104 protein-coding genes and 1 pseudogene (1 of these 105 only partly in view) are annotated in these 112,599 nt (G+C 74.6%); 58 read left to right on the top strand and 47 right to left on the bottom strand.

Annotated features, from left to right (window positions below; all coding sequences use genetic code 11):
- Positions 1-367: the 5' portion of an NlpC/P60 family protein gene (locus LPA54_RS20710; RefSeq protein WP_228980003.1), read on the bottom strand. Its footprint begins 713 nt before the window's first position; the window shows 367 of its 1,080 coding nt (coding positions 1-367); its start codon is at positions 365-367; the stop codon falls past the left edge of the window.
- A gap of 378 nt (positions 368-745) precedes the next feature.
- Between LPA54_RS20710 and LPA54_RS20705 the strand changes: the two genes are divergently transcribed.
- Positions 746-1,099 carry a hypothetical protein gene (locus LPA54_RS20705; RefSeq protein WP_228979964.1) on the top strand — a complete coding sequence of 118 codons (354 nt, stop codon included), beginning with the start codon at positions 746-748 and terminating at the stop codon, positions 1,097-1,099.
- Between the two features lie 109 nt (positions 1,100-1,208).
- On the opposite strand, the gene LPA54_RS20700 is transcribed toward LPA54_RS20705, so the two are convergent.
- Positions 1,209-2,471: a C40 family peptidase gene (locus LPA54_RS20700; protein ID WP_228979962.1), complete on the bottom strand. Its 1,263-nt coding sequence runs from the start codon at positions 2,469-2,471 to the stop codon at positions 1,209-1,211.
- A gap of 401 nt (positions 2,472-2,872) precedes the next feature.
- Here LPA54_RS20700 and pcrA point away from each other — a divergent pair, with 401 nt between their 5' ends.
- On the top strand, positions 2,873-5,347 hold the full coding sequence (pcrA, locus tag LPA54_RS20695) for a DNA helicase PcrA (protein ID WP_228979959.1): 2,475 nt from the start codon (positions 2,873-2,875) through the stop codon (positions 5,345-5,347).
- 148 nt (positions 5,348-5,495) lie between these two features.
- Here pcrA and LPA54_RS20690 read toward each other — a convergent pair whose 3' ends face one another.
- Together LPA54_RS20690 and LPA54_RS20685 are read right to left on the bottom strand one after the other, a co-directional pair.
- The gene (locus LPA54_RS20690) at positions 5,496-7,049 is read right to left on the bottom strand and encodes a M23 family metallopeptidase (RefSeq protein ID WP_228979958.1); all 1,554 of its coding nucleotides are present in this window, start codon (positions 7,047-7,049) and stop codon (positions 5,496-5,498) included.
- Between the two features lie 224 nt (positions 7,050-7,273).
- Positions 7,274-8,185 carry a triacylglycerol lipase gene (locus tag LPA54_RS20685; protein WP_228979956.1) on the bottom strand — a complete coding sequence of 304 codons (912 nt, stop codon included), beginning with the start codon at positions 8,183-8,185 and terminating at the stop codon, positions 7,274-7,276.
- Between the two features lie 330 nt (positions 8,186-8,515).
- Here LPA54_RS20685 and LPA54_RS20680 point away from each other — a divergent pair, with 330 nt between their 5' ends.
- Entirely contained in the window at positions 8,516-8,929 is a 414-nt protein-coding gene (locus LPA54_RS20680; RefSeq protein ID WP_228979954.1) for a cobalamin B12-binding domain-containing protein, read from the top strand.
- Between the two features lie 178 nt (positions 8,930-9,107).
- Here LPA54_RS20680 and LPA54_RS20675 read toward each other — a convergent pair whose 3' ends face one another.
- Both LPA54_RS20675 and LPA54_RS20670 read right to left on the bottom strand, forming a co-directional pair.
- Positions 9,108-10,742, bottom strand: coding sequence for a DUF5691 domain-containing protein (locus LPA54_RS20675; RefSeq protein ID WP_228979953.1), 1,635 nt, complete (start codon positions 10,740-10,742; stop codon positions 9,108-9,110).
- Between the two features lie 98 nt (positions 10,743-10,840).
- On the bottom strand, positions 10,841-12,178 hold the full coding sequence (locus LPA54_RS20670) for an SWIM zinc finger family protein (protein WP_228979951.1): 1,338 nt from the start codon (positions 12,176-12,178) through the stop codon (positions 10,841-10,843).
- Positions 12,179-12,302: 124 nt separating this feature from the next.
- On the opposite strand from LPA54_RS20670, the gene LPA54_RS20665 reads away from it, so the two are divergent.
- From LPA54_RS20665 to sucD, 6 genes are all read left to right on the top strand, one after another.
- Positions 12,303-12,725, top strand: coding sequence for an MmpS family transport accessory protein (locus tag LPA54_RS20665; protein ID WP_228979949.1), 423 nt, complete (start codon positions 12,303-12,305; stop codon positions 12,723-12,725).
- Between the two features lie 153 nt (positions 12,726-12,878).
- Positions 12,879-14,003 (top strand): AAA family ATPase, encoded by a 1,125-nt coding sequence (locus LPA54_RS20660; protein ID WP_228979947.1) that lies wholly within the window; start codon positions 12,879-12,881, stop codon positions 14,001-14,003.
- Positions 14,000-16,570, top strand: coding sequence for a DUF5682 family protein (locus LPA54_RS20655; RefSeq protein ID WP_228979945.1), 2,571 nt, complete (start codon positions 14,000-14,002; stop codon positions 16,568-16,570). Before LPA54_RS20660 ends, LPA54_RS20655 begins: the two co-directional genes overlap by 4 nt.
- Positions 16,567-17,724 (top strand): VWA domain-containing protein, encoded by a 1,158-nt coding sequence (locus LPA54_RS20650; protein ID WP_228979944.1) that lies wholly within the window; start codon positions 16,567-16,569, stop codon positions 17,722-17,724. Before LPA54_RS20655 ends, LPA54_RS20650 begins: the two co-directional genes overlap by 4 nt.
- 297 nt (positions 17,725-18,021) lie before the next feature.
- Complete coding sequence (gene sucC / locus LPA54_RS20645; protein WP_228979942.1) at positions 18,022-19,200, top strand: ADP-forming succinate--CoA ligase subunit beta; 1,179 nt, start codon at positions 18,022-18,024, stop codon at positions 19,198-19,200.
- A gap of 21 nt (positions 19,201-19,221) precedes the next feature.
- Positions 19,222-20,115 carry a succinate--CoA ligase subunit alpha gene (sucD, locus tag LPA54_RS20640; protein ID WP_228979941.1) on the top strand — a complete coding sequence of 298 codons (894 nt, stop codon included), beginning with the start codon at positions 19,222-19,224 and terminating at the stop codon, positions 20,113-20,115.
- Between the two features lie 561 nt (positions 20,116-20,676).
- On the opposite strand, the gene LPA54_RS20635 is transcribed toward sucD, so the two are convergent.
- Positions 20,677-21,615, bottom strand: a complete 939-nt coding sequence (locus LPA54_RS20635) for a sigma factor-like helix-turn-helix DNA-binding protein (protein ID WP_228979940.1) — start codon at positions 21,613-21,615, stop codon at positions 20,677-20,679.
- A 116-nt stretch (positions 21,616-21,731) separates the two neighbouring features.
- Between LPA54_RS20635 and LPA54_RS20630 the strand changes: the two genes are divergently transcribed.
- The gene (locus LPA54_RS20630; RefSeq protein ID WP_228979936.1) at positions 21,732-23,963 is read left to right on the top strand and encodes a DUF6350 family protein; all 2,232 of its coding nucleotides are present in this window, start codon (positions 21,732-21,734) and stop codon (positions 23,961-23,963) included.
- Here LPA54_RS20630 and LPA54_RS20625 read toward each other — a convergent pair.
- Together LPA54_RS20625 and LPA54_RS20620 are read right to left on the bottom strand one after the other, a co-directional pair.
- Positions 23,954-24,493, bottom strand: a complete 540-nt coding sequence (locus tag LPA54_RS20625; RefSeq protein ID WP_228979934.1) for a hypothetical protein — start codon at positions 24,491-24,493, stop codon at positions 23,954-23,956. The two genes, LPA54_RS20630 and LPA54_RS20625, sit on opposite strands and share 10 nt — an antisense overlap.
- 120 nt (positions 24,494-24,613) lie before the next feature.
- The gene (locus LPA54_RS20620) at positions 24,614-25,405 is read right to left on the bottom strand and encodes a hypothetical protein (protein ID WP_228979931.1); all 792 of its coding nucleotides are present in this window, start codon (positions 25,403-25,405) and stop codon (positions 24,614-24,616) included.
- A gap of 291 nt (positions 25,406-25,696) precedes the next feature.
- Here LPA54_RS20620 and purN point away from each other — a divergent pair, with 291 nt between their 5' ends.
- Entirely contained in the window at positions 25,697-26,329 is a 633-nt protein-coding gene (gene purN, locus LPA54_RS20615; protein WP_228979929.1) for a phosphoribosylglycinamide formyltransferase, read from the top strand.
- A complete protein-coding gene (gene purH / locus LPA54_RS20610) occupies positions 26,316-27,869 on the top strand; it encodes a bifunctional phosphoribosylaminoimidazolecarboxamide formyltransferase/IMP cyclohydrolase (protein WP_228979928.1) in 1,554 nt (517 codons plus the stop codon). Before purN ends, purH begins: the two co-directional genes overlap by 14 nt.
- A gap of 281 nt (positions 27,870-28,150) precedes the next feature.
- Here the strand turns inward: purH and LPA54_RS20605 are convergent, their stop codons facing one another.
- The 4 genes from LPA54_RS20605 to LPA54_RS20590 all read right to left on the bottom strand — a co-directional run bounded on the left by LPA54_RS20605 (position 28,151) and on the right by LPA54_RS20590 (position 31,557).
- The gene (locus LPA54_RS20605; protein WP_228979925.1) at positions 28,151-29,509 is read right to left on the bottom strand and encodes a protein kinase; all 1,359 of its coding nucleotides are present in this window, start codon (positions 29,507-29,509) and stop codon (positions 28,151-28,153) included.
- A 35-nt stretch (positions 29,510-29,544) separates the two neighbouring features.
- Entirely contained in the window at positions 29,545-30,312 is a 768-nt protein-coding gene (locus tag LPA54_RS20600) for an FHA domain-containing protein (protein ID WP_228979923.1), read from the bottom strand.
- A gap of 74 nt (positions 30,313-30,386) precedes the next feature.
- Positions 30,387-30,737: a DUF397 domain-containing protein gene (locus LPA54_RS42890; protein ID WP_228979922.1), complete on the bottom strand. Its 351-nt coding sequence runs from the start codon at positions 30,735-30,737 to the stop codon at positions 30,387-30,389.
- A complete protein-coding gene (locus LPA54_RS20590) occupies positions 30,643-31,557 on the bottom strand; it encodes a helix-turn-helix transcriptional regulator (RefSeq protein ID WP_228979920.1) in 915 nt (304 codons plus the stop codon). The genes LPA54_RS42890 and LPA54_RS20590 overlap by 95 nt, the downstream gene beginning before the upstream one ends.
- A 117-nt stretch (positions 31,558-31,674) precedes the next feature.
- Here LPA54_RS20590 and LPA54_RS20585 point away from each other — a divergent pair, with 117 nt between their 5' ends.
- Positions 31,675-31,917, top strand: a complete 243-nt coding sequence (locus LPA54_RS20585; RefSeq protein ID WP_228979918.1) for a hypothetical protein — start codon at positions 31,675-31,677, stop codon at positions 31,915-31,917.
- A gap of 19 nt (positions 31,918-31,936) precedes the next feature.
- A complete protein-coding gene (locus tag LPA54_RS20580) occupies positions 31,937-32,152 on the top strand; it encodes a hypothetical protein (protein WP_228979915.1) in 216 nt (71 codons plus the stop codon).
- Positions 32,153-32,226: 74 nt separating this feature from the next.
- Here the strand turns inward: LPA54_RS20580 and LPA54_RS20575 are convergent, their stop codons facing one another.
- Positions 32,227-32,772: a hypothetical protein gene (locus tag LPA54_RS20575; RefSeq protein WP_228979912.1), complete on the bottom strand. Its 546-nt coding sequence runs from the start codon at positions 32,770-32,772 to the stop codon at positions 32,227-32,229.
- A gap of 242 nt (positions 32,773-33,014) precedes the next feature.
- On the opposite strand from LPA54_RS20575, the gene LPA54_RS20570 reads away from it, so the two are divergent.
- The 4 genes from LPA54_RS20570 (at position 33,015) to LPA54_RS20555 (ending at position 37,342) form a co-directional block, all read left to right on the top strand.
- Positions 33,015-33,881, top strand: a complete 867-nt coding sequence (locus tag LPA54_RS20570) for a bifunctional methylenetetrahydrofolate dehydrogenase/methenyltetrahydrofolate cyclohydrolase (protein ID WP_228979911.1) — start codon at positions 33,015-33,017, stop codon at positions 33,879-33,881.
- A 17-nt stretch (positions 33,882-33,898) separates the two neighbouring features.
- On the top strand, positions 33,899-34,657 hold the full coding sequence (locus tag LPA54_RS20565; protein WP_228979910.1) for a DUF3017 domain-containing protein: 759 nt from the start codon (positions 33,899-33,901) through the stop codon (positions 34,655-34,657).
- Between the two features lie 335 nt (positions 34,658-34,992).
- Positions 34,993-36,156 carry an XRE family transcriptional regulator gene (locus tag LPA54_RS20560; protein WP_228979908.1) on the top strand — a complete coding sequence of 388 codons (1,164 nt, stop codon included), beginning with the start codon at positions 34,993-34,995 and terminating at the stop codon, positions 36,154-36,156.
- 196 nt (positions 36,157-36,352) lie between these two features.
- Positions 36,353-37,342: a malate dehydrogenase gene (locus tag LPA54_RS20555; RefSeq protein ID WP_228979899.1), complete on the top strand. Its 990-nt coding sequence runs from the start codon at positions 36,353-36,355 to the stop codon at positions 37,340-37,342.
- 37 nt (positions 37,343-37,379) lie between these two features.
- Here the strand turns inward: LPA54_RS20555 and LPA54_RS20550 are convergent, their stop codons facing one another.
- A complete protein-coding gene (locus LPA54_RS20550) occupies positions 37,380-38,657 on the bottom strand; it encodes an acyltransferase (RefSeq protein ID WP_228979894.1) in 1,278 nt (425 codons plus the stop codon).
- Between the two features lie 114 nt (positions 38,658-38,771).
- Here LPA54_RS20550 and LPA54_RS20545 point away from each other — a divergent pair, with 114 nt between their 5' ends.
- The 7 genes from LPA54_RS20545 to LPA54_RS20515 all read left to right on the top strand — a co-directional run bounded on the left by LPA54_RS20545 (position 38,772) and on the right by LPA54_RS20515 (position 47,266).
- Positions 38,772-39,035 (top strand): helix-turn-helix transcriptional regulator, encoded by a 264-nt coding sequence (locus tag LPA54_RS20545; RefSeq protein ID WP_228979892.1) that lies wholly within the window; start codon positions 38,772-38,774, stop codon positions 39,033-39,035.
- On the top strand, positions 39,035-39,556 hold the full coding sequence (locus tag LPA54_RS20540) for a hypothetical protein (protein WP_228979890.1): 522 nt from the start codon (positions 39,035-39,037) through the stop codon (positions 39,554-39,556). Before LPA54_RS20545 ends, LPA54_RS20540 begins: the two co-directional genes overlap by 1 nt.
- 143 nt (positions 39,557-39,699) lie before the next feature.
- Positions 39,700-41,208 (top strand): aldehyde dehydrogenase family protein, encoded by a 1,509-nt coding sequence (locus LPA54_RS20535; protein ID WP_228979888.1) that lies wholly within the window; start codon positions 39,700-39,702, stop codon positions 41,206-41,208.
- 43 nt (positions 41,209-41,251) lie between these two features.
- The gene (locus LPA54_RS20530; RefSeq protein WP_228979886.1) at positions 41,252-42,823 is read left to right on the top strand and encodes a GMC family oxidoreductase; all 1,572 of its coding nucleotides are present in this window, start codon (positions 41,252-41,254) and stop codon (positions 42,821-42,823) included.
- Entirely contained in the window at positions 42,820-43,953 is a 1,134-nt protein-coding gene (locus LPA54_RS20525; RefSeq protein WP_228979884.1) for a glycine betaine/L-proline ABC transporter ATP-binding protein, read from the top strand. Before LPA54_RS20530 ends, LPA54_RS20525 begins: the two co-directional genes overlap by 4 nt.
- Positions 43,950-46,208 carry an ABC transporter permease subunit gene (locus tag LPA54_RS20520; protein WP_228979882.1) on the top strand — a complete coding sequence of 753 codons (2,259 nt, stop codon included), beginning with the start codon at positions 43,950-43,952 and terminating at the stop codon, positions 46,206-46,208. The genes LPA54_RS20525 and LPA54_RS20520 overlap by 4 nt, the downstream gene beginning before the upstream one ends.
- 26 nt (positions 46,209-46,234) lie before the next feature.
- Positions 46,235-47,266 (top strand): ABC transporter substrate-binding protein, encoded by a 1,032-nt coding sequence (locus LPA54_RS20515; RefSeq protein WP_228979881.1) that lies wholly within the window; start codon positions 46,235-46,237, stop codon positions 47,264-47,266.
- 116 nt (positions 47,267-47,382) lie between these two features.
- On the opposite strand, the gene LPA54_RS20510 is transcribed toward LPA54_RS20515, so the two are convergent.
- Complete coding sequence (locus LPA54_RS20510; RefSeq protein ID WP_228979880.1) at positions 47,383-48,201, bottom strand: isocitrate lyase/phosphoenolpyruvate mutase family protein; 819 nt, start codon at positions 48,199-48,201, stop codon at positions 47,383-47,385.
- A complete protein-coding gene (locus LPA54_RS20505) occupies positions 48,198-48,641 on the bottom strand; it encodes a carboxymuconolactone decarboxylase family protein (RefSeq protein WP_228980000.1) in 444 nt (147 codons plus the stop codon). Before LPA54_RS20505 ends, LPA54_RS20510 begins: the two co-directional genes overlap by 4 nt.
- Positions 48,642-48,790: 149 nt before the next feature.
- Between LPA54_RS20505 and LPA54_RS20500 the strand changes: the two genes are divergently transcribed.
- The 5 genes from LPA54_RS20500 to LPA54_RS20480 all read left to right on the top strand — a co-directional run bounded on the left by LPA54_RS20500 (position 48,791) and on the right by LPA54_RS20480 (position 53,901).
- Positions 48,791-50,311 carry a PLP-dependent aminotransferase family protein gene (locus tag LPA54_RS20500; RefSeq protein ID WP_228979879.1) on the top strand — a complete coding sequence of 507 codons (1,521 nt, stop codon included), beginning with the start codon at positions 48,791-48,793 and terminating at the stop codon, positions 50,309-50,311.
- 375 nt (positions 50,312-50,686) lie between these two features.
- Positions 50,687-50,950, top strand: coding sequence for a hypothetical protein (locus tag LPA54_RS20495; protein WP_228979877.1), 264 nt, complete (start codon positions 50,687-50,689; stop codon positions 50,948-50,950).
- Positions 50,951-51,679: 729 nt separating this feature from the next.
- Complete coding sequence (locus LPA54_RS20490; RefSeq protein ID WP_228979875.1) at positions 51,680-52,168, top strand: hypothetical protein; 489 nt, start codon at positions 51,680-51,682, stop codon at positions 52,166-52,168.
- Between the two features lie 226 nt (positions 52,169-52,394).
- Positions 52,395-52,700, top strand: coding sequence for a hypothetical protein (locus LPA54_RS20485; protein ID WP_228979874.1), 306 nt, complete (start codon positions 52,395-52,397; stop codon positions 52,698-52,700).
- A 19-nt stretch (positions 52,701-52,719) separates the two neighbouring features.
- Positions 52,720-53,901 (top strand): glutathionylspermidine synthase family protein, encoded by a 1,182-nt coding sequence (locus LPA54_RS20480; protein WP_228979873.1) that lies wholly within the window; start codon positions 52,720-52,722, stop codon positions 53,899-53,901.
- Between the two features lie 77 nt (positions 53,902-53,978).
- On the opposite strand, the gene rocD is transcribed toward LPA54_RS20480, so the two are convergent.
- On the bottom strand, positions 53,979-55,184 hold the full coding sequence (gene rocD, locus LPA54_RS20475; RefSeq protein ID WP_228979871.1) for an ornithine--oxo-acid transaminase: 1,206 nt from the start codon (positions 55,182-55,184) through the stop codon (positions 53,979-53,981).
- Positions 55,185-55,979: 795 nt separating this feature from the next.
- Between rocD and trpS the strand changes: the two genes are divergently transcribed.
- The 3 genes from trpS (at position 55,980) to LPA54_RS20460 (ending at position 58,690) form a co-directional block, all read left to right on the top strand.
- Positions 55,980-56,996 carry a tryptophan--tRNA ligase gene (gene trpS, locus LPA54_RS20470; protein ID WP_228979866.1) on the top strand — a complete coding sequence of 339 codons (1,017 nt, stop codon included), beginning with the start codon at positions 55,980-55,982 and terminating at the stop codon, positions 56,994-56,996.
- A 120-nt stretch (positions 56,997-57,116) separates the two neighbouring features.
- Positions 57,117-57,713, top strand: coding sequence for a 2'-5' RNA ligase family protein (locus LPA54_RS20465; protein ID WP_228979865.1), 597 nt, complete (start codon positions 57,117-57,119; stop codon positions 57,711-57,713).
- 77 nt (positions 57,714-57,790) lie between these two features.
- A complete protein-coding gene (locus LPA54_RS20460; protein WP_228979863.1) occupies positions 57,791-58,690 on the top strand; it encodes a YihY/virulence factor BrkB family protein in 900 nt (299 codons plus the stop codon).
- Here LPA54_RS20460 and LPA54_RS20455 read toward each other — a convergent pair.
- A complete protein-coding gene (locus LPA54_RS20455) occupies positions 58,656-59,876 on the bottom strand; it encodes a D-alanyl-D-alanine carboxypeptidase family protein (protein WP_228979862.1) in 1,221 nt (406 codons plus the stop codon). The two genes, LPA54_RS20460 and LPA54_RS20455, sit on opposite strands and share 35 nt — an antisense overlap.
- Before the next feature lie 61 nt (positions 59,877-59,937).
- Here LPA54_RS20455 and LPA54_RS20450 point away from each other — a divergent pair, with 61 nt between their 5' ends.
- The 3 genes from LPA54_RS20450 (at position 59,938) to LPA54_RS20440 (ending at position 63,269) form a co-directional block, all read left to right on the top strand.
- Positions 59,938-60,189 carry an SCO4848 family membrane protein gene (locus tag LPA54_RS20450; protein WP_228979860.1) on the top strand — a complete coding sequence of 84 codons (252 nt, stop codon included), beginning with the start codon at positions 59,938-59,940 and terminating at the stop codon, positions 60,187-60,189.
- Positions 60,190-60,198: 9 nt separating this feature from the next.
- Positions 60,199-61,566 (top strand): metallophosphoesterase, encoded by a 1,368-nt coding sequence (locus LPA54_RS20445; protein ID WP_228979859.1) that lies wholly within the window; start codon positions 60,199-60,201, stop codon positions 61,564-61,566.
- A gap of 143 nt (positions 61,567-61,709) precedes the next feature.
- Complete coding sequence (locus LPA54_RS20440) at positions 61,710-63,269, top strand: ABC transporter substrate-binding protein (protein ID WP_228979857.1); 1,560 nt, start codon at positions 61,710-61,712, stop codon at positions 63,267-63,269.
- 86 nt (positions 63,270-63,355) lie between these two features.
- On the opposite strand, the gene LPA54_RS20435 is transcribed toward LPA54_RS20440, so the two are convergent.
- The 10 genes from LPA54_RS20435 to LPA54_RS20390 form a co-directional block, all read right to left on the bottom strand.
- On the bottom strand, positions 63,356-64,147 hold the full coding sequence (locus tag LPA54_RS20435) for a TetR/AcrR family transcriptional regulator (RefSeq protein WP_228979855.1): 792 nt from the start codon (positions 64,145-64,147) through the stop codon (positions 63,356-63,358).
- Positions 64,148-64,158: 11 nt separating this feature from the next.
- Positions 64,159-64,551 (bottom strand): DCC1-like thiol-disulfide oxidoreductase family protein, encoded by a 393-nt coding sequence (locus LPA54_RS20430; protein WP_267487401.1) that lies wholly within the window; start codon positions 64,549-64,551, stop codon positions 64,159-64,161.
- Between the two features lie 25 nt (positions 64,552-64,576).
- Positions 64,577-64,984, bottom strand: coding sequence for a hypothetical protein (locus tag LPA54_RS20425; RefSeq protein WP_228979852.1), 408 nt, complete (start codon positions 64,982-64,984; stop codon positions 64,577-64,579).
- A gap of 182 nt (positions 64,985-65,166) precedes the next feature.
- Complete coding sequence (locus tag LPA54_RS20420) at positions 65,167-65,355, bottom strand: ferredoxin (protein ID WP_228979850.1); 189 nt, start codon at positions 65,353-65,355, stop codon at positions 65,167-65,169.
- Between the two features lie 13 nt (positions 65,356-65,368).
- A complete protein-coding gene (locus LPA54_RS20415) occupies positions 65,369-66,592 on the bottom strand; it encodes a cytochrome P450 (protein WP_228979848.1) in 1,224 nt (407 codons plus the stop codon).
- 200 nt (positions 66,593-66,792) lie between these two features.
- Positions 66,793-67,551 carry a succinate dehydrogenase iron-sulfur subunit gene (locus tag LPA54_RS20410; RefSeq protein ID WP_058944754.1) on the bottom strand — a complete coding sequence of 253 codons (759 nt, stop codon included), beginning with the start codon at positions 67,549-67,551 and terminating at the stop codon, positions 66,793-66,795.
- Complete coding sequence (gene sdhA / locus LPA54_RS20405) at positions 67,551-69,305, bottom strand: succinate dehydrogenase flavoprotein subunit (protein ID WP_228979846.1); 1,755 nt, start codon at positions 69,303-69,305, stop codon at positions 67,551-67,553. Before sdhA ends, LPA54_RS20410 begins: the two co-directional genes overlap by 1 nt.
- A gap of 24 nt (positions 69,306-69,329) precedes the next feature.
- On the bottom strand, positions 69,330-69,809 hold the full coding sequence (locus LPA54_RS20400) for a succinate dehydrogenase hydrophobic membrane anchor subunit (protein ID WP_228979845.1): 480 nt from the start codon (positions 69,807-69,809) through the stop codon (positions 69,330-69,332).
- Positions 69,810-69,817: 8 nt separating this feature from the next.
- Positions 69,818-70,198, bottom strand: a complete 381-nt coding sequence (gene sdhC / locus LPA54_RS20395) for a succinate dehydrogenase, cytochrome b556 subunit (protein WP_308112880.1) — start codon at positions 70,196-70,198, stop codon at positions 69,818-69,820.
- Between the two features lie 147 nt (positions 70,199-70,345).
- On the bottom strand, positions 70,346-70,885 hold the full coding sequence (locus tag LPA54_RS20390; protein ID WP_228979843.1) for a 2-oxo-4-hydroxy-4-carboxy-5-ureidoimidazoline decarboxylase: 540 nt from the start codon (positions 70,883-70,885) through the stop codon (positions 70,346-70,348).
- Positions 70,886-71,407: 522 nt separating this feature from the next.
- On the opposite strand from LPA54_RS20390, the gene LPA54_RS20385 reads away from it, so the two are divergent.
- Both LPA54_RS20385 and LPA54_RS20380 read left to right on the top strand, forming a co-directional pair.
- Complete coding sequence (locus tag LPA54_RS20385) at positions 71,408-72,997, top strand: glycoside hydrolase family 20 protein (protein ID WP_308112879.1); 1,590 nt, start codon at positions 71,408-71,410, stop codon at positions 72,995-72,997.
- A 132-nt stretch (positions 72,998-73,129) separates the two neighbouring features.
- The gene (locus LPA54_RS20380; RefSeq protein WP_228979841.1) at positions 73,130-73,711 is read left to right on the top strand and encodes a hypothetical protein; all 582 of its coding nucleotides are present in this window, start codon (positions 73,130-73,132) and stop codon (positions 73,709-73,711) included.
- A gap of 130 nt (positions 73,712-73,841) precedes the next feature.
- Here LPA54_RS20380 and LPA54_RS20375 read toward each other — a convergent pair whose 3' ends face one another.
- The 3 genes from LPA54_RS20375 to LPA54_RS20365 form a co-directional block, all read right to left on the bottom strand.
- Positions 73,842-74,156: a hypothetical protein gene (locus LPA54_RS20375; RefSeq protein ID WP_228979840.1), complete on the bottom strand. Its 315-nt coding sequence runs from the start codon at positions 74,154-74,156 to the stop codon at positions 73,842-73,844.
- Positions 74,157-74,423: 267 nt separating this feature from the next.
- Positions 74,424-76,358, bottom strand: coding sequence for a hypothetical protein (locus LPA54_RS20370; RefSeq protein ID WP_228979839.1), 1,935 nt, complete (start codon positions 76,356-76,358; stop codon positions 74,424-74,426).
- A gap of 141 nt (positions 76,359-76,499) precedes the next feature.
- Positions 76,500-76,928 carry a nuclear transport factor 2 family protein gene (locus tag LPA54_RS20365; protein ID WP_228979837.1) on the bottom strand — a complete coding sequence of 143 codons (429 nt, stop codon included), beginning with the start codon at positions 76,926-76,928 and terminating at the stop codon, positions 76,500-76,502.
- 185 nt (positions 76,929-77,113) lie between these two features.
- On the opposite strand from LPA54_RS20365, the gene LPA54_RS20360 reads away from it, so the two are divergent.
- Positions 77,114-77,740 (top strand): RNA polymerase sigma factor, encoded by a 627-nt coding sequence (locus LPA54_RS20360; protein WP_228979835.1) that lies wholly within the window; start codon positions 77,114-77,116, stop codon positions 77,738-77,740.
- A gap of 2 nt (positions 77,741-77,742) precedes the next feature.
- Here the strand turns inward: LPA54_RS20360 and LPA54_RS20355 are convergent, their stop codons facing one another.
- Positions 77,743-78,324 carry a Uma2 family endonuclease gene (locus tag LPA54_RS20355; RefSeq protein WP_228979833.1) on the bottom strand — a complete coding sequence of 194 codons (582 nt, stop codon included), beginning with the start codon at positions 78,322-78,324 and terminating at the stop codon, positions 77,743-77,745.
- A 482-nt stretch (positions 78,325-78,806) separates the two neighbouring features.
- On the opposite strand from LPA54_RS20355, the gene LPA54_RS20350 reads away from it, so the two are divergent.
- Positions 78,807-79,484 (top strand): RNA polymerase sigma factor, encoded by a 678-nt coding sequence (locus LPA54_RS20350; RefSeq protein ID WP_228979831.1) that lies wholly within the window; start codon positions 78,807-78,809, stop codon positions 79,482-79,484.
- Positions 79,484-80,692, top strand: a complete 1,209-nt coding sequence (locus tag LPA54_RS42370; RefSeq protein WP_267487388.1) for a hypothetical protein — start codon at positions 79,484-79,486, stop codon at positions 80,690-80,692. Before LPA54_RS20350 ends, LPA54_RS42370 begins: the two co-directional genes overlap by 1 nt.
- A 283-nt stretch (positions 80,693-80,975) precedes the next feature.
- Here LPA54_RS42370 and LPA54_RS20340 read toward each other — a convergent pair whose 3' ends face one another.
- On the bottom strand, positions 80,976-81,860 hold the full coding sequence (locus LPA54_RS20340) for a L,D-transpeptidase family protein (RefSeq protein ID WP_228979829.1): 885 nt from the start codon (positions 81,858-81,860) through the stop codon (positions 80,976-80,978).
- A gap of 218 nt (positions 81,861-82,078) precedes the next feature.
- Here LPA54_RS20340 and LPA54_RS20335 point away from each other — a divergent pair, with 218 nt between their 5' ends.
- The 11 genes from LPA54_RS20335 (at position 82,079) to LPA54_RS20285 (ending at position 94,682) form a co-directional block, all read left to right on the top strand.
- Positions 82,079-83,659, top strand: a complete 1,581-nt coding sequence (locus LPA54_RS20335; protein ID WP_228979827.1) for a methylmalonyl-CoA mutase — start codon at positions 82,079-82,081, stop codon at positions 83,657-83,659.
- A gap of 120 nt (positions 83,660-83,779) precedes the next feature.
- Positions 83,780-84,631 (top strand): MerR family transcriptional regulator, encoded by an 852-nt coding sequence (locus LPA54_RS20330; RefSeq protein WP_228979824.1) that lies wholly within the window; start codon positions 83,780-83,782, stop codon positions 84,629-84,631.
- Between the two features lie 388 nt (positions 84,632-85,019).
- Positions 85,020-86,240 (top strand): M20 family metallopeptidase, encoded by a 1,221-nt coding sequence (locus tag LPA54_RS20325; RefSeq protein WP_228979996.1) that lies wholly within the window; start codon positions 85,020-85,022, stop codon positions 86,238-86,240.
- Between the two features lie 315 nt (positions 86,241-86,555).
- The gene (locus LPA54_RS20320; RefSeq protein ID WP_228979822.1) at positions 86,556-87,605 is read left to right on the top strand and encodes a BMP family protein; all 1,050 of its coding nucleotides are present in this window, start codon (positions 86,556-86,558) and stop codon (positions 87,603-87,605) included.
- Between the two features lie 220 nt (positions 87,606-87,825).
- Positions 87,826-89,391: an ABC transporter ATP-binding protein gene (locus LPA54_RS20315; protein ID WP_228979994.1), complete on the top strand. Its 1,566-nt coding sequence runs from the start codon at positions 87,826-87,828 to the stop codon at positions 89,389-89,391.
- Positions 89,388-90,497, top strand: a complete 1,110-nt coding sequence (locus tag LPA54_RS20310; RefSeq protein WP_228979820.1) for an ABC transporter permease — start codon at positions 89,388-89,390, stop codon at positions 90,495-90,497. Before LPA54_RS20315 ends, LPA54_RS20310 begins: the two co-directional genes overlap by 4 nt.
- Positions 90,494-91,774, top strand: a complete 1,281-nt coding sequence (locus LPA54_RS20305) for an ABC transporter permease (protein WP_228979818.1) — start codon at positions 90,494-90,496, stop codon at positions 91,772-91,774. The genes LPA54_RS20310 and LPA54_RS20305 overlap by 4 nt, the downstream gene beginning before the upstream one ends.
- Positions 91,771-92,175 carry a cytidine deaminase gene (locus tag LPA54_RS20300; RefSeq protein WP_308112878.1) on the top strand — a complete coding sequence of 135 codons (405 nt, stop codon included), beginning with the start codon at positions 91,771-91,773 and terminating at the stop codon, positions 92,173-92,175. Before LPA54_RS20305 ends, LPA54_RS20300 begins: the two co-directional genes overlap by 4 nt.
- 104 nt (positions 92,176-92,279) lie before the next feature.
- A complete protein-coding gene (locus tag LPA54_RS20295) occupies positions 92,280-93,557 on the top strand; it encodes a thymidine phosphorylase (protein ID WP_228979816.1) in 1,278 nt (425 codons plus the stop codon).
- Between the two features lie 93 nt (positions 93,558-93,650).
- A complete protein-coding gene (locus LPA54_RS20290; protein ID WP_228979814.1) occupies positions 93,651-94,241 on the top strand; it encodes a Uma2 family endonuclease in 591 nt (196 codons plus the stop codon).
- A 90-nt stretch (positions 94,242-94,331) separates the two neighbouring features.
- Positions 94,332-94,682, top strand: coding sequence for an STAS domain-containing protein (locus tag LPA54_RS20285; RefSeq protein WP_228979812.1), 351 nt, complete (start codon positions 94,332-94,334; stop codon positions 94,680-94,682).
- Here the strand turns inward: LPA54_RS20285 and LPA54_RS20280 are convergent.
- The 3 genes from LPA54_RS20280 to LPA54_RS20270 form a co-directional block, all read right to left on the bottom strand.
- Positions 94,615-95,589, bottom strand: a complete 975-nt coding sequence (locus tag LPA54_RS20280; RefSeq protein ID WP_228979810.1) for a sigma-70 family RNA polymerase sigma factor — start codon at positions 95,587-95,589, stop codon at positions 94,615-94,617. The genes LPA54_RS20285 and LPA54_RS20280 overlap by 68 nt on opposite strands.
- Positions 95,590-95,674: 85 nt before the next feature.
- Positions 95,675-96,385: a L,D-transpeptidase gene (locus LPA54_RS20275; protein WP_228979809.1), complete on the bottom strand. Its 711-nt coding sequence runs from the start codon at positions 96,383-96,385 to the stop codon at positions 95,675-95,677.
- Between the two features lie 132 nt (positions 96,386-96,517).
- Positions 96,518-97,816: an MFS transporter gene (locus LPA54_RS20270; RefSeq protein WP_228979808.1), complete on the bottom strand. Its 1,299-nt coding sequence runs from the start codon at positions 97,814-97,816 to the stop codon at positions 96,518-96,520.
- A 120-nt stretch (positions 97,817-97,936) separates the two neighbouring features.
- Between LPA54_RS20270 and LPA54_RS20265 the strand changes: the two genes are divergently transcribed.
- Both LPA54_RS20265 and LPA54_RS20260 read left to right on the top strand, forming a co-directional pair.
- Positions 97,937-98,842: a LysR family transcriptional regulator gene (locus tag LPA54_RS20265; protein WP_228979807.1), complete on the top strand. Its 906-nt coding sequence runs from the start codon at positions 97,937-97,939 to the stop codon at positions 98,840-98,842.
- A gap of 127 nt (positions 98,843-98,969) precedes the next feature.
- Positions 98,970-99,329, top strand: coding sequence for a hypothetical protein (locus tag LPA54_RS20260; RefSeq protein ID WP_228979806.1), 360 nt, complete (start codon positions 98,970-98,972; stop codon positions 99,327-99,329).
- A gap of 146 nt (positions 99,330-99,475) precedes the next feature.
- Here the strand turns inward: LPA54_RS20260 and LPA54_RS20255 are convergent, their stop codons facing one another.
- A complete protein-coding gene (locus LPA54_RS20255; protein WP_228979805.1) occupies positions 99,476-100,249 on the bottom strand; it encodes an alpha/beta hydrolase in 774 nt (257 codons plus the stop codon).
- Between the two features lie 211 nt (positions 100,250-100,460).
- Here LPA54_RS20255 and LPA54_RS20250 point away from each other — a divergent pair, with 211 nt between their 5' ends.
- Together LPA54_RS20250 and LPA54_RS20245 are read left to right on the top strand one after the other, a co-directional pair.
- The gene (locus LPA54_RS20250; protein ID WP_228979803.1) at positions 100,461-101,615 is read left to right on the top strand and encodes an adenosine deaminase; all 1,155 of its coding nucleotides are present in this window, start codon (positions 100,461-100,463) and stop codon (positions 101,613-101,615) included.
- A gap of 139 nt (positions 101,616-101,754) precedes the next feature.
- A complete protein-coding gene (locus LPA54_RS20245; protein ID WP_228979802.1) occupies positions 101,755-102,078 on the top strand; it encodes an ATP-binding protein in 324 nt (107 codons plus the stop codon).
- Positions 102,079-102,165: 87 nt separating this feature from the next.
- On the opposite strand, the gene LPA54_RS20240 is transcribed toward LPA54_RS20245, so the two are convergent.
- From LPA54_RS20240 to afsQ1, 5 genes and pseudogenes are all read right to left on the bottom strand, one after another.
- Positions 102,166-102,366: a PspC domain-containing protein gene (locus LPA54_RS20240; RefSeq protein ID WP_228979800.1), complete on the bottom strand. Its 201-nt coding sequence runs from the start codon at positions 102,364-102,366 to the stop codon at positions 102,166-102,168.
- A gap of 378 nt (positions 102,367-102,744) precedes the next feature.
- Positions 102,745-103,203, bottom strand: a pseudogene (locus LPA54_RS20235) (VanZ family protein); the annotation flags it as partial.
- Between the two features lie 228 nt (positions 103,204-103,431).
- Positions 103,432-104,115: a hypothetical protein gene (locus tag LPA54_RS20230; protein ID WP_228979798.1), complete on the bottom strand. Its 684-nt coding sequence runs from the start codon at positions 104,113-104,115 to the stop codon at positions 103,432-103,434.
- Positions 104,102-105,766, bottom strand: a complete 1,665-nt coding sequence (locus LPA54_RS20225; protein ID WP_228979796.1) for a HAMP domain-containing sensor histidine kinase — start codon at positions 105,764-105,766, stop codon at positions 104,102-104,104. The genes LPA54_RS20230 and LPA54_RS20225 overlap by 14 nt, the downstream gene beginning before the upstream one ends.
- A 26-nt stretch (positions 105,767-105,792) precedes the next feature.
- Positions 105,793-106,470: a two-component system response regulator AfsQ1 gene (gene afsQ1 / locus LPA54_RS20220; RefSeq protein ID WP_198549299.1), complete on the bottom strand. Its 678-nt coding sequence runs from the start codon at positions 106,468-106,470 to the stop codon at positions 105,793-105,795.
- A 192-nt stretch (positions 106,471-106,662) separates the two neighbouring features.
- Between afsQ1 and LPA54_RS20215 the strand changes: the two genes are divergently transcribed.
- On the top strand, positions 106,663-107,400 hold the full coding sequence (locus LPA54_RS20215; RefSeq protein WP_228979794.1) for a SigE family RNA polymerase sigma factor: 738 nt from the start codon (positions 106,663-106,665) through the stop codon (positions 107,398-107,400).
- 118 nt (positions 107,401-107,518) lie between these two features.
- Here LPA54_RS20215 and LPA54_RS20210 read toward each other — a convergent pair whose 3' ends face one another.
- Positions 107,519-108,223 carry a uridine kinase gene (locus LPA54_RS20210; protein WP_228979793.1) on the bottom strand — a complete coding sequence of 235 codons (705 nt, stop codon included), beginning with the start codon at positions 108,221-108,223 and terminating at the stop codon, positions 107,519-107,521.
- 57 nt (positions 108,224-108,280) lie between these two features.
- Between LPA54_RS20210 and LPA54_RS20205 the strand changes: the two genes are divergently transcribed.
- Positions 108,281-108,616: a hypothetical protein gene (locus LPA54_RS20205; RefSeq protein WP_228979791.1), complete on the top strand. Its 336-nt coding sequence runs from the start codon at positions 108,281-108,283 to the stop codon at positions 108,614-108,616.
- A 401-nt stretch (positions 108,617-109,017) separates the two neighbouring features.
- Here the strand turns inward: LPA54_RS20205 and LPA54_RS20200 are convergent, their stop codons facing one another.
- Genes LPA54_RS20200 through deoC form a run of 3 tightly spaced genes read right to left on the bottom strand, consistent with a single transcriptional unit; the run spans position 109,018 to position 112,296 of the window.
- Complete coding sequence (locus LPA54_RS20200; RefSeq protein WP_228979790.1) at positions 109,018-109,923, bottom strand: aldehyde dehydrogenase family protein; 906 nt, start codon at positions 109,921-109,923, stop codon at positions 109,018-109,020.
- Positions 109,916-111,349 carry an aldehyde dehydrogenase family protein gene (locus tag LPA54_RS20195; protein ID WP_228979789.1) on the bottom strand — a complete coding sequence of 478 codons (1,434 nt, stop codon included), beginning with the start codon at positions 111,347-111,349 and terminating at the stop codon, positions 109,916-109,918. Before LPA54_RS20195 ends, LPA54_RS20200 begins: the two co-directional genes overlap by 8 nt.
- 5 nt (positions 111,350-111,354) lie before the next feature.
- Entirely contained in the window at positions 111,355-112,296 is a 942-nt protein-coding gene (gene deoC / locus LPA54_RS20190) for a deoxyribose-phosphate aldolase (protein ID WP_228979989.1), read from the bottom strand.
- Positions 112,297-112,599: the final 303 nt, after the last annotated feature.

Below are 112,599 nucleotides of genomic sequence, written 5' to 3'. Positions count from 1 at the left end.
GCCGCATGGCGGGGCCGAGGCCGCCGCCGCGGTACTGGGCGGCGGCGGTCGCGCCGAGGGCGTCCCGCGCGGCGTTGAGCCGCTCGGTGTGCCGGGCCGCCTCGTCCTGGAGGGCGGCGAGCCGGTCCCGGGCGGCGTCGGCCCGCTCCCGCGCGCCGTTGTACCGCTCGGTGGCGGCCTCCGCCTCGCGGTACAGCCGGTCGGCCTCCGCCCCGGCCCGCGCGGGGGCGGGCCCGGGGGCGGGGGCGGCGTGTCCGGCGCCCTCGAACGCGGTGGCGGTCGCCGCCCCGGCGAGCGCGAGGGTGGCGGCCCTGCGGCCGGCCCGTCCGCCGAGCGGGCGCTGCCTGGGCTTGCGGTGGGCTGCCACGAGGGCGCTCACTTCCCTTCACTACGTCGGGTCGCGTCCCGTCCCGCCGTTCCGCCACCGGGTGCGTCACGTCGGGGCGCGTCACGCCGGGGTCGCGTCACGGCCGACCGCGGCCGTCGTCCGGCTCGCGGGGAGGCTCCGGCGCGTGGCGGCCGGTGCGGCCGGACGGAGGGCCGGTGCCTGGGGGAGGACGCTAGGCGCGGCCGGCGGGGCGGAGCGGGCGGCTGACCGCTATTGGCCGCGGGTGAGGGTTTCCGGTGCGGGGCGTGACCGGGGAGGCCCACGGAACATGTCGTTCCGCATCAGCCGTGACCGGTGTGCGGGAACGAGCCGACCTGGCCGACGGGCGATGGTATGGCCACGGTTAGGCTCCGCCCCATGAACGTGCTCATCAACGTCTTCGTCGCCCTGCACATCCTCGGCATCGCCGCGCTCTTCGGCGGATTCCTGACCCAGGTGAAGGCGATGCGGGCGGGTACGGCCCGCATGGTTCCGGCCATGCTGCACGGCGCCCTGACCATGCTGGTCACCGGCATGGCCCTGGTCGGACTGAACCAGGCCGAGGGCGCCGCCGTCGACAACGTCAAGATCGGCGTGAAGCTGGCGCTGCTCGTCGTGATCCTCGGCCTGGTCTACGTCAAGCGGGACGACGAGCGGGTCGGCGCCGGCGCCTTCGCCACCGTCGGCGGCCTGACGGCGGCCAACGTCTTCATCGCCACCCTCTGGACCTGACGGCCGCCCGCCCGCCGCGCCCCGCGCGCGGCGAGCGGCGGCCCCACGCCGGTCGACGTGCGGGGCGGGCGCTCCGCGACGGCGTCACGCGCAGGGCCCGCGCCGGTCGTCACGCGGGGCGGGCGGCGCCGGTCACCTCCGTGCGGGCGAGCGGTTCCGCGCGGACGCCCGCGCCGGGGCCCGGCGCGTGGATGACCGTGCCGTCACCCGCGTAGATCCCGACGTGGCCCGGCCGCCGGTCCAGGAGGACCAGGTCGCCCGGGAGCAGGTCCTCCGCCGCGACCGGCCGCCCCGCGGCCAGCTGTTCCGCCGCGGTGCGCGGCAGCTCGACGCCCGCCGCCTTCCAGGCCGCCCGGGTCAGCCCGGAGCAGTCGTACGAGGACGGACCGCTCGCGCCGCACACGTACGGCTTGCCGAGCTGCGCGCGGGCGAAGGCGAGGACCTTCTCCGCCTCGGCCGCGTACCCGGACCCGTCCGCGACGCTGGGTGCCCCCTCGGCGCCGGGCCCACGTCCCGTGACGCCCGCGTCCGTGCCGGCGCCTGTCGCCGCAGCCGGCGTACCGACGCTGCTCCCGGTGCCGGTGCCGGTGCCGGTGCCGGTGCCGGTGCCGACCGCCGCGCATGTGCCGGTGCCCGTCGTGCGGGCCCCGTCGGCCGGGTCCCCGCCGCCGGCCCCGGCCGCCGGGGCCGGCGGGGCTTCGGGCGTCCCCGGGGCGGGCGTCCGCCACGGCCGGCCCTCCCAGGCGGGGCCGCCGGGCCCCTCCCAGGCCCGCCCCGCCGGCGCCGCGCCGGGCGGTCGGTGCCCCGCCCGCGCGGCGTGGGCCACCAGGGCGCGCGCCCCGGCCAGCTTCGCCTGCACGGTCCGCTTCGCGGTCAGCACCGCCGCCCGGGTCATCTCCGGGGCCTCCGGCACCGGAGCCCCGACCGCCCCCACGGCCCCGACACCCGCCGGAGCCGACGCCGGTACCGGTATCGGGACCGGTACCGGAGCCGGCGCGGGGGCGGGGGCGGGCGCCGGCGCGTCGAGGAGGTCCAGGAGCCGGGCGCGCCCCGCAGCGCCCTCCCGCACCCCGCCCTCCCGTACCGCGCCGTCCCCGCCCCGCGGTGAGGCCGCGGCCGGCCCGGCGGGGTGCGCGGGATACCGCTGGGCCGTCCCGGCCAGCCGGTACAGGTCGTCGACCTTGCGCTGCACCTCGTCGACGGTGGGCCCGCCGCCGGGCCCCGGGGCGCCGACGGCGGGGGCGGCCGCGGCGGGCTGGCTGGACAGCAGCGTCACGGAGGCGAGGGCGGCCGTCGTGAACCCGACGGCGGGCGAGTGGGCACGTACGGGACGGGCGGTGGTGCGGTTGCGCGGCTTGCGATGCGACGCCAAGGGTCGGCATCTCCTTCCGTGGACCGCCTGCCGGGAGAGCCGTCGGGTGCGGGCGCGGATGCGGAAGGTGCCCTGCGGTCCCGCCGCGGGCGGCGGCGTGGACGGTCCACCCCGTCGTGCTGGGTGGTCCCCGGCTCCGGGCGGCCGCGCGCCGGCCGTGGGCGGGCAGGCGCGGGCGCGCCGGAAGAGGCGGCGGCGGCTCGATCGGCGGGGGTCGCCGAAAAGGGGGACGGGCCGCTTGGGCGAGCACGCTAGCCAACCTGTGGCGGCGCTGTGAAGGTCACCGAGCGATATGCCCGATACGTTTTCGTGACCTCGCGCACCGTGACCGGCCGTGGCGCTCGGTGAGGCGTCCGGTTCCGGCCCGGCTTGTCGGTGGGTCCGCCTAGACTCGGTAGGCGATGAGCAGCCTCTTTGACGACAGCTTCCTGGCGGACCTCCGCAGCCACCCCGCGGACGAGCCACCGCCGCCCGAGGACTCCGAGGCCACCCCGGCCGCGGAGGAGGTCCCGCACGACCTCTTCGGGGGGAAGTTCGACGTGCCGCCCGCCCGCGACCCGTACTACCGGGACGGCTCGCCGCGCCCGGTCGTCGACCCGGAGGCCCTGCTGGACGGGTTGAACGAGCAGCAGCGCGCCGCCGTCGTCCACACCGGTTCGCCGCTGCTCATCGTCGCCGGTGCCGGCTCGGGCAAGACCCGCGTCCTCACCCACCGCATCGCGCACCTCCTCGCCACGCGGAACGTCCACCCGGGGCAGATACTCGCCATCACCTTCACCAACAAGGCCGCCGGCGAGATGAAGGAGCGGGTGGAGCAGATCGTCGGCCCGCGCGCCAACGCCATGTGGGTGATGACCTTCCACAGCGCGTGCGTGCGCATCCTGCGCCGCGAGTCCAAGCGGCTCGGCTTCACGTCGTCGTTCTCGATCTACGACGCCGCCGACTCCAAGCGGCTGATGGCCCTCGTCTGCCGGGACCTGGACCTCGACCCGAAGCGGTACCCGCCGAAGTCGTTCAGCGCCAAGGTCTCCAACCTCAAGAACGAGCTGATCGACGAGGAGACCTTCGCCGACCAGGCGGCCGACGGCTTCGAGAAGACCCTCGCCGAGGCGTACCGGATGTACCAGGCGCGGCTGCGCGAGGCCAACGCCCTGGACTTCGACGACATCATCATGACGACGGTCCACCTGCTCCAGGCGTTCCCGGACGTCGCGGAGCACTACCGCCGCCGCTTCCGGCACGTCCTCGTCGACGAGTACCAGGACACCAACCACGCCCAGTACACCCTCGTGCGCGAGCTGGTGGGCGAGGGGTCCGAGGACCTGGTCCCCGCCGAGCTGTGCGTGGTGGGCGACGCCGACCAGTCGATCTACGCCTTCCGGGGCGCGACCATCCGCAACATCCTCCAGTTCGAGGAGGACTACCCGGAGGCGACGACGATCCTGCTGGAGCAGAACTACCGCTCCACGCAGACGATCCTGTCCGCCGCCAACGCCGTCATCGAGCGCAACGAGAGCCGCCGCCCCAAGAACCTGTGGACGAACGCCGGCGCCGGCGCCGGCATCACCGGGTACGTCGCGGACACCGAGCACGACGAGGCCCAGTTCGTCGCCGACGAGATCGACCGCCTCACCGACAGCGGCGAGGCGAAGGCGGGCGACGTCGCGGTCTTCTACCGGACCAACGCCCAGTCCCGCGTCTTCGAAGAGGTCTTCATCCGCGTCGGCCTGCCCTACAAGGTCGTCGGCGGTGTCCGCTTCTACGAGCGCAAGGAGGTCCGCGACGTCCTCGCCTACCTGCGCGTCCTGGCCAACCCGGAGGACGCCGTCCCGCTGCGCCGCGTCCTCAACGTCCCCAAGCGCGGCATCGGCGAGCGCGCCGAGGCGATGATCGAGGCGCTCGCCCTGCGCGAGCGGATCACCTTCCCGCAGGCCCTGAAGCGGGTCGACGAGGCGTACGGCATGGCGGCCCGCTCGGCGAACGCCGTGAAGCGCTTCAACCAGCTCATGGACGACCTGCGCACGGTCGTCGAGTCCGGCGCGGGCCCGGCGGTCGTCCTGGAGGCCGTCCTGGAGCGGACCGGCTACCTCGCGGAGCTCCAGGCGTCGACCGACCCGCAGGACGAGACGCGCATCGAGAACCTCCAGGAGCTGGCGGCCGTCGCCCTGGAGTTCGAGCAGGAGCGCGGCGAGGCCGACGGCGAGGACGCGCCCGCCGCGGGCACGCTCGCCGAGTTCCTGGAGCGCGTCGCCCTCGTCGCCGACTCCGACCAGATCCCGGACGACGACGAGGAGGGCTCCGGCGTCATCACGCTCATGACGCTCCACACGGCGAAGGGCCTGGAGTTCCCCGTCGTCTTCCTGACGGGCATGGAGGACGGCGTCTTCCCGCACATGCGCGCCCTCGGCCAGACCAAGGAGCTGGAGGAGGAGCGGCGACTGGCGTACGTGGGCATCACGCGCGCGCGGGAGCGGCTGTACCTGACCCGCTCCTCGATGCGCAGCGCGTGGGGGCAGCCCTCCTACAACCCGCCGTCGCGGTTCCTGGAGGAGATCCCGGAGCAGCACGTGCAGTGGAAGCGCACGGGCCGCACGTCCGCGGCGCCCGCGGGCGCGGTCGGCCCGGCGTCCGGCGTCGCCGCCTCGCTGTCGGCGTCCCGCTCCCGCGGCGGCCCGTCCGGTTTCGCGACGCGCCGCACGGCGGACAAGCCGGTGGTCGCGCTGACCGTGGGCGACCGGGTGACGCACGACCAGTTCGGCCTGGGCACGGTGACGGCGCTGACGGGCACGGGCGGGGACACGCAGGCGACCGTCGACTTCGGCGACGGCAAGCCGAAGCGGCTGCTCCTGCGGTACGCGCCGGTCGAGAAGCTGTAGCGGCGAAGGCCCGAGCGGAACGCCCGGCCGGGACCGCCGGCCGGGCACGGCACCCGCGGCCGCCCCGGGCGGGCGCGGGTCGTACCGTCCGCCCGCAGCGGGATCGGCACGGGTGGGGGCGGGGCGGGCGGGGCGGTACGGGCGGGGGTCAGCCCCGCGGGTTGAGGCCGTGGCTGCGCAGCCAGGACTCCGGGTCGATCGCGGCGCCGCCGCCCGGCCGGACCTCGAAGTGCAGGTGCGGACCGGTGGAGTTGCCGGAGTTGCCCGAGTAGGCGATGACGTCGCCCGCCTTGACCGGGCCCGAGCGGATCTTGGCGCTGCTCAGGTGGCAGTACCAGGTCTCGGTGCCGTCCTTGGCGGTCACGATCACCATGTTGCCGTACGCGCCGTTCCACTGCGTGCGGACGGTCCCGTCGGTGGCCGCCATCACGGGCGTGCCGTACTGGACGGGGAAGTCGATCCCGGTGTGCAGCGACATCCAGTTGACGCCGGCCTGGCCGTAACCGGCGCTGAGCTGGCGGAGCGCCACGGGGAGCGCGAACTTGGGGCGCATCGCCTCCCGGCGCTTCGCCTCCTCCTCGCGCTTCTTGCGCTCCGCCTCCTGGCGGGCCTTGAGGTCGATGCGCTCCTGCGTGCGGCTGGCGCGGTCGCTGAAGTCGAGGGCCTCGGCGTCGAGGGCGGCGAGCTGCGTGTCGAGGGCGCTGTTGGCGACGACCGGCTTCACCGTGTCCCGGTCGGCGGCGGACACCGCCTTGCCGTCGTCCTTCGCCTCCGCCTCGGTCAGCCCGCTGACGGACGCGGCCGCGATCCCGGCGACGCCCATCACGCACGCCGACGGCACGGCGACCGTCAGCAGCGCGGAACGCCGCGCCGGGGTGCGTCGCCGTCCCCGGCTGCCGCCCGCGCGCCGGACCGGGCGGGGCGCGGCGGCCGCCACGGGCACGGGCTCGTCGAGGGTCTCCGTGGACGGGCCGCCGTCCTGCTCCGGCACCCAGGCGCCACCGGCCTCGGGCGCCCCGTCGAACTCGTCGTCGGCGGCGGCGTACTGCTCGCCGGTGTCGCCGAACTCGCCGTCGGCGGGGGAGTGGTCACCCGCCGCGGCGTACTCGCCGGCGGTGGCGGCGTAGCCGTCGTGCGCCGTGTACCGGCCGGCGGTGCCGTAGTCGTCGTCCGTCGCGTAGTCGTCGGCGGTCGAGTAGTCGTACTGCTCGGGGACGAACGTCTCGGCGGGGGCGGTGCCTTCGGGCCCGGTGGCGCCGGTGTCGGGGGAGACGTTCCAGGCGGTCGCGTCGTAGGCGCCCGTCTCGAAGGACTCGACACCCGACGTGTACCACTGGCCGGTCGTGTCGTAGGCGGCCGTCGCCGCGGCGTACTGCCCGGCCTCCTGCTGCTGCGTCCACGCGGAGGCGTCCCACTGGCCCGACTGGTCGGCGTACGTGGTGTATTCGGCGGTGCCCGCCCACTGCGAGGTGTCGTACTGGCCGCTGTGCCCGGCGTCGTAGCCGCCCGGGGCGGTGCCGTAGAGGGGGTCGGCCGCCTGGTAGGCGCCGGTGTCGTACCCGCCGGTGTCCAGGGGGTGGCCGGTGTCGTGGACGCCGGTCCCGTGACTGCCGTCCCGCGGACCGAACTCGCCGGTCGTGAAGCTGCCTGTGGCGTACGCGTCGTCTCCGACGTAGCCGGCGTGGGGGTGCTGGTCGTTCACCAACTTCTCTCTCGCCTCGGCAGCAGGACCAGTTCCGGGCCCGGCTCGATGGTAGGGGCCCAGAGGGGAAGCAGTGGGCGCGACTGTACCCGGCGGTATGCGCAACCGACAATCTTCCGAGGGTTTTGCATCCCGCGGAACCGGGCATTCGACCGCCTTTCGGCGGAGCGCACACCGAGCCTTGGCGCTACGTTCGAAATGCGTTCGAGAGCGGGCGGGTGACGTCACGCCGCCGACGCGGACCCCGCGGTTCCGTATCGCGCCCGACCGGCGTCGAGCTCCTCGACGACCCGCGCCGTGACGGCCGGGTGGACCGGCAGCGCGAGGTGGCCGACCCCGGCGACCCGCACGTTCGTGGCGTCCAGGTCCGGGTGGTCCAGGCGCGCCGTCTCGGCCGGGGCCATCCACAGGTCCAGGTCGCTCCAGAAGCTCACGAACCGGGTGCGGCACCCCGGGCTCGGCGCGGCCAGCTCCCGCAGGACGGCGGAGCCGGGGCGCATCTGGCGCACCAGGGGGTGCACCCCGGCGAGCGGCGCGGCGGCCGTGCCGGAGTGGGGCGTGCCGAGCGTGACCACCGTGCGGACGCGCCGGTCGCCGCCGAGCCGCTGGACGTAGTACCGGGCGACCAGGCCGCCGAGGCTGTGCCCGACGAGGTCCACTCGGGCGTGGCCGGTGCGCTCGCACACCTCTTCGACGTGGCGGGCCAGCCGGTGGGCGGCGGCACGCAGGTCGAGGGTGAGCGGGGAGTGGTTGACGGCCACGACGCGCCGCGTGCCGTCCCGGGCGAGGGCGCGGCGGAGCAGGACGAAGGCGGAGCGGTTGTCGGACAGGCCGTGGAGCAGGACCACGGGCGGCCGGGGCCCGCACGGCGTGGCGGCGCACCGGTCGGTGACGAGGCCGCTCGGGTAGAGCAGGAGGTGCCCGGCGAGGACGACCGCCTCCAACGCGGCCGCGCGCAGCACGTCACCGTGCCGGGTGCCGCCCTGCGGGCTGTCTCCTGGTGGTGCGGCGTCCCGCGGGGCGGCGTCGTGGGGGGCGGCGTCTCGCGGGGCGGCGTGGTGGGGGGCGGTGTGGTGCGGGGTGGCGGCGGGCGGGCGCTCGGGGGGCGGGGTGCCGGCGGGTGGCGGTGGCTGCATGGCGGACCTCCTGGACGAGTGGCATACGGAGGGGGGCTCCGTCCCCCCGTATGCCCTCGGGCGGCACCGCATCCGAGGGGTGGGGATCGCCGTGTCCCGTGCCGCGCGGCTGGTGGCACGGGGCTACGGCGACCTCGTCGCGGCTCCGGTCGCATTCGTCCCGGTGGTGACCCACGGACCCTCCCGGTGCGGGTGGGGCCGTGGCGAACATGTCCCACGTGTGATTTCCCCCTCCCTCTTGACCGTGAAACGGCCCCTTGCGGGATGCTGGCGATAACGTTCGTTCACCTCCCCGGCATACAGGTACGGGGGTCGCATGTGGAGGCAGTGATGGGTGTGACCGGTCCTATCCGCGTGGTGGTGGCCAAGCCGGGTCTCGACGGCCACGATCGCGGTGCCAAGGTGATCGCGCGGGCGTTGCGCGACGCCGGTATGGAGGTCATCTACACCGGGCTGCACCAGACGCCGGAGCAGATCGTCGACACCGCGATCCAGGAGGACGCCGACGCGATCGGCCTGTCGATCCTGTCCGGGGCGCACAACACGCTCTTCGCGCGGGTCCTGGAACTGCTGAGGGAGCGCGACGCCGAGGACATCAAGGTCTTCGGCGGCGGCATCATCCCCGAGGGGGACATCCCGCCGCTGAAGGAGAAGGGCGTCGCCGAGATCTTCACGCCCGGCGCGACGACGGCGTCGATCGTCGACTGGGTCAACGCCAACGTCCGCCAGGCCGCCGAGGCCTGATCCGGCCACGCGCGCGGGCCCGGCCCGGCCCCGCTCGCGGCGCCGGCCCTGCCGGGGCGCCGCCCGTCGTACGGGAGCGCCGCCGGTCGTACGGGAGCGCCGCCGGTCGTACGGGCTTGGGGGTATTGGGCGGCCGCCGCAGCGGCCCGCGCGCCGGCCCGGTGGCGGTCCGGGCCGTTCAGCTCGGCGGCGGGGCCAGTTCCGCGTGCATCGCCGCGCGCAGGCGCAGCGTGGCGACCAGGCGCCGGAACGCCTCCGACCAGTAGCCGCCCGCGCCGGGCGCGGCGTCCTCCGACTCGTCCGACGCCGCCGTCAGCACCTCCAGGCGGTCCGCCTCCGCCGGGTCCAGGCACCGCTCCGCCAGGCCCATCACCCCGCTGAAGCTCCACGGGTAGCTGCCCGCCTCCCGCGCGATGTCCAGCGCGTCGACGACCGCCCGCCCCAGCTCCTCGGACCACGGCACCGTGCAGACGCCGAGCAGCTGGAACGCCTCCGACAGCCCGTGCGCCGCGACGAACGCCGCCACCCACGCCGCCCGCTCCCCGTCCGGCAGCGTCGACAGCAGCGCGGCCGACGACGCCGCCCCCGGGCCCGTCGCCGGAGGGGCGGACGGGGCGGCGAGCAGGGCCCGCGCCCACGCCGCGTCCCGCTGCCGCACCGCCGCCCGGCACCACGCGGCGTGCAGCTCCTCCCGCCAGTCGTCGGCCACCGGCAGGGCGACGATCTCCTCGGGCGTACGCCCGCCGAGCCGGTCCGGCCACAGCGCGAGCGGGGCCGCCTCCACCAGCTGCCCCAGCCACCACGCGCGCTCGCCCCGGCCCGACGGCGGGTGCGGCACGACACCGTCGCGCTGCATGGCGGCGTCGCACTCGTGGGGCGCCTCCACGGTGAGCGTCGCGCGGTCCCCGGTGTGGTCCAGGCCCACGCACGTCGCCGCCCGCCCCGCCATCCGGCCCGCGAACGCCGACCCCGGCAGCGCGGACAGCAGCTCGGCCGCGGTGGAACGGACGTTGCGGCTGCGGTCGGTGAGCGCGCGTTCGAGGAACGCCTCGTCCGCGCCCGACAGCCCGGCCCGCAGCGAGTCCAGGAACATCAGCCGGTCCTCGGCCCGCTCGGTCGCCCAGGTCGAGGCCAGCAGGTCCACCGCCGCCGCCGGGTCGTGCGCGCGTACGGCGCCGAGGAGGGCGACGCGCTCCGCGAACAGCCCCTCCTCCCACAGGGCCCGCACCCCGGGCGCGTCGTCCGGCGCGGGGAGCACCGCGCCGCCCGGCGCGCCGCGCAGCGCGAACCTCCACTCCGGGTTGAGCGCGGCCAGCCACAGCGCGCGCGGCCCCGCGAAGGCCAGCACCGGGGGCCGCAGGTCGGTCCGCGCGCGGGCCGCGTCGAGCAGCGCGGGCAGGGCGGTCGCGGGCGGCCGGTAGCCGTGGGCGTCGGCCGCGGCGAGCCACTGCGGGAGCAGCTCGGTCAGGTCAGGGGCGGAGCCCCGGCGTCCGCCGCCCGCCGGGGGGCGGTCGGCGAGCAGCTGCGCCAGCCGCCGCGCGGCCGCCTCGGGGAGCGGGGCGCGGCCGTCGTGCGGGGCCGGGGGCGGCAGTGGCGCGGCGGCGGCCGGCAGGAGGCCCGCCCGCCGCCGCACGGTGTGCAGCGCGGCCGCGTCGAGCAGCGCGAGCGGCGGGTCGACGGGCCCGGCTGCCGCTCCGCCCGCGCCCGGACCGGCGACGGCCCCGCCTGCCGGGGCGGGCGGCGGCCGGCGGTCGGTGCCGAGCAGCGCCGAGGTGACGAGCTCTTCCCACGAGGCGCAGGAGGTGGTGGTCATGTCTCCTCTTCCCACAACGATCAGGCAGTCGGCAGGGTGGGCGGGTGCGTGCCGGGCGCTCCCCGTGGTCGCTTGCGCGTCCCGGTCGGGCGCCGGCCTCAGGTGAGGGCCACGAGGCCGGGGGCGTCGGGCGACCACGTGGCCAGCGGGGTGAAGCCGCGGTGCCCGCACTCGCCGAACACCGTGACCGGCCCGCCCCCGGACACCGCGGCCAGCCGCCACAGCCCCGGCCGCCCCGGGCCGGAGGCGGGGACGGGCACGGCCGCGCCGCCGTCCGCGTCGGCGAGCTGCCACCCGTCGGCCCCCGGCACGGGCACGACGTCCGCCAGCGTCACCGGCCACGAGTCGAGCCACGGGTCGTCGCGCAGGGCCCGCCCGTACGCCGCCAGCGCGTCGCCGACCGTGCCGCCCGGTGGCGGTCCACCGCCGGGGACGGGCGCGGTGAACCGCTCGCCTAGGTCCGCGCGGAGCTGCCCGGCCCCCGGATGCGGTACGAGCTCCGCGTCGAAGGCCGTGCCCGCCGCGAGGGCCGGCTCGGGCGCGCGGCCCGCCGCGCCGAAGGACAGCAGCAGCGCCGTACGCCCCGTGCCCCGCCCGTGCAGCCACGTGCGGCGTGTCGTCAGTCTGCCGTCCGAGGTGTCGTACCGGGCCAGGACCAGCCAGTGGTCCCGGACCGGCGGCCCCTCGGCCGGCGTGGGTATGCCGACCCGGGTGCGCACCGTCGTCGCCAGCGGCTCGGGCAGCCGGTCCACGCCCAGCCACGCCCGGTCCAGCAGGTGCGTCAGCGCGCACTCCTCCAGCAGCCGCACCGGCCAGCCCGGCCCGGAGCCCGGTATCGCGCCGAGCTCCCTGACCCGGCCCGCCAGGGCCGGCGCCTGGGCGTCCACCATGCGGCGCGCGGTCTCCTCCCACAGGCCGTAGCCGTCCTGTTCGGCGGTGGCCAGGCCGCCCCGCAGCAGGTCGGCCAGGCGCCGTTCCAGCTCCTCGGCGCCGGCGGTGACGCGGGCCGCGCGGGCCGCGGCGCGGCGCCGCGCCGCCTCCGCGTCGACCGGTCCGGCCACGTCCCCCTTCCCGCGCGGCCCGGTGCGCGCCCTGCGGCCCTCCAGCCACGCTTCGGCCCAGTCCGGCGCCGGCGCCCCGGCCGGGACGGCTCCGGCGTCCGCCGCCCACAGCAGCAGCAGGCCCAGGGCGTGCTTGCACGGCGACTTCCGGCTCGGACACCCGCACGAGAACGCGGGGCCGGTGGTGTCGACGACGGTCCGGTACGGCGCGCCGCCGCTGCCACGGCACAGGCCCCACACGGCGCCCGAGGCGCCGCAGCCCGCACCGGACCACGGCCCGGCCGTGCCCAGCCCGCCGGCCGCCCTGCGTGAAGCGGCGTCAGGAGCCAGAGCCAGCACCTGATCCGCCGTCCAGCGCACCCCCTGCTCAGTCATGCCTCCGACCGTAGGACGCCCCACTGACAACCGGCCGCGCCGCGAGGGGCGGGGCCCGCCGGGGGAGCGGCCGGGGGGCGCTCGTACTGTGGTGCCGACGCCACTCGATCTCCCGGGGGAAGCCATGAAGCCCACCACCCGTTCCGCCGTCGCGCTCCTCGCCGCGGCCGGTCTCGCGCTCGGCCTCGGCGCCTGCTCGCAGGCGGCCGACGAGGCGACCGAGCGCGTCGACAGCGCGCTCAACGAGACGTACCAGGTGACGTACGAGGTGACCGGCGCCAACATCGAGTCGATCAGCTACAACGGCGGCGGTGGCGACGCGATGAACCCCAAGCTGGAGACCGTCGAGAAGCCCAAGCTGCCGTGGCGCAAGACGGTCACGCTGCGCGGCATCGAGGCCCCGCTCGTCACGCCGGTCTCCGTCAGCTACGACGGCGCCCGATCCACCTGCAAGATCACTCACGACGGCAAGGTGCTGAAGGAGGCGTCCGGCAAGGGCGCCGCGGCGACGCTCAGCTGCGTCGCCGTCTCCCCGGTCGCCGGCTGAACCGGCCGCCTGACGCCCCGGCACGTCCCCTTCCCCTTTCGCGACATCGGCCGTCACCGCTCCCGACGCGCGGTGACGGCCGACTGTCAGTGGGGTGGTGCACGGTGGGAACCACACCCGGTCGATGTCGCGAACGATCTGGAGGGGGACCCCATGACCGTGCCCGGAACCACCGAAGAGGGGCACGCGCCCGGCGACGCGCAGGTACTGCGCCCGCACGCCGAGGACGCCTTCGCCGACGAGCTGGCGGCGCTCGCCGCGGCCGACGACCGGCCGCGCCCCGAGCGCTGGCGGCTGTCGCCCCGGGCCGTCGCCACGTACCTGCTGGGCGGCACGCTCCCGGACGGCACGGTGATCACGCCGAAGTACGTGGGGCCGCGCCGCATCGTCGAGGTGGCCGTCACCACCCTCGCCACCGACCGCGCCCTGCTCCTCCTCGGCGTGCCGGGCACCGCGAAGACCTGGGTGTCGGAGCACCTCGCGGCGGCCGTCAGCGGCGACTCGACGCTCCTCGTGCAGGGCACGGCCGGCACGCCCGAGGAAGCCATCCGCTACGGGTGGGACTACGCCCGCCTGCTCGCCCACGGCCCCAGCCGGGAGGCCCTCGTGCCGAGCCCGGTGATGCGGGCCATGGCCGACGGCATGACCGCCCGCGTCGAGGAGCTCACCCGGATCCCCGCCGACGTGCAGGACACGCTCATCACGATCCTGTCCGAGAAGACGCTGCCGGTCCCGGAGCTCGGCCAGGAGGTGCAGGCCGTGCGCGGCTTCAACCTCATCGCCACCGCCAACGACCGCGACCGCGGCGTCAACGACCTGTCGAGCGCCCTGCGCCGCCGCTTCAACACCGTCGTGCTGCCCCTGCCCGAGACGCCCGAAGCCGAGGTCGACATCGTCTCCCGGCGCGTCGAGCAGATCGGCCGCTCCCTGGACCTGCCCGCCGCCCCCGAGGGCGACGACGAGATCCGCCGCGTCGTCACCGTCTTCCGGGAGCTGCGCGACGGGCTCACCACCGACGGCCGCACCAGGCTCAAGTCCCCTTCGGGCACCCTCTCCACGGCCGAGGCAATCTCCGTCGTCACCGGCGGGCTCGCCCTCGCCGCCCACTTCGGCGACGGGGTGCTGCGCCCGTCCGACGTCGCCGCGGGCATCCTCGGCGCCGTCGTCCGCGACCCCGCCGCCGACCGGGTCGTCTGGCAGGAGTACCTGGAGACCGTCGTGCGCGAGCGGGACGGCTGGAAGGACTTCTACCGCGCCTGCCGCGAGGTGTCGGCGTGAGGGGGCCGCTGCTGCTCGGCGTCCGCCACCACGGGCCCGGCTCGGCCCGCGCCGTGCGCGCCGCCCTCGACGCGGCACGCCCCGCGGCGGTGCTGATCGAGGGGCCGCCGGAGGCCGACGCCCTGCTGCCGCTCGCCGCCGACCCCGCCACCCGCCCGCCGGTCGCCCTGCTGGCCCACGCCGTGGACGAGCCGGGCCGGGCCGCCTTCTGGCCGTTCGCCGCCTTCTCGCCCGAGTGGGTCGCCCTGCGCTGGGCGCTCGACCACGGCGCGGCCGTCCACTTCGCCGACCTGCCCGCCGCGCACTCCCTCGCCATGATGGGCGACCCGACGTGGAGCGACGACGACTCCGAGGAGTCCGACGACTCCGACGGCTCCGGGGACACCGGGGGCCCCGAGGGCGCGGCGGGCGGCGGCGCGCCCGCCACCGGCCGGCGGCGGGGGCCGCGTGTCGACCCGCTCGCCGCGCTCGCCGAGGCCGCCGGGTACGACGACGCCGAGCGCTGGTGGGAGGACGTCGTCGAGCACCGCGCGTCGTACGGCGGGGACCCGTTCGGCCCGTTCGCGGCCGTCGCGGAGGCCATGGCGGCGCTGCGCGGGGCGTACGGGCACGGCGGGCACGCCCGCGACCCCGTCCGCGAGGCGTACATGCGCCTGAGGCTGCGCGCCGCGCGCAAGGAACACGGGGACGACGCCGTCGCCTTCGTCTGCGGCGCCTGGCACGTCCCGGCCCTGGCCGCGAAGGCCACCGTCACCGCCGACCGCGCCCTCCTCAGGGGCCTGCCGAAGGTGAGGACCGAGACGACGTGGGTGCCGTGGACGCACCGCAGGCTCACCCGCCGCTCCGGGTACGGCGCGGGCATCGCCGCGCCCGGCTGGTACGCGCACCTCTTCGCCGCGCCGGACCGGCCCGTCGAGCGCTGGCTGACGAAGGTCGCGGGCCTGCTGCGGGAGGAGGACCAGCCGGTGTCCTCCGCCCACGTCATCGAGGCCGTCCGGCTCGCCGGGGCGCTCGCCGCGATGCGCGGCCGGCCGCTGGCCGGGCTCACCGAGACCACCGACGCCGTGCGGGCCGTGATGGGCGACGGCTCGGACGTGCCGCTCGCCCTCGTCCACGACCGGCTCGTCGTCGGCGACGTGCGGGGCGAGGTCCCCGACCGCGTGCCCGCCGTACCGCTCCAGCGGGACCTGACCCGCCTCCAGCGCACCCTGCGCCTCAGACCGGAGGCGTCCGAGCGGGACCTCGACCTCGACCTGCGCAAGGAGACCGACGCGGCCCGCAGCCGCCTGCTGCACCGGCTGCGCCTCCTCGGCGTCGACTGGGGCACCCCCGCGGTGCCCCGCACCGGCAGCACGGGCACGTTCCGGGAGAGCTGGCGGCTGTCGTGGGAGCCCGAGCTGCACGTGCGGGTGGCCGAGGCCGGCGTGTGGGGCGGCACGGTGCTCTCCGCCGCCACGGCGAAGGCGCGGGCCGAGGCGGCCGCCGCCACGGCGCTCGCCGAGGTCACCGCGCTCGCCGAGCGCTGCCTGCTGGCCGAGCTGCCCGAGGCGCTGCCGCCGGTGATGAGGGCCCTCGCCGACCGGGCCGCGCTCGACACGGACGTCGGCCGGCTCGCGCAGGCGCTGCCCGCCCTCGCCCGCTCCCTGCGCTACGGCGACGTCCGGGCCACGGACACCGCCGCCCTCGCCGAGGTCGCCACCGGCCTCGCCCGGCGGATCTTCGTCGGCCTGCCCCCGGCCTGCGCGGGCCTCGACGCCGACGCCGCCGACGAGATGCGCGGCCATGTGGACGCGGTCCACGCGGCGATACGGCTCCTCCCGCGGACCGCGGCCCCCGGCGCCGTCCCGGAAGCCTCTCCCGGCCCGGGGGCCTCCCACATCCCGGGAACCGTTCCCACCCCTGCTGCCTCGCCCGTCCTGATCGCCTCCCCCGCCTCAGGCGGCGCCCCCGCCGGTACGGGCGACGGGGACGACCGAGACGGCCCCTCCGGGGCCGAGGGCGTCGGCGGCGGTTGGGCCGCCGTACTGCGGAGGCTCGCCGGACGGGACGCCGTGCCCGGGGTGATCCGCGGGCGGGCAGCGCGGCTGCTCCTCGACGACGGGCGGCTCGCGCAGGACGAGGCCGGCCGGCTGATGGGCCTCGCCCTCTCGCCCGGTACGCCGCCCGCCGACGCGGCCGCCTGGCTGGAGGGTTTCCTCGGCGGCGCGCCCGGCCGCGGCGGACGGGGCCGCGACCGCTCCGGGGGCCTGCTCCTCGTCCACGACGAGCGGCTCCTCGCCCTCGTCGACGCCTGGCTGGCCGCCGTGCCCGCCGGGGCGTTCACCGACGTGCTGCCGCTGCTGCGCCGCACGTTCAGCGCGTACGAGCCGGGGGTGCGGCGCACCCTCGGCGAGCTCGTCCGCCGCGGCCCGGCGGCCGGCGGGGGCCCGCCGCCGGTCGCGACGGGCACGCCCGGGTTCGGCGCCGGCCACGACGAGGCGCGCGCCGACGGCGTGCTGCCCGTGCTGGAGCTGCTGCTGGGCCGGCGGCAGCCGACCGACGACGACCTGGTGGGGGTGGGCCGATGACCGGCGAGGACGAGCGCCTGCGGCGCTGGCGCATGGTGCTGGGCGGCGGCGCCGCCGACGGCACGGGCCGGGCGCTCACGGGCGGGGACGCCGCCGTGGACGGGGCGCTGGCCGCCCTGTACGACGGGTCCGGCGGTGACCCCGACGGCCGCGGGCGGCAGGACCGGTCGGCCGGGCTCGGCGGGTCCGCGCCGTCCGTGGCGCGGTGGCTCGGCGACATCCGCGCCTACTTCCCCAGCTCGGTGGTGCGGGTCCTGCAGCGCGACGCGATCGACCGGCTCGGCCTGTCGACGCTCCTGCTGGAACCGGAGACGCTGGAGGCCGTCGAGGCGGACGTCCACCTCGTCGGGACGCTGCTGTCCCTGCACAAGGCGATGCCGGAGACGACGAGGGAGACCGCGCGGGCCGTCGTCCGCAAGGTCGTCGACGACCTGGAGAAGCGGCTCGCCACCCGCACCCGCGCCACCCTCACCGGCGCCCTCGACCGCGGCGCCCGCACCAGCCGGCCCCGCCACCGCGACATCGACTGGGACCGCACCATCCGGGCGAACCTGGGGAACTACCTGCCCGAGTACCGCACGGTCGTACCGGAGCGGCTCATCGGCCACGGCCGCGCCGCGCGGGGGGTCGGGAAGGAGGTCGTGCTCTGCGTCGACCAGTCCGGGTCCATGGCGGCGTCCGTCGTGTACGCGTCGGTGTTCGGGGCGGTGCTGGCGTCGACGCGGTCGGTCGCGACGCGCCTGGTCGTCTTCGACACGGCCGTCGTCGACCTGACGGACCGGATCGACGACCCGGTCGACGTCCTCTTCGGCACGCGCCTCGGCGGCGGCACGGACATCAACCGCGCCCTGGCCTACTGCCAGTCGCGGATCACCCGTCCCGCCGACACGGTGGTGGTGCTGATCAGCGACCTCCACGAGGGCGGCATCCGCGACGAGATGCTGAGGCGGGTCGCGGCGATGAAGGCCGCCGGGGTGCAGTTCGTGGCCCTGCTCGCCCTGTCCGACGAGGGCGCCCCCGCCTACGACCGCGAGCACGCCGCCGCGCTGGCGGCCCTCGGCGCGCCCGCCTTCGCCTGCACACCGGACCTCTTCCCCGAGGTGATGGCGGCGGCGCTGGAGAAGCGGCCGATACCGGTCCCCGAGCCGGCCTGACCCCCGCGCGGCGCCTGCTCTGCCACGAAATCCGCAGCCGCGGGCGTTCTCACAGCGGGGGCGCCGCCCGTTCGGGGTAGCTGCCTGTGACAGGTATCACCGCTCCGGTGTGAGCTGTGATTTAGGGCGGCACCGCCTCCGGGGATAACCTGCCAGGCGGACATGCCGCGTCCACGGACACCGTGTACGCCTCCCGAAGTGACAGAGCAGTCACGTTGCCCTCCGCCCGCCTGTCGGGCGCGCGGCACGCCCACGCATGAAAACGAACCGCGATCACCAGAAAAGGGACGGACGCGCGTGGACCTGTTCGAGTACCAGGCGAGGGACCTCTTCGCCAAGCACGGTGTACCGGTGCTGGCCGGTGAAGTCATCGACACGCCTGAGGCGGCGCGCGAGGCCACTGAGCGTCTTGGCGGCAAGTCGGTCGTCAAGGCGCAGGTGAAGGTCGGCGGCCGCGGCAAGGCCGGCGGCGTCAAGCTGGCGGCCACCCCGGACGAGGCCGTCGCCCGCGCGACGGACATCCTGGGCATGGACATCAAGGGCCACACGGTCCACAAGGTGATGATCGCGGAGACCGCTCCGGAAATTCTCGAGGAGTACTACGTCTCGTACCTCCTCGACCGGACGAACCGCACCTTCCTGGCGATGGCCTCGGTCGCGGGCGGCATGGACATCGAGGAGGTCGCCGCGACGACCCCCGAGAAGCTCGCGAAGGTCCCGGTCGACTCCAACGCCGGCGTCGACATCGAGAAGGCCCGCGAGATCGTCGCCCAGGCGCAGTTCCCCGCGGAGGTCGCGGAGAAGGTCGCCGAGGTCCTCGTGACCCTGTGGAAGACCTTCGTCGAGGAGGACGCCCTCCTCGTCGAGGTCAACCCGCTGGCGAAGGTCGCCTCCGGTGACATCCTCGCCCTCGACGGCAAGGTCTCCCTGGACGCCAACGCCGACTTCCGCCAGCCGGAGCACGAGGCGCTCGAGGACAAGGCGGCGGCCAACCCGCTCGAGGCCGCGGCCAAGGCCAAGGGCCTCAACTACGTCAAGCTCGACGGCGAGGTCGGCATCATCGGCAACGGCGCGGGCCTGGTCATGTCGACCCTGGACGTCGTCGCGTACGCCGGTGAGGCGCACGGCGGCGTGAAGCCGGCGAACTTCCTCGACATCGGCGGCGGCGCGTCCGCCGAGGTGATGGCGAACGGCCTGGAGATCATCCTCGGCGACCCGGACGTCAAGTCCGTCTTCGTCAACGTCTTCGGCGGCATCACCGCCTGCGACGAGGTCGCGAACGGCATCGTGCAGGCGCTGGAGCTGCTCTCCTCGCGCGGCGAGGACGTCACCAAGCCGCTGGTCGTGCGCCTCGACGGCAACAACGCGGAGCTGGGTCGCAAGATCCTGTCGGACGCCAACCACCCGCTGGTGCAGCGCGTGGACACCATGGACGGCGCGGCCGACAAGGCCGCCGAGCTCGCGGCTGCGAAGTAAAGGGACGAGGTCGGAAACACCATGGCTATCTTCCTCACCAAGGACAGCAAGGTCATCGTCCAGGGCATGACCGGTGCCACGGGCATGAAGCACACCAAGCTCATGCTCGCTGACGGCACCAACATCGTCGGCGGCGTGAACCCGCGCAAGGCCGGCACGACCGTCGACTTCGACGGCACCGAGGTCCCCGTGTTCGGCTCGGTCGCCGAGGCGATGGAGAAGACCGGGGCCGACGTCTCCGTCCTCTTCGTGCCGCCGGCCTTCGCGAAGGCCGCCGTCGTCGAGGCGATCGACGCCGAGATCCCGCTCGCCGTCGTCATCACCGAGGGCATCGCCGTCCACGACTCCGCCGCGTTCTACGCGTACGCGAAGTCGAAGGGCGACAAGACCCGGATCATCGGCCCGAACTGCCCCGGCCTGATCACGCCCGGCCAGTCCAACGCCGGCATCATCCCGGGCGACATCACCAAGCCCGGCCGCATCGGCCTGGTGTCGAAGTCCGGCACGCTGACCTACCAGATGATGTACGAGCTGCGCGACATCGGCTTCTCGTCGTGCGTCGGCATCGGTGGCGACCCGGTCATCGGCACCACCCACATCGACGCGCTCGCGGCCTTCGAGGCCGACCCGGAGACCGAGTTGATCGTCATGATCGGCGAGATCGGCGGCGACGCGGAGGAGCGGGCGGCCGACTTCGTCAAGGCGAACGTCACCAAGCCGGTCGTCGGCTACGTGGCGGGCTTCACGGCGCCCGAGGGCAAGACCATGGGCCACGCCGGCGCGATCGTCTCCGGTTCGTCCGGTACGGCGCAGGCGAAGAAGGAGGCCCTGGAGGCGGCGGGCGTCAAGGTCGGCAAGACGCCGACCGAGACGGCGAAGCTGGCCCGCGAGATCCTCGAGGGCGCGTCCGCCTGACGCGGTCTGGCGCCCTTCCGCGCGGAGCGCGGCGCGCCGCGCTCCACCCGCGCACACGGCCCGTGGGCCCGCCCCCCGAGATGGGGGGGCGGGCCCACGGGCTTTCGCGTACCCGCCCGGCCGTGCCGCCCGGGTACGCGAGGCGCCCGGCCTCGTTCCGTGGGCGGCGTGGCTGCCTGGCGTGGCGCGGCGGGGCCGTCCGGGGCGGGTGCCGGGGCGAGCCCGGGGAGGACGCAGCGGGCCTGCCCGGCGGCGCGGGCGGTGCTCTCGGCGGCGGGGTCGACGAAGCGGCGATGTCCGCCAGCCGGGCGGCGTCCGAGCCGGGTGCGGCCGGGGTCCGGGCGGTGGTCCGGGTCGGGTGCGGCCGGGGGTTCGGGGGGTGGCCGGGGTCCGGGCGGTGGCCCGGGTCGGGTGCGGCCGGGGTTCGAGGGGCGGCCCGGGTCCGAGGGGCCGCCGGGGTCCGAGGGGCGGCCGAGTCGGGTGCGGCCGGGGTGCGGGCGGTGGCCGAGCCGGGCGGCGGCACGGGTCCGGGGGCGCCGCCTCCGCGCGGCGCCCCCGGGGTCAGTAGGGGGCCGGGACCAGGCGGGCCGGGCCGGTGACGGGTTCGGCGTGGAGGCGGGCGCGGAGCAGTTCGTCCTCCGGGGTCAGCTGCTGGGGGCCGCTCAGGACCGGTACGCCGCCGACCGCCTCGCCCGGCGCGAGCGGCGGCTCGTACCGGGTCGGCGCCGTGGCCAGGGTGAAGGCCGTCGCGGCGGCGATCAGCGCCGTCAGCGCGACCGTCCCGCGCGTCCACAGCCGGACCCGCCGCTCCCCGCCCGCCCGTACCGAGCGAGGCGCGGCCAGGGCCGTCTCCGTGCGGCCGACGAGGAGTTCCGCCATCCGCGCGCGCAGCGCCTCCGCGTCGGCGAGCTGCGGGATCCGCGCGGCGATCCCGGCGCGCGCGTGCAGCAGCCGGTGTCCGGCCGCGGGGGTGCTGGCCTCCGTCTCGGCGGCGACCTCGGGCAGGCCCATGCCGAGGCCGTCGAAGAGCAGCAGCGTCCGGCGGTACGAGGGCGGCAGTTCCAGCAGGGCCGCTCGCAGCTCCCGGACCGGGCCGCTCCCGGTCGGGGGGTCCGGGTGCCGGTGGGCGAGGCGGAAGCGGTGCCAGGGCGACAGCGCGTACTGGTGCGTCTCGGCGCGCACCCAGCCGACCGGGTCCCGGTCGACCGCGACCTCCGGCCAGCGGTCCCAGGCCCGGTGGAACGCGAACTCCACGGCCTCCCGCGCCATCCGCCGCCGTCCGCTCAGGACGTACGCCTGTTCCGCCAGGCGGGGGGCGGCGTACGCGTACAGCGCGTCGAACGCCTCGACCGGCGTGGTCGGGACGGCGGCGGCCCCCGGGGCGGCGGCGTCCGGAACGCCGGCGTCCGGGTCGGCCGCCGCCTCCGGGGCCGGGGCGGTCTCCGGTGCGGGTTCCGGCGGCTCGGTCGACCGTGCCTCGCTCATCGTGCCCTGCGTCATGCCAAGCCTCCGCGAACACACTGCGTAGCGGAAAAGTACATAAACGTATATTGAGCGACACAGCGGGCATCCGCCTGTTACGCGACTACAGCGCGTGTCGTTGGCAGCATGTTTCCGTGACCGCCGCCTCCCTGTCCGAAACATCCGAAACACCCGGAACCGAGCGCACCGTCGTGTACGGCGGCAGCGCCGCGGCCGTCGCGGCCGCGGCCTTCGCCCGGGGGGTCGTCGCGGCGGGGCTGGGGCTGGGCGCGCTGGCCGTGCTCGTGACCGTCGTGTGGATCAGCTCCCCGTACCCCGACAGCGGCCCCGGCGGCGCGTTGCACGTGGCGGCCGGGCTGTGGCTGCTGGCCCACGGCGTGGAGCCGGTGCGCCCGGGGACCCTCGGCGGGGGCGGCCCCGCGCCCGTCGGCGTGGTGCCGCTGCTGCTCGCCGCGCTGCCGCTGTGGCTGGCGTACCGGACGGCGCGCGACGCCCTGGAGCCGGGTGGTACGCGGCGCAGGCCGCCGGTGGGCGGCGCGGTGGGCGCCGTGACGACGGGGTACCTCGTGGTCGCCGCGGGCGCCACGCTCCACGCGGCGAGCGGGCCGCTGCGGGTCGACCCGCTGGACGCGCTGCTGCACGTACCGCCGGTCGTCCTGGCGGCCGCGGCCGCCGGGGCGTGGAGCGCGTGCGGGCGCCCGTTCGGCCCGCTGCCCGCCGGGCTGCCCGGCTGGCTGCGGCGGACTGTGGCGCGTTCCCGGACGGTCGTCGCGGTGCGCGCGGCGTCGGGCGCGCTGCTGGCACTGCTGCTGGGGGGCGGTCTGCTGGTGGCGGGTTCGCTGGTGTGGCACGGCGGGGCCGTCCGCGGGTCCCTGATGGGCCTGTCGGGTGACTGGGCGGGCCGGGCGGCGGTGATCCTGCTGGCGCTGGCGCTGCTCCCGAACGCGGCGGTGTGGGCGGCGTCGTACGGGCTGGGGCCGGGCTTCGCCGTCGGTACGGGCGCCGTCGTGGCGCCGCTCGGCGTGACCGGCGCCCCGGCGGTACCGGACTTCCCGCTGCTGGCCGCCGTGCCGTTCGACCCCCGGGGCGCCGGGTGGCCGGCGATGGCCGCGGCGGCGGTGGTGCCGGTGGTGGCGGGGCTGGTCGCGGGGTGGCGCACGGCGGCCGAGGCGGCGCCGCCGCTCGCCCTGCGCGACGAGGCGTGGAGCGCGGGCCGCACGGCCGGGACGGCCGGTCTGGCGGCGCTGGTGTGCGGGGCCGCGACGGCGCTCCTGGCGGCGGCCGCGGGCGGTCCGCTCGGGACCGGGCGGCTGGCGGAGTTCGGCCCGGTGTGGTGGGCGGCCGGGGCGGCGGCGCTGGCGTGGACGGCGCTCCTGGCCGTACCGGTGGCCCTGGGCCTGCGCGCGTGGCGGGTACGCGACCGGGCCGCCCCCGGGGACCCGCGGCAGACCCGGGAGCCGCACACCCGAGAGGCGCGGGCCGCGGAGGACCGGGCGGAGCCGGCGGAGCCGGGCGGGCGGTCGCGCCGGTCGTGGCTGCGCCGCGTCCGCGTCGTACGCCCCCGGGGCCGCCACCGCGCGTCCGTGCCGCCGCCGACCGCGCCGCCCGCCGCCCCCGCCGCCGCAGGTGCGGCGCCCGTGCGGGCGGCGGCTGCCGAGGCGGACGTGCTGTTCGACGCGGAGCTGGACGCCGCCGGCGAGTACCCGGACCAGTCCGCCGGTGGGACGGGGGTGGCGGCCGGTTGGGCCGCCGGGCAGTACTGGCTGGACGCCCACGAGGGGGTGCGCCCGCCGGGCGCCGCCGGCCCCCTCGGCGGGGCGCCCGCCCCCGACACGGCCGTCCCTGACCCGGCGGACCCCCATGGCGCGGGAGTCCGGGGCGGGGCGGCGGCCGACGGCGCGGGCCTCCACGGCGAAGTGGACGCCCGCGCCGACGCACCCGGCCGGGCGGGTGCGCCCGCCGCGGTGGAGTGGGACGACCCGGACGCCCGCGCGGCCCGGTGGGCGGCGTTCAGGGCGGTCTCGCAGGGCCCGGCGGCGGCGGTCCCGACTCCCGGGCCGTCCCTGGCCCCGGCCGTCGACGACGCGGCCGAAGAGGAGGGCGCCGACGCCACCGACCGGGACGGCCACGACTGGTACGGCCCCGAGGACGCCGAAGCCGAAGCCGAAGCCGTAGCCGAAGCCGAAGCCGTAGCCGAAGCCGACGCCGAGGCCCGCGACCGGGTCCCGACCCCCGCCCCGGCAGCGCCCCTGCCCCCGCCCCCGCACGCGACCGGCCCCGACGACAGCCCCGGCCCCGACGACAGCCCCGACCCCGGCGACGGCCGCGGGCCCGCCCCCGGCGGTGGATGGCCGGCTCAGCCCTGACGGATCCAGAACGACTCGATGCGGTCGTTCATGTACGAGCCCACCCACCCCTGGAGCAGGCACTTGCACGGCTTGTCCATGCGCCAGGTCTGGCGGTCGCCCGAGAGGTTGACCAGGTCGTAGCCGGTGGCGACGTTGCACTTGCTGTAGGCGTTGAACCCGGAGATCCGGTTCGCCCAGAAGCCCGTCGCCCGGAGGCGGTAGCCGTCGCCGTCGCAGTCGCCCGCCTCCCCGTGCACCCGCGTCAGGGAGCTGGGCTTGTTGTGGGCGTGCTCGAACCACTCCATGAGGAGCACGGTGCCGGCCGCCGCCCTCGCGAGCGTCCTCGACCGGGGGTCGTCGCTGCACGTCGTCGACCTGACGGGGGACATCCCGCCGTCGGGGGCCTTGCCGACGACGGTCACGCTGTACCGGTCCGCGGGCGGGGGCGCGGCGCTGCCGGCCGCGGCCGCGGCGCTGCCGCCCGGCAGGGCGACGGCGGCGGCCACCGCGACGGCCAGGGCGGCCGAGAAGACGGCGGGTCGGGTCATGTGGGGGCCTCTCCGAGAGGTGGACGCGTCCTGGCCGGAGTCTCGAGGAGGCCCCCGCCGGTGTCATCCGGACACGCCCGGGAGTCCCCCGGCCGTGCGGCCGGCCCGGCGTCCGGGGTCCTACTGCTTGACGCCGATCAGGTCGCGCAGCGGCTCCGGCAGGTGCCGGTTGCAGGAGAGCTGGCCGTCCTTCGTCAGCGCGTCGTCGACGCAGGTGTAGTACTCCCGGTACACGAGCTGCACCGTGAACATCGCCGCCACGATCACCAGCGCCAGCGCGCCCGTGATGAGGCCGCTGACGGCGGCGGTCGTCTGGGACCTGACCGCGCCGGCGGCGTTGGCCCGCGGCGCGGGGGACGGCGTCCCCGGGGACCCGGTGGCGGTCGGGGCGCCGGACGTCACCGCGTCGACGTCCGCGCCCGTGCGCCCGCCGGTCCGGCCGCGCTCGCGCAGGGAGCTGATGCCCCAGTACAGGGCGAGGGCGCCCAGCAGCAGGGCCAGCTCGGGGAAGTCGAAGACCGCGAAGAAGAAGCCCCACATGCCGGAGAGGAGCGCGTACCGCGCGCGCCGCTGGGAGGGGTCCGTGGGGTCCCAGCGCAGCTGCGGGCCGTCCTGCCGCTTCTGCCGCGAGGGGTCCTGCGGGGCGCCGCCTCCGCCGCCCGAGCCGCCGAAGCCGTCGGAGGAGCGGCCGGGCTGGCGGGGGCTCCAGCGGCCCCACGCGGGCCGGCCCTCGCGGCCGTCGTCGCCCCGGCCGTCGTGGCCCTCACCGCCGCCGTCGCCGTCCGGTCGGCGCGGCTGCCAGGGCTGCTCGGGCCGGCCCTCCGGCGGCGGCGCGAACGGGTTGTCGTCGTCGTTGGACTGGCGGTCCCGCGGCAGGAAGTTGATGGCCGTGCGGCGGCCTCGGTCCGGCATGTGGTGAACGTCTTCCCCTGGTGTCGTGTCCGTCCGGCTTCCGTCTCGTCGGGGACGGCTCTGCCCCAGACGCTACCGCCCGGCCCGGCCCCCGTCCCGTGGGGGCGGTGCGGTGTGCCGGTATCGTTGCTGACGGTCGGCCCGTTCGTAGAGTTCCCCGTATCGGGGGACATGGCGCGTTCGTACCAACCTACGAAGCCGACGCCGCACCATCCACACCCCGACATACCGCACGCACCCGTACGTACCGCCCCTCACGCCACGCACACCCACGCGCGAAAAGAGTCCCCCGTGGCTGCCGCCGCCCCCGCCCGCCTCGTCGTCCTGGTCTCCGGCTCCGGAACCAACCTCCAGGCGCTCCTCGACGCGATCGCCGCCGACCCCGACGGGTACGGCGCCGCGGTCCGGATCGTCGCCGTCGGCGCGGACCGCGCGGGCATCGCGGGCCTGGAGCGGGCCGAGCGCGCCGGGGTGCCGACCTTCGTGCGGAGCGTGAAGGAGTACGCGACGCGCGCCGAGTGGGACCGCGCGCTGGCCGAGGCGACCGCCGCGTACGTGCCGGACCTCGTCGTGTCGGCCGGCTTCATGAAGATCGTCGGCAAGGAGTTCCTGGCGCGGTTCGGCGGGCGGACGATCAACACGCACCCCGCCCTGCTGCCCAGCTTCCCCGGTGCGCACGGCGTGCGGGACGCGCTCGCGTACGGCGCGAAGGTCACCGGGTGCACCGTCCACTTCGTCGACGACGGCGTCGACACCGGCCCGATCATCGCCCAGGGCGTGGTCGAGGTGCGGGACTCGGACGACGAAGCCGCTCTCCACGAGCGCATCAAGGAAGTCGAGCGCACGCTGCTCGTCGAGGTCGTGGGGCGTCTCGCCCGGCACGGCTACCGCATTGAGGGACGAAAGGTTCATGTCGGTGAATAAGCCCATCCGCCGCGCGCTGATCAGTGTCTACGACAAGACGGGGCTGGAGGAGCTGGCCCGCGGACTGCACGAGGCGGGCGTCGAGCTGGTCTCCACGGGCTCCACGGCGTCGAGGATCGCCGCCGCGGGCGTCCCGGTCACGAAGGTCGAGGAGCTGACCGGCTTCCCCGAGTGCCTGGACGGCCGGGTCAAGACCCTGCACCCGCGCGTGCACGCCGGCATCCTCGCCGACCTGCGCCTGGACGCCCACCGCGCCCAGCTCGCCGAGCTGGGCGTGGAGCCGTTCGACCTGGTCGTCGTGAACCTGTACCCGTTCGAGGCGACGGTCGCGTCCGGCGCCTCGCCCGACGAGTGCGTCGAGCAGATCGACATCGGCGGCCCGTCGATGGTCCGCGCCGCCGCCAAGAACCACCCGTCCGTCGCCGTGGTCACGTCCCCGGCCCGGTACGGCGACGTCCTCGCCGCCGTCGCCGCGGGCGGCTTCGACCTGGCGGCCCGCAAGCGGCTGGCGGCCGAGGCGTTCCGGCACACCGCCGCGTACGACGTCGCGGTCGCCTCGTGGTTCGCCTCCTCCTACGCCCCGGCCGACGAGTCGCCGTTCCCGGACTTCATGGGCGGCACGTACGCCCGCAAGAACGTCCTGCGCTACGGCGAGAACCCGCACCAGGGCGCCGCGCTGTACGTCGACGGCACCGGCGGCCTGGCCGAGGCGGAGCAGCTGCACGGCAAGGAGATGTCCTTCAACAACTACACGGACACCGAGGCCGCGCGCCGCGCCGCGTACGACCACGCCGAGCCGTGCGTCGCGATCATCAAGCACGCCAACCCGTGCGGCATCGCGATCGGCGAGGACGTCGCCGAGGCGCACCGCAAGGCCCACGCCTGCGACCCGCTGTCGGCGTTCGGCGGCGTCATCGCCGTCAACCGCCCCGTCTCGGTCGCGCTGGCCGAGCAGGTCGCGGAAATCTTCACCGAGGTCATCGTCGCCCCCGGCTACGAGGACGGCGCGGTCGAGGTCCTGGCCCGCAAGAAGAACATCCGCGTGCTGCGCTGCCCGGAGGCCCCGTCGGCGCCCGTCGAGGTCAAGCCGATCGACGGCGGCGCGCTGCTCCAGGTCACCGACCGGATCCAGGCCGAGGGCGACGACCCGGCGACGTGGACCCTCGCCACCGGCGAGGCGCTGTCGGAGGCGGAGCTGGCGGAGCTGGCGTTCGCCTGGCGGGCCTGCCGCGCGGTGAAGTCGAACGCGATCCTCCTCGCCAAGGGCGGCGCCAGCGTCGGCGTCGGCATGGGCCAGGTCAACCGCGTCGACTCGGCGAAGCTCGCCGTCGAGCGGGCCGGCGAGGAGCGGGCGCGCGGCGCGTACGCCGCGTCCGACGCGTTCTTCCCCTTCCCCGACGGCCTGGAGATCCTCACCGCGGCCGGGGTGAAGGCCGTGGTCCAGCCGGGCGGTTCGGTCCGTGACGAGCTGGTCGTCGAGGCGGCGGCGAAGGCGGGCGTGACGATGTACTTCACCGGCACGCGCCACTTCTTCCACTGATCGCCCGGTCCCGGGGCGGGCCGCCGGCCGGCGTCGGCGGCGCGTGGCGGGGCCGTGGGTGTGGTGGTGCGCCTAGGCCGGTGGTGGGTGCGGCGGGGCCGGGCGGGCTCACCTCCTCGGGGTCGGCGGGCTCGGGTCCCGGTCAGGGCACCCGGCCTTCCCCGCCGACCCCTGCGGGGGCGAACCCGCCCGACCCCGCCTCCCGCCCCGGGGCAGGTGCACGTCGCGGGGCGCGGGGCGCCTCCGTCGGCTTGCGCGGAGGGGCACTTCCGGATCGGGGCTCAGCAGCGCGCCGCCCACGCGTGCGACCGGGCCCGTACCGGCGGGTGGAGGTCGCCGCGGGTGCGCAGCGGGAGGCAGCGCAGGGGCTCCGCGCGGCGCGGCCGCGCGTACAGCAGCACCTCGGTGAGGGCCGCGCCCTGCGTGCGGTCCAGGCCGTTGTTGTAGTACGAGCGCGGCGCCGTGTGGCGGGCCCACGGGCAGGGGAAGGGCCCGCCGAGCCAGTCGTGCGCGCTGTCCACCCACGCGCACATGTCGCCCCGCCCGTCCGGTTCGGTGAAGAAGCAGACGTTGCCGACGGGGCAGCGGGCGTAACCCGTCCGCGGCTCGCCCGGCAGGAGTGTCAGCCCCAGGCCGGCCACCGCCAGCGCCGCCACCGCGCCCACCGCGCTCATCGTGGCGAACCTCCGGCCGTACGCGCGCCGCCCCGGCACCGGCGGTCGCCCCCGCGGCGACCGCCGGACCGTCGACCCGGCCGCGTCCGTCGACCCGGCCGCCGTCAGCGTCCGGGGGAGCAGCGACGCCGCGTCGTGGACGGCCCGCGCCTCGTGCGTCGGCGCGAGGCAGTCGGCGACGATGCCCCGCCACGGCTCGGGCAGGGCGGGGGAGAGCCGCAACTCGCCCTCTCCGCGCGCGTACCTGGCCGCCGCCTCCCGCCGCGCGGCCGGACTCCCGCCGGGCAGCGGGTGGGTACCGGTCAGCACGAGGTGCGCCAGCACCCCGAACGCCCACACATCGGAGCTCGGTCTGGTCCGCACCCCCCGTTCGCCGACCTCCGGCCACAGCAGCTCCGGCGGGGCGTAGTCGGGCGTCGCGAAGGCCGGCCCGTACGCGTGGCTGCCCTCCAGTTCGGCGGCCGTGGTGAAGTCGGCGAGACGTACGGTGCCGTCTCCCATCAGCAGCACGTTCGCCGGTTTCAGGTCGCCGTGGACCCAGCCCGCCCGGTGCAGCTGGGCCAGCCCCTCGCAGACCTGCGCCAGCAGCGCGGGCCCCGCCGCCGGTACCGGCTCCGACGCGAGCAGCCCCGCCAGGGAGCCGCGGGCGGCCTCCAGGACGAGGACGGTCGCGCCGTCCAGGTCGGGCCGCGCCGGATCGTCGACCGTCAGCACGTCGTACAGCCGGATCAGCCGCGGCGAACGGAGCCGCCGCAGCAGCCCCACCTCCCTCTCGGCCAGTTCGCGCAGGTGCCGCAGCCCGCGCGGGGTGCAGGTGCCGGTCGGCAGGAACTTCAGCGCGGCCGCCGCCGGGCCGCCGTCCCGCTCACCGTGCCGCCGCGCCGCGTACACGCTGCCGAAGGCGCCCGCGCCGAGCGGCCGCCCCACCGTCCACGGGCCGACGCGGTACCCGCGCTCCACGGTCACCGGGTAGGCCCCCTCCCGGCCCGCGCGCCCGCCGGTCACCGCGCCGCCCCGCTCGGGGGGCACGCGTCGCCGAGGACCGGCACGTCGAGGGACGGCAGGTCCTCCTCGCGCACCAGGTCGAAGCGCAGGGCGAGCGAGACGAGCGCCTCCTTCTTGCCGTGCAGCCGCGCCCCCGGCACGGCGGCGGCCCCGGCGTCGGGCTTCAGCCGCAGTTTCACCGCCAGGTAGTCGACGTTCCACTGCACGGCCGTCCGGTTCGCCCCGGGCCACACCGGCCGCAGCCGGTCGACGACCTGCTCGACCGTCGGCGGCGGCGCGTGCGGCTCGCCCCGCAGACGTGGTTCGCACAGCGCGGTCAGCACCTGGAAGTACCGCTTGCCCCGGTCGAGGGGGAAGGCGAGCGCGGTGGGCTCCCCGCCGTGTCCGGCCGGGTCGGCGTAGTCGTGGCGGGGCGCCCACACGTCGAAGCGGATCAGGTCGTGCCCGGCGGGCAGGACCAGCCGGGAGAACTCGAACGGTACGGGCGCGTCCAGCCGCAGCGGCGCCACCTTGACGTGCTCGCCCGCGCCCTCCGGGTTCTCCACCACGTAGGTGGAGGTGCGGCTGAGGTTGCTCAGCGACCAGAAGGTGCCGGTCGCGGTGATCTCACCCGCCTCCCGGGACACCCCCGCGTGGGGGATGGCCAGGTGGCGGGCGTCCGCGGCGGACGCGCCGCGGCCGAATCGCAGGGTCTCACCCGGCGCGAGCCGGATCTGTCCACTGGGGTCCGTGGTCCGCGGGGGCACCACGATGATGCTGTACATGGCCTGTCCCTTCCCCCGGGAGGGGCGGGAAGGGAACGGACGGCGGGTTGACGCCGACTGGCCGTCGGCGGGAACTACTTGAGCGATCCCAGGAACGCGTCCCACGCGTCGCGGCCCACGACCAGCCCCGGACGGGCGGGCTCTTTGCTGTCGCGTACGGGCACGAGCCCGGGAACCCCGCTGCCGACCTCGACGCAGTCGCCGCCCTGGGTGTTGCTGTGACTGGACGTGCGCCACTCGATGAAGGCGCCCCATGCCCCGTCGGTGACGACCAGGGCGGGGCGGTGGGGGTTCTTGCTGTCGCGGACCGGTACGACGCCGGTGAAGCCGTCAGCGACCTCGACGCAGTCGCCGCCCTGCGCGTTGCTGTGACTGGACTTGCGCCACACGGCGGCGTTGAGGTCGGCTCGGGAGACGTGGGTCACGGTGGTCCTCCATCGCGGAACGGATCAGGCGGGCCGAAGCCTCGGGGCACAGCGCCTGAGCCAGCAGGTGATCGAATGCTAGGGCGTACTCCGAAACCCGCCCAGCCTGTTCGACCAGCTCTCCGGAGTGTGAATTCTCCAGGTACACCACGGGCTGGCGGTCGAGGAACGACAGAACGGTGAGCGCGCCGCTCATGACAGCTGGAGCACCGCGGTCGAAGGGCAGCACTTGCAGCGTAACGTTGGCCAACGATCGCGAGACAGATAGCAGATGGCCAAGCTGCTCACGCATTACCGCGGACCCGCCAACAGGCCGGCGCAGTACTGCTTCGTCGACGATGACCCATAGCACCGGGGGCTCTTCGCGCCGAAGAATCTGCTGTCGTGCGAGCCGCGCCGTGAGGAGGCCCTCAAGCCGCGTGCCGACGCTCGGGACGGCATCGCTGAGCAGGGCGCGTGCATAAGCCGGGGTCTGCAACAAGCCCGGCACGGTGTGAGCCACGTACTTCTGCACCTTCTGAGCCTGCGGCTCCAGATGCACGTACTTCCGCGCCCAGTCCGGGATCGGCGTCCGCACGACGTGCAGCCACAGGTCGACCAGGTCGCCGTCCGCGCCGAGGAGGCGGTCCAGTGCCTCGGCGACCTGCTGGGTCGGCGTCTCCGTGCCCAGTTCGTACCGGGCGATCATGCTGTGGGCGATCGGGACCTTGTCGCCGAGTTGCCGCTGCGTCAGCTCGGCGTGCGTGCGGAGCTTGCGCAGCTTCGCGCCGAAGAGTGCCGAGAGGGACTGCGTGGGATCGAGTTCCTTGGGTGCGGGCATGCGTCTTCCCCGGTTTCCGCTGGCTGCCACGTAAGTCGTAACCCCTGGTGAACGTATCGCTACGCGCCGATCCTTTGGTGTGGAACGTCGGACCGGGCCCGGAAAGGGGCAACGTGCATGGGGATCGCTGAACGGATGGCGGCGGCGGAGCGGATCAGGGAGGCGGAGGAGGCGCGGGACGTGCTGCGGGCCGCGTTGACCGGCGTGGGGGTCACCCTGCCGTCGCTGGGCCTGGACTGCGTGTCGCTGGCGGCGGATCCGCCGTACCCGCTGGTGGAGTTGGGGCGGTGCGCGCCGCGTACGGCCCGGCAGCTCGCGGCGGCGCTGTCGGCGGGCGTCGCTCCGGGCGACCGGTCCTGAGCGCGGCGGGTGGCCGGGGATGTCGAGGCTGACGGTGCGGACCCTGGAGGTCACGGGTGACGGGGTCCGGGTCGGTGACGTGATCGCGGTGGGCGGGGTGCCGCACACGGTGGGGGACGTGCGGCAGGTGCTGCCGGACCGCAGGCGGCTGGAGTTCGAGGACGGGAACGCCTACGTGCTGGGGCGGGCCCGCACGATCCGGGTGGTGCGCACGTCGGTGGACCGCCCCGGGTGAGCGGGTACGGCGAAGGCCGCGGCCCGGACGCGGGTGCGTCCGGGGCCGCGGCCTTCGTGGCGCGGGGTCCGGGCTCAGTGGCGCGGGCGCGAGAACCAGGCGGCGGCGTCGGACTTGCCGACGAAGACGGCCACCAGGATGGCCAGCACCGTGTGGGCGAGGCCGATGACGACGAACGGGTAGATGCCGAGGATCGCCGTGATGATGCCGAACACCATCGTGGTGATGCGTATGCCGTTGCCGCCGTTGCCGAGCTTGGCGCCGAGGACGATGGCGAACACGCCCCAGGCGAGGATCAGGACGGTGACGCCCCAGATCGCGCCCGTCGACATGTCGGCGAGCTGCTGGAACTGGATGTCGTTCTTCAGCGTCGGGTCCTCCTGCGCCGCGGCGATGGCGAGCGCGGTGAGGGCGGCGCCGATGGCGCCGATGACCTGGAGGCCGGCGATGACGAAGAGCATCACGCGGGCCGCCTTGACGCCGCCCGGCATCTCCATGGGGGCGCCGTAGCCGCCGCCCTGGCCGTACGGCTGGACCGGCGGGGCCTGGGGGTAGCCGTAACCGGGCTGGGCGGGCTGCTGCTGCTGGCCGTAGGGGTTGTTCGGGTCGCCGTAACTCATGGCGGGGATCCTCCGAGGGTCGTGCGGGGACGCGCGGTTCCGCGCGGAGGAACTGTCTGCACACACTCGTACGCGCCGCCCGTCCCCCCGGCACTGCCCGCGGCATTGCGCCGTCATCGTGGTATTACCGTCGTCTTTTTGTCCAGTCGGTTTGGGTGACTGTTGTGCAGATGCAACCTCTGCCACCTGGGCCGGGACGCCGGGATTGGAAGAGGGCGGGGGTCATCCGCGAGGATGGGGACATGAGCGCCCAGATTCTCGACGGCAAGGCCACCGCCGCAGCGATCAAGTCCGATCTGACCGCCCGCGTGGCGGAGCTGAAGGCCCGGGGCGTCACCCCGGGCCTCGGCACGCTGCTGGTCGGCGAGGACGTCGGCAGCCAGAAGTACGTGGCCGGAAAGCACCGCGACTGCGCCCAGGTGGGCATCGCGTCGATCCAGCGGACGCTGCCCGCGACGGCGACGCAGGAGGACATCGAGGCGGTCGTCCGCGAGTTGAACGAGGACCCGGCCTGCACCGGGTACATCGTCCAGCTGCCGCTGCCGAAGGGCATCGACACCAACCGCGTGCTGACGCTGATGGACCCGGCGAAGGACGCGGACGGCCTGCACCCGACGAACCTGGGCCGGCTGGTCCTCGGCGAGCCCGCGCCGCTGCCGTGCACGCCCGCCGGCATCGTCACGCTGCTGCGCCGCCACGGCGTGGAGATCGCCGGGGCGCACGTGGTGGTCGTGGGCCGGGGCGTCACCATCGGGCGGCCGATGCCGCTGCTGCTGACGCGCCGCTCGGAGAACGCCACGGTGACGCAGGTCCACACGGGCACCCGGGACGTGTCGGAGCACCTGCGGCGGGCCGACATCATCGTCGCCGCGGCGGGCGTGCCGCACCTGGTCAAGCCGGAGGACGTCAAGCCGGGCGCCGCCATCCTGGACGTGGGCGTCAGCCGCGACGAGAGCGGCAAGATCATGGGCGATGTGCACCCGGGGGTGCGCGAGGTGGCCGGCTGGGTCGCCCCCAACCCCGGCGGGGTGGGCCCGATGACGCGGGCTCAGCTGCTGGTCAACGTCGTCGAGGCGGCCGAGCGCGCCGCGGCCGACACCGCGAAGTGAGCCGGAAGGGCCACCCCATGGGCGTACGGGCGAACGGCGCATCCCGCGCGGCGGGCTCCGCGGCCGGACCGGGCACGGCGGCGAGCTCCGGTGCGGGTGCGCCGGAAGCGGCCGACCTGCCGGACTCGGCGGACCCACCGGCGGGGGCTGACGCGTCGCCGTCGGCGGAGGCGTCGGGTCCGGCGGAGGCGTCCGGACCGGCGGGCGCGTCCGGACCGGCAGCGGCGTCGGAGCCGGCCGAGGGCCAGGCGTCGGGACCGGCCGAGGGTGAGGCGTCGGGCACGGCGCCGGGCCGGGCGCGTGCCGCGAGCGCCTCCCGCACCCCGGACGCGGCGGGGGAGCCGTCGGCGGACGGTGACGCGGCGGAGGACCCGGCGGGCGCCGCCCGGCGGGACCCGGCCGTCACCGAGGGCACCGTGCGGCCCGAGGGCGGCGGTCGCGCGGCCTCCGGGGACGCCCCGGCGCCCGCCCGGCAGTGGCCGCTGCTCACCGTGCTCGGGATGACCGCGCTCGGACTGCTCGTCATCGGCTTCGACCCGTTCCGGCACGCGCCGCGCATCGGCGCGCTGCTGATCGGCGCCGCCCTGCTGACCGGAGCGGGCCTGCGGCGGGCCCTGCCGTCGGTGGGCATGCTCGCCGTGCGGTCCCGGTTCACGGACCTGATCACGTACGGGGTGCTCGGCGGGGGGATCGTGCTGTTCGCCCTCATGACGCAGCCCGACCCGTGGCTGGAGATCCCGTTCCTGAAGGAAGCCGTGCGCTTCACCGTGCGGTAGGCGCCGCCCCGGCCCCGTGACGCGGAAGGCGGGCCGCCCCCTCGTCAGGAGGAGGGCGGCCCGCCTTCGTCGTACCCCCGTCGGTGACGGCGCCCATCCCCTCCCCCGAGACAGGACGGGCGCCGTCCCCGCGGACACCAGAGTCATGGACGCGCCAAAGCTGATCAAGGGACGTCCGGGTCCTGTGGCACGGAAGTGACCATTCCGGAACTCTGTGCGCACCAGGCCACGACTGGGAAACCGGGGCCCGGAACTGCCATCCTGGCCCGCGCGGCACGGACCGTGCCGGACGCACCGGACGCGTGGGGCCGGTCCGGGGACAAGGGGGAAGCGGTATGCCTCGCTGGAGGGCGCTGTCGGAGGAGCTCGACCCGCAGGTGCGGGAGTTCGCCGGGCAGTTGCGCCGGCTCGTGGACCGCAGCGGCCTGAGCATCGCGGCCGTCGCGGACCGTACGGGCTACAGCAGGACGTCCTGGGAGCGGTACCTGAACGGGCGTCTGCTGGCGCCGCACGGCGCCGTCCTGGCGCTCGCGGACGTCACCGGCACCGACCCGGACCACCTGACCACCCTGTGGGAGCTGGCCGAACGGGCCTGGAGCCGGGCCGAGATGCGCCACGACCTGACGATGGAGTCGATCCGCATCGCGCAGGCCCGCGCCGCCCTGGACGACCCCGGCGCCGGGGACGCCGCGCCACCCGCCGACGCCCCGGCCCCCGCTCCCGTGTCCGGGACGGTGCTGCCGCCGACGGCGGTCCTGCCGGCGACCGTCCTGCCGGTGACCCTGCTGCCGGCGGACGGCCCGCCGGGCCGCGCGCGGCCGACCGCCCCGGCGGACGACGCGGCGCCGGACTACGTGCCGCCGGGCCGCCTGCCGGTGGGCCCGGGCACGGGCGCGTACGCCCCCGTGGGCCGCAAGCCCGGCGCCGCCCGGCCCGCCCCGGCGCCCTCGGGGGCGCGCGGCCGGGCGGGGCGTACGGCGGTGTCGTTCCTCGCGGGCGCCCTCGGCGCCCTGCTCGTCGTCGTCGCGGCGGTCCTCCTCACCGACCTCGGCGGCCCGCGAGGCGACCGCGCCGCCGACGCCGACGGGGCCGGGGTGCGCCGCCCCGCGGCCCCGCCCGCGCCGCCCGCGTCCAGCGTCCCCGCCCCGCTCCCCGAGGGCGTCCGCTGCTCCGGCGCCGCCTGCGGCGGTCAGGATCCGCAGGTCATGGGGTGCGGCGGCCGGTACGCCACGACGGTCGCCTCCACGGTCGTCGCCACCACGATGGTCGAGGTCCGCTACAGCCAGGTGTGCGGCGCCGCCTGGGCCCGCGTCAGCCAGGCCGCCCCGGGGGACGTCGTCAGCGTCACCGCGCCCGGCGGCCCCACCCGGGCGGCCACCGTCGACGGCGCCGAGGACGACGCGTACACGCCGATGGTCGTCGTCGGCGACGGGACCGACGCCGGGGCGTGCGCGGCCCTGCGCGCCACCGGCGTCAAGGGCTGCACGGCCACACCGTGACCCCGGCGCGTCGCCCGTTCGGGTGAGCTGCGACACAAGGGGGCGGGGGTTGAAGGGTGGTCGGGTCGGATAGCCTGACCGCTGGATATCTCCACGTCGAGACATCGCGCGGCGACACCGGGCGTCCTCGGCACGGGAGACGTCCCGCATCCGGGGAAGGGACCCCCCACCGCCAGCTGTCTTACGGAGATCGCACATGACCCGCACTCCCGTGAATGTCACCGTCACCGGCGCGGCCGGCCAGATCGGTTACGCGCTGCTCTTCCGCATCGCCTCCGGCCACCTGCTCGGCGCGGACGTGCCGGTCAAGCTGCGCCTCCTGGAGATCCCGCAGGGCCTCAAGGCCGCCGAGGGCACGGCCATGGAGCTCGACGACTGCGCCTTCCCGCTGCTGCGCGGCATCGAGATCACCGACGACCCGAACGTGGCCTTCGACGGTGCGAACGTCGCCCTCCTCGTCGGCGCCCGCCCCCGCACCAAGGGCATGGAGCGCGGCGACCTGCTGGAGGCCAACGGCGGCATCTTCAAGCCGCAGGGCAAGGCCATCAACGACAACGCCGCGGACGACATCAAGGTCCTCGTCGTCGGCAACCCGGCCAACACCAACGCCCTCATCGCCCAGGCCGCCGCCCCGGACGTGCCGGCCGAGCGCTTCACCGCGATGACCCGCCTCGACCACAACCGCGCGATCTCGCAGCTCGCCGCCAAGACCGGCGCGGCCGTCTCCGACATCAAGCGCCTCACCATCTGGGGCAACCACTCGGCGACCCAGTACCCGGACATCTTCCACGCGGAGATCGCCGGCAAGAACGCCGCCGAGGTCGTCGACGACGAGCAGTGGCTGGCCGAGACGTTCATCCCGACCGTCGCCAAGCGCGGCGCCGCGATCATCGAGGCCCGTGGCGCCTCGTCCGCCGCCTCCGCCGCGAACGCCGCCATCGACCACGTCCACACCTGGGTCAACGGCACCGCCGAGGGCGACTGGACCTCCATGGGCATCCCGTCCGACGGCTCCTACGGCGTCCCGGAGGGCCTGATCTCCTCCTTCCCCGTCACCTGCAAGGACGGCAAGTACGAGATCGTCCAGGGCCTGGACGTCAACGAGTTCTCCCGCGCCCGCATCGACGCGTCGGTGCAGGAGCTCGCGGAGGAGCGCGACGCCGTACGCGGCCTCGGCCTCATCTGAGTCCCACGCCGTACGCGGGCCCGGCCTCGGCCGAGCCTCACCCGTGCCGTTCCGGCACACCCCCGCGCCCCCGGTCGGCCCCGCGCCGCCGGGGGCGCGGCGCGCCCGCCGCCCCGTCGGGCGCGGCGCCCAGGTAGGGGCGGCGCAGCTTCAGGAACGGCAGCTCCACCGCGTGGTACGTCAGGAACGACAACCCCACCGTCAGCGGCAGCGCCACCGCCGCCGTCAGTGCGAACGCCGCCCACACCGGCGGCAGCGGGAGCGCGGCCAGGGCCCGGCCGCCGTACTCGCCCAGCACGGTCAGCACCATGAAGTGCGTCAGGTAGACCGAGTAGCTCACCTCGCCGAGCCGCGCCGCTCCCCGCGACAACCGCCCCCGCCACCCCCGCGCCGCCGGGTCCGCCGGCTCCGGCGGGCCCACCGGGTCGGCCGTGATCGCGGGCTCCGCCGGGGCGGGCCGTCCCGCCGGGCCCGCGCCGGTGACGTAGGCGGCGACGAAGAGCGCCCACACGGCGCCCTCCACCGTTCCCCACACCAGCTTCAGCGGGCTGTCGGAGACGAAGCCGTGCAGCTGGTTGTACGCCCACAGCGCGAGCACCGCCGGCCCCAGCGCCGCCCACGCCGGCCACCGGACGCCCGCCCGCTCCCGCCGGCGCAGGTACCACCAGGCGGCCAGCATGCCCAGCAGGAACTGGTCGATCCGCCCCGCGAGACCCAGGTACAGGGCGGTCGTCGGCGGTTCCGGCACCGGGCTGCTCAGCCACACCAGCACCCGCAGCAGCGCGACGGCCCCGAGCAGCCGCAGCAGGGCGCCCGGCCCCCGCTCCGTCAGCAGCCGGTTCAGCAGCGGGAAGAGCAGGTAGAACTGGACCTCCACGCTGAGCGTCCAGAACACGCCCCCGTACGGCTGGCCCGGCGTCGCGAACGTCAGCAGCCGCAGCACGTCCTCGTACGACACCAGCGCCACCTGCGTCGCCAGCCCGAGCACCGCGACGACCAGGTACAGGGGATAGACCCGCAGCAGCCGGTTGGTGACGAACCGTCCGTAGCGGATGGGGCGGCCGTGCGCGCCGACGGTGAAGATGAAGCCGGACAGCACCATGAACAGGGCGACGGCCGTGTGCCCCTCGAAGACGAGCGTGGCGGCCGGGTTCGCGGAGTACAGCCAGCCCGTCTCGGCGGTGAACGCCCCGCCGCCCTCGAGCCGGGCGGTGAACAACTGGCACCCGTGGTACAGGACGACGAGGACGGCGGCGGCGGCGCGCAGGTGGTCGACGGGGGCGAGGTAGACGCGGTCGCTGTCGCTGCTGCGCATGATCGAACCCTAGAGCGGACGGCGCCGCGCCCCGGGGCGACCGCGCGTGTGCGGGCAGCACATCATCCATACGGATCATTGCGTTCGTACGATCGAATGTAGTATTTCTTATACATGAGCGAGCAGGTGCACAACAGGCTGGCCGTCGTCCGGGCCGAACGCAAGGTGTCGCGGCAGGCACTGGCGCAGGCGGTCGGCGTCCACTACCAGACCATCGGCTACATCGAGCGCGGACAGTACAACCCCAGCCTCGACCTGGCCCTGAAGCTGGCGGCCTATTTCCGGCTCCCCGTGGAGGCGCTGTTCTCCCTGGAGCCGTTCCAGCCGCTCACGACCGAGATCTACGGGGTTGACGGGGACAACGGGAGGACCACCTGATGACGACCGCCACGCGCTACGACCGGCGGATGTACGCGCTCATGAACCGGCGCGAGGCCGCGCCGCTCTACCGGACGGCAGCCCGCCGGCGGGTCCTGGTCGCCGCGCACGTGCTGCTCACCGCGGCGGCCGCCACCACGTGGCTCGCCATGGTCGTCGCCGACGCCGGCTGGGCGGCGTTCGCGATGCTCGGCCTGCTGCTGCCCTGGGTGGTCGCCACCGGCGGCATCAACGCCGCCACCCGCGGCCTGCTCGAACTGCGCGGCCGGATGCTCGACGAGCGCCAGACCGCCGAACGCGACCGGGTCCGGGCCATCGCCCACCGGGCCACCACCGGTCTGCTCCTCCTCGGCACCGCCGCGTTCGGGCTGCTGCTGTGGACGACGGACGTCCGGGCCGACGGCGAGGTCGTCTTCGCGGCGCTGTTCACCGCCCTCGTCGTGCACTGGCTGATGCCGCTGTGGGTGGCCGGACTGCGGGCCGAGGACGACATCCGGACGGACGGCGACGACCTGCCGTAGCCGGGCCGCCGCGGCCGGGCCCCGGGGCCCGGCCGCGGGTGACCCCCGCCACTTTCGCGCATGCTTCCGCCCGCCCGGGGCAGGTGCCGGGCTCGCCGGTCAGGAAGGTTCTGACCGCACCAGGTACGGAAGGCGAACGCGCAGTGTCGGAACACCACACACACAGCATCCACGTGGCCGGGGAGTGGCGAACCGCCGCTTCCGGGGCCACCCGAGACGTCCTCGACCCGGCCGACGCCACCACCCTCGCGGTCGTGGCGGAGGGCGGCGCCGAGGACGCCGACGCCGCGATCGCCGCCGCACGCGAGGCATTCGACAACGGCCAGGGGGAGTGGCCCGGCACCCCCGTCGCCGAGCGGGCGGCGCTGCTGCGGCGGGTCGCCGACCTGCTCCAGCGCGACCGTGAAGCGCTCGGGCTCCTGGAGAGCCGCGACGCCGGCAAGACCGTCGAGGAGGGCCGCGTCGACGTCGACTGCGTCACCGACGCCTTCCGCTACTTCGCCGACCTCGTCGTCCACGAGAGCGGCGGACGCGTCGTCGACGCCGGGACGCCCGACGTCCACAGCGTCGTCGTGCACGAGCCGGTCGGCGTGTGCGCGCTGATCACCCCGTGGAACTACCCGCTCCTCCAGGCCAGCTGGAAGATCGCCCCCGCGCTCGCCGCGGGCAACACCTTCGTCGTCAAGCCGAGCGAGATCACGCCGCTGACGACGGTGGCCCTGATGCGGCTCCTCGCCGAGGCCGGACTGCCGGCCGGCGTCGCCAACCTCGTCACCGGCCCCGGCACCACCGTCGGCGCGCGGATGGCCGAGCACCCCGACGTCGACCTGGTCTCCTTCACCGGCGGCCTCGTCAGCGGCACCAAGGTGATGCGCGCCGCCGCCGACGGCGTGAAGAAGGTCGCCCTCGAACTCGGCGGGAAGAACCCCAACGTCGTCTTCGCCGACGCCTGCACCACCCCCGAAGCCTTCGACACCGCCGTCGACCAGGCCCTCAACGCCGCCTTCATCCACAGCGGCCAGGTCTGCTCGGCCGGCTCCCGGCTGATCGTCGAGGAGTCCCTGCGGGAGCGGTTCGTCGCCGAACTCGCCCGCCGCGCCGACCTCGTCCGGCTGGGGCGCGGCACCGAGCCCGGCGTCGAGTGCGGCCCCCTCGTCTCCGCGCAGCAACTCGCCCGCACCGAGGAGTACGTCGCCTCCGCCCTCGCCGAGGGCGCCGTCCTGCGCGCCGGCGGGCAGCGCCCCACCGGCCCCGGCCTCGACGACGGCTGGTTCTACCGCCCCACCGTCCTCGACCACTGCGACCGCACCATGCGGATCGTCCGCGAGGAGGTCTTCGGACCCGTCCTCACCGTCGAGACCTTCCGCACCGAGGACGAGGCGGTCGCCCTCGCCAACGACACCGAGTACGGCCTCGCCGGCGGCGTCTGGTCCGCCGACGCCGGCCGCGCCCGCCGCGTCGCCCGCCGGATGCGCCACGGCACCGTCTGGATCAACGACTTCCACCCCTACCTCCCCCAGGCGGAGTGGGGCGGCTTCGGCAAGAGCGGCATCGGCCGCGAACTCGGCCCCGCCGGCCTCGCCGAGTACCGCGAGAGCAAGCACGTCTACCAGAACCTCGCCCCGCGCCCGGTGCGCTGGTTCAAGGGCTGAGCAGCGAGCGAACAGGGACGCAGGACAGGACGTAGGACACCACATGAAGACGGACACCCTCCATACCGAGCAGCCCCGGACCCCCGGCGCGGCCGAGACCGAGTACGACTACGTGATCGTCGGAGGCGGCACCGCCGGCTCCGTCATCGCGCGCCGCCTCACCGACGACCCCGACGTCACCGTCGCCGTCATCGAGGGCGGCCCCGACGACCGCGACCGGCCCGACGTCCTCACGCTGCGCCGCTGGCTCGGCCTCCTCGGCGGCGACCTCGACTACGACTACCCGACCGTCGAACAGCCCCGCGGCAACAGCCACATCCGGCACAGCCGCGCCCGGGTCCTCGGCGGCTGCTCCTCCCACAACACGCTGATCTCCTTCAAGCCCCTCCCCTCCGACTGGGAGGAGTGGGCCGAGGCCGGCGCCACCGGCTGGCACGCCGCCGCCATGGACCCGTACTACGACCGGCTCCTCAACAACATCGTCACCGTCGACGAGAAGGACCGGAACGCCATCGCCCGCGACTTCGTCGACGCCGCGCGGGCCGCCCTCGGCGTCCCGCACGTCGACGGGTTCAACAAGAAGCCGTTCCACGAGGGCGCCGGCTTCTTCGACCTCGCCTACCACCCCGAGGACAACAAGCGCTCCTCCGCGTCCGTCGCCTACCTCCACCCCGTCATGGACGAGCGGCCCAACCTCCACATCCGGCTGGAGACCTGGGCGTACCGGCTGGAACTCGACGGCGACCGCGCCCGCGGCGTCCACGTCCGCGGCGCCGACGGCACCGAGACGCTCCTCACCGCCCGCCGCGAGGTCGTCCTGTGCGCCGGCGCCGTCGACACGCCCCGGCTGCTGATGCACTCCGGCGTCGGGCCCCGGCACGACCTGGAGGCGCTCGGCATACCCGTCGTCCACGACCTGCCGGGCGTCGGCGAGAACCTGCTCGACCACCCCGAGTCGGTCATCGTCTGGGAGACCGACGGCCCGATCCCCGAGAACTCCGCGATGGACAGCGACGCCGGGCTCTTCGTCCGCCGCGACCCCGCCGAACCCGGGCCGGACCTGATGTTCCACTTCTACCAGATCCCCTTCACCGACAACCCCGAGCGCCTCGGCTACGAGAAGCCCGCGCACGGCGTGTCGATGACGCCCAACATCCCCAAGCCGCGCAGCCGCGGCCGCCTCTACCTGACCAGCGCCGACCCCGAGGTGAAGCCCGCCCTCGACTTCCGGTACTTCACCGACGAGGACGACTACGACGCCCGCACCCTCGTCGACGGCATCCGCATCGCCCGCCGGGTCGCCGCCACCGAGCCGCTCGCCTCCTGGCTCAAGCGCGAGGTCTGCCCGGGGCCGGACGTCACCGGTGACGAGGAACTGAGCGAGTACGCCCGCAAGGCCGCCCACACCGTCTACCACCCCGCCGGCACCTGCAAGATGGGCGCCGCCGACGACCCCACGGCGGTCGTCGACCCGGAGCTGAGGGTCAGGGGGCTGCGGGGGGTCCGCGTCGCCGACGCGTCGGTCTTCCCGACCATGACGGCCGTCAACCCGATGGTGGCGGTGCTGATGGTCGGCGAGAAGGCCGCCGACCTGCTGGGCGGTGACGCCCGATGAGCACGACCCCCACCACCTCCGCGACGCCCGTCGCTCCCGGTACGCCCGGCGCCCCCGGTACCGCTGACGCGGACGCGGTCGGCGCGCCCGTCTTCGGCGTCCGCAACCTGTGGAAGGTCTTCGGCCCCAAGGCCGACCGCGTCCCCGCCGACCCCGACCTCGCCGACCTCCCCCCGGCCGAACTGCGCGCCCGCACCGGGTGCACCGCCGCCGTCCGCGACGTCTCCTTCGACGTCCGCAAGGGCGAGGTCTTCGTCGTCATGGGCCTCTCCGGCTCCGGCAAGTCCACCCTGGTGCGCTGCCTCACCCGGCTCGTCGAACCGACCTCCGGCACCCTGGAGTTCGACGGCGGCGACGTCCTCGGCATGGACCGCGCCCGGCTGCGCGAACTGCGCCGCCACCGCGCCGCGATGGTCTTCCAGCACTTCGGCCTGCTGCCGCACCGCACCGTCCTCGACAACGTGGCGTACGGCCTGGAGATCCAGGGCGTCGGCCGCGCCGAACGGCGGACCAGGGCGTCGGAGTTCGTCGCCAAGGTCGGCCTCGCCGGCCTGGAGCACCGCAGGCCCGGCCAGCTCTCCGGCGGCCAGCAGCAGCGCGTCGGCCTGGCCCGCGCGCTCGCCGTCGACCCCGCCGTCCTGCTCTTCGACGAGCCGTTCAGCGCCCTCGACCCGCTGATCCGCCGCGACATGCAGGAGGAGGTCGTCCGGCTCCACCGCGAGGAGGGCCGCACCATGGTCTTCATCACCCACGACCTCAGCGAGGCGCTGCGCATCGGCGACCGCATCGCCCTCATGCGCGACGGGCGCGTCGTGCAGCTCGGCACGCCCGAGGAGATCGTCGGCGCGCCCGCCGACGACTACGTACGCGACTTCGTCCGGGACGTGCCGCGCGAACACGTCGTCACCCTCCGCACCGCCATGCGCCCGGTCCACGCGGACGACGCCGCGCACGGGCCTGCGCTGCCGCCCGGCGCGACGGTCTCCGAGGCCATCACCGCCGCCGCCCACGGCGGCGGCGCCCCGGTCCGCGTCGTCCAGGACGGCCGCTGCCTGGGCGTCGTCGACCACCAGGCCCTCCTGGGGGTCGTCGCGGGGGTCACGCCCCCGGCCGGGAAGGCGGCGGCATGACCCCGACCAGAACGCCGAACCAGAACCCCCCGAACAAGCCCCCGGTCGCCGTGGACCCCTCCGCCGACGCGCCGGACACCCGGGCGCCGGGCACCCGCGGGCCCGCGCCGGATCCGACCGCCCGCGCCCCGCGCACGGCCCCCGGCACCCCCCGGCACACCCAGGCGCCCGCCGCCCCGGGCACGGCCGCGTCCTCCCCGGACGCGCCGACCGCCCGGGGGCGGGACGCCGGTGCGTCCGGGGCGGGGGTGGGTGGCTCCGGCGCCGCGTACGGTGCGGGCACGGCCCCCGGTGCCACCGTTCCGGGGACCCCGACCGCCCACGGCCGGGGCGGCAGGACGTCCCGGGCAGGGCGGTGGGGGGCCGCCGCGGGCCTCCTCGCCGTGCTCGGCGTGCTCGGCGCGTGGCTGCTCGGCGGCGGCGCCTGGCCCGCCGCGCTGACCGTCGACCTGTCCACGCCGCTCGACGCCGCCAACACCTGGGTGCTCGACAACCGCGACACCCACCCCGCCTTCCTGTACTTCCTGCTCCACCTCTCCAACACCGCCACCGACGCCGTCGACGCGGTGTACCGGCTCCTCGCCGCGATGGGCTGGCCCGGCGTCCTGGCCGCCGCGGTGCTGTTCGCCTGGCGCGCCGCCGGCTTCGACCGGCGGGGCGCGCGCGTCGCCGCCACGGCCCTCGGCGCGTTCGCCGTGTGCGGGCTGCTCGGCATGTGGAACGCCACGCTGCTCACCATCGCGCTGATGGTCGTGGCCGTGGCCGTCGCCGCGCTGCTCGGCGTGGTGATCGGGCTCGCCGCCGGGCTCTCCGACCGCGTCGACCGCGCGCTGCGCCCGGTGCTCGACACCATGCAGGTGCTGCCGGCGTTCGCGTACCTCCTGCCGTTCGTGCTGGTCTTCGGCACCGGCACCCCCGCCGCGCTGTTCTGCACGGTCATCTACGCCGCCCCGCCGATGGCCCGCCTCACCGCGCTGGGCCTGCGCTCCGCCGACCCCGGCGTGCTGGAGGCGTCCGTGTCGCTGGGCGCCGGCCGCCGCCAGCGCCTGTGGACCGCGCGCCTGCCCCTGGCGCGCCGGCAGATGCTCCTCGGGCTCAACCAGACGATCATGATGGCGCTGTCCATGGTGGTCATCGCCGCCCTCGTCGGCGCGGGCGGCCTCGGCGAGGAGGTGTACTCGGCGCTGTCCACCGTCGACGTCGGCAAGGCGCTCGCCGCGGGCGTCCCGATCGTGCTGATCGCCGTCTGGCTGGACCGTACGACCGCCGCGGCGGGCGACCGCATGGGCGCCGCCGCGGACCCCGGCGCGGGCCCGCTGCACGGCCGCTCCGCGTGGGCGCTCGCCGCGGCCGGCACCCTCGCCGCGACCGTCGCCGGCCTCGCGCTCGGCCCGCGCTGGCCGCAGGGGTGGACGTACGACATCTCCGCGCCCGTCAACCGGGCGCAGGACTGGGTCGTCGACCACTTCTCCTCCGGCGTGCCCGTCCTCGGCGGTACGGAGGTCTGGTCGGAGACGTTCACCGTCTGGCTCCTCAACCCGCTCCGCGACGGCCTGCAGTGGCTGCCCTGGTGGGCGCTGCTGCTGGCGGTCGCCGTGCTGGCCCGGCTGGTCGGCACCTGGCGCACGGCGCTGACCGCGACGCTCGCGCTCGCCGCGACCGGCGTGCTCGGCGTGTGGACGCAGTCGCTGGACACGCTGTCGCAGGTCGTCGCCGCGCTCGCCGTCACCCTGGTCGTGGGCGTCCTCGTGGGCGTGGCCTGCGCCCGGCTGCCGTGGGTGGAGCGCTGGCTGCGGCCGGTGCTGGACACGCTCCAGACGCTGCCGCAGTTCGTCTACCTCATCCCGGTCGTGGCCCTGTTCGGCGTCAGCCGCGCCGCGGCGATCATCGCGGCGGTGGTGTACGCGCTGCCCGCCGTCGTCCGCATCACCGCGCAGGGGGTCCGCGAGGTGGACCCGGCGGCCCTGGAGGCGGCCCGTTCGATGGGCGCGTCGACGCGGCAGCAGCTCTTCCAGGTGCAGCTGCCCCTCGCCCGCCCGGCGCTCCAGCTCGCCGTCAACCAGGGCGTCGTCCTGGTCCTGGCCGTGGTCGTCGTCGGCGGTCTCGTCGGCGGTGGCGCACTCGGCTACGACGTCGTGAAGGGGCTGTCGCGGGGCGAGATGGGCCTCGGCGTGACGGCCGGTCTCGCGATCGTCTGCCTGGGCCTGGTCCTGGACCGGCTCACGCAACCGACGGCGCGCACGCCGAAGCACTGACCGCACGCGCCCCACAGGAGCACCCCATGCGCACCACCGACAGCAGCAGCACCACCCGCACGACAGATACCGCCACGGGCGCCACCGGTCGCACCGCCCGCGCGCCCCGCACCGCCCGCGCGGCCACGGCCGTCGCCGTCGCCCTCGGCGTGCTGGCCCTCGGCGGCTGCGGGGCGGCCGAGACCGGCAGGTCCCAGTACGCGGGCGGCGACGCGAAGACCGTCCGGCTCTCCGTCCCCTCCTGGGTCGGCGCCCAGGCCAACGCGGCCGTCGCCGAGTACCTCCTGGAGAAGGAGCTGGGCTACACCGTCAAGACCCAGCAGATGGGCGAGGTCCTCGCCTGGGACGCGCTGTCCCGGGGCGACGTCCACGCGGTCCTGGAGGACTGGGGCCACCCCGAGCAGGAGAAGCGGTACGTCGAGGAGAAGAAGACCGTCGTCAACGGCGGCGACCTCGGGGTGACCGGCCACATCGGCTGGTTCGTGCCGAAGTACTTCGCGGACGCGCACCCCGACGTCACGGACTGGCGCAACCTCGACAAGTACGCGGACCGGTTCGCGACCGCCGAGTCGGGCGGCAAGGGCGAACTCCTGGAGGGCTCGCCCGACTACGTCACGCACGACGAGGCGCTCATCCGCAACCTCGACCTCGACCTGAAGACCAACTACGCGGGCTCCGAGGCCGCGCAGATCACCGCCATCCGGAAGAAGGCGGAGGACCGCAAGCCGTTCCTCACCTACTGGTGGACGCCGCAGTGGCTGAACTCGCAGGTCGAGATGGTCGAGGTGAAGCTGCCCCGGTACGAGGAGGGGTGTGACGCCGACCCGGCGAAGATCGCCTGCGCGTACCCGGACACGCCCCTGCAGAAGTTCCTCAACGCCGACTTCGCGAAGGAGGGCGGGGAAGCCGCCACCTTCCTGAAGAACTTCCGGTGGACGACCGAGCAGCAGAACGAGGTCGCCCTCATGATCGCCCACGAGAAGCTGTCCCCGCAGGAGGCGGCGGAGAGGTGGGCCAAGGACAACGAGGCCACCTGGAAGACCTGGCTCCCGCGCTGACCGGGCCCCCGCCCGGCTCGGCCCGGCCCCGGCCCGACGCGGCGCCCGCCCGGCCTCCGGCCCGACGCCCCGCCTGGCCCGGGCCCGCACCCGCCCGGCCGTGTGACGGCGCCCCGTCACACGGCCGGGCGGACCTCGTCCGCCACCGCCCGCAGCGCCGCCATGGTGCGGCCGTGCATGCCCGCGCCGAACGTGACGCGGCCCGCGCCCAGCCGACCCAGCTCCGCGACCCCGGGCCCACCGGGCACGGCGAGCGCGTTGACCGGCACCGGGACCCGCGCGGCGAGCAGGGGCAGGTGCTCCGGCGGGGCGAGGATCGGGTACACCCCGTCCGCGCCCGCCTCGACGTACAGCAGGCAGCGGCGGACGGTCTCCTCCGGGTCCGCCACCCCGTGGCGGTAGGTGTCCACCCGGGCGTTCAGGAACAGCTCGCCGCCCGCCGCCTCCCGGAACTCCGCCAGCCACGCGGCGTGCGCCCCGGCGTCCCGCAACCCGCCGCCGGCGCCGCGGGCCCCGCCCGACCCACCGGGCCGGCCGTCCCCGGGCTCCCCGCTGCTCCCGAAGTCCCCGCTGTCCTCCAGGTTCACCCCCGCCAGCCCGGCGTCGAGGACCCGGGCGGCCAGTTCGCGCGGCGGCAGCCCGTAGCCGGCCTCCAGGTCCGCCGAGACCGGTACGTCCACGGCGCGGACGACGCGGGCCACCGCCGCGAACATCTCGTCGGCGGGCGTCCCCCCGTCCTCGTACCCCAGCGACGCCGCCACCCCCGCGGACGGCGTCGCCAGCGCCGGGTGTCCCGCGGCGGCGAGGACCCGGGCGCTCCCGGCGTCCCACGGGCCCGGCAGGACCAGCGGGTCCCGCCGGGGCCGGTCGCGGTGCAGGGCCCGGAACTCCGCCGCGAGCCGGGCCGCCCGTTCCCGGGCCGCCCGCCGCGTCACTTGTACTGGCCCGGCGTGTAGTGGCCCGGCACCGAGCGGCACGTCACGGCGATCCGGTTCCAGGAGTTGATCACGATGATCGACGCGATCAGGTGGGCGAGCTCGACCTCGTCGAAGTGCTCCGCCGCCCGCGCGTACACCTCGTCCGGGACGAAGCCGTCCGTGAGGACCGTGACCGCCTCCGTCAGCGCGAGCGCCGCCAGTTCCTTCTCCGTGTAGAAGTGGCGCGACTCCTCCCAGGCGCTCAGCTGCACGATCCGCTCGACGGACTCGCCCGCCGCGAGGGCGTCCTTGGTGTGCATGTCCAGGCAGAAGGCGCAGTGGTTGAGCTGTGAGGCGCGGATCTTGACCAGCTCGACCAGCACCGGGTCGAGGGCCTTGTTGGCGGCGCCGTCCAGCCGGAGCATCGCCCGGTACACCTCCGGGGCGTGCGCGGACATGTCCAGGCGGGCGGGGTGCTCGGCGGCGAGGCCGCCAGGTGCGGCGGCGGTGGCGGCGGAGGTGGACGGGGTCTGCTGCTGTGCGTGCGTCTGCGTCGTCATGTCCTTGACGGTACGCGGGTGTTGGCGCAGCGGTATGGTCCATTTCCATGACGGATCACCGGGCCACTTCGGACGCCGCCGCCCTCGGCACCGATCTCCACCTGGACATCGGCAGGGGCGGCGGCCTGCGTGCCGGGCTGATGGACGCCCTGCGCGAGGCCGTCCGCAGCGGCCGCCTCGCCCCCGGCACCCGCCTGCCGTCCTCCCGGACGCTCGCCGCGGACCTCGGCGTGGCCCGCAACACCGTCGCCGACGCCTACGCCGAGCTGGTCGCCGAGGGCTGGCTCACCGCCCGCCAGGGCTCCGGCACCCGCGTCGCCCGCCGCGCCGCCCCCCTCCCGGCCCGCCGGGCGCAGGCCGGCGGCACCTCGCCGCTGCCGTGGCAGCGCGCCCACGCCCGCACCGGCAAACCGCTGCACACGCTCCACCCCGGCACCCCCGACCTGGGCTCCTTCCCGCGCGCGGAGTGGCTCAAGGCGTCCCGCCGGGCCCTCACCGACGCACCGCACGACGCGTTCGGCTACGGCGACCCGCGCGGACGGCCCGAGCTGCGGGCCGTGCTCGCCGAGTACCTCGCCCGCTCGCGCGGAGTGCACGCCGACGCCGACCGGATCGTGGTGTGCTCCGGCTTCGCCCACGGCCTGATGCTGCTGGGCGGTGTCCTGCACGCCCGCCGCGTGAAGGACGTCGCCGTCGAGTCGTACGGCCTCGACGTGCACTGGCGGCGCCTGGCCGCCGCCGGGTTGCGCACGCCGCCGCTCCCGCTCGACGAGTACGGCACCCGCACCGAGGCGCTCGCCGAGGGCGCCGCCGGCCGGCCCGGCGCCGTGCTCATCACGCCCGCCCACCAGTTCCCGCTGGGCGGCGCCCTCCCGCCGGACCGCCGCGCCGCCCTCGTCGACTGGGCGCGCGCCTCGGGCGGGCTCGTCCTGGAGGACGACTACGACGGCGAGTTCCGCTACGACCGGCAGCCGGTGGAGGCGACCCCCGTGCAGCCGGGGGAGCGGGCGGAAGCGCGTCAGAGGCTGCCCGTCGGCGCCCTCCAGGCACTGGACCCGGACCGGGTGGTCTACCTGGGCACCGCGAGCAAGTCCCTCGCGCCGGGACTGCGCCTGGGTTGGATGGTGCTGCCCCCGCAGCTGGTGGGGGAGGTGGTCGCGGCGAAGGGTGACGTGGAGTGGACGCCGGGCGCGCTGGACCAGCTGACCCTGGCCGAGTTCATCGCCTCGGGCGCGTACGACCGGCACGTGCGGAAGATGCGGTTGCACTACCGGCGCCGCCGCAACGAACTGGTCCGTGCTCTCGCCGCACACGCGCCGCACCTGCGGGTCTCAGGCGTCGCTGCGGGGCTGCACGTCGTCGTGGAGCTGCCACCCGGCACGGAACAGGCGGCGGTCCGGGCCGCCGCGCGGCAGGGCCTCGCCCTCCAGGGGCTGAGTCGGTTCCGCCACCCCGACTCCTCCGGGCCCGGCCGGGACGCTCTGGTGATCGGCTACGGCACTCCCACGGACAGCCAGTGGTCGGGGGCGCTGGCGGCACTGCTGCGGGCGCTCCCCGAAGCGCCGTGAGACGCGAGAGCCCCGCGCGGCGGCCGACCGCACGGGGCGGCCGGCTGTCCGTACACCCGCCCGCGGGGCGCGCGGCTCGCCCTCCGGGAGCCCCGGCGGGGGCCGTACCGTGTCCCCCGATCCCCACACCACCTCTCGACCCCGCACCCCCCACAGGAAAACGACCCGTGAAGGAAAGGAAACCGGCCGGCCAACCGGATCGCCGTCGCGGCGAGCGGGTGGAGCCTCTACGGCTTCCTGGTCGGCCACGACACGGCCGCCGGCCGCGAACAGGGTTCCACCGACGGCTACTTCGAGCTGCCGGCCACCACGGCGCCCCTGCCGCTGGTCCTCTTCACCCTGTACTGCGCCTTCTCACCGGTCGTGTGGCCGGTGATGGTCGGCGACACGGAGGACACCCGGCCGCGCGGCACCGGCGGACGCCTGCGGGCCCTGGCCTTCCACTGGACCGTGGTGCTCCTGTCCGTCGTGCTGATCGGCCTGCTCGCGGGCACGTCGGTGACGGACCTGCTGGCCGACGTGCTCGGTGCCCCCGCGGCCTGGGCGCTGCTCGGCGCGTCCGCCGCCTACTGCCTGCTGTCGCCCTTCGTCCTGCCCGTCCTGGGCGCCCGCGAGGAGGCGGAGCGCACCACTCCGTGACCCGGTGACGAGCGACCGCATGACCGGCGTTCTGGTTGCCGAAGTCCACGCGGTGGTCCGGGCGGGCTCACCGCGGTCCGCGCCCGGGGCTTCGGGCCCCGGGCGGCCGGTGACGTCGCGGACGCGGCGAGCGCTCTTGCGCGGCGCTTGACCGAGCGTGAGGTACGGCGCCCAGGGCGCCGCCGCCCGGGAGGTCGCGGCCGACCTGTTCCTCAGCGTCGGCACCGTGCGCCACCGGCTGTCGTCGGCCATCGGCAGACTGCACGCCCGGACCCTGGTCGACGCGATCGGCATCGCCGATCGGCACGGCTGGATCCGACCCGCGCCGACCGCGCCCCGGAGCGAGGCTGTTCGCACACGCTGTGGGTTTCCCGCGCTCTGTCTCACGCTTCCTGTCCGGCGTGTACGACCGCCACGACCGATCCTTGCATTACGTCTACCGGAGCCGCCGCGACCAGCTCGCCGCCCTCCAGGGCCTGAACGCCTTCCGCCACTCGCGACGGTCTCGTCGTCGGCTACGCCGCCCCCACTGGCAGCGCTTGGCCCGGAGCCTTCTACGCCCTCTGCCGGCTAGTGCCGTGAATTGCCTCCACTGACCCTCAGATTTTCCTCAACTGCGATGATGGTCGGGAATGCGGACGATATAATGGGAGGCGTGAGGGAGGGGGGCCCGACCAGCCCCCTGTCTATTGTCTGAAATTATACGTGGGGGAAGCAGTCGTGAAATATATGAGCAAGGTCATCGCCGGTGCCGTGACGTCCGCGCTCGCGCTCGGAGTCGTTCTCGCCGGACCTGCGACGACCGCGCAGGCCGAGCCTGGCGGGCGCTTCTACATCGTCAACAAGGCGACCGGCACGTGTCTGAAGGGCAACGGTGTCAACAAGGACCTGTCCCTGGGCAGGTGCAGCAACACGGAAGCCTTCCACTGGAACAACTACGGCCAGGCGAAGTACGTCAACTACAGCACCGGAACCGTTCCCTTCGGTGTTGCCTGCCTCGCGGCAAACGGCAAGAACGGCCCTGTCTCGCTCCGGGAGTGCAGCACGGGCAAGGGGGTCGGGGGCTGGCAGCTCGCCTCTCTGAACAACGGTGCGCAGACACCGATCGCCAACAGCAAATGCGGATACCTGCAGGCGTTCAACGACAAGGTGGCGAAGTGTGGGGCGCGCCCCGCGAACCAGAACGCCAGCACCTGGATCATCAAGTATTCCCTCTGATTCGACAGGGGCGTTTCTCGATTCCCGTCCCTAGCGCGGAGTGAGTATCCGCTCGAAATGCGCGGCGCCGTCGATCACGGCATCGCGCGTGCGCACCGCCGTCGCACGCCTCGCATGCGGCGGCGGTGCGTCGTCTACCCCTAGGTTCCCGCGTGTCCAGTGGCGCGGCTAAAGTGTCCGGGCGTTCGACGCGCTCGTATGGTCCATCAGGGCACGGGGGAAAGAAATGCGCAGATTTCGGTCAAGTCACGTCGTACTGGGGGGTATGGGCGCGCTCGCGCTGACGCTCACCTCCTGCGGGAGTTCCGAGCCGGACAGGCGGTGCGTCGACCCGGTCACGCGCGAGGTCCTGCCCGACTACAAGTGCCGCGGCGGCAGCGGTAGCGGCAGCAGTGGCAGCGGCAGCGGGGGAGGCTCCGGGTCGTACTACTACGGCGGGTCCTCCAGCAGCGGCAGGGTCGAGGGCGGCAGCTTCGACAAGGCGTCCGTCCAGCGCGGTGGCTTCGGCTGCTCGGGCAGCGGCGGCGGCTGACCGGCGGCGTACGCACACCATGGAGCGCCACACCACCGAACCCCGCCCCGACTGGCAGCGCACCGTCGAGGAGCAGGGCTGCGTCTACCCGCTGACCCGCCACCCGGACGGCTCGCTGCGCCCGTACTGGGACGAGTCCGCGTACTACTCCTTCACCCTGCCCGAGGTCGAGGCGCTGGAGGAGGTCGTCGAGGAGCTGCACGCCATGTGCCTCGCGGCGGCCGCGCACATCGTCGAGCGCGACCGGTTCGCCGACCTCGGCATCACCGACCCGCGCCTCGCCGCCCTGGTCGCCGAGTCGTGGCACCGGCGCGCGGAACTGCCGTCGCTGTACGGCCGGTTCGACCTGCGGTACGACGGCCGGGGCCCGGCGAAGATGCTGGAGTACAACGCCGACACCCCCACCTCGCTGGTCGAGGCGGCCAGCCCGCAGTGGTTCTGGATGGAGGAGCGCTTCCCCGGAGCCGACCAGTGGAACTCGCTCCACGAGCGGCTCGTCGACGCGTGGCGCCGGCAGGCCCGCCTGCTGCCGCCCGGCCCGCTGCACTTCGTCCACTCCGACGGCGACGAGATCGGCGAGGACCTGATGACCGTCGCCTACCTGCGGGAGACCGCCGAGCAGGCCGGGATCGCCACGGAGGCGCTGTCGGTGGAGCGGATCGGCTGGGACCGGCTGTCGGGCCGCTTCGTCGACGACCGGCTGCGCTTCATCCGCAGCTGCTTCAAGCTCTACCCGTGGGAGTGGCTGGTCACCGACGCGTTCGGCCCGCACGTCCTGGACACGCTCGACAACGGCGGCGGCACCGGCAGCACCTGCTGGATCGAACCGGCCTGGAAGATGCTCCTGTCCAACAAGGCGCTGCTGGCGGTCTTGTGGGAGCTGTACCCGGGCCACCCCAACCTGCTGCCCGCCTACCTCGACGGCCCGCGCGAGCTGGCCGTCGAGGGCGGGTACGCCGCCAAGCCGCTGCTGGGCCGCGAGGGCGCCGGCGTCACCCTGCACGAGCCGGGCGCCGAGCCGGCCCTCCGCGCCGAGCCGTGCTGCTACCAGGGCCTCGCCCCGCTGCCCGACTTCGACGGCAACCGGGTGGTGCTGGGCGCCTGGGTGGTCGAGGACGAGGCCGCCGGGCTCGGCATCCGCGAGTCCTCCGGCCCCGTCACCGACACCTACGCCCGCTTCCTGCCCCACGTCATCCTGTAGACGGCGATCCTGTGGACGGCACGGCGGCCGGCCCCCCGGGACCGGCCGCCGTGCCGTCCGGCGGGCGGGCGGGGGCCTCAGACGGCGAGGACCTCCCGCAGCTGCTCCAGCCCCCAGTCCAGGTCCTCCTTGGAGATCACCAGCGGCGGCGCGATGCGGATGGTCGAGCCGTGCGTGTCCTTCACGAGCACGCCGCGCGCCATCAGCCGCTCGGAGACCTCGCGGCCCGTGCCCCGGGCCGGGTCCAGGTCCACCCCGGCCCACAGGCCGCGCCCGCGGACCTCGCGGACCGCGCCCGTGCCGACCAGCAGGTTCAGCTCCCGGTGCAGGTGGTCGCCGAGCTCGGCCGCCCGCTGCTGGTACTCGCCGGTGCGCAGCATCGCCAGCACCTCCAGCGCCACCGCGCAGGCCAGCGGGTTCCCGCCGAACGTCGAACCGTGCTCGCCCGGCCGGTGCACGCCCAGCACGCGCGCGCTCGACACGACGGCCGACACCGGCACGACCCCGCCGCCCAGCGCCTTGCCCAGCAGGTACATGTCGGGGACGACGCCCTCGTGCTCGCAGGCGAAGGACCGGCCGGTGCGGCCCAGGCCCGACTGGATCTCGTCCGCGACGAGCAGCACGTCCCGCTCGCGCGTCAGCTCCCGCACGCCCGCCAGGTAGCCCGGCGGCGGCACGAGGACGCCCGCCTCGCCCTGGATCGGCTCCAGCAGCACGGCCACCGTCTCGTCGGTCACCGCCGCCGCCAGCGCCTCCAGGTCGCCGTACGGGACGACGTCGAAGCCCGGCGTGTACGGTCCGTGGTCCTCGCGCGCCTCGGGGTCGGTGGAGAAGCTGACGACCGTCGTCGTGCGGCCGTGGAAGTTGCCCGCCGCCACGACGATCCGCGCGGCGCCGTCCGGGACGCCCTTGACCCGGTAGCCCCACTTGCGGGCGGTCTTCACGGCGGTCTCGACCGCCTCCGCCCCGGTGTTCATCGGCAGCACCGCCTCCATGCCGCAGAACTCCGCGAGCTGCGTGCAGAAGTCGGCGAACCGGTCGTGGTGGAAGGCGCGCGACGTCAGCGTCACGCGGTCCAGCTGCGCCTTGGCGGCCTCGATCAGACGGCGGTTGCCGTGGCCGAAGTTGAGCGCCGAGTAGCCGGCGAGGAGGTCGAGGTAGCGACGCCCCTCGACGTCCGTCATCCACGCGCCCTCCGCCGTCGCCACGACCACGGGCAGCGGGTGGTAGTTGTGCGCGCTGTGCGCCTCGGCGGCAGCGATCGCGTCCTGCGTTCTCGACACGGGGTCTCCGTTCGTCATCGTACGGCCGGTCGTCTCTATCGTCGCTCGCCGCGGGCCCGGGGAAACCCGGTCCCGCGCGGCGCCGACAGGGTGGACGGTACGCGCGGCGACCGGCGCCCGGGGGAGGAACCGGGGGGAGCCGCGCGCGGGCGGGCCGTTTCCGCCACCGCCCCCGGCCGCACGACGCGGAGTACGGCCGGCCCCGGCCGTGCGGGTCGCTGCCGTGCGGGCCCCGAGGGGGTGCGGGCCCCGGCGGCGCGGCCGGTCCGGGCGGGCCCCGGGGGGTGCGGGTCGGTCCGGGCGGGCGCCGACGGGCGGGCCCCGGTGGTGCGGGTCGGTCCGGGCGGCCCCGGCCGTGCGGCCCCGGCTGTGCGGGTCGCTGCCGTGCGGGCCCCGGTGGTGCGGGCCCGGCTGCGCGGGGCCGGTCCGGTCCGGGTCCGGCCGGACCCGGACCGTCGTGAACTACGACACGGTCCCCCGCCCCCGGGCAGCGCCCCGGCCGCCTGCCCCTCCGTACCGGCACCGCCTCGCCCGCCCCGCGTGGCCCCCGCCCGGAACGCGGGGCCGCCGCCGCCGGGCGGCGCGGCCGGGGGCGTCGCCGCAGCACAGGCGGGCGGCGCGGCGCCCGCACGGCGGCCGGCCCCCGCGCCGGACGCCCGCGCCGGCCGCCATCCGGCGCCCGGCGACCGGCACCCCGGGCCCCTTCCGCGGGGGTCCCGCGGGCCCCGCCGAGCGGAGTCCCGCAGTCCGGCGGGCAGTGCCGAGCTGTCGTCCGGACCTGAGAGAATGTGGGGCATGGCCTCCACGCAGCGACCTCGTGTGCTCTCCGGGATCCAGCCCACCGCGGGCTCCTTCCACCTCGGCAACTACCTCGGCGCGGTCCGCCAGTGGGTCGCCCTCCAGGAGACCCACGACGCCTTCTACATGGTCGTCGACCTGCACGCGATCACCGTCCCGCAGGACCCTGCGGAGCTGCGCGCCAACACCCGGCTCGCCGTGGCCCAGCTGCTCGCCGCCGGGCTCGACCCGGAGCGGTGCACCCTCTTCGTCCAGAGCCACGTCCCCGAGCACGCCCAGCTCGGCTGGGTCATGAACTGCCTGGCCGGGTTCGGCGAGGCGTCCCGCATGACGCAGTTCAAGGACAAGGCCGCCAAGCAGGGCGCGGACCGCGCCACGGTCGGCCTCTTCACGTACCCGATCCTCCAGGTCGCCGACATCCTGCTGTACCAGGCGCACCAGGTCCCGGTCGGCGAGGACCAGCGCCAGCACATCGAGCTGACCCGCGACCTCGCGGAGCGGTTCAACGGCCGCTTCGGCGAGACGTTCACCGTCCCCGCGCCGTACATCCTCAAGGAGACGGCGAAGATCTACGACCTCCAGGAGCCGACGGCGAAGATGTCGAAGTCGTCGGCGACGCCCAAGGGCCTGATCAACCTCCTCGACGAGCCGAAGGCCACCGCCAAGAAGGTCAAGAGCGCGGTCACCGACACCGACACCGTGATCCGCTTCGACCCCGAGGGCAAGCCCGGCGTGAGCAACCTCCTCACGATCATGTCGACGCTCACCGGCACCCCCGTCGACCGGCTGGTCGAGGGGTACGAGGGCAAGATGTACGGCGCCCTCAAGACGGACCTCGCCGAGGTGGTCGTGGACTTCGTCACGCCCTTCCGCACCCGCACCCGGGAATACCTGGACGACCCGGAGACGCTGGACTCGATCCTGGCCAAGGGCGCGGAGAAGGCCCGCGCCGTGGCGGCCGAGACCCTCGCGCAGACGTACGACCGGGTGGGCTTCCTGCCCGCCAAGCACTGAAGCCGGACGGCTCTGGCCACGGGACGGGTCCAGGCGCCACACTGGCGACCGCGTCGCGGCGCGACCGCGGCGACCGCAGCGACCGCATCGTATGGATGACCGAAGGATGAGGAGAACGACGTGGGGACCGTAACGCTCGGCGTTTCGATCGCGGTCCCGGAGCCCTACGGCAGCCTGCTCCAGGAGCGGCGCGCGGGCTTCGGTGATGCCGCGGCCCACGGCATCCCCACGCACGTCACCCTGCTCCCGCCGACCGAGGTGGACGCCGGGCGGCTGCCGGAGATCCGTGCCCACCTGGCCGCGGTGGCGGCCGCCGGCCGGCCCTTCCCGATGCGGCTGAGCGGCACGGGCACGTTCCGGCCGCTCTCCCCGGTCGTCTACGTCCAGGTCGTCGAGGGCGGCTCGGCCTGCGCCCGGCTCCAGCAGCGGATCCGCGACGCGTCGGGGCCGCTGGTGCGGGAGCTCCAGTTCCCGTACCACCCGCACGTCACCATCGCCCACGGCATCGCGGAGGAGGCGATGGACCGCGCCTACGCCGACCTCGCCGGCTTCGAGGCGCAGTGGACGGTGCGCTCCTTCGCCCTCTACGAGCAGGGCGCCGACGCCGTGTGGCGCAAGCTGCGCACATACGACTTCGGCTCCGGCCGCCCCGGTGGCACGGTGCCCGCCCAGGGCTCACCGGTCGACCAGCCGACCGCCACCCCGTACGGCGTCTGAGGGCCGGACCTCCGAAGCCCGCCGGATCCGGTCGCGCCGCCCGCGGTGGCGCGGCCGTCCGGTGGTAGGCGTACGCCATGGACTGGCTCACCAACCTCCCCGTCATCGGCCCGTGGGCCGTCCGTCTCATGCGCACCCACGCCTGGCGCGCCTACGAGGCCCTCGACCGGTCCCACTGGTCGCGGCTGGCCGCCGCGATCACCTTCATCAGCTTCCTCTCCCTCTTCCCGCTGATCACCCTGGGTGCCGCGGTCGGTGCCGCCCTGCTCAGCGACGACGGGCTGCGTACGGTCGAGGCGAAGATCGGCGAGCAGGTGCCGGGCATCTCCGACCAGCTGGACATCGGCTCCCTCGTCGACAACGCCGGCACGATCGGCCTGGTCGCCGGCGGGGTCCTGCTGTTCACCGGCGTCGGCTGGGTCGGCTCGATGCGCGAGTGCCTGCGCGTGGTGTGGGGGTGCGACGACGCCGACGACGGCAACCCGTTCGCCCGCAAGGGCAAGGACGCCCTGCTCCTGCTGGGACTCGGCGGCACCGCCCTGGCCTCCCTCGCCGCCTCCACCCTCGGCTCCACCGCCGTCGGCTGGAGCGCCGAGCGGCTCGGCATCGCCGACGGCGGCGCCGGCGGGGTGCTGCTCCAGACGGCGGCGCTCGCCATCGCCGTCCTCGCCGACTTCCTGCTCCTGCTGTACCTGCTGACCCTGCTGCCCGGCGTGGAGCCGCCCCGCCGCGACCTGGTGGTCGCGGCGCTGATCGGCGCGGTCGGCTTCGAGCTGCTGAAGCTGCTGCTGGGCGGCTACATGGCGGGCGTGGCGGGCAAGTCGATGTACGGGGCGTTCGGCGTGCCCGTCGCCCTGCTGCTGTGGATGAGCTTCACCGCCAGGCTCCTGCTGTTCTGCGCCGCCTGGTCGGCCACCGGCCGTCGGGAGGAGGGGGCCGCCGCTAGCGCTCCCTGCGGACCGGCCACCGCCGGTTGATCACGAAGACCGCGCCGGAGAGCACGATCAGCACCCCGCCGACGACCGCCAGGGCGATCCCCGCGCCGCTCGATCCGGCCTCCGCCCGGCCGGCGGGCGCGGCCTCGACGGCGCCGCCCCCGTCCGTGACGGGCGTCGGCGCGGCCGTCCCGGTACCGGTGCGCGCGGACTTCGGCGGCACCAGCTCACCGACCGGCTTCACCTTCCCGGCCGCCGCGAAGCCCCAGTCCAGCAGGCGCGCGGCCTCCTTGTAGACGGCGAACCGCTCCGTCGACGACGGGTTCATCACCGTCACCAGCAGCACCCTGCCGTTCCGCTCGGCGACACCGGTGAAGGTGGACCCCGCGTGCGTGGTCGTGCCGTTCTTCACCCCGGCGATGCCCTTGTACGGCTCTATGCCGTAGTCCCCGGTCAGCAGCCGGTTGGTGTTCTGGATCTCGAAGGTGCCCCGCTTCGAGCCGGGCTTCTTCTCGCCGGGGAACTGCGTCCGCACGGTCGAGCAGTACTCGCGGAAGTCCTCGTTCTGCATGCCGCTGCGCGCGATCAGCGTCAGGTCGTACGCGGACGACACCTGCCCCTGGGCGTCGTACCCGTCGGGCGAGACGACGTCCGTGTCGAGCGCCTGGAGCTCGTCGGCGCGCTCGTTCATCTCCCGCACCGTCTTGGCGACGCCGCCGTTCATCTCGGCGAGGGCGTGGACGGCGTCGTTGCCGGACTTCAGGAAGACCCCGAGCCACAGGTCGTGGACGGTGTAGCTCTGCTTCTCCTTGATGCCGACGAGGCTGGAGCCCTCGCCGACCCGCGCCAGCTCGCCGGTGGAGACCAGGTGCGTGCGCGTCTTCGGGAGCTTCGGCAGCAGGGTGTCGGCGAAGAGCATCTTCAGCGTGGAGGCGGGGGCGAGCCGCCAGTGCGCGTTGTGCGCGGCCAGCACGTCGCCGCTCTCGGCGTCCGCGACGATCCAGGACCGGCCGGTCAGCTCCTTCGGCAGGACCGGCGCCCCGCCCGCGAGCCGCACCTGCGTGCCCGGCTTGCCCAGCAGCGCCCCGCCCACCGTCGACATGGACGCGGGCGGCTTCGGGTGCGGCTTCGGCTGCGGGCTCGGCGCGGCGATGGCGGGACCGGCGGCGGCGAGGGGGAGCAGCACGGCGGCGGCCACGGAGGCGGCGGCCTTCTTGAGGGCATGCACGTTCGAGAACGTACAACCACCCGGCTCGGCTCCCGACACCGGTGCACCGGATACTGGATCCATGAGACTCAGCCGCTCCGCCTCCTGGTTCCTGCTCGCGTTCGGGGTGTGGAGCTGGTTCATCTGGATCACTTTCGTCAAGAACCTGTGGAACGACGCGAGTGGCCTCGCCTTCGACGACGCGGGTGACCCCACCGGATACTTCTGGGTCCATCTTCTGCTGGCCGTCACGTCCTTTCTCCTGGGGACGGCCATTGGCGTGATCGGGTTGCGCGGAGTGCGCGCCCAGCGGCGCGAACGCGACGAGAAGTAGGAGGGGGCCATGCTGGTGGCCTTGCTGGTCCTCCCCCTGATCCTGGCGCTCTTCGGCGGGGTCCACTGGTACGTGTGGCGGCGGCTCGTCCGCGACACCACCCGCCCGGGCAGCGCGGCGCGGCGGGCCGGCACGGTCGCCGCGGCGGCCCTGCCGCTGCTGTCGCTCGGCGCGCTGACCGCGGGCCGTGCGGGCGCCCCGTTCGCCCTCCAGCAGGGCCTGGCCTGGCCGGGCTTCCTGTGGCTGGCGGTCCTCCTGTACCTGGTGCTGGCGCTGCTCGTCGGGGAGCTCCTGCGGCCGGTGCTGCTGCGCCTGCCGGCCCGCCGCGCCGCCGCCCCGGCCGCCGATCCGGCCGCCGCGCCCCGCGAGACGGCGACCGTACGGGCGGTCGTGGCGCCGCCCGTACCCTGCCCGGCCGGACCGGCAGGACCGGCTGCCGAGCCCGCCGGTGCCGCCGAGCCCGCCCCCGCTCCGGCCGCCGAGCCCGCCGCGGGTACCGCCGAGCCCCCGGAGGCGCCCGCGCCCGCTGCCCCCGAGGCGCCCGCGCCCGGGGTGTCCCGGCGGCTGTTCGTCTCCCGTGCCGTGGGCGCCGCCGCCGTGGCCGCCGCCGCCGGGACCGTCGGGTACGGCACCCACGGCGTCCTGCGCGGCCCGCGCGTCAAGCGGGTCACCGTGCCGCTCGCGAAGCTGCCCCGCGGCGCCCACGGGTACCGGATCGCCGTGGTGAGCGACGTCCACCTCGGTCCGATCCTGGGCCGCGCCCACACCCAGCGGATCGTCGACGCCGTCAACTCCGCCCAGCCGGACCTCGTCGCCGTGGTGGGTGACCTGGTCGACGGCAGCGTCGCCGACCTGGGCCCGGCGGCCGAGCCGCTCGCGGGGCTGCGGGCCCGGCACGGCAGCTTCTTCGTCACCGGCAACCACGAGTACTTCTCCGGCGCGGAGGAGTGGATCGACGAGGTCCGCGAACTCGGCCTGCGCCCCCTGCGCAACGAGCGCGTCGAGATGGCCGGATTCGATCTGGCAGGCGTCAACGACGTCGCCGGCGCCACCTACGGCGACGGCCCCGACTTCGCCCGCGCCCTGGGCGACCGCGACCGGGCCCGCACCGCGGTGCTCCTCGCGCACCAGCCGGTACTGATCCACGACGCCGTCCGCCACGGCGTCGACCTCCAGCTGTCCGGCCACACCCACGGCGGCCAGATGTGGCCCGGCAACTTCCTCGCCGACCTGGCCAACCCGACCCTCGCCGGTCTGGAGCGCTACGGCGACACGCAGCTGTACGTCTCGCGGGGCGCCGGCGCCTGGGGGCCGCCGGTCCGGGTGGGGGCGCCGTCCGACATCACGGTCGTGGAACTCGCGTCCCGGCAGGCCTGATTCGGAGTCTCCCGAGCATCCCGCGTTCCGCAGGCGGCATCGCGCTTGTGGCTGTGAAGTGAAGGTTTTCCCTTCCGCCGGTGAACACCCTGTGGTTGAGTTTGCGCCATCGCACAGGGGAGGGCGTGAAAGGAATCACGGCTATGCGATCGATCCGTCTACGGATCATTGTCGTCTGCATCGCTCTGGTGGTGGCCGGGACAGGGGCCTGGCACCTGCTTCCGACAGAAGAGGAGAACGATCGTCCCATCACCGTCGGCACGACCGACGAAGTGTCGTCACTGGACCCGGCCGGAGCGTACGACGCCGGTTCCTGGGCCCTCTACAGCAACGTCTACCAGTCGCTGCTGACCTTCAAGCCGGGTTCGACGACCCCGGTGCCCGACGCCGCCCAGACCTGCGGGTTCACCGGCGGCGGCCTCACCGCGTACCGCTGCACGCTCCGTGAGGGGCTCGCGTTCTCCAACGGGCGCGCGGTGACCGCCGAGGACGTCGTGTACTCCTTCGACCGGATGCGCGGCATCGGCGCCGACGTGGGGCCGGCGGCCCTGTTCCCCACGCTGAGGAGCGTCACCGCCGACGGCCGGGACGTCGTCTTCCGGCTCGGCGCCCGGGACGCCACGTTCCCGCTGAAGCTCGCCACCGGCGCGGGCGCGATCGTCGACAGCAGCCGCTACCCGAAGGACCGGCTGCGGGAGGGCGACGCCGTCGACGGCTCGGGGCCGTACGTGCTCAAGGAGTACCGCCCCGGCGTCCGCGCCCTGCTGGAGCCCAACCCGCACTACCGCGGCGCCGTCCACCGGTCGGGGACCCCGGTGGAGGTGCGGTACTTCGCCGAGGACGAGCAGCTGGCCTCGGCCTGGCGGAGCCGCCAGGTCGACGTGACGCACCGCCAGCTGCCGCCGCAGGTGCTCTCCGCGCTCGACCCGGGCGCGGAGGACGTCCGGATGACGGAGGCCACCACCGCCGAGATCCGCAGCCTCGTCTTCGACGTCCGCGAGGACTCGCCGATGGCCGAGCGGGCCGTACGGCAGGCGGTGGCCGGGCTCGTCGACCGGGCGAGGATCGCGACCGGGCCGTACCACTCCACCGTGGAGCCGCTGTACTCGCTGATCCCGCGGGGCTTCGTCGGCCACAGCACGCCGTTCTTCGACTCGTACCCCGAGGGCGCCGAAGCCGTCGAACGGGCCGAGGAGCTGCTGCGCGAGGCGGACGTCGAGACGCCGGTGACCTTCACCTACGGCCACCGCGCGGGGGAGACCTGGGCGGCGGAGGCGGCCGAGCTGCGCCGCCAGCTGGAGTCGACCGGGCTGTTCCGGGTGCGGATCGTCGCCGCCGAGTGGAAGGAGTTCCAGAAGGGCTACACGAGCGGTGCCTACGACGCGTACGGGCTGGGCTGGCTGCCGGACTTCCCCGACTCCGACAGCTTCACGCAGCCGCTGGTCGGCCGGGACAACGCCCTGCACAACGGCTACGCCAGCACACGCGTCGACCGGCTCATCGCCGCCACCCAGCAGTACGGCGACCGGGCCAGGGCGGTCGGCGACTTCAAGCAGATCCAGGCGCAGGTGGCGCGTGACGTGCCGCTCGTGCCGCTGTGGCAGAAGAAGGACTACGTGCTCAGCACCCTCGACGTGACCGGTTCGCAGTACCTGTCCGACGGCACCGGCATCTGGCGCCTGTGGCAGCTGGGCTGGATCTAGGGGGCCCGTCACGGCCCGGCCCGAGGGCGGCCCGTGCCCTCCGCCGGGGCTCCTGAGGAGGCCCCGGGCAGCGCCCCGGGGACGCCCTAGGCGTCCCCCGCCTTCGGGCCCTTCGCGGGCCGGCCCCGTGCCGGCCCCTCACCGCCGGGCGTCCGGTGCGCGTCTTCCGCGACCGCGTCCTTCTCCAGCGCGTCCCTGGCGCCCGGCATGAACTCCACGATGACGTCGTGCGCCTGGCGCGCGAGCGGCCGCAGCACCCGGAACCGGGAGAGCGCGATGGCGCGCGCGGCGAGCGGCGCCGTCCGCTCCACCAGTCGGCGGCTGCGCTCGGCGCCCTCGCTGCGGTCGTACACCCAGAACAGCACCAGCCCCATGTGCATCAGCCACATCATGTGCGGCAGCAGGTCGGTCAGTTCGGGCGCCGTCTTGGTGTCGGAGCCGTGCAGGACCTCCTCCTGGATGGAGATCGCGGCACGGCGGGCGTCGACCGAGTCGGGGGAGAAGGGGCTGAGGGGGCTCTCCGGGTCGGCGGCGTTCTTGAAGAACTGGGCCGCGAACCGGTGGTAGGGCTCGGCGACGTCCAGCCAGGTCAGCAGCGAGTCCCGGATCCGCGCCGCGAGGTCGCGGTCGCCGTCGAGGACGGGCCGGACCGCCGCGGCGTGCTCGGCGGCGATCCGGTCGTAGAACCCCTGGACCAGGTGCTCCTTGGAGGCGAAGTAGTAGTAGGCGTTGCCGACGGAGACACCCGCCTCCTGGGCGATGGCCCGCATCGTGGTCTTGTCGTACCCCCGCTCCTGGAAGAGCCGCAGGGCGGTCTCCAGGATCAGGGTGCGGGTCTGCTCGCTCTTCGCCACCTTGCCGGCCTTCTGGTCCTTCACAGCACCCGAGCCTAGTCGGAGCGCCCGGATGTGCCGCACCTGCCGCCCGCGCAGGTGGGGCCCGCCGTCGCCGCCCGCCACCGGGCGGCGGCGAGGACGGTCGTCCGGGCGAGGGGCCGCCCGGCCGGGCTCGCCAGCCAGTGGGCCTTCGCACGGTGTTCGGCGAGCGCCCAGAGGCAGACGATCCAGGCGTCGGTGGAGCGGTAGACCTGCCCGCCGTCGCCCACGACCGTGATCTCCTCCAGCGTCGCCGCGTGGTCGAGCGCGGGGAACCGGCGCCGGGCCTCGACCGACCCGGCCGGTACGAGGTCCAGCGGGACGAGCGCGCGCTGCCGCAGCAGCCAGTGGCGCACGTGCACGCAGAGCGGGCACTGGGCGTCGTACAGGACGGTCAGCCGCCACAGGGGCTTCACCGGGGCCACCGCGGGCTCACACGCGCACGGCCGGCGGCGTCCAGCCCTGCGGCGGGACCGGCGGCTGCTGCTCGCGGTCCATCGCGCCGCGGCGGCGGATGCGGTTGAGGACGTAGACGTTGCCGAGGTGCATGACGCCGAGGACGAGGAGGACGACGCCGAGCTTCACCGACAGCCCCTCGAACAGGTGCCGGACGGTGTCGATGCCGGTGTCCTGACGCAGGTAGAGCGCGACGAAGCCGAAGTTGACGAGGTAGAAGCCGACGACGAGGAGGCTGTTCACCGCGTCGGCGAGCCCCTCGTCCCCGCGCAGGACGTTGGCGAGGAAGATCCGCCCGTTGCGGCTCAGCGTCCGCGCCACCCACACGGTGAGGACCACGCTGATGAGCAGGTACGCGATGTAGGCGACAACCGTGAGGTCCATGCCCCACCCTCCTTGAACACGTTCAAAAGTAGTGTCGACGTCGACTGTAGACCTCCTTTTGAACATGTTCAAGCGGGGGTGTCGGCACGCGCCCGGACGCACGGAAGGGCCCCGGGGCCGACCGCCTGGCGCGGCGGCCCCGGGGCGGGGGCGGGGGAGGGGGCGGAGGGTGCGGTCGCCGGTCAGGTCCCGGTGACGGTGATGGCGCGGACCGGGCAGGCGCGGGCAGCCTCGCGCACCATCGGGTCGTCCTCGTCGTGGCCCGGCACCAGGGCGCTGAAGCCGTCGTCGTCCTGGGTGAAGACGCCGGGGGCCGTCAGGGCGCACTGGCCCGCCCCCATGCAGCGGTCGTGGTCGATGGAGATGCTCATGGGCCCACCTTCCTCACCAGGCGACCGGCAACTCCACCATCCCCTGCAGCGTGTCGCCGGGTTTGAACGGGACCTCCTCCGCCGGCACCGCCAGCCGCAGCCCCGGCAGCCGGGCGAGCAGCGCGCCGAAGGCGATCTCCAGCTCGGCCCGCGCCAGATTCTGGCCCAGGCACTGGTGGACGCCGAAGCCGAACGCCACGTGGTGCCGCGCGGAGCGCCCCCAGTCCAGTACGTCGGGGTCCTCGTACACCGCGCCGTCCCGGTTGATCAGCGAAGCGGGGAAGACCACCCCGTCCCCGGCCCGGATCACCGTCCCCGCGGCCTCGACGTCCTCCCGCGCGAACCGCAGCAGCCCGTCCGCGATCGACAGGAACCGCAGCAGCTCCTCCACCGCCGCCGGCACCAGCGACGGGTCGGCGCGCAGCTCCGCCAGCCGCTCGGGGTGCCGCAGCAGCGTGTACGTGCCGAGGGAGATCATGTTCGCGGTCGTCTCGTGCCCCGCCACCAGCAGCAGGACCGCCAGGTCCACCAGCTCCTGGCGCGTCGCCAGGCCGGTCGCGTACCGCTCCACCGCCAGCCGGTCCAGCAGCCCCTCGCCGGGCGCGTCCCGCTTGGCGTCGACCAGGTCACCCAGGTACCCCTCCAGGGCGGCCAGCGCGTCGCGGACGTCCTGCGGCTCCGGCCCGCGCAGGGCGCGCCGCGACTGCTCCTCGAAGAACTCGTGGTCGGCGTAGGGCACCCCGAGCAGGTCGCAGATGACCATCGACGGCACCGGCAGCGCGAACGCCCCGACGAACTCGGCCGGCGGACCCTGCTCGACCATGGCGTCCAGCAGCCCGTGCACGATCCGCTCGATCCGCGGCCGGGTCTGCGCCGCCCGTTTCAGGGTGAAGCTCGGGATGAGCGGCCGGCGCCGGGCGCCGTGGGCCGCGCCGTCCTCGCCGAGCAGCACCCGCCGCCGGGTGCGGGCGGCCGTCGCGCGGGCCGTGGGCATGGGGAAGGCGGGGTCGCCGGAATCGGTGGACAGCCGCGGGTCGGCGAGGAGCTCACGGGCCAGGGCGTGGCCGGTGACGGCCCACACCCGCCGCCCGTCGTAGAGGGTGACGCGGCCGAGCGGGCGCTCCGCGCGGAGCGGCGCGTAGCCGGCGGGCGGGTGGTAGGGGCAGGTGCGGTCCTGGGGGAACGCGACGGGTTCCCTGCTCTCCGCGGCTTCCGTGACGTGCCTGGCTTCGGGCATGGGGCCTCGCAGACGAAGACGGAGCGGTCGGTCGTTGCGCTCCCTCTTACCTGCCCCGTACACGCACCCGCGCCACGCGCCTTCCGGCCAAAGTGCCGGCAGCACCCCGCGCCCACGGCGCCGCCGCCTACGCCGACGGCCCGCGCCCCGTGCGCGGTACGCAGGGGGCGCGGGCCGTCGGCGGACCCGTGGCCGGAAGGTCAGAAGCGACGCGTGATCAGCGCGCGCTTGACCTCGGCGATGGCCTTGGTGACCTCGATGCCGCGGGGGCAGGCGTCGGTGCAGTTGAACGTGGTGCGGCAGCGCCACACGCCGTCCTTGTCGTTCAGGATCTCCAGCCGCTGCTCGCCGGCCTCGTCACGCGAGTCGAAGATGAAGCGGTGGGCGTTCACGATCGCGGCCGGACCGAAGTACTGGCCGTCGTTCCAGAACACCGGGCAGGAGGACGTGCAGGCCGCGCAGAGGATGCACTTCGTCGTGTCGTCGAAGCGCTCCCGGTCCTCGGCCGACTGCAGGCGCTCACGCGTCGGCTCGTTGCCGGACGTGACGAGGAACGGCATGACGTCCCGGTACGCCTGGAAGAACGGCTCCATGTCGACCACGAGGTCCTTGAGGACCGTCATGCCCTTGATGGGCTCGACCGTGATCGGCTTCTCCGGGTTGATGTCCTTGATCAGCGTCTTGCAGGCGAGCCTGTTCTTGCCGTTGATCCGCATCGCGTCGGAGCCGCAGATGCCGTGCGCGCAGGAGCGCCGGAAGGTGAGCGAGCCGTCGACGTCCCACTTGATCTTGTGGAGACCGTCGAGCACGCGCTCCTTCGGGTCGATCTCGATCGTGAAGTCCTGCCACTGCGCCTCGTCGGTGACCTCCGGGTTGAACCGGCGGATCCGGAACGTGACCGTGATGTACGGCGAGGCGGCGGAGTCCTTCTCCACCTTGTCCAGTACGGGGGTAGCCATCAGTACTTACGCTCCATCGGCTGGTAGCGGGTCTGGACGACCGGCTTGTAGTCGAGGCGGACGGTCTCGGTGCCGTCGTCGCCGACCTCGCGGTACGCCATGGTGTGGCGCATGAAGTTGACGTCGTCGCGGTTCGGGTAGTCCTCGCGGTAGTGACCGCCGCGGGACTCCTTGCGCGCGAGCGCGGAGACGGCCATGACCTCGGCCAGGTCGAGCAGGTTGCCCAGCTCGATGGCCTCCAGCAGGTCCGTGTTGTACCGCTTGCCCTTGTCCTGGATGGAGACGTTGCGGTAGCGCTCGCGCAGCTCGCCGATCTTCTCGACCGCGGTCTTGATCGTCTGCTCGGTGCGGAACACCATGACGTTGGCGTCCATGGTCTCCTGCAGCTCGCGCCGCAGCTCCGCCACCCGCTCGGTGCCGGTGGAGTTCCGCAGCCGCTCGACCTGCTCCGCCACGAAGGACGCCGGGTCCTCCGGCAGCTCGACGTAGTCGGCCGTCGCGGAGTACTCGGCGGCGGCGATGCCCGCGCGCTTGCCGAAGACGTTGATGTCGAGCAGCGAGTTGGTGCCCAGGCGGTTGGCGCCGTGCACCGACACGCAGGCGACCTCGCCCGCGGCGTACAGGCCCGGCACGACGGTGGTGTTGTCGCTGAGGACCTCACCCATCACGTTGGTCGGGATGCCGCCCATGGCGTAGTGCGCGGTCGGCTGGATCGGGATCGGGTCCGTGTACGGCTCGATGCCCAGGTACGTCCGCGCGAACTCGGTGATGTCGGGCAGCTTGGCGTCCAGCTGCTCCGGCGGCAGGTGCGTCAGGTCCAGGAAGACGTGGTCGCCCTCGGGACCGCAGCCGCGGCCCTCGCGGATCTCCGTGTAGATGGAGCGCGAGACGACGTCGCGCGAGGCGAGGTCCTTCATGACGGGCGCGTACTTCTCCATGAAGCGCTCGCCGTCCTTGTTGCGGAGGATGCCGCCCTCACCGCGGGCGCCCTCCGTCAGCAGGATGCCCATGCGCCAGATGCCCGTCGGGTGGAACTGGAAGAACTCCATGTCCTCCAGGGGCAGGCCGCGCCGGTAGCAGGCGGCCTGGCCGTCACCGGTCAGGGTGTGCGCGTTCGACGTCACCTTGAAGAACTTGCCGGTGCCGCCGGACGCGTAGATCACGGCCTTCGCCTGGAAGACGTGGATCTCGCCGGTGGCCAGCTCGAAGGCGACCACGCCGGCGGACTTCTTGACGCCGTCGACCTCGGTGATCAGCTGGTCCAGGACGTAGAACTCGTTGAAGAACTCCACGCCCTCCTTGACGCAGTTCTGGTACAGCGTCTGGAGGATCATGTGGCCGGTGCGGTCCGCGGCGTAGCAGGACCGGCGGACCGGGGCCTCGCCGTGGTTGCGGCTGTGGCCGCCGAAGCGGCGCTGGTCGATGGTGCCGTCCGGGGTCCGGTTGAACGGCAGGCCCATCTTCTCCAGGTCGAGGACGGCGTCGATGGCCTCCTTCGCCAGGATCTCCGCGGCGTCCTGGTCGACCAGGTAGTCACCGCCCTTGACCGTGTCGAAGGTGTGCCACTCCCAGTTGTCCTCCTCCACGTTGGCCAGCGCGGCGGCCATGCCGCCCTGCGCGGCGCCCGTGTGGGAGCGGGTGGGGTACAGCTTCGTCAGCACGGCGGTGCGGCTGCGCTTCGTCGCCTCGATGGCGGCGCGCATGCCCGCGCCACCGGCGCCGACGATGACGGTGTCGTACTTGTGGATCTTCATGGTGTGGAATACCCCAGCCCGTGCCTAGCGGATGTTCGGGTCGAAGGTGAAGATCACCAGCGTGCCCAGGAGGATCGTGAACACCGTGGCGGTGTAGAGCAGGCCCTTGAGCCACAGACGCGTGTTCGGGCGCTCGGCGTAGTCGTTGATGACGGTACGCAGGCCGTTCGCGCCGTGCAGCATCGCGAGCCACAGCATCAGCAGGTCCCAGACCTGCCAGAACGGGGACGCCCAGCGGCCCGCCACGAAGGCGAAGCCGATCTTGGAGACGCCGCCGTCCAGCACGAGCTGGATCAGCAGGTGGCCGATGACGAGCACGACGAGCACGACGCCGGAGAGGCGCATGAAGAGCCACGCGGCCAGCTCGAAGTTGCCGCGCGTCGACTTCGGCGTCTTCTTCGTCCGCTTGCGGGGCGGCTCGATGAGCGGGGCCGGGTTGTCGACGTCGTAGAGGCTCACGCCCTCGACCGGCTCGACGGCGGACTTGGTGAGGTCAGCAGACATGAGTGGCGTCAGCTCCCGAACAGTTCACGTGCGGCGTGGCCGAGGACCGGGTAGACGGACCCCGCCATCAGCACGATCCAGATGCCCATGACGGTCCAGAGCAGGTGCTTCTGGTAGCGCGCGCCCTTGGACCAGAAGTCCACGGCGATCACACGCAGGCCGTTGAGCGCGTGGAAGAGGATGGCGGCCACGAGGCCGTACTCCAGCAGCGCGACGATCGGGGTCTTGTACGTCGCCACGACGTCGTCGTACGCCTCGGGCGAGACGCGGACGAGAGCGGTGTCCAGTACGTGTACGAACAGGAAGAAGAAGATGAGGACGCCGGTGACTCGATGAGCCACCCACGACCACATGCCTTCCCGGCCGCGGTACAGCGTTCCAGCCGGCACGGAAAAACCCTCCGGGAGCGGGGATCAGGGTCGGCCGGCTTCTCTGTCGGTCAGACCCGGCCGGGTACGGTCCACCGGCCCCGGTCATGGTAGCGACGACTTGTCGGTTCCCTCGCGCGGGGTCCGTATGTGTGATCAAACAGGCAATCAAACAGGCACGGACGGCCTACCGAAACCACCCGAACCGGCACAATCCGCGATGAGCCGGGCGAGTCGTGTCCTCGCCAGCCGCCGCAGCTCGTCGGCGGCGACGGCCCGCTCCTCCTCCGGCTCGTTCCCGAGCCGGGCCCGGATCCCGCCCAGCACCCGGTCGAGGTGCTCCTCGGGCCGGTCGGCGTCGAGGCAGACGACGAACGCGTGGCCGAAGCGCGCCTCGTACGCGTCGTGCGCGGCGCGCAGCGCGGTGTGCGCGGCGGTGGGCGTGCCGGGGGGCAGGACGGGCGCGGTCTCGTCGCCCAGCGCCTCGTCGAGGTCGGCGCCCGACAGGTCGTACCCGGCCTCGTCGGCCGCGGCGAGCAGCGCGTCGAGCGTCGGGTACGGGCGGTGCGCGGCCACCCGGTGCGCCCAGCGGACGCTGCCGCAGCAGGCCAGCAGGGAGGTTTCCGCGGCGGCGGAGGGGGCGGCGTTGAACACCGCCAGGGCGCTCACCGGCAGGCCCCGGGCCTGCACCGGTACGGCGGCGGCCACGCCGAGGGTCTGCGGAGTTCCGGAGGCGGGTTCGCGGGACAGCGTGGGCTCCTCGGACGAAGCGGCGGAGGCGGTGGGCGGAAGTCGTGCGAAACGCGTGAGGGAAGGGACACAACGTTACCCAGGGTGAGCAAGTGTGGTCCGAAGGCTTTCCGTATTTCACTCGGAAGGCAGAGTTTCAGCACAGTGGATGGACGCACTCGGCGCGTCGGGGCCGGGGCCCGCGGACCCCCAGGAGGAGGCGGCAGCGTGAACGCACGACACGAACGCACAGGTGGGGCGCCGATGGCGCCGCACCCCCGGCACCCCGCCCCCACGCCCGGCGTGCCGGGACCGGCCGCGGCGGTCCCCGCCGGGGGCGCGGCTCCCGGCGGGGCCGGGGCCCCCGGCCCGGTGCGGGACGCCGCGGGACGGGCGTCCGGGCGCGGGCCCGGGGTCGGGGGCGGAAGCGGTGGTGCCGGGGCGCACCAGGAGCGCCCGCGCCCCGCCGTACCGCCGCGGCGCCGGCGGGGCGCGCGGGCGGTGGCGCTCGGCGTGGTGTGCGCGCTCGGTCTCGGGCTCGCCGGGTGCGGCGGCGGTGACGGGGCCGTCGTGGGGGCCGGGCCCGCCTCCACGACGGCCGCGACGACGGCGCCGCCCTCCGCCGCCAGCCCCACGCCCACCCCGCGCCCCACCCGGACGTACCCGATGTCCACCGCGCCGCAGACCATCCCGGCCGTGCGGGAGCACGTCCCGGCGCGGGGGCCCGGCTGGCGGCCCGGCCCCGGGAGCGCCGTCGTGGTCGCGCCGGGCAGCGACGGGCTGGCCGACGAGGCGAGGCTCCTCGCCCGGGAGCTGGGCATCGCCGCCCGGGGCGAGGGGCGGGCCCGCGCGGGCGACGTCGAGCTGGCGCTCGCCCCCGGCGGGTCCGGCACGGCGCCCGAGTCGTACACCATGACCGTCCGCGACGGCCGGGTGCGGATCTCCGGCCCGGACCAGGCGGGCGTCTTCTACGGGACGCGGACGGTGAAGCAGGCCGTCCGCTCCGGCGGGGCCGTACCCGAGGGCGTCGTCCGGGACCGGCCCGACCGCCCGCAGCGCGGGCTGATGGTCGACATCGCCCGCAAGCACTTCACCGCGGCCTGGCTGGAGGCCCGCGTCCGCGAGGCGGCCGACCTCAAGCTGAACCAGTTCGGCCTGCACTTCTCCGACGACCAGGCGTTCCGCATCGCCTCCGACAGCCACCCCGAGGTGGTGTCCCCGCAGCACCTCACCAAGGCGCAGGTGCGGCGGATCGTCGCCCTCGCGGCGAGCCTGCACGTCACGGTCGTCCCCGAGATCGACTCGCCCGGGCACCTCGGCGCCGTCCTCGCCGCCCACCCCTCGCTGCGGCTGCGCGACGCCCGCGGCACCGTCGCGCGCGGCGCGATCGACATCGCCCGGCCGCAGTCGGCGCGCATCGTCGACGACCTGCTGCGCGAGTACGCGGCCCTCTTCCCGGGGCGGTACTTCCACGTCGGCGCCGACGAGTACCGCGCGCTGATGGCGGACGACCCCGAGGCGTCCTACCCGGCGCTGGCGGCCGAGGCCCGGCGCAGGCACGGCTCCGCCGGCCGGGTGCAGGACCTGGCGACGGCGTGGCTGAACGAGCGGGCCGCCACGGTGCGGGCGGCCGGGAAGCAGCCGAAGGCGTGGAACGACGGGATCTTCCGCGGCGGCGTGGTGAAGGCCGACGAGGACCTGGAGGTCGAGTACTGGACCGGCCGCGAACTGGGCGCCCGCCCGCCGGCCGAGTACCTGGCCGAGGGCCGCCCGGTCGTCAATGTCAACGACCGGTACCTCTACTACGTCCTCGGCGAGCCCAACCAGTTCACCTACCCGACCGGCCGCGCGATCTACGAGAAGTGGACCCCGCTGGTCCTGCGCGGCACGCAGCCGGTGCCCGAGCGGTACTCCCGGCAGATCCTGGGCGCCCGGTTCGCGGTGTGGTGCGACCTCGCCAACGCCCAGACCCAGGCGCAGGTGGCCGCAGGCATCCGCACACCGCTGCGCGCCCTGGCGCAGAAGGTGTGGGACCCCCGCCCGCCGGCCGCGCCCTGGCAGGAGTTCGCGGCCCTGGCCCGGCGGCTGTGAGCGCCCCGCGGCGGAGGTGTGGGCGGTTCCGCCGGGAAGCGGAGGAGACGTGACGTTCCGGCGACCGTGAGTGACGCTTTCCCCTCGGGCGGCGCAGTAAGGGGAGTACCGCGTCAGCGACGGGAGACGTCCATGAGTCCGAGCACGACCCCGAGCCTGGTGGAGCTGATCGCGCGGGCCGACGAGCGCGGCCACGCGGCCGCCGCGCTGGCCTGCCTCGACCGCTGCATGCCGCTGCTCGTCCCCGAGGCGACGGACCAGCTGCGCCCCCTGTGGCTGGGCGTGGCCCGCGGCGGCGCCGGCTGGCACCGGCGGCTCGCCGAGACGACGGCCGTACTGGAGGACGCCCGCCCGGCCCCGGCCGGCGACGAGGAGGCCGCGCTGGTCCGCTCCATGCTGGACGCGGCTCCCTCCGGGTGGGCGCCGACGTCCCTGCGGGCGTGGGCCGACAACTGCTCGCTGGCCGCGCTGGAGCTGCACCAGCGGCTCGGCGCCGCCCCCGGCCCGGAACTCGCGCGGACGCTGGACCGCTGCCGCGCGGGGGACGTCGACGCGGTGGGCCCCCTGGCCGGCGGCGAACTGCGCCGCCAGGTGCGGGCCCTGGAGATCCTGGCCGAGGGCGGGGCGTACGGGCTGCGCCGGGTGGTGGAGCTCTCCGCCGAGGGCCGCCGCATCCTCCAGGCCGTCGTCTCCCGCCGCGCCCGCATCGCGTAGGGCCGGGCCCCGTAGGGGGCGGGGCTCGTTCGTAGGGCCGGGCCCCGTACGGGGCGGGGCTCGTAGGGGGCGGGGCGCGTACGGGAAGGGGCGCGTACGGGGAGGGCACGTAGGCGGGCGGGGCTCGCCCCTACGAGCCGCCCGCCGCGCCCTTCACCAGCCGGTGCGCGGCGAGGAGGCTCAGTTCCGGTACGGCGGTGCGCACGGCGGCCACCGCCTTCACGTGGTCGCGGTCGGGGTCGACCCCGGCGGCTTCGAGGACGCCGCGCGTCCACTGGGCGAGCACGTCGTCGTCGCCGCGCGCGCACTGCGCCTCGACGACGGTGAGGGCCCGTTCCAGTCCGGGCCGCTCGGCGTCCGTCGCCGCCGCGAGCGCCAGGCGCAGGTCCCGGCGGATGTCGTCCCCGTCGCGGAACAGGACCAGGGGCGGCTTGCTGATGGCCATGTGACGGCTCCCTCGTGGACGGGCCCGCGGACGCAACGGGTCGGCGGACCGGCGGATGTCACCGGGGGAGACGCGCGGGGCGGGCCGCGGGTCACGTCCTTGAGCGAATCCTGAGCCGCCCACCCGCACCCCCGCCCGCTCGTCCTGCCCGGCTCCGCCCGGCCCCGCTCGTCCTGCCCGGCCCCGCTCGTCCTGCCCGGCTCCGCCCCGCCCGCTCGCCCGGCTCCGCCCGCCCCGCGCCGGCGCCCGCGCCCCCGCCGCCCGCCGTCACAGCAGGAGCAGGACGGCCGCCCCCCACAGGACCGACGCCGTCGCGAGGAGCGGCCCGACCGGCATGCCCTGCTCGCGGGGGCCGGCCGGCTCGCGCGGGCGCAGCTCGGGCCGGTGCAGCAGCGCGTACGCCTCCTCCGCGGCACGCGGCCCGACCGGGTCGCGGCCCAGCCGCCGTTCCAGCCACGCCCAGCCGACGGGGGAGAGCGTCAGCTCGGTGTCCTCCTCACGGGCGACGACGATGTCGCCGCCGCTGCGGTGGCGGACGGTCATGACCCGGTCCCACGGCACGTGCCGCACCCGCCAAGCCCCGGCGACCCACAGGCCGTCCCGGTCCGCGGTGAGGCGCCAGCCGAGCGCGGTCGACGCGGAGGAGACGACGAAGAACAGGCCGACCAGCGGGACCACCGACGTCCAGGTGAAGTCTTCGTCGAGCAGCGCCCACACGCCTCCGCCCTGCACGAGGAGCAGGAAGAGCCCGACCGCCCGGGACACGCGGTCGGCTCCCCAGGCGCGGGGCGCCGAGGACGGCACCAGCGTCGCGGCGACCTCGTCGACGGACCGCCCGCGCGCCCGCCCCCGGCCGTCCGTCCCGCCGGCGCGCCCGCCCGGCGCGGGACCGCGGCCGAACGGGCCGGGCACGGCCGGCTTCACGGCGGTGACGCCGCACTCCACGAAGACCTCGGGGTCGTCCTCGTCGTCACGGGCGACGAAGAGCAGTTCGGCGCCCGTGTACGGCAGCCCGTAAAGGACAGCCTCGCGCAGCGGGGGCGGCGGGTCCTCGCCCTTGAGGATGGCGCCGGCCTTGCGCAGCTCCTCGACCAGGTCCTCCTCCCGCGCCCACGCCTCTTCGCCGTCGCCGTCCGGACCGCCCGCGCCGCCGCCGGCTCCGGGCGGCGTGCCGTCCCCGTCCTCGACGGCGTACAGGGAGTGGAAGTGGAGCAGGGGCCGCTCGGCCGCGGGGTCGTCGGCCGCGTACACCCACGTCCTGCCGTCGTCCCTGCCTTCGAGCACCAGCACGCGCAGGACGGGCAGCGGGCCGCGGTGCGCCCAGCGCGAGCGGGTGCGCCCGTCGACGGCGTTGGCGAGGAAGGCGCAGCCGCCGACCAGCCCGGCGAGCACGAGCATCTCCCACCCGGCGATGTCGTACGGCTCGGCCACGAGCCGCACCCAGTCGCCGTCCACGAGCAGGTCGACCTCGCTGTCGACGGGGAAGTCCTCCGGGAACACGGCCTCGACGTCGTACGCGCGCTCCAGGGACGGCACCGACACGCGCAGCCCGTCCTCGTCCGACCGGACGACGGTCCCGGTGACGGGTGTGAGGCGCGCTGCCCGCTCCTCGTACGCGTCCGCGACCGCCTGGCCCTGCCAGAGGCCGAACGCCGCGACGCCCAGCAGCAGCGCCGCGACACCGGTGGACAGGCGCCCGCGGCGGAAGGCGAGCGCGGCGGCGGGCACCGGGTGCGCGGCGGGCCCGGCCGCCTCGGCCGCCAGCGCCCGCTGCCGGGCGGCGACGGACAGCCGGTGCAGGAGCCCGGTGGCGGCGAACCCCGCCGCCACGACGAACACGAGCCACGGCGGCGTGGTCAGGGACTGCGTGCCGCCGTCCACGACGTGCCCGGTGAGCAGCACCGCCAGGCCCGCCAGCGCGAGGCGGGGCTGGCGCGCCACCCAGTACAGGGTGAGCAGCAGCAGCGCGGCGAAGCCGAGGCCCGGCCAGTCCGTCCCGCAGGGGGAGGCGGTGGTACAGGGCTCCGCGGGGATCGCCGCCACCTGCCACACCGTCCCGGCGGCCAGGGCGAGCACGGCCCACAGCGGGTGCGCCCACGCGGCGGGCGAGGCGGCCAGCCAGCGGCGCGCGTCGGCCGAGCGCCAGTCGGCGGCGCCGGGCGGTATGTGGTCGGCGGGGAGCGGTACGGGTGCGGTGGTCACCCGCGCATTATCGCGACGGTCACGGCGGCGGGGCGCGGGTATTCCGGCACGGGCGGCGGCCCCGGACGCGGAGGCGGTGCGCGGGGCGCCTCCGGGGCCGGGGCCGGGCCGGTGGTCACGCGTCCGGGGCCGGGCCGGTGATCAGAGGTTGTCGCCCCAGCCGCCCTGGATCATGGTCTGGAACGCCCACTGCCCCCGGCGGCGGACGAGGATGTCCGCGTAGCGCAGCTGCCGGGTGGTGTCGCCGGTGGTCATGGTGGAGTCGGTGAAGACGACGGCCATGGCGGGTGACAGGAAGACCGGGGTGCGCGTCGACTCGAACGTGATGTCGTCGGCGCCGTCCCCCATCACGTGCGTCATCGTGGCGACGAAACGGTCCCGGTCCCACTGGGCGGACCGGCCGTCGCCGGCGCTGTCGTCGCTGACCAGGTTCAGCGGGAAGACCGCCAGGTCGGCCATGCCGTCGACGTCACGGCGGGCGCTGCGCGCGTCGTACTCCGCGAACCAGGCGTCCAGGCTCGCGCGGTCCTCGGGGGTCGGGGTGTATCCGGTGTCGGGCAGGAAGGTCACGCGGTCTCCTCGCTGAGGCGCTCTCGCCGAGCGGCTCATCAACTTTGACTACTCTGACGGCGTGAACGGTATGCCCGTCACCCCCCACTGGTCAAACTTGACGAGCAGTGATCCGGGTCACGTCCCGAGGGCGCTCGTCCCGTCGCCGCTGTGACACTTCGCCGCGGGCGCACGCAGCCTGAGGTATGGGGGGACACGATGCGGAACTCGGCGCCGCGGTACGGCAGGCGCAGCACGGCGACGAGGCGGCCTTCGCCCGGGTGTACCGGCTGCTCCAGCCGCAGCTCCTCACGTACGTGCGCGGGCTCGTCGGGGACGAGGCCGAGGACGTCACCGCGGAGGCGTGGCTGGAGATCGCCCGCGACCTCGGCCGGTTCCACGGGGACGGCGGCGGCTTCCGCGGCTGGGCCGCGACGATCGCCCGCCACCGGGCGCTGGACCACCTGCGCCGGCAGCGGCGCCGACCGCGTACCGCCGCCCTCGACGAGGACGCCCTCGACCTCCCCGACGGACGCGACACGGCCCTCGCCGCACTGGAGTCCCTCGCGACGGGGGAGGCCCTGGCCCTCCTCCACGAGCTGCCCCGCGACCAGGCGGAGGCGGTGCTGTTACGGGTGGTGGTCGGCCTGGACGCCGCGGCGGCCGCCCGATTACTGGGCAAGCGCCCCGGCGCGGTCCGCACCGCCGCCCACCGCGGCCTCAGACGCCTGGCGGGCCGCCTGCGGGCGGGGGCGGGGGAGGGGACGGAGCCCGGACCGGGTCGGGCGCCCGGCCCGCGGACCGGTCCGGAGCCCGACCGGGGCCGCGAGTGACCTCAGTCGCTCCGGGGCGGCATCAGCTTGTCCAGGTCGACGTCGATGTCGAAGGGCACCGGGCGCCGGAGGGAGCCGCGGAAGATGCCGGCGGGCGCGTAGCGGCCGGTCGGTCCGTCCAGTTCGTAGACGTGGACGGCGGGCGCCCCGTCCTCGTCCTCGACGCACCAGTAGTGGGGGATGCCGGCCTCGGCGTACTTGCGGAGCTTGACCGTGCGGTCGCGGTGGGCGGACTCCGGGGAGACGACCTCGATCACGAGTGACACGCTGTCGGGGGCGTACCAGGTGCGGTCGGGGTCGTAGGGGAGGTCCGTCAGCAGCAGGTCCGGCTCGGGGCGGTTGCGGGCGTCCAGGCGGATCGTCATCTCGCGTTCGACCTCCACGCCGGCCGGAACCTGCGCCATGAGGGTGGTGGTCAGAGCAGTGACGAGACGGCCGTGCCAGGACCGCTGCGGCGCCATCCTGAAAACGAGTGCTCCGTCGATCAGCTCGGTGTGGCGGGGCGCCTCGGGGAGGCGGTCGAGGTCCTCCGCGAACCAGCCTTCCGCGCGCGGCGGGCGCATCCAGTCGGGCAGTGCGGTCATGGCATCACGGTAACGGCTGCGGTCCTGGCGAGGCGGCGGTTCCCGGGCTCCGGGGCGCTGTCGCCGGGGTGGAGGTGGATGCGTTTCGGCCTGCCGGTCCGCGGTCCGCAGGCGCGCGGCACACGCCGCGCCGGCACCGCCCGGGGCCGGGTCTTCCGGCGCCACGAGGGGGCGTCGGTCCGACGGCGACGCCGCGCGGGCGTCCCGCGTCCCGGCGTACCACCTCTTCGGAGCGGTCGGGGCGGAGGACGACCGGGGCCGCCACCCCCCACAGGAGAGGCCCCGGTCGCCATCCACGGGTCCGTCGGACGGCCCCGTACTCCTATCAGCGCCCGGGGTGCGTTTTCTGTCACACCACCCCCCGACAGGTGCCGTTGCATGTTGTACAAACATGGACGAGATACGGCAGGAGCACGTAGCGTGCTCCTGCGCGGCGGGCGGAGCGGCCCGGTGCGCGGGCCGCGAGACGAACGGGTTGTGGAGTGCTGGGGGACGACGCGGAGCTGACCGCCGCAGTGCTCGCGGCACAGGACGGGGACGAGGACGCCTTCCGTACTGTGTACCGCGCCGTGCAGCCGCGGCTGCTCGGGTACATACGCACGCTCGTCGGCGAGGTCGACGCCGAGGACGTGGCCTCCGAGTCCTGGCTCCAGATAGCCCGCGACCTCGACCGTTTCAGCGGGGACGCCGACCGCTTCCGCGGTTGGGCGGCGCGCATCGCCCGCAACCGCGCCCTGGACCACCTGCGCATGCGCGGCCGCCGCCCCGCGCAGGGCGGCGACGAGACGGAGCTGACCGACAAGCCGGCCGACGCCGACACGGCCGTCGAGGCCATGGAGGCGCTCGCCACCGGCCACACCATGGACCTGATCGCCCAGCTCCCGCAGGACCAGGCCGAGGCCGTCATCCTCCGGGTCGTGGTCGGGCTCGACGCCAAGAGCGCCGCCGAGGCCCTGGGCAAGCGGCCCGGCGCGGTCCGCACCGCCGCCCACCGCGGGCTGAAGCGGCTGGCCGAGCTGCTCGGCGCCGCCGACCCGACGGGCGTCGCGCTCAGCGCCGTACCGCCCCAGCCGGGCCCCCGGACCAAGACCGGCGCGCGGGCCGCCGCCGTGCGCCGTGCTGTGACGCATTCGCGCTCGCGGACGCAGAAGGACATGTGATGGCCGACGAGCGGTATGAGTGGCTCGACCACGAGGCGGCGGAGCGACTGCTGCGGGGCGAGCCGGTCGACGCCGACGACGACTACACACGGTTGCAGGCCGAACGCCTCGCGGAAGCACTGGAGTCGGCCCGCGCCGACGCGGCGCGCACCGGTACCGGCCCCGCGGGTGTGCTGCCCGGCGAGGAGGCGGCGCTCACGGCGTTCCGCGCGGCCTGGTCGACGCGCGTCGACGGCCGGACGCCCGGCGCCGGCCGCGACCTCGGCGCCGTACGCATCGGCGGCGCCCCCCGCCGCGCCGGGCGGACGCGGGCGCGCGCCTGGACCCGCCCCGTCCGCTGGAGCCTCGCGGCCTCCGTCGCCGGACTGGCCGTCGGCGGCGTCGCCGTCGCCGCGGGCACGGGTGTCCTGCCCGACTTCGGCGGGGACGCCGTCCCCGTGCCGGCCGCCTCGGCGTCCGCGCCCCTCCAGCCGGACGCGCCGAACGGCGTGACCGTCACCCCGCGCGGCTCGGCCCGCCCGGTGACGCCCCCGCACCCGGGCGGCCCCACGCCCCTCGATCCCTCCGCCACCGGCCGCCCGGACGTGACGGCCGGCTCCGACGGGACCGCTGACAACGATGGCGCCGACCCCGGGCGCGCCGACGACGAGCACTGGGCCGGTGGCGACACGCGGGCCCCGGGCGGTGCCTGGCCCGCCCGCACCGCGCAGGCGTGCCGCGACTTCCGCGACGGCCGTCTCGACACGGAGCGGCGGCGGCAACTGGAGTCGTCGGCGAAGGTCAGCGGCGGGATCCAGCGCTTCTGCGACCAGGTCCTGTCCGACCGGGAGCCCGGCGGCACGGCCGACGGCGGCCCCGGCGGCACCGCCGGCGCGGGCTCCGGCGGCGACGACGGCTCCGGCACCACCGGCAGCGGCGGCACCGGCAGCGGCGGCACCGGCAGCGGTGGGGCGGGCGGCGGCGGGGCGGGCGGTACGACGACGGGCGGTACGGCGTCCGGAGGGGGCTCCGCGGGCGGCAGGACGGCGGGCGGGAAGGCGTCGGGCGGCACCGCTTCGGGCGGCAAAGCGGCCACGGGCCAGTCGTCCGTCGGCCGGTCGTCCGGGGGGAAGGCGTCGGGCGGGAAGGCGTCCGGCGGCGCGGGCGGTTCCGCGTCGGCGGTCTCGTGGACCGTTCCCCCGGCCTCCGCCGCGCGCGTCACCGTCTGACCCGCCCACCTCAGCAACCCCTCTGACCTGCGCTTTCACAGCGGTACGGCCAAGGTGTGACACTTTTCGAGCCGGTGACGCAGTAATGAGTGAGCCGACTGGTCATCGGCGGCGCGACGAGCCGGGGTTCCCCCCGTACCTACGGCTCAGCGCACACGGCGCGGGCGGGACACGTTCCCCCGGTCCCGCCCGCGCCCTCTCTCCTCCGCCCGGATCCCGGGCCCGGATCCCGGCCCTCGCCCCGGCCGCCCACCGCCGCCCGACGGCCCGACGGCCCCGCGGCTCACCAGTGGACGACGACCTTGTCCCCGACCCGCACCTGCGCGAAGACCTGCGCGAGTCGTGCCTCGTCCCGCACGTTGACGCAGCCGTGGGAGCCGCCGTTGTAGCCGCGCGCCGCGAAGTCGGCGGAGTAGTGCACGGCCTGGCCGCCGCTGAAGAACATCGAGTACGGCATGTCGGAGTGGTAGAGCGTCGACTTCCACGTCCGCTCCTTGCGGTCCACCTTGAAGGTGCCCTCCCGGGTCGGGGTGTTCACCGCGCCGAAGCGGACGTCCATCGCCGAGACGACCTTCCCGTCGACCATCCAGGCGAGGGTCCTGCTCTCCTTGCTGATGCAGAGCACGCGGCCCGTCGTGCAGCGCTGGTCGGGGGTGTCCACCTCGTTGGTGGTCGGCGGCCGCAGCTCGTCCCCGGTCGGCTGCCTCGTCGCCGCGACGAGCGCCGCCCAGGTGGCCGCGTCCACGTCACCGGTCGCCGGGAGGCCCCGCCTGCCCTGGAAGGCGGAGACGGCCTCGGCGGTCATCGCGCCGTAGAAGGCGGTCGGGCTGCGGTGGAAGTGGCCGAGCTGGCGCAGCCGCGCCTGCGCCTCGCGCACCTGCTCGTTCTCGGTGCCCTTGGCCAGCACGGCCGGAGAGGCGGAAGCGGACGGCCCACCACTCCCGGACACCGACGGCGCCGCGGAGGACTGCCCGGACGGCGCCGCCGACGACCCCGGCGCCCCCGACGACGGCGACGCCGACCCCGCGCCCGCCGCCGACGCGGCGGGGGCCGGCGACCCGCCCGCCGACCCGCCCGGTGCCGCCGCCTGGGCGGTGCAGCCTGCGGCCAGTGCCACCGCGGCGGCGGCGAGCAGTGCTCTGCGTATGGCGGTCGAACGTCCGTTCATGGTGGCCCCCCGGGTCCGGTTACTCGTGTACCTAGGGATCGCCGGCGCACCGCGGTGGTTGCCCGCCACCGGGGTGGTGTGACGAGGCTGTGACGAAGTCCCCGGGGAATGCTGTGAGCAAGGTCCCAGCGTGCGGCCCTCCACCGGCCGCACGCCCGCCGCTACAGTCCGTCGCGAGGGTCGATACCTGCGAGTAGGTCTATCGGAAGGCACAGCACATGGCGCGCGAGTCGGAGTCGGGACTGCCCATCGAGCCGGTGTACGGGCCGGACGCGCTGTCCGGCTGGGAACCCGGCGAGAAGCTGGGCGAGCCGGGCTCGTACCCCTTCACGCGGGGCGTCTACCCGACGATGTACACGGGCCGCCCGTGGACCATGCGCCAGTACGCCGGCTTCGGCACCGCCGTCGAGTCCAACGCCCGCTACAAGCAGCTCATCGCCAACGGCACCATGGGCCTGTCCGTCGCCTTCGACCTGCCCACGCAGATGGGCCACGACTCGGACGCCCCCATCGCGCACGGCGAGGTCGGCAAGGTCGGCGTGGCGATCGACTCCGTCGACGACATGCGCGTCCTGTTCGGCGGGATCCCGCTGGACAAGGTCTCCACGTCGATGACGATCAACGCGCCCGCCGCGCTGCTGCTCCTGCTGTACCAACTCGTCGCCGAGGAGCAGGGCGTCAGCGCCGACAAGCTGACCGGCACCATCCAGAACGACGTGCTGAAGGAGTACATCGCCCGCGGCACGTACATCTTCCCGCCGAAGCCGTCCCTCCGGCTGATCGCCGACATCTTCAAGTACTGCAAGGCCGAGATCCCGAAGTGGAACACCATTTCGATCTCCGGCTACCACATGGCGGAGGCCGGCGCCTCGCCCGCGCAGGAGATCGCCTTCACCCTCGCCGACGGCATCGAGTACGTCCGCACGGCCGTCGCCGCCGGCATGGACGTCGACGACTTCGCGCCCCGCCTGTCCTTCTTCTTCGTCGCCCGCACGACGATCCTGGAGGAGGTCGCGAAGTTCCGCGCCGCCCGCCGCATCTGGGCGCGGGTCATGCGGGACGAGTTCGGCGCGAAGAACCCCAAGTCGTGGATGCTGCGCTTCCACACCCAGACGGCGGGCGTCCAGCTCACCGCCCAGCAGCCCGAGGTCAACCTCGTGCGCGTCGCCGTGCAGGGCCTCGCCGCGGTCCTGGGCGGCACCCAGTCGCTGCACACCAACTCCTTCGACGAGGCCATCGCGCTCCCCACCGACAAGAGCGCCCGCCTGGCCCTGCGCACCCAGCAGGTCCTGGCGTACGAGACGGACGTCACCGCCACCGTCGACCCGTTCGCCGGGTCCTACGTCATCGAGAAGATGACGGACGACGTCGAGGCCGCCGCGCTGGAGCTCATGACGAAGGTCGAGGACCTCGGCGGCGCCGTCAGCGCCATCGAGCGCGGCTTCCAGAAGAACGAGATCGAGCGCTCCGCGTACCGCATCGCCCAGGAGACCGACAGCGGCGAGCGCGTCGTCGTCGGCGTCAACCGCTACACCCTCGACGCGGAGGAGCCCTACGAGCCCCTGCGCGTCGACCCGGCCATCGAGGCCCAGCAGGCCGAGCGCCTCGCCAAGCTGCGCGCCGAGCGCGACCAGGCGGCGGTCGACGCGGCGCTCGCGGAGCTGAAGAAGGCCGCGGAGGGCAGCGACAACGTCCTGTACCCGATGAAGGACGCCCTCAAGGCGCGGGCGACGGTCGGCGAGGTCTGCAACGCGCTGCGCGAGGTGTGGGGCACGTACGTCCCGACGGACGCGTTCTGAGCACTCCCGCCCGCCCCGGCCCGCACCCGGCCCGCAGCCCCGCGGGCGCCCCGCGCCCGCGCCGGTGGACGCGGCGCGCTTGACCCTCACACCGTGTGAGGCCGTGTCGTGGGAGGCGTCATGTTCACCATCGGAGACTTCGCCAGGCACGGCCGGGTGTCGGTCCGGATGCTGCGCCACTACGACGCCGTCGGACTGCTGCGCCCCGCCCGTGTCGACCCGCACAGCGGCTACCGCTTCTACGGGGCCGGGCAGCTCGCCCGGCTCAACCGCGTCATCGCGCTCAGGGACCTCGGGTTCACCCTCGACCAGGTGCGGTCGATCCTCGACGAGGAGGTCGGGCCCGAGGAGCTGCGCGGGATGCTGCGGCTGCGGCAGGCCGAGCTGGAGTCGGCCGTCAGCGAGGCGGCCGCGCGGCTGGCGCGGGTCGGGGCGAGGCTCCGAGCCATCGAGAGCGAGGGACGCATGTCCACGCAGGACGTCGTCGTCAAGAGTGTCCCGGCGGTCCGGATCGCCGAGCTGACCGGGATCGCCGCCGGGTTCGGGCCGGCGGAGATCGGCCCCGTCATCACCCCCCTGTACGGGGAGCTGTGCGCCCGGCTGGAGGCCGCCGGGGTCACCGCCTGCGGGCCGGGCGTCGCCCACTACGAGGACGCCCCGGCGGGCGACGGCTCGATCGTCGTCCACGCGGGGATGACCGTCCCCGCCGGGGTCGCCGACGTGCCGGGGGTCCGGATCGTCGACCTGCCCGGCCTGGAGCGGGCGGCGACGGTCGTCCACCGGGGGCCGATGGAGGAGCTGCTGCCCACCGTCCAGACCCTGGCGACCTGGATCGACGCCAACGGCTACCGCTCGACGGGGTACAGCCGCGAGCTGTACCTGGAGTGGTCGCAGGACCCGGCGGAGTGGGTGACGGAGCTGCAGGAGCCGGTGGAGCCGGTCGACCCCGCGGAGCCGGGCCGGCCTCTCTAGCCGCCTGCCCCGGGGGATCCTGCCGGGCTCGTGGCGGGTCCGCGCCATCGGTGCCGATGGCGCGGACCGCGCGCCGGGGCTCGATCGGGCGTACGGTGGGGGCCTCGCCCCCGGCGGCCGGGAGCGCTTCCCGCGGCCGTCACGGGCCGCGGTGCGCCGGTCACGGCGGGCGCCGCGGACGCTCATCGGAGCGTGAACGAGTGTTAACGGCAGAGGGTCAGGGTACCCGAAAAGCCGAAGACGGCCCCCAAAACGCGTGAGCTTACCCACTTCACACCCGACTCAAGCCCGGTCAGCGTGGTTTCTTTCCCCTATCGGGCTGAAGTTTTGTAGATCACACGTCAGTTGAGGGGTAAAGACGCCTACCCTTTGATGGGTGAACAAGTTGATGTCCCGCGAGCCCGAAGCCGACGTTCCCGGCGAAACGCCCCTCCTCGGTACGCTGCCGGAGTCACTCCGTACCGAGCTGATCGCCTTCCGCCGGGATTTGCACATGCACCCGGAGCTGGGCAACCAGGAGTTTCGCACCACCGCGGCGCTCAAGGCCCGGCTGGAGGCCGCCGGCCTGCGCCCCCGGGTCCTGCCGAGCGGCACCGGGCTCACCTGCGACATCGGCACGTGGGACGGGCACCGCCCCATGCTCGCGATCCGCGCGGACATCGACGCCCTGCCCATCCCGGACACCAAGGTGGACTGCGCCTACCGCTCCACCGTTCCCGACCGCGCACACGCCTGCGGCCACGACGTCCACACCACCACGGTCCTGGGCGCCGGACTGGTCCTCGCCGACCTGCACCGGCAGGGCCTGCTGCCGCGCCCGGTCCGCCTCCTCTTCCAACCCGCCGAGGAGGTCCTGCCCGGCGGCGCCGTGGAGGCCGTCGAGGCGGGCGTCCTGGACGGCGTGGGCCGCATCATCGCGGTCCACTGCGACCCGCGCGTCGACGCCGGCCGCATCGGCCTGCGCGTCGGCCCCATCACCTCGGCGTGCGACCGCCTGGAGGTCACCCTCGACGGCCCCGGCGGCCACACCGCCCGCCCGCACCTGACGACGGACCTGGTCACCGCCGTGGCCCGGGTGGCGACGGACGTCCCCGCCCTGCTCGCCCGCCGCGTGGACGCCCGCTCCGGCCTGGTCCTCACCTGGGGCCGCATCGAGGCCGGCCACGCCCCCAACGTCATCCCCCAGCACGCCGAGCTGGGCGGCACGGTCCGCTGCCTCGACCTGGAGGCGTGGCGCGGCGCCCCCGACCAGGTGTACGCGGCGATCGACGAGGTCGCGACCCTGCACGGCGCCAAGTCCCAGATCAACTACGTGCGCGGGGTGCCGCCCGTGGTGAACGACCCGGTCATCGCCGAGCTGCTGCGCGAGGCCATGGAGCGCCGCTGCGGCCCGTACTCCGTCGAGGACACCGAGCAGTCCCTCGGCGGCGAGGACTTCTCCTGGTACCTGGAGCACGTCCCCGGCGCCATGGCCCGCCTCGGCGTCCGCCGCCCCGGCGACCCGGCCCGCCACGACCTGCACCGCGGCGACTTCGACGTGGACGAGGCCGCCATCAAGGTCGGCGTGGAGCTGTTCACCGCCGCCGCCCTGATCGACGCGGGCGCCTGACCCACCCGCCGGGCCCGTGGCCGGAAAGCCACCCCCACCGCCGTGATACTGCCTCGCGCGGCCCGCCTCCCCTCCGCCATCCGGCCGCACCGCGTCCCCTCCCGGGTGCTCCGTGGGGACCGCGCGTGCACGCGCTGCCACGCTGAGGCAGCCTCTACACGGTGCGGGCGGCCGGGAGGCGGCCCGCGGGCGGTCGGTACGCGACGAATCGATAACGGCTTCCGTACAGGGCTTTATTAGACATCTACGCGCGTTACGATCGCCCGCGAAACCAGCGCCGGAAGAGGCGCTTCGGTCAGGTCGAAGGAGCCCCCCTTGCGCCGGATCACCAGGATCGCCACCGCGGGTATCGCGTCGGCGGCGCTCGCGCTCAGCGTCACCGCCTGCGGCGGAGACAAGAAGTCGGACGCCGGTGCCGACTCGAAGGGCGGCAAGGCCGCCATCGCGTACGACATCGGCGGTCGCGGCGACCAGTCGTTCAACGACGCCGCCTACGCCGGCCTCGCCAAGGCCGAGAAGGACTTCGGCGTCAAGGGCACGGAGGCCGAGCCCAGCGAGGGCGAGGGCGACCCCGACAAGGTCCAGCGCCTCACCTCCCTCGCGCGCGCCGGCAACAACCCGGTGATCGGCGTCGGCTTCGCGTACGCGCCCGCCATCGCCGAGGTCGCGCCGAAGTTCCCGAACACCACGTTCGGTCTGATCGACGACACGTCGAAGACCGGCAAGAACATCGCCAACCTGGTCTTCAACGAGGAGCAGGGCTCCTACCTGGCCGGCGTCGCCGCCGCCAAGGTGACCAAGTCCAACACCGTCGGCTTCATCGGCGGCGTCGAGACCCCGCTCATCAAGAAGTTCGAGGCGGGCTTCGTCCAGGGCGTCAAGGACACCAACAAGAACGTCAACGTCAAGGTCCAGTACCTGACGCAGCCGCCGGACTTCGGCGGCTTCTCCAAGCCCGACCTCGGCAAGGCCGCCGCGCAGGGCCAGATCGACGCGGGCGCCGACGTGGTCTACGCCGCCGCCGGCCTGGCCGGCTCGGGCTCCATCGAGGCCGCGGCGAAGGCGAAGAAGTGGGCCATCGGCGTCGACTCGGACCAGTACAACCAGTCCGGCCTCGCCGCGTACAAGGAGAGCATCCTCACCTCGGTGACCAAGGACGTCTCCGGTGCGGTCTACAACCTGATCAAGTCGGTCAAGGACGGCGACCCGCAGAGCGGTGAGATCCGCTACGGCCTGGACAAGGACGGCGTGGGCCTGGCCCGCTCCAACCCGGCCTTCACCAAGATGACCGACGTCATCACCGCGGTGGACAAGGCCAAGGCCGACATCACCGCCGGCAAGATCAAGGTCAACACCACTCCGTAACCCGCAGCCACGGGGCCGGGGCCCGACCCAGGGGTCCGGACGGCGGTGCGCCCCACCGTCGTCCGGACCCCAGGTCACGCCCTGGCCATGGGTTTCTGGCATCAGGGATCGCTACGCGCGTAGAACCCTCTCCGGCGCGATAACTTCGGCCACACCGAGCCCCCACCGTGCCCGCCCGTCCTCCGCTTCTTCGCTCCTTTCTCGCCAAGGAGAGTGCGTCATCAACGCGTCCAGCCCCCCCGCCGTCGAACTGCGCGGCATCACCAAGCGCTTCCCCGGTGTCGTCGCCAACCACGACATCCACCTCACCGTCCGCAAGGGCACGGTCCACGCCCTCTGCGGTGAGAACGGCGCCGGCAAGTCGACCCTCATGAAGATCCTCTACGGCATGCAGAAGCCGGACGAGGGCACGATCACCATCGACGGCCGCGACGTCGCCTTCGCCAGCCCCGCCGACGCCATCGCGACCGGCATCGGCATGGTCCACCAGCACTTCATGCTGGCGGACAACCTCACCGTCCTGGAGAACGTCGTCCTCGGCGCCGAGAAGCTGTACGGCATCGGCGCCAAGGCCCGCGACAAGATCAAGGAGATCTCCGGCGCGTACGGGCTGAACATCCGCCCGGACGTGCTCGTCGAGCACCTCGGTGTCGCCGACCGCCAGCGCGTGGAGATCCTCAAGGTCCTCTACCGCGGCGCCCGCACCCTCATCCTGGACGAGCCGACGGCCGTGCTCGTGCCGCAGGAGGTCGAGGCGCTCTTCGACAACCTGCGGGAGCTCAAGGCCGAGGGCCTCACCGTCATCTTCATCTCCCACAAGCTGGGCGAGGTGCTGTCCGTCGCCGACGACATCACCGTCATCCGGCGCGGTACCACCGTGGGCACCGCCGACCCGCGCACGACGACCACCAAGCAGCTCGCCGAGCTGATGGTGGGGGCCGAGCTGCCCTCCCCGGAGACCCGCGAGTCCACCGTCACCGACGTCCCGATGCTCACGGTCGAGGACCTGCGGCTGTCCCAGACCGACCCCGACGGCGTCGTCCGCGAGGTCCTCGGCGGGATCGGCTTCACCATCCACCAGGGCGAGGTCATGGGCATCGCCGGCGTGGAGGGCAACGGCCAGACCGAGCTGATCGAAGCCCTCATGGGCATGCGCGACCCCGACAGCGGCGTCATCACCCTCGACGGCACCGACATCTCCCACGCCCCGACGCGCAAGCGCCGCGAGGGCGGCATCGGCTACATCCCCGAGGACCGCCACCGCCACGGCCTCCTGCTGGAGTCCCCGCTGTGGGAGAACCGCATCCTCGGCCACGTCACCGAGGCGCCCAACAGCAAGCGCGGCGTCCTCGACCTGAAGGCCGCCCGCCAGGACACCGAGCGGATCGTGCGCGAGTACGACGTGCGCACCCCCGGCATCGAGGTCACCGCGGCCTCCCTGTCCGGCGGCAACCAGCAGAAGCTGATCGTCGGCCGCGAGATGAGCCACCGGCCCAAGCTCCTGATCGCCGCCCACCCCACCCGTGGCGTGGACGTCGGCGCGCAGGCGCAGATCTGGGACCAGATCCGGGAGGCGCGGCGGGAGGGCCTCGCGGTCCTGCTGATCTCCGCCGACCTGGACGAGCTGATCGGGCTCTCCGACACCCTGCGGGTCATGTACCGCGGCCGCCTGGTCGCGGACGCCGACCCCGCCACGATCACCCCCGAGGAGCTGGGCTCTGCCATGACGGGCGCCGCCACCGGTCACCTCGAGCACAACCACGACGCGGACGGTGAGGGCCGATGAAGAAGTTCGACAAGGACAAGGTGCTGCTGGGTCTGGCGGGCCCGGCGCTCGCCCTGGCCGTGGCCTTCGTCCTGACCTCGATCGTCCTGCTGGCCTCGGGGCGCGACCCGATCCAGCCGTACGTGCTGATGATGGAGACCGCGGAGTTCCCCGACGTCCAGGTCCTGATCATCAACCAGACCGGCACGTACTACCTGGCAGCCCTGGCCGTCGCCATCGGCTTCCGGATGAACCTGTTCAACATCGGCGTCGACGGCCAGTACCGCCTCGCGGCGATGCTCGCCGCCGTCGTCGGCGCCTCCGTCGAGCTGCCCGGGCCGCTGCACCTGCTGCTGATCGTGCTCGTCGCCGTGCTCGTCGGCGCCTTCTGGGCCGGCATCGCCGGCTTCCTGAAGACCACCCGCGGCGTCAGCGAGGTCGTCTCCACGATCATGCTGAACGCCATCGCCACCAGCCTGATCGCCTGGATGATCCTGCCGGCGAACCTGGGCGTGCAGCCCCCCGGCTCCAACGACCTCACCACCGGTGTCATCCCGGAGTCCGGCTGGATGAGCGGCCTCGCCGTCGAGGGCGGCAACATCTACGGCTTCACCTTCGTCGCCTTCGCCCTCGGCGTCGTCTACTGGTTCGTCCTCAACCGCACCCGCTTCGGCTTCGACCTGCGCGCCACGGGCGCCAGCTCGACCGCCGCGCAGGCGAGCGGCGTCGACGCCAAGAAGATGGTCCTCACCGCGATGCTGCTCTCCGGCGGCGTCGCCGGTCTGACGGGCCTGCCGCTGCTGCTCGGCCAGACCCACACCTACAGCCTCAGCTTCCCGGCCGGCGTCGGCTTCGTGGGCATCACCGTCGCCCTGCTCGGGCGCAACAGCCCCATCGGCATCTTCTTCGCCGCCCTGCTCATCTCCTTCCTGGAGAAGGCGTCCGGTTCGGTGATCGACGCGGACTTCGAAAAGGAGATCGCCACGATCATGCAGGGCCTCATCGTGATCTCGGTGGTCGTGTCGTACGAGGTCGTCCGGCAGTACGGGCTCCGCCGGCAGCAGCAGAAGGTCGGCGAGGAACTTGCCGCCCAGGCCCGCAAGAACAAGGAGGACGTGGCGGCATGAGCGAGATCGAATCCACGAGCACGGTGACCGCCGCGGGCGCCACCGCTCCGGCCAAGGGCAGGGGACGCCGCAAGCTGACCCTGCCGGTCATCCTGCTGTTCGTCGCGGGCGGTCTGCTCCTGTTCTCGCTGGTCCGCGCGGTCAGCGGCGCCGACGACCTGACCTCCGTGGGCCAGGTGTCGGGCGCCCTCCAGCTCGCCGTGCCGATCGGCCTCGCCGGACTGGGCGGCCTGTGGGCCGAGCGGGCCGGCGTGGTCAACATCGGCCTCGAGGGCATGATGATCCTCGGCACCTGGTTCGGCGCCTGGGCCGGCTACCAGTGGGGCCCGTGGACCGGTGTCGCCGTCGGCATCATCGGCGGCGCGCTGGGCGGCCTCATCCACGCGATCATGACGGTCACCTTCAACGTCAACCACATCGTCTCCGGTGTGGCGATCACCATCCTGGCCACCGGCGCCACCCGCTACCTGTCGAACTTCACCTTCGCCGAGGCGGCGGGCGGCTCCTCCAAGCAGTCCCCGCGCGTCGAGGCCATCGACCGCATCACCGTCCCCGGACTGTCGGACTGGCTCGCCGACCTCCAGGAGAAGCACTGGTTCTTCGTCTCGGACCTGGCCGGCCTGCTCGGCGGCCTGGTCACGAACCTGTCGGTGCTCACCGTCCTCGCGCTGCTCCTCGTCCCCGGCACCTGGTGGGTCCTGTGGCGCACGGGCTTCGGTCTGCGGCTGCGCTCCTGCGGTGAGAACCCGGTCGCGGCCGAGTCCCTCGGCGTGAACGTCTACAAGTACAAGTACATCGCCGTCCTCGTCTCCGGCGCCCTCGCCGGCCTCGGCGGCGCCTTCCTCGCGATCGTCTCCACCGGCATCTACCAGGAGGGCCAGACCGGCGGCCGCGGCTACATCGGCCTCGCCGCGATGATCTTCGGCAACTGGATGCCCGGCGGCCTCGCCCTCGGCGCCGGCCTCTTCGGCTTCACCGACAGCCTCAAGCTGCGCGGCGGCGCCGAGAACGTCCACGCCATGCTGCTCCTCCTGGCGATCCTGCTGGTGTTCGCGCTCGCCTGGACGCTGTACAAGAAGAAGTACACGGCCGCGGTGGTCTCCGCCTTCTTCTCCGCGGTCCTGTTCGTCTGGTACTTCAACACCGACGAGCTGCCCAGCCAGTTCGTCGACGCGGCGCCCTACGTCACCACCCTGCTGGTGCTCGCGTTGTCGGCGCAGCGGTTGAGGATGCCCAAGGCGAACGGCATGCCGTACAAGAAGGGCCAGGGCAAGTGACCACGGACGGCCGGCCGCCCTTCGACTGGGACGCCCTGCGCGCCACCGCCCGGGACGCCATGTCCCGCGCGTACGCGCCCTACTCGGGCTACCCGGTCGGGGCGGCGGCCGTGGTCGACGACGGCCGTACGGTCACCGGCTGCAACGTCGAGAACGCCTCGTACGGCATCGGCCTGTGCGCCGAGTGCGGGCTCGTCTCCCAGCTCCAGGTCACGGGCGGCGGCCGGCTCACGCACTTCGCGTGCGTGGACGGCCGCGGCGAGACGCTCGTGCCCTGCGGGCGCTGCCGGCAGCTCCTGTTCGAGTTCGGCGGCGGCGAGCTGCTCGTGGACACCCCGGACGGGATCCGCACGCTGGACGAGATGCTGCCGCAGGCGTTCGGCCCGCAGCACCTCACCTGACCGCGCGCGGCCCTTCCGACCCCTGGGGGCGGGAGGGCCGCGCCGCTTACCATCTCTATGCGCGTAGACACGCTTTTCGCCCCGCTGGAAGGAACACTGAGCCCATGGACGCGATTTCCGTCATCCGCACGAAGCGGGACCGCGGCGAGCTGACCCCCGAGCAGATCGACTGGGTCATCGACGCGTACACGCGCGGGGAGGTCGCCGACGAGCAGATGTCCGCCCTCGCGATGGCGATCCTGCTCAACGGCATGAACCGCTCGGAGATCGCCCGCTGGACCGCGGCGATGATCGCCTCGGGCGAGCGGATGGACTTCTCCTCCCTCTCCCGCCCCACCGCGGACAAGCACTCCACGGGCGGCGTCGGCGACAAGATCACCCTGCCCCTCGCCCCGCTCGTCGCCGCGTGCGGCGCCGCCGTGCCGCAGCTGTCGGGCCGCGGCCTCGGCCACACCGGCGGCACCCTCGACAAGCTGGAGTCCGTCCCCGGCTGGCGGGCGCTGCTCTCCAACGAGGAGATGCTGCACGTCCTCGACACCACCGGCGCCGTGATCTGCGCCGCCGGCGACGGCCTGGCCCCCGCCGACAAGAAGCTGTACGCGCTGCGCGACGTCACCGGCACCGTCGAGGCGATCCCGCTGATCGCCTCCTCGATCATGTCGAAGAAGATCGCCGAGGGCACCGGCTCGCTGGTCCTCGACGTGAAGGTCGGCTCCGGCGCCTTCATGAAGACCATCGAGGACGCCCGCGAGCTGGCCTCCACCATGGTGGGCCTGGGCACCGACCACGGCGTGAGGACCGTCGCCCTCCTCACCGACATGTCGACCCCGCTGGGCCTGACCGCGGGCAACGCCCTGGAGGTCCGCGAGTCCGTCGAGGTCCTCGCCGGCGGCGGCCCCGCCGACGTCGTGGAGCTCACCGTCGCGCTCGCCCGGGAGATGCTCGACGCGGCCGGCATCAAGGACGCCGACCCGGCCAAGGCCCTCGCCGACGGCTCCGCCATGGACGTGTGGCGCCGCATGATCGCCGCGCAGGGCGGCGACCCGGACGCCGCCCTCCCGGTCGCCCGCGAGCAGCACGTCGTCACGGCCCCCTCGTCCGGCGTCCTCACCCGCCTCGACGCGTACGGCGTCGGCGTCGCCGCCTGGCGCCTCGGCGCGGGCCGCGCCCGCAAGGAGGACCCGGTGCAGGCCGGCGCGGGCGTCGAACTGCACGCCAAGCCGGGCGACACGGTCACCGCCGGCCAGCCGCTGATGACCCTGCACACGGACACACCGGAGAAGTTCGACTACGCCCTGAAGTCCCTGGACGGCGCCTACGACGTCGCCCCGGCGGGCACGTCGTACGAGCCGGCCCCGGTCGTCCTGGAGCGCATCGCCTGACCGTCGCTCGTACGGCTGAACGGGACCGATGGACCTCCGTCGGTCCCGTTCGGCATGCTGGGATCGGTGACGTACCGAAATGAGGAGACCGCCATGAGCGCACTCGGCATCGAGCCGGAGCCCTCGCGTGGCGACGGCTGGGACGAGCTCGTCCGTATCTGGGAGGCGACGGACGCGCCCGAGGGTTGCAAGGTGGAGATCATCGAAGGGGTCGTCACCGTGACACCTGGGCCTGCCAACAGTCACAACGACACTGCCGACCTGGTCCAACGCCGCCTGTACGGGGTGATCCCAGAGGACTGGGGCATCTACCAGACGCAGACCGTGGCCGTCCCCTCCCGGCACGGGATGTTCATTCCCGACCTGCTCGTGGCGCCACGAGCGGCCCTGAAGGAGCACGGTCACTGCATCCCACTCGCCGTCGCCGAACTGATCGTCGAGATCACGTCGAGATCGAACGCGAACCACGACCGTGTCGAGAAGCTCCACGGCTACGCCACGGCGGGCGTGCCCCTCTACCTGCTGCTCGACACCTGGCACTCGGGCCGTCCCACCGCGACCCTGTACGGAGAGCCGAGGAACGGCATGTACCGCGTGCTCGACACCGTCAAGTACGGCGAGGAGCTGCGGCTCCCCGCCCCCTTCGACCTGGTCCTCGACACCGGCGAGTTCCCCGGCGCCTGACGGCCGCCGCGCCGCCTCGCGGCCGGTCCCCGGTGCGGGCGCCGCGTGACGCACCGATGAGTTCGTGGCGCCGCGCGGGTCTTCCCCCGTGTGGACGCCACCGATCCGACACTCTTCCGCGTTGCCGGCCCCGTCGAGCCGGCCGACGTCCCGCGCCTCTGCCAGGAGCTGAGCGCGCTGCTGCGCGAGGGCACGGCCGCCGGCGGCGACGTCATCTGCGACGTCGGCGGCGTCACCCGGCCGGACCTCGCCACCGTCGACGCGCTGGCCCGGCTGCATCTGACCGCCCGGCGCCTGGGCCGCCGGATGACCGTACGCAACGCACAGCCCGCCCTCCGGGCGCTGCTGGAGCTGGTCGGTCTGGCCGGCCTCCTCAGCCCTCCAGCCGGCCCGGCAGGTCGAACAGGGGGAACCAGCGCCGCACGTCCAGGAACGACGTGATCCCCGAGACCTTCCCGTCCACGATCTCGATGACCATGAGCGCCCACGGGCTGAACCCGCCCTCCGGGTCCGGGTGGTAGTGGGCGAACGCCGGCGTGCCGTTGGCCACCACCGGAACCAGGCGCGAGCCCCGGCACACCTCGCCCACGCCGAGCATCCAGCCCACGATGTCGTCGTGGCCGCGCAGCCACAGGTCGTAGGGCGGCATGGAGAGCGTCGCGTCCTCGTGGAGCAGCGCCGTCAACGCCGCCATGTCGTACGACTCGAACGCCGCCACGTACCGGTCGAGCAGGCCGCGCTGCTCCTCGTCGAGCGGGTCCGCCGCGTCCGTCCGCGCCGGGTCGGAGGCGGCGAGGGTGGCCCGCGCGCGCTGGAGCGCGCTGTTCACCGAGGCGACCGAGGTGTCCAGCAGCTCCGCGACCTCGCTCGCCTTCCAGGCCAGCACCTCGCGCAGGATGAGCACCGCCCGCTGCTTCGCCGGCAGGTGCTGGAGCGCCGCGACGAACGCCAGGCGCACGGACTCGCGGGCGAGCGCCGCCTCCGCCGGGTCGGCGGTCTGGGGGAGCACCCGCCCGTCGGGCACCGGCTCCAGCCAGGTGACCTCGGGGCGGGCGGTCAGCTGGGCCTGGGCGACGGGCGTGGCCGCCGTCAGGTCCATGGGGCGGGCCCGGCGGTTGCCCGCGTTGAGCGCGTCGAGGCAGACGTTCGTCGCGATGCGGTACAGCCAGGAGCGCAGCGACGAGCGGCCCTCGAACCGGTCGAGGCTCCGCCACGCGCGGACCATCGTGTCCTGCACGGCGTCCTCGGCCTCGAAGGCCGAACCGAGCATCCGGTAGCAGTAGCCGGTCAGCTCCGTCCGGTACTCCTCCAGCCGGGCCGTCTCCTCCGGAGCCGCCACATCCGCCATCGCGTCCACCCCTGTCGCGCCGCTGTCGTCGCCGTCCCTCCGGAAGCTACCGGAGGGCACTGACAACGGGGGTCGGGTCGCGCGTTCACGTGCCGGGCTTGCGCCCGTACACGAACACGTCGTCACCGTTCTTCAGCAGGTTCCAGTATGCCTTCGCGTCGTTCGGGCGCATGTTGACGCAGCCCCCGGAACCCGGCGGGTTCCACATCGACTTGGTGGTGGAGTGGAACGCCTGCCCGCCGTCGAAGAACTGCGAGTACGGCATCCACACCTTGTAGATCGTCGACCAGTGGTTGAGCGTGCGCTGGTAGATCCTCTTCGCCCCGGTGCGCGTCTCGGCGCCGTCGCGGCCGGTGCGGACCGGAACCGGCCCGTACACGAGCTTCGACCCGTCCTGGACCCAGCTGAGCTGCCTGGTCAGGTCGACGCAGGCGATACGGCCCTTGTTGACCGGGCACTTGCCCGCCTTGTTCGGCGTCTTCCCCGCGGCCCGCTGCTGGAGCATCGTGTCCATGGTCCGCCAGGTCAGCTGCCCCGCGTAGCCGGCGGACGGCGTGATGCCGTGCGTCTGCTGGAACGAGCGGATCGCCTGGCAGTCGCCCGTCGACTGCTTGCCGTCGACGGTCCTGCCGAGGAACTTCTCCACCTGCTTCTGGTACGGCCCCGTCCCCGCCGTGCACGCCGTCGCCGCATGCGCGGAACCCGCGCCCACGGTCAGCGCCAGCGGTACGACGAGCCCGGTCGCGCCGAGCACCACTCCGGTGCGCCGCCGCCATGCCCCGCCCTTGGCCCCCATGGCCCACTCCCCTTGCCTCTGGTGAGGTTGTCGTACCCGTAGGACGCGCGTGGCCGCCTCGCGGTTGTACCGAAAACACGCGCGATACGTTCCCGTGACCGAGCCGTCGGCCGGACCCGCCCGCGCGACGCGTCAGCGCGACCCGCCGGCCGCGACGAGCACGCTCCGCTCCGGCGCCGGCCGGGGGCCGACGCGCCGCGCCGCCACCCGCGCCCGGTGCGTGCCGTACAGGGTCAGGGAGACGACGCCGAGGACCGCGACCAGCCCCAGCAGCACCGTGCCGCCCCAGCCGCCCCGGTGGTAGGCGACCGCGCCGAGGGTGCCGCCGAGGCTGCTGCCCAGGTAGTACGCCGACTGGTACAGGGCCGACGCCTGGGCGCGCCCGGTGGTCGCCGCGCGGCTCACCGAGGACGAGGCGACGGCGTGCCCCGCGAAGAACCCGGCCGTGATCAGCACCAGCCCGCCGAGGACGGCCGCCAGCGACGCGGACAGCGACAGCAGCAGACCGGCCGCCGTCGTGGCGACGGCCAGGTACAGCGCCCCGCGCCGCCCCATGCGGCCGACGAGCCGTCCGGCCGCGGCCGAGGAGGCCGTGCCCACCAGGTACACCAGGAACACCGAGCCGACGACGCCCTGCGGCAGCGAGAAGGGCGCCTCCACCAGCCGGTAGCCGATGACCGTGTACACCGCGCCGAACACGGTCATGAACAGCCCGCCGATCGCGTACAGCCGCAGCAGCAGCGGGTCCGACAGGTGGGTGCGCACCGTGCGGGCCAGGGCGCGCGGGTCGAGCGTGCCGGGCCGGAAGTGGCGGGCCCGGGGCAGCAGCAGCCGGTACGCCACCGCGCACCCGACCGCCAGTACGCCGACGGCGGCGAGCCCGGCCCGCCAGCCCCACAGCTGCGCGGCCCAACCGGTCACGATCCGCCCGCTCATCCCGCCGACGCTGTTCCCCGCGACGAACAGCCCGATCGCACCCACCAGCGCCTTCGGCCGCACCTCCTCCGCCAGGTACGCCATCGCCGACGCCGGCACCCCGGCCAGGGCCGCGCCCTGCACGGCCCGCAGCGCGACCAGCCACTCCAGGCCGGGCGCGAACGGCACGAGCAGCCCCACGACCGAGGCCACCGCGAGGGAGCCCGTCATCAGCGCCCGCCGCCCGAAGCGCTCCGACAGCGCGCTGAGCGGCAGGACGCACAGGGCGAGCGCGCCCGTCGCGGCGGAGACGGTCCAGCTGGCGGCCGACGCGGAGACCCCGAAGTCGGCGGAGACGGCGGGCAGCAGGGCCTGCGTCGAGTAGAGGAGGGCGAACGTCGCGACGCCGGCGGCGAAGAGGGCGAGGCTCATGCGGCGGTGGCCGGGTCGTCCGGGGGAGAGGCGCGTGTCGGCGTCCACGGGGGCCGTGGACGCCTCGGTACTGGCGGGAGACATGCCACGACCGTACGGAGGGGGCCGTTCATGCGTCCAATGCACGGAACGGCTTTAATCGTTCCCATGGTGCATGAGTACAGGCCACAGGGTCGGCTGTCACTGAACAGTAACGAAGAAGAAATGGGCCTGCTGCTCGCCCCTCGCCTGGCGTACTTCGCGGCGGTCGCCCGCCACGAGCACGTGACGCGCGCGGCGCGGGAGACGGGGGTGCCCCAGTCGACGCTGTCGCGCGCCATGGCGCGGCTGGAGGAGGACCTCGGTGTGACCCTCTTCGCGCGCCGGGGCCGGGCGCTGTCCCTGACCCCGGCGGGCCGTACGTTCCTCATCTCCGTGGAACGGGCCCTCGGCGAGGTGGAGCGGGCGGCGGAGGCCGTGCGCGCGGACGTCGACCCGACCGCGGGGCGCGTCGCGTTCGGCTTCCTGCACACGATGGGCTCCGAGACCGTACCGGGCCTGCTGCGGGCGTTCCGCGTCGACCACCCGAAGGTCCGCTTCACCCTGGTGCAGAACTACGGCGAGGCGATGCTGGAACGGCTGCGCGCCGGCGAGCTCGACCTGTGCCTGACCTCCCCGGTGCCGGACGCCCCCGACCTGGTCGCCCGGCGCCTGGACGAGCAGCGGCTGCGGCTCGTCGTGCCGGACGACCACCGGCTGGCCGGCCGCAAGCGCGTCCGCCTCGCGGAGGCGGCCGACGAGGCGTTCGTGACGCTCGAACCGGGCTACGGGCTGCGCCGCATCACCGACGACCTGTGCGCCGAGGCCGGGTTCCGGCCGCGCGTGGCGTTCGAGGGCGAGGAGGCGGAGACCCTGCGGGGCCTCGTCGCCGCGGGGCTCGGCGTCGCGCTGCTCCCGCCACCGGCCGTACGGCGCCCGGGGGTCGTCGAGCTGACGGTGACGGCGCCGCGCGCGGCCCGCGAGATCGGCGTCGCCTGGCAGGCGGGCCGCCCGGACACCCCGCCGGTGGAGGCGTTCAAGCGCTTCCTGCTGTCCCGCCGCGGCAAGCTCCTCGGCGAGGCGGAGCACTGAGCGGAGCACGGAGCGGGGGGGCGCGTGCGGGGCTCCGGCGGGCGGGGCGCGGGCGGGGGCTCGGCCGACCACCGGTACGCGAGGGGCCCACGGGCATCGGGTGGCCGGGGACGGGTACCCGGTGGGCATGACGAACAAGGACGAGAACCGCCCCGAGCACGCCGCCGACCAGCGCGCCGACCGCCAGGCCGAGGCCGCGGAGGCGGCCCGCAGGGCCGAGGAGGAGCGGGCGGCGTCGCAGCCGTTCAGCTACCCGTACCCCGAGCGCCGTGCCGGGGTCCGCGCCACCCGCCACATCGACCGGGAGCGCGCGGACGCCGACAGCGTCCCCGGCGTGCCGGGCGGCTACGGCACCACCGGCGGCGGACAGCCCGGCGGCAGCCCCGGCATCTCACCCGACCGGGAGGGGACCCTCGACCCGGCCGAGTACGCCGACACCATCGCGGGCGGCGAGCCCGACCCGCGCCGCAGGACCGACCGGGACTGACCCACCGCCACGGAAGTCCACCCGGCCCCACGGACGCCCCCCCGGCCCGCGGACGCCCCCCCCTGCCCCCCACGGAGGCGCCGCCCGACCGGCCCACGGAGGCGCCGGCCACCGCCGGCCCGCGGAGGCGCCGCCCGCCGGGGCGTTCAGTGCCGCAGGGACCGGCCGAAGCCCGCCGCCAGCGGCATGCGCAGGCCCAGCGGGGGCGGGGCGGCGAAGGCGTCCACCACCGGGCGCGAGTAGGGCCGCCCGAAGAGCGAGCCCAGGACGAAGTCCTCGGCCAGGGCCAGGATCTCGCCGTGGTGCTGGCGCAGCGCGTGCCCGTCGGAGTGGACCTCGAACCGGCACGTCGCCCGGTTCGCCTTCTTCGCCCGCACCGCCAGCCGGTACGAGTGGTCCGGGTGCGCCACCGCGTCGTTCGTCCCGTGGACGACCATCACCTGACGGCCCACCAACTGCCTGACCGGCTCCGGCTCGGCGGCCACGTCCTCCTCCGGCAGCCACGGCGCGAGCGCCAGCACGGCGGCCACGGCCGCCGACCCCGCCGCCCGCAGCGCCGCGCGGCCGCCCATCCCGTGGCCGACGAGGCAGACGGGCACGTCGCCGTGGCGGCGCACCACCTCGGCGACCGCCCACCGCGCGTCGACGGCGAGCCGCTCGTCGGAGCCGTTCCAGCCGCGGCATCCGTACCGCACCACGTGCACGGCCAACCCGTCGTCGCGGCCCGCTCGCACGAGCCGGCGGGCCAGCGGCGCCAGCGCGGCGCGGTGCAGCGGCGAGGCCCGGCGGTCCGACTCGGGGCAGCCGTCGGGCAGCAGCAGCACCACCCCGCCGACCGCCACCGTCGCCGAACCCCCGACCGCCCGCCCGAGGCGCGCTTCCCGGGTGGTGCCCGGGCCTACGAGTGCGTGGTGTGCCATGGCAGAACAGTCTCAGAAGAGGAGGTGTACGCCACCCGTACACGCGGTCACCGTTCCGTATCGGCTGCCCCTCCGGGAAGCGTGCGCCCACCCGCTCCCGCCCCGCCCGCGACCCGCCTTCCGCCCCTCGGGCCCGCCGCCCCCGTCAGGCCCCGCGGCCGGTCCGCGCCGTCACGGTTCCTTCTACGCGCGTAGGGACTACAGTGCCGGGATGACGAGCCAGAGCCTCACCACCCCGACCGTGGACCAGCTCCGCCGCGCGCCGAAGGTCCTCCTCCACGACCACCTCGACGGGGGCCTGCGGCCCGGCACGGTCGTCGACCTGGCCCGCGACAGCGGCTACGCCGGGCTGCCGGAGACCGACCCCGGGCGGCTCGGCACCTGGTTCCGCGAGGCCGCCGACTCCGGTTCGCTGGAGCGGTACCTGGAGACGTTCGCGCACACCTGCGCCGTCATGCAGACCCGCGACGCCCTCGTCCGCGTCGCCGCCGAGTGCGCCGAGGACCTCGCCGAGGACGGCGTCGTCTACGCCGAGGTGCGCTACGCGCCCGAGCAGCACCTGGACGCCGGCCTCACCCTGGACGAGGTCGTCGCCGCCGTCAACGAGGGCTTCCGCGAGGGGGAGCGCCGCGCCCGCGCGAACGGCCACCGCATCCGCGTCGGCGCCCTCCTCACCGCGATGCGGCACGCGGCGCGCTCCCTGGAGATCGCCGAACTGGCCAACGCCCACCGGGACTCCGGCGTCGTCGGCTTCGACATCGCCGGCGCGGAGGCGGGCTTCCCGCCCACCCGGCACCTCGACGCCTTCGAGTACCTGAAGCGCGAGAACAACCACTTCACCATCCACGCCGGCGAGGCGTTCGGCCTGCCCTCCATCTGGCAGGCCCTCCAGTGGTGCGGCGCGGACCGCCTCGGCCACGGCGTGCGCATCATCGACGACATCGAGGTCGCCGACGACGGCACCGTCTCGCTGGGCCGCCTCGCCGCGTACGTGCGGGACAAGCGCGTCCCCCTGGAGATGTGCCCCACCTCCAACCTCCAGACCGGCGCGGCGGCGTCGTACGCGGAGCACCCCATCGGCCTGCTGCGCCGCCTGCACTTCCGGGCCACGGTCAACACCGACAACCGGCTGATGTCGGGCACCACGCTGAGCCGCGAGTTCGCGCACCTGACCGAGGCGTTCGGCTACACGCTCGACGACGTGCAGTGGTTCACGGTCAACGCCATGAAGTCGGCGTTCATCCCTTTCGATGAACGACTGGCAATGATCAACGATGTGATCAAGCCGGGCTACGCCGCGCTCAGATCCGCTTGGCTGTTCGGGGCGACCGGCGCCACCAGCGACTCTCCCGGCCGGGACGCCTGACGCCGCGCCGGTCCGCGCCGGAGCGGGCGGTACGGGCGCCGCCGAACGGCCCACCGCGCGGTGTTTGCGGGGCCCGGCGGCCGTGGCTACGTTGCAGAGCCGCTCCCACCCCCCCGAACCACCCCAAGGACGAAAACCGATGAAGCAGTCCGCTGCCAAGACCCTCGGTGTCGCCGCCCTCGGCGCCGCCTTCGCCGCTTCCGCCGCCGGCAGCGCCTCCGCGCTCACCTCCGTCCCCACCGCCCCGGTCCTGCGGACCGTCACCTCTGCGGTCCCCGTCGCCGAGACGGTCTCGCAGCTGCCCGGCGGCGCGGGGGAGACCGCCGCCGTCACGCAGGGCGCCCTGGACACCGTCATCAGCGCCGCGCCCCCCATCCCGGTCGACACCCCGGCCGACCCGGTGATCGGGCTGCTCGGCGGCCTCCCGGTCGGCGGCGCCCTCCCGGGGGCCGGCGGCCTCTGAGCCCGCGACGCACGACGAGGCGGTGGGCGCGCACCCGAGGGGGTGCGCGCCCACCGCCGTACGCGGGGGCGTCCCGGCCCGCCGGGGCTACCAGGCCGGCTTCGCGGCCCGCTCCACCGGCAGCAGCATCCACAGCGCCAGGTACAGCAGGAACTGCGGGCCCGGGAGCAGACAGGACACCAGGAAGATCACGCGCATCGTCGTCGCGGAGGTGCCGAAGCGCCGTGCCAGCGCCGCGCACACTCCGCCGATCACGCGTCCGTCACGGGGGCGGGTCAGTGCGGCCATGGTGGGCTCCTTCGTGAGCTGTGTCGCGGAAGCCTCTCGTCGGCTCCCGATGACTCCAGCCTGCCCCCGTCCGCGGGACAAAACGTCAGGCTACGGGGCGATCCCGACCCTGGGAATCCTCGGGGTCGCCCCCTGGGGGCCGTCCTCCCGGCGCAGGGGCCCGCCGTGCCGGCGGCTCCTCCCGGCGGAGGACCAGCCCCCCGCACCGGCCGCGACCGCCCGGCTCCCGGCGCCCGCACCGACCGCGACCCGACCCGCGTCCCCCGCGCGCCCGGTGCCGGCTCCGACCCGGGCCCCGGCCCGCGTCCCGACCCGCGGCGCCCCGGCCCGCGTCCCGCCCCCCGGACCGCCCGGGCCCCCGCCGCCGGGCGCGTACAGCCTGCGCCGCAGCCTCGCCCGCCAGGCGGGCACGACCGCCAGGTGCGCCAGCGCGACCCCGGCGGCGTTGAGGAGCACCGCGTCGACGTCCACCACCCGCCCCGGCACGGCCGTCTGCAGCAGCTCGATCCCCAGGGACAGCAGGGCGCCCGCCGACACCGTCCGCGCCAGGGACGCCCACGGCCCCACGTCGAGGCGCGCGTCCGCCAGCGGCAGCAGCACCCCCAGCGGTGCCAGGAGCAGCAGCGACTCGCCGAGCCGCCGCGCCGCCTCCACCGGGCCCAGCGCCAGATCGGCCCTGATCCCGGCCAGCGGCTCGAGATTGGCGGCCGTCACCCACGTGACGTCCAGCGGCCGCAGCGTCAGCCACCCCACGAACACCAGATGGACGAAGAGGAGGACGAGCCCCGCCACGCGGTAGCGGAGGGCGGCACTGCCGCCCGAACCTTGACGCTGCACGCCCCCCAAGACGCGGGGACCGGCGGGATCGGTTCCGTACCCGCCCCACCGGCGCGCGGGACCCCCCCGACACGACACCGCCCCCCCCCGACACGACACCGCCCCCCCCGGCGCGACACCGCCCCCACCGACCGCGCGTCCGCCACGCCCGCCCCCGCCGGAGCCGCACCGCCCCCGCCCCCACCGCGTCCGCGCCGGACGCCCTCCGCGGCAGGAGCGGGGCCCGGCTCAGGGGCTGTGCGTCGGCACGGCGGACTCCGGCCGCTCCTTCACGCCCTCGTTGCACACGTACCGCCGCACCGGGTACTTCCCCGGCCCGCCCAGCACCACGGTGCCGCCCACCGACGTCGCGTCGGTACCGGCGTACGTGCACACGATCTGCGCCAGCGCCGCGGGCGGCAGGTCCTCGGGCTGCCGGCTGAGCCGCAGCGCCCCCGGCGGGTCGCCCTCCCGGCCGGCCGACACGGTCAGCGGCTCCTCGACGTACGTGGTGAAGCCCGCCTGCCGCTCGCTCTGCGAGGGACGCTCGCGCATCGCCTCGAGGAGGGCCTGGGCGACGGCCACCGCTCCCGCCCCGCCGGTCGCCGAGCCCCCGGTCGGCAGGGTGCGGTCCACGGCCTCCAGGCCCGACGCGCAGACCAGGTACACCCGGGCGGTCGTCCCGCCGTCCGGCGGCCGCGACCCCGCCGCCGCCTCCGACAGGCTGCACGGCACCCGCGAGGGCGCCCCACCGGCGTCGACCGGCACCGACGTCGTCCGGATCCCGCACCCGGCGGTCACCGCCGCCAGCAGGACCGCGCCGGCGAGCGCGCGCCAGCCCCCGCCCGTACCGACCGGCCCGCGCCGACCGGCCCGCGCGCCCCGGGCGCCGCCCGGACGGCACCGCCCGCCACCGGCCTCAGGCACCCGCATCCCCCTCGCCACTCCGCTGACCCCCATCCCCTGGACCGCCATCCCGTGGACCGCCGTTCCCCCGGCCGCCGCCACGGCGGCCCCGACCGCCACCGCTGCCGCCGTCCGTCCCGCTCCGCGCCGGGGTGCCCGCTCCGGCGTCCCCGGCCTCGTCGTCCGCCGCGACCGTCGAACCGTCGAGCGGCAGCCGCAGGGTGAACACCGCGCCGTCCCCGTCCGGCGAGTTGGCCGCCGTGATGTCGCCGCCGTGGATCAGCGCGTTCTCCATGGCGATCGACAGCCCGAGACCGCTGCCCTCCGAGCGGGGACGGGACGCGCTCGCCTTGTAGAACCGATCGAAGACGTGCGGCAGGACCTCCTCAGGGATGCCCGGGCCGTGGTCCCGCACCTGTACGACCAGGTCGTCGTCGGTCGTCCGCACCGACACCCGCACCGGCGAACCGCCGTGCTTGAGCGCGTTGCCGATGAGGTTCGCGAGGATCACGTCCAGGCGGCGCGGGTCCAGCCGCGCCATGGTGCCCCGCTCGGCGTCCAGCTCCACCGCGTCCAGCCACGCCCGCGCGTCGATGCACGCCGTCACCTGGTCGGCCACGTCCACGTCGTCCACGACCAGCCGCGCGGTACCGGCGTCGAACCGCGTGACCTCCATCAGGTTCTCCACCAGGGTGTTCAGCCGCCGCGTCTCGCTGATCACCAGCGACACGGCCGGCGCCACCATCGGGTCGAGGCCGTCCTGCTCCTCCTCCAACACCTCCGTGACCGCCGTCAGCGCGGTCATCGGCGTGCGCAGCTCGTGCGACATGTCGGCCACGAACCGGCGGCTGGACTCCTCCCGCGCGCTCATGTCGGCGACCTTCTTCTGCAGGCTCTCCGCGGCGCTGTTGAACGTCCGGGCCAGCTCGGCCAGTTCGTCGGTGCCCGACACGCGCAGCCGCGTGTCGAGCTTCCCCTCGCCGAGCCGCCGCGCCGCCTCGCCCAGCCGGTGCACGGGCTTCAGCACCGTCGTCGCCGCCACCTGCGCCAGCAGCGCCGACCCGAGCAGGGCCAGCAGCGTGGCCACCCCCAGCGACCAGCCCAGCGAGTTCAGGTCCTGCCGCTCCGGCTCCAGCGACTTCAGCATGTACCCGGTCGGCCCGCCGCCGATGATCCGCGTCCCGCCCACCAGGTACGGCTTGCCGCGCAGCGTCGTCCGCAGCCAGAACACGTGGTACGAGTGCCGGTTGCCGGGCGTCAGCTCCTGCTCCTCGTCCACGGCGACCCGCAGCGCGTGCGGCACGTCGCTCAACGTGAACCGGTCGGCGTCGGACACGCCGACGATGGGCTTCCCCGCGTCCCGCTCACCGAGCAGCACCACGCTGTACCCGCCCCCGCCGACGGCCATCAGCTCGGCCGTCCGCCGCAGCTCCTCCTCCGTCGGTCGCAGCGGCAGCGCCGCCGCCCGGTTCTGCATCTCCTGCTTGAAGTCCCCGAGCGCCGCGTCCTGCGTACGCTTCAGCACCGCCTCGCGGTTCAGCCAGTACGCGATCCCCGACGCCGACACGGCGGCCGTCAGCGCCACCAGACCGAACACGATGATCAGGCGCACCCGCAGGCTCGTCCAGCGCTTGCCCGCGCTCAGCGCCCGCTGCGCGCCCTTCGCGGCACCGCTCAACGTGCTGTCCCGTCCCTCACGCGCGCTCACGCGGGGCTGTCGAGCCGGTAGCCGACACCGCGCACGGTGCGGATGAGCGTCGGCGAGGACGGCACGTCCTCCACCTTCGCCCGCAGCCGCTGCACGCACGCGTCGACCAGCCGCGAGTCGCCGAGGTAGTCGTGCTCCCACACCAGCCGCAGCAGCTGCTGCCGCGACAGCGCCTGCCCCGGGCGGCGGCTCAGCTCCAGCAGCAGCCGCAGCTCCGTCGGCGTGAGCTGGAGCTCCTCGCCGTTCTTCGTCACCGTCATCGCCGACCGGTCGATGACCAGCGAGCCGAACGTCGCCGAGTCCGTCGTCTCCCGCTCGCCGCGGCGCAGCACGGCACGGATCCGCGCGTCCAGCACCCGCCCCTGCACCGGCTTGACGACGTAGTCGTCCGCGCCCGACTCCAGACCGACGACCACGTCGATGTCGTCGCTGCGCGCGGTCAGCAGGATGATCGGCAGCTGGTCCGTGCGCCGGATCCGGCGGCAGACCTCGAAGCCGTCGATCCCGGGCAGCATCACGTCCAGGACGATCAGGTCGGGCCGCTGCTCGCGCAGCAGCTTCAGGCCGTCCTCACCCGTCGCCGCGGTGGCCACGCGGTGGCCCTGGCGGGACAGCGAGAGTTCGAGGGCCGTGCGGATGGCGTCGTCGTCCTCGATCAGCAACAGGAAAGGCACGGCGTCATTCTGTCCCATGGGGGGAGACGAGTTCGACACCCGGAGCGCTCCCACGGCCCGTCCGGTACCGGACCGGTATGCCCGACGGCCCCTGTGACACGCCTGTGACAGTCGGCGGACACCGTCATGAACTGGCCTGGGCAAGCTTTTTTTCACACGGATCAGCCGACTCCACGACGACAGGGGGGCGTGATGAACGCAGTGCAGCACAGCACCACCTCGAACGCAGTAGTCACGCGTCTCCACGATGTCGCCAGGAGCACGGAGAAGTCCGGCGCCGTGAACGGGCGGGGGTGCGTTCGCGGCGCCGGGCGTCAGCACAAGGCGCCCTACATGGTCGCCCTGTCTGACGGGGGAAACGCGTACGGGGAGGTCATGGGGGAGCGGCCCCAGACGAAGCGGGGCAGCGCGGAAGCCGCGTTCACCGCCTACGTCCAGGAGCGCCGCGCCTCCCTGTACGCGACCGCCTACCACCTCACCGGCGACCGGCACGAGGCGGAGGACCTGCTCCAGAGCGCGCTGTTCTCCACGTACCGCGCCTGGGACCGCATCAGCGACAAGGCGGCCGTCGGCGGCTACCTGCGCCGCACGATGACCAACCTGCACATCAGCGCCTGGCGGCGCCGCAAGCTCAACGAGTACCCGACGGAGGAGCTGCCGGAGACGGTCGGCGACTCGGACGCGATGCGCGGCACGGAGCTGCGCGCGGTGCTCTGGCAGGCGCTCGCCCGGCTGCCCGAACTGCAGCGCACCATGCTGGTGCTGCGCTACTACGAGGGCCGTACGGATCCGGAGATCGCACAGATCCTGGACATCAGCGTCGGCACGGTGAAGTCGAGCATCTGGCGGTCGCTCCGCCGGCTGCGCGAGGACGAGGTCCTCAGCTTCGGCCGTGACCAGGAGGAGTCCTTCGGGCAGCTCGTGGCCTGAAGGCTGGGGGACGGTCCGGGCCCGGGGGGGAGCACGGACCGTGAACGGGGGAAACGGGGGGAACACCTGCGCCGGACAAGCTGGGGGGCTTGTCCGGCGCACTCGTGTGCCCCGGGTGTCACGCCGGCTCGGGCGCCCGCGGGGCGCGGTGGCGGCCGGCCGCCGCGGCGGCCAGCCGCCCCAGGGCCTCCTCCTTGGCGCAGGGGTACGCGCCCAGCTCCGTCTGCCGAGCCACGATGGACCGCTCGGCGCGCATCAGCCGCCAGCCGCGGCGGAGCAGGAACGGCACCGACTTGCGGCCCTCGCGCAGGTCCCGCAGCAGCCGCCGGCGGAACGTCGTGGAGGGACGGCCGCGCAGGCACAGCGCGTCGGCCAGCACCCCGAGTTCCTCGCAGCGCCGCACCACGTCGGCGGCGAAGATGCCCTCCGCGACGAACAGCGGAGTGCGCCCGATGTCCAGGACCTCGCGGGAGACGCGGGAGCTGGTGGCGATGTCGTACACCGGGACCGCGGTGCGGCCCGTGGCGCACAGCTCGACGATGGCGGACACGGCCGCCTCCGCGTCCCAGGACCCGGGCGAGTCCCAGTCGATGTCCGTGCTGCCGGGGACGAGGGGCAACGTCGGGTCGTCGCCTTCCTTGTAGAAGTCGTCGAGCCGGAGCACGGGGAGACCGGCGCGGGCGGCGAGCGACGACTTGCCGGAGCCGGAGGGGCCCGCGAGCAGCACGACGCGGGTCGGAATCGATGGTGAACTCACGGGACACCAGTGTGAACCATTGCCCCGGTAGGGGGACCCCGCCCGGCACCCGTTGGTATCGAGCATCACACCTCCACTACGGTGAGTGCCCGACCGAACACCCTCCTCCAGGCAGGAACCCCCATGAACCCCTTGCTGAAGGCAGGACTGGCCGTCACGGCGCTGGGCGCGGCCCTCGGCGCCGCAGCGGGCACGGCCCAGGCGGCGGACCTGCACGACGTGGACGCCGAGGCGGCCCTTCAGTCAGTGATGGCCGCGACCCCGCACGCGACGGCCCCGGTGAAGAACCTGAAGGTCAACCCGCTGGCGGGGACGGGGGTGGACCCGCTGAACAACGGCGTCGGCACGCAGGTCTCGGACTTCCGGCCGGTCGAGACGACGTCGGCGACCGGCTCGGTCACCAACGCGACCAGCCTGCCCGTGGCCGGCCCGCTGCTCGGCGGCCTCATCCCGGGCTGAACCCCCACGCCCCCGCGCCCGCCGACGGCGGTCGGAGGGGCCGTGGCGGGTCGCCCCCGCAGGGGTCGGCGGCGTCACCGGGGTGACTTCTCCCGTAGCCGAGGCCGCCGACCCCGAGGAGGTGACCCGGCGCGGCCCCGACCCCACCCACCCGCGGCGCGCAGGTGCGTACGGGCACGGACGACGCCCGTACACGAACCGGCCCCGCCCCCACCCACCCGCGGCGCGCAGGTGCGTACGGGCACGGACAACGTCCCTACACGAACCGGCCCCGCCCCCACCCACCGGCGGCGGGAGGGTAGAGCACGGGCACAGGGACGACGCCCCCACACGCACCCGGCCCCGCCCCCCCCCGGACGGAGGGGGGACGGGGCCGTGGCCGTACGGAAGCGGCGCCGGGCTCAGTAAGCCGAGCCGGACGCGCCCAGGGACCCCGTCGGGTGCCAGACCGTCTTGGTCTCCAGGAACGCCGTCAGCCGACGCGTACCCGGGTCGGCCGTCCAGTCGGCGCGGCCGTCCACAGCCTGTGGACGCAGCACGCGCTTGAGGTTGTCGGCCGCCGCGACCTCCAGGTCACGGGCCAGCTCCGCGTCCGCGCCCGTCAGGTCGATGGCGTTGACGTCCTGGTGCGCGGCGAGCGGTGCGGCGATCTCCGCCGTACGGCCCGACAGGACGTTCACCACGCCGCCCGGCACGTCCGACGTGGCCAGCACCTCGGCGAGCGACAGCGCCGGCAGCGGGGACCGCTCGCTCGCGACGACCACCGCGGTGTTGCCCGTGGCGATCACCGGGGCCAGCACCGACACCAGACCCAGCAGCGAGGACTCCTGCGGCGCCAGGACGGCGACGACACCGGTCGGCTCGGGCGTCGACAGGTTGAAGTACGGCCCCGAGACCGGGTTGGCCCCGCCGACCACCTGGCTGATCTTGTCCGTCCACCCCGCGTACCAGACCCAGCGGTCCACCGCGGCCTCGACGACCTCCGCCGCCTTCGACTTCGACAGGCCCTCGGCGTCGGCGACCTCGCGGACGAACTGGCCGCGCCGGCCCTCCATCATCTCGGCGACCCGGTACAGGATCTGGCCGCGCAGGTACGCCGTCGAACCGGCCCAGCCGCCGAACGCCTTGCGCGCGGCGACCACCGCGTCACGGGCGTCCTTGCGGGAGGAGAGCGGCGCGTTCGCCAGCCACTTGCCCTTGTCGTCGGTCACTTCGTACACCCGGCCGCTCTCGCTGCGGGGGAACTTGCCCCCCACGTACAGCTTGTAGGTCTTGAAGACGCTCAGCCGCGTCGCCGTCTCAGACATCGAGGTACGCCTCCAGACCGTGGCGGCCGCCTTCGCGGCCGAAGCCCGACTCCTTGTACCCGCCGAACGGCGAGGCCGGGTCCAGCTTGTTGAACGTGTTGGCCCACACGACACCCGCGCGGAGCCGGTCGGCGACCGCGAGCATGCGGGAGCCCTTCTCCGTCCAGACGCCCGCCGACAGGCCGTACTGGCTGTTGTTGGCCTTGGCGACGGCCTCGTCCGGCGTGCGGAACGTCAGCACGGAAAGGACCGGGCCGAAGATCTCGTCGCGGGCGACGGTGTGCGCCTGCGTGACGCCCGTGAAGAGCGTCGGCGCGAACCAGTAGCCCGTCGACGGCAGCTCGCACGGCGCGGACCAGCGCTCGGCGCCCTCCGCCTCACCGGTGTCCGCGAGCGCCGTGATGCGGGCCAGCTGGTCGGCGGAGTTGATCGCGCCGATGTCGGTGTTCTTGTCCAGCGGGTCGCCCAGGCGCAGCGTCGACAGGCGGCGCTTCAGCGCGTCCAGCAGCTCGTCCTGGATCGACTCCTGCACCAGCAGGCGGGAACCGGCGCAGCAGACCTGCCCCTGGTTGAAGAAGATGCCCGTGACGATGCCCTCGACGGCCTGGTCGATCGGGGCGTCGTCGAAGACGATGTTCGCGCCCTTGCCGCCCAGCTCCAGCGTGAGCTTCTTGCGGGTGCCCGCGACCTGGCGCGCGATGGCCTTGCCGACGGCGGTCGACCCGGTGAAGGCGACCTTGTCGACGTCCGGGTGCTGCACCAGCGCGGCGCCGGCGTCCCCGTAGCCGGGGAGGATGTTGACCACGCCCTTCGGCAGGCCCGCCTGCCGGCAGACGTCCGCGAAGAACAGCGCGGACAGCGGCGTCGTCTCGGCGGGCTTCAGGACGACCGTGTTGCCCGCGGCGAGCGCCGGGGCGATCTTCCACGCCAGCATCAGCAGCGGGAAGTTCCACGGGATGACCTGGCCGGCCACGCCCAGCGGGCGCGGGTCGGCGCCGAAGCCGGCGTGGGAGAGCTTGTCCGCCCAGCCCGCGTAGTAGAAGAAGTGCCCGGCGACCAGCGGGAGGTCGTGGTCGCGGGTCTCCTTGATCGGCTTGCCGTTGTCCAACGTCTCCAGGACGGCCAGCTCGCGGGAGCGCTCCTGGATGATCCGCGCGATGCGGAACAGGTACTTGGCGCGCTCGGAGCCGGGCAGCGCCGACCACTTCTCGAACGCCTTCCTGGCGGCCCGGACGGCCCGGTCCACGTCCTCGGCGCCGGCCTGGGCGACCTCGGAGAGGACCTCCTCGCTGGAGGGGGAGACGGTCTTGAAGACCTTGCCGTCCGCGGCGTCGGTGAACTCGCCGTCGATGAACAGGCCGTACGACGGCGCGATGTCCACGACCGAGCGGGACTCGGGGGCGGGGGCGTACTCGAACTTGGTCATCGTGATCAGTCCACCGTCACGTAGTCGGGACCGGAGTAGCGTCCGGTGGCCAGCTTCTGACGCTGCATGAGGAGGTCGTTCAGCAGGCTCGACGCGCCGAAGCGGAACCAGTGGTTGTCCAGCCAGTCCTCGCCGACGGTCTCGTTGACCAGGACCAGGAACTTCAGCGCGTCCTTGGTGGTCCGGATGCCGCCCGCGGGCTTCACCCCGATCTGTACCCCGGTCTGGGCGCGGAAGTCGCGCACCGCCTCCAGCATGAGCAGGGTGTTCGCGGGGGTGGCGTTGACGCCGACCTTGCCGGTCGACGTCTTGATGAAGTCCGCCCCGGCGATCATGCCGAGCCAGGAGGCGCGGCGGATGTTGTCGTACGTCGAGAGCTCGCCGGTCTCGAAGATGACCTTCAGCCGGGCGGGGCCCGCGGCCTCCTTCACGGCGCGGATCTCGTCGTGGACCTTCAGGTAGTGGCCCGCGAGGAACGCGCCGCGGTCGATCACCATGTCGATCTCGTCCGCCCCGGCGGCGACGGCGTCACGCGTGTCCGCGAGCTTCACGTCGAGCGCGGCGCGGCCGGCCGGGAAGGCGGTCGCCACGGACGCGACCTTCACGTCCGTACCGGCGAGACCGGCCTTGGCGGTGGCCACCATGTCGGGGTAGACGCACACGGCGGCCGTGCGCGGCGTGGTGCGGTCGGTGGGATCGGGGTGGACGGCCTTGGCGGCGAGCGCCCGGACCTTGCCCGGGGTGTCCGCGCCTTCGAGGGTCGTCAGGTCGATCATCGAGATGGCCAGGTCGATGGCGTACGCCTTGGCCGTCGTCTTGATCGAACGGGTTCCGAGGGACGCGGCGCGCGCTTCGAGACCGACGGCGTCGACGCCGGGCAGCCCGTGGAGGAAGCGGCGCAGTGTGCTGTCGGACGCGGTCACGTCAGCGAGTGCATTGGTGGGCATGGTCACCAGGGGAGCATATCTACGCGCGTAGCGTCCTGTACAGCCCCGGGGGCGCGGGGCTCGCAGAAGTGACGGGGAACGCACAGGTGAGCGGCGCGGTGTGAGGCGGGTCACGTGGGGGTGCGGGTGCCGCCGACGTGGGTGGGGCGGCGGGGCGGGGGCCAAGCTGAGCCGGGCCCCGGGCCGGCGACGAACGTTTGGGCGTGCCGCCCGCGCGCCCGGGGCCGGCGGGTGGGGCGCCGGGGGTCGGTGGGTGGGGTCGGGGCCGCGGCCGGTCCCCAACACCGGGGCCGCGGCCAACGG

The sequence above is a fragment of the Streptomyces sp. DH12 genome (genome assembly GCF_020873895.1).
In the GTDB taxonomy this organism is placed as follows: domain Bacteria; phylum Actinomycetota; class Actinomycetes; order Streptomycetales; family Streptomycetaceae; genus Streptomyces.
Note: the sequence above shows the minus strand (reverse complement) of the source record. Positions and strands in the feature narration are given on the sequence as shown.

Coding starts and splice junctions, on each gene's coding strand:
- LPA54_RS20705 (WP_228979964.1), top strand. CDS start 746: ATGAACGTGCTCATCAACGTCTTCGTCGCCCTGCACATCCTCGGCATC.
- pcrA (WP_228979959.1), top strand. CDS start 2,873: ATGAGCAGCCTCTTTGACGACAGCTTCCTGGCGGACCTCCGCAGCCAC.
- LPA54_RS20685 (WP_228979956.1), bottom strand. CDS start 8,185: ATGCAGCCACCGCCACCCGCCGGCACCCCGCCCCCCGAGCGCCCGCCC.
- LPA54_RS20680 (WP_228979954.1), top strand. CDS start 8,516: ATGGGTGTGACCGGTCCTATCCGCGTGGTGGTGGCCAAGCCGGGTCTC.
- LPA54_RS20675 (WP_228979953.1), bottom strand. CDS start 10,742: ATGACCACCACCTCCTGCGCCTCGTGGGAAGAGCTCGTCACCTCGGCG.
- LPA54_RS20670 (WP_228979951.1), bottom strand. CDS start 12,178: ATGACTGAGCAGGGGGTGCGCTGGACGGCGGATCAGGTGCTGGCTCTG.
- LPA54_RS20665 (WP_228979949.1), top strand. CDS start 12,303: ATGAAGCCCACCACCCGTTCCGCCGTCGCGCTCCTCGCCGCGGCCGGT.
- LPA54_RS20660 (WP_228979947.1), top strand. CDS start 12,879: ATGACCGTGCCCGGAACCACCGAAGAGGGGCACGCGCCCGGCGACGCG.
- LPA54_RS20650 (WP_228979944.1), top strand. CDS start 16,567: ATGACCGGCGAGGACGAGCGCCTGCGGCGCTGGCGCATGGTGCTGGGC.
- sucD (WP_228979941.1), top strand. CDS start 19,222: ATGGCTATCTTCCTCACCAAGGACAGCAAGGTCATCGTCCAGGGCATG.
- LPA54_RS20635 (WP_228979940.1), bottom strand. CDS start 21,615: ATGACGCAGGGCACGATGAGCGAGGCACGGTCGACCGAGCCGCCGGAA.
- LPA54_RS20625 (WP_228979934.1), bottom strand. CDS start 24,493: ATGACCCGACCCGCCGTCTTCTCGGCCGCCCTGGCCGTCGCGGTGGCC.
- LPA54_RS20620 (WP_228979931.1), bottom strand. CDS start 25,405: ATGCCGGACCGAGGCCGCCGCACGGCCATCAACTTCCTGCCGCGGGAC.
- purH (WP_228979928.1), top strand. CDS start 26,316: ATGTCGGTGAATAAGCCCATCCGCCGCGCGCTGATCAGTGTCTACGAC.
- LPA54_RS20600 (WP_228979923.1), bottom strand. CDS start 30,312: ATGTACAGCATCATCGTGGTGCCCCCGCGGACCACGGACCCCAGTGGA.
- LPA54_RS20590 (WP_228979920.1), bottom strand. CDS start 31,557: ATGCCCGCACCCAAGGAACTCGATCCCACGCAGTCCCTCTCGGCACTC.
- LPA54_RS20585 (WP_228979918.1), top strand. CDS start 31,675: ATGGGGATCGCTGAACGGATGGCGGCGGCGGAGCGGATCAGGGAGGCG.
- LPA54_RS20580 (WP_228979915.1), top strand. CDS start 31,937: ATGTCGAGGCTGACGGTGCGGACCCTGGAGGTCACGGGTGACGGGGTC.
- LPA54_RS20575 (WP_228979912.1), bottom strand. CDS start 32,772: ATGAGTTACGGCGACCCGAACAACCCCTACGGCCAGCAGCAGCAGCCC.
- LPA54_RS20570 (WP_228979911.1), top strand. CDS start 33,015: ATGAGCGCCCAGATTCTCGACGGCAAGGCCACCGCCGCAGCGATCAAG.
- LPA54_RS20565 (WP_228979910.1), top strand. CDS start 33,899: ATGGGCGTACGGGCGAACGGCGCATCCCGCGCGGCGGGCTCCGCGGCC.
- LPA54_RS20560 (WP_228979908.1), top strand. CDS start 34,993: ATGCCTCGCTGGAGGGCGCTGTCGGAGGAGCTCGACCCGCAGGTGCGG.
- LPA54_RS20555 (WP_228979899.1), top strand. CDS start 36,353: ATGACCCGCACTCCCGTGAATGTCACCGTCACCGGCGCGGCCGGCCAG.
- LPA54_RS20550 (WP_228979894.1), bottom strand. CDS start 38,657: ATGCGCAGCAGCGACAGCGACCGCGTCTACCTCGCCCCCGTCGACCAC.
- LPA54_RS20545 (WP_228979892.1), top strand. CDS start 38,772: ATGAGCGAGCAGGTGCACAACAGGCTGGCCGTCGTCCGGGCCGAACGC.
- LPA54_RS20540 (WP_228979890.1), top strand. CDS start 39,035: ATGACGACCGCCACGCGCTACGACCGGCGGATGTACGCGCTCATGAAC.
- LPA54_RS20530 (WP_228979886.1), top strand. CDS start 41,252: ATGAAGACGGACACCCTCCATACCGAGCAGCCCCGGACCCCCGGCGCG.
- LPA54_RS20525 (WP_228979884.1), top strand. CDS start 42,820: ATGAGCACGACCCCCACCACCTCCGCGACGCCCGTCGCTCCCGGTACG.
- LPA54_RS20520 (WP_228979882.1), top strand. CDS start 43,950: ATGACCCCGACCAGAACGCCGAACCAGAACCCCCCGAACAAGCCCCCG.
- LPA54_RS20515 (WP_228979881.1), top strand. CDS start 46,235: ATGCGCACCACCGACAGCAGCAGCACCACCCGCACGACAGATACCGCC.
- LPA54_RS20505 (WP_228980000.1), bottom strand. CDS start 48,641: ATGTCCGCGCACGCCCCGGAGGTGTACCGGGCGATGCTCCGGCTGGAC.
- LPA54_RS20500 (WP_228979879.1), top strand. CDS start 48,791: ATGACGGATCACCGGGCCACTTCGGACGCCGCCGCCCTCGGCACCGAT.
- LPA54_RS20495 (WP_228979877.1), top strand. CDS start 50,687: ATGGTCGGCGACACGGAGGACACCCGGCCGCGCGGCACCGGCGGACGC.
- LPA54_RS20490 (WP_228979875.1), top strand. CDS start 51,680: ATGAGCAAGGTCATCGCCGGTGCCGTGACGTCCGCGCTCGCGCTCGGA.
- LPA54_RS20485 (WP_228979874.1), top strand. CDS start 52,395: ATGCGCAGATTTCGGTCAAGTCACGTCGTACTGGGGGGTATGGGCGCG.
- LPA54_RS20480 (WP_228979873.1), top strand. CDS start 52,720: ATGGAGCGCCACACCACCGAACCCCGCCCCGACTGGCAGCGCACCGTC.
- trpS (WP_228979866.1), top strand. CDS start 55,980: ATGGCCTCCACGCAGCGACCTCGTGTGCTCTCCGGGATCCAGCCCACC.
- LPA54_RS20460 (WP_228979863.1), top strand. CDS start 57,791: ATGGACTGGCTCACCAACCTCCCCGTCATCGGCCCGTGGGCCGTCCGT.
- LPA54_RS20450 (WP_228979860.1), top strand. CDS start 59,938: ATGAGACTCAGCCGCTCCGCCTCCTGGTTCCTGCTCGCGTTCGGGGTG.
- LPA54_RS20445 (WP_228979859.1), top strand. CDS start 60,199: ATGCTGGTGGCCTTGCTGGTCCTCCCCCTGATCCTGGCGCTCTTCGGC.
- LPA54_RS20440 (WP_228979857.1), top strand. CDS start 61,710: ATGCGATCGATCCGTCTACGGATCATTGTCGTCTGCATCGCTCTGGTG.
- LPA54_RS20425 (WP_228979852.1), bottom strand. CDS start 64,984: ATGGACCTCACGGTTGTCGCCTACATCGCGTACCTGCTCATCAGCGTG.
- LPA54_RS20420 (WP_228979850.1), bottom strand. CDS start 65,355: ATGAGCATCTCCATCGACCACGACCGCTGCATGGGGGCGGGCCAGTGC.
- LPA54_RS20415 (WP_228979848.1), bottom strand. CDS start 66,592: ATGCCCGAAGCCAGGCACGTCACGGAAGCCGCGGAGAGCAGGGAACCC.
- LPA54_RS20410 (WP_058944754.1), bottom strand. CDS start 67,551: ATGGCTACCCCCGTACTGGACAAGGTGGAGAAGGACTCCGCCGCCTCG.
- sdhA (WP_228979846.1), bottom strand. CDS start 69,305: ATGAAGATCCACAAGTACGACACCGTCATCGTCGGCGCCGGTGGCGCG.
- LPA54_RS20400 (WP_228979845.1), bottom strand. CDS start 69,809: ATGTCTGCTGACCTCACCAAGTCCGCCGTCGAGCCGGTCGAGGGCGTG.
- LPA54_RS20380 (WP_228979841.1), top strand. CDS start 73,130: ATGAGTCCGAGCACGACCCCGAGCCTGGTGGAGCTGATCGCGCGGGCC.
- LPA54_RS20375 (WP_228979840.1), bottom strand. CDS start 74,156: ATGGCCATCAGCAAGCCGCCCCTGGTCCTGTTCCGCGACGGGGACGAC.
- LPA54_RS20360 (WP_228979835.1), top strand. CDS start 77,114: ATGGGGGGACACGATGCGGAACTCGGCGCCGCGGTACGGCAGGCGCAG.
- LPA54_RS20355 (WP_228979833.1), bottom strand. CDS start 78,324: ATGACCGCACTGCCCGACTGGATGCGCCCGCCGCGCGCGGAAGGCTGG.
- LPA54_RS42370 (WP_267487388.1), top strand. CDS start 79,484: ATGGCCGACGAGCGGTATGAGTGGCTCGACCACGAGGCGGCGGAGCGA.
- LPA54_RS20340 (WP_228979829.1), bottom strand. CDS start 81,860: ATGAACGGACGTTCGACCGCCATACGCAGAGCACTGCTCGCCGCCGCC.
- LPA54_RS20335 (WP_228979827.1), top strand. CDS start 82,079: ATGGCGCGCGAGTCGGAGTCGGGACTGCCCATCGAGCCGGTGTACGGG.
- LPA54_RS20330 (WP_228979824.1), top strand. CDS start 83,780: ATGTTCACCATCGGAGACTTCGCCAGGCACGGCCGGGTGTCGGTCCGG.
- LPA54_RS20325 (WP_228979996.1), top strand. CDS start 85,020: ATGTCCCGCGAGCCCGAAGCCGACGTTCCCGGCGAAACGCCCCTCCTC.
- LPA54_RS20310 (WP_228979820.1), top strand. CDS start 89,388: ATGAAGAAGTTCGACAAGGACAAGGTGCTGCTGGGTCTGGCGGGCCCG.
- LPA54_RS20305 (WP_228979818.1), top strand. CDS start 90,494: ATGAGCGAGATCGAATCCACGAGCACGGTGACCGCCGCGGGCGCCACC.
- LPA54_RS20295 (WP_228979816.1), top strand. CDS start 92,280: ATGGACGCGATTTCCGTCATCCGCACGAAGCGGGACCGCGGCGAGCTG.
- LPA54_RS20290 (WP_228979814.1), top strand. CDS start 93,651: ATGAGCGCACTCGGCATCGAGCCGGAGCCCTCGCGTGGCGACGGCTGG.
- LPA54_RS20280 (WP_228979810.1), bottom strand. CDS start 95,589: ATGGCGGATGTGGCGGCTCCGGAGGAGACGGCCCGGCTGGAGGAGTAC.
- LPA54_RS20275 (WP_228979809.1), bottom strand. CDS start 96,385: ATGGGGGCCAAGGGCGGGGCATGGCGGCGGCGCACCGGAGTGGTGCTC.
- LPA54_RS20270 (WP_228979808.1), bottom strand. CDS start 97,816: ATGTCTCCCGCCAGTACCGAGGCGTCCACGGCCCCCGTGGACGCCGAC.
- LPA54_RS20265 (WP_228979807.1), top strand. CDS start 97,937: ATGGGCCTGCTGCTCGCCCCTCGCCTGGCGTACTTCGCGGCGGTCGCC.
- LPA54_RS20260 (WP_228979806.1), top strand. CDS start 98,970: ATGACGAACAAGGACGAGAACCGCCCCGAGCACGCCGCCGACCAGCGC.
- LPA54_RS20255 (WP_228979805.1), bottom strand. CDS start 100,249: ATGGCACACCACGCACTCGTAGGCCCGGGCACCACCCGGGAAGCGCGC.
- LPA54_RS20250 (WP_228979803.1), top strand. CDS start 100,461: ATGACGAGCCAGAGCCTCACCACCCCGACCGTGGACCAGCTCCGCCGC.
- LPA54_RS20245 (WP_228979802.1), top strand. CDS start 101,755: ATGAAGCAGTCCGCTGCCAAGACCCTCGGTGTCGCCGCCCTCGGCGCC.
- LPA54_RS20240 (WP_228979800.1), bottom strand. CDS start 102,366: ATGGCCGCACTGACCCGCCCCCGTGACGGACGCGTGATCGGCGGAGTG.
- LPA54_RS20230 (WP_228979798.1), bottom strand. CDS start 104,115: ATGCGGGTGCCTGAGGCCGGTGGCGGGCGGTGCCGTCCGGGCGGCGCC.
- LPA54_RS20215 (WP_228979794.1), top strand. CDS start 106,663: ATGAACGCAGTGCAGCACAGCACCACCTCGAACGCAGTAGTCACGCGT.
- LPA54_RS20210 (WP_228979793.1), bottom strand. CDS start 108,223: ATGCTCGATACCAACGGGTGCCGGGCGGGGTCCCCCTACCGGGGCAAT.
- LPA54_RS20205 (WP_228979791.1), top strand. CDS start 108,281: ATGAACCCCTTGCTGAAGGCAGGACTGGCCGTCACGGCGCTGGGCGCG.
- LPA54_RS20200 (WP_228979790.1), bottom strand. CDS start 109,923: ATGTCTGAGACGGCGACGCGGCTGAGCGTCTTCAAGACCTACAAGCTG.
- LPA54_RS20195 (WP_228979789.1), bottom strand. CDS start 111,349: ATGACCAAGTTCGAGTACGCCCCCGCCCCCGAGTCCCGCTCGGTCGTG.
- deoC (WP_228979989.1), bottom strand. CDS start 112,296: ATGCCCACCAATGCACTCGCTGACGTGACCGCGTCCGACAGCACACTG.